This is a genomic window from Chitinophaga polysaccharea (genome assembly GCF_902150045.1).
Classification (GTDB): domain Bacteria; phylum Bacteroidota; class Bacteroidia; order Chitinophagales; family Chitinophagaceae; genus Chitinophaga; species Chitinophaga polysaccharea_A.
Genome location: NZ_CABFVU010000004.1, coordinates 57,672 through 173,014, shown reverse-complemented (window position 1 = coordinate 173,014; position 115,343 = coordinate 57,672). Strand labels below are relative to the sequence as shown.

The following is a 115,343-nucleotide window of genomic DNA, read 5'->3' as shown; positions in this document are numbered from 1 at the left end:
CCAGCCTTGTTTGTCTTGAAAATACCTCCAACCGCGGCGGCGGATGCTGCTACGACTGGGACGAAATGGTAAAGATCGGCGACGTTTGCAAAAAACACGGGCTGGCACTGCACCTCGACGGCGCCCGTCTCTTTAACGCACTGGTAGCCACCGGCCAGGACCCTAAGGCATACGGGCAACTGTTCGACAGCATTTCCGTTTGCCTCAACAAAGGAATGGGCTGCCCCATGGGCTCCGTTCTGCTGGGCAGCGAAACCTTTATCAAAGCCGCAAGACGTATCCGCAAAAAGTTGGGGGGCGGCCTCCGCCAGGCCGGGTTCATGGCGGCCACCGGTATCTATGCCATGGAAAACAATATAGCCAGGCTCGCCGAAGACCATCTCCACGCCAAACAAATTGCCCAGGCCCTGCTGGAAAAATCCTTCATCGGCCACATGCTCCCGGTGGAAACCAATATCCTCATTTTTGAAGTAACCGGCGACTGGTCCCCGCAGCTCTTTGCCGACCACCTCAAAAAACAAGGTATCCTCGTTATGCCTATTTCCCCCTCACAGGTCAGGATAGTCACCCACCTCGACATTACACCGGAAATGATTGCGCAAACCTGCGAAATCATCGCAGAGATGGCATAACCAAAACGATAACACAATTTAAAGGGCAAGGATTCCTGCCCTTTAAATTTCCATCTCTCCCTAATCTCCGTTATTTTTGCCACCTTATATTATGAATAGCATGGAACTCTCGAAAAATTACCTGCCTGCAACGGTTGAAGAAAAATGGTATCAACAATGGATGGACAAAGGCTACTTCCGCTCTAAACCGGATGGCCGCCAACCCTTTACTGTCGTCATCCCCCCGCCAAATGTGACCGGGGTACTGCATCTTGGCCATACCCTCAATGAAACCGTCCAGGATATCCTGGTGCGCCGGGCTCGTATGAGCGGCTTCAACGCCTGCTGGGTTCCAGGTTCCGACCACGCCTCCATTGCCACGGAAGCCAAGGTGGTAAATATGCTCAAACAGGAAAAAGGCATCGAAAAATCACAACTCACCCGCGAAGAATTTCTCAAATATGCCTTCGAATGGAAAGATAAATATGGAGATATCATCTACCACCAGATAAAAAAACTCGGCTGCAGCTGTGACTGGGACCGCGTTACCTTTACCATGGACGATCACTACTACAAAGCTGTGATCACCGTTTTTATCGATCTTTATAAAAAAGGCGTGATCTACCGCGGCGCGCGCATGATCAACTGGGATCCCAAAGCCAAAACAGCTTTGAGCGACGAAGAAGTAGAATACAAAGACCTGCAGGGTAAGCTCTATCACGTAAAATACGCCATTACGGATGCTAAAGGCATTGCTACCGGCGAATATATCACCATCGCCACCCAGCGCCCCGAAACCATCATGGGCGATACCGCCATCTGCGTAAACCCGGAAGATGAAAGATACGCCCACCTGAAAGGACACTTTGCTGTAGTGCCGCTGGTGAACCGCAGCGTGCCCATTATATTTGATACCTACGTAGACAAAGAATTCGGTACCGGTGCGCTGAAAGTAACACCTGCGCATGATATCAACGACTATAACCTGGGTCTGAAACATAACCTGGAAATAGTGGATACCCTCAACGACGACGGTACGCTTAGTCCTGCTGCTATAGTATTTGTAGGGGAAGACCGCTTCATTGCCCGTAAAAAAGTAGTAGCCGCCCTGGCAGAACAAGGGCTGCTCGTAAAAGAGCAGGAATATACCACCCGCCTCGGTTACAGCCAGCGTAACCCCGACACGGTAGTGGAGCCCCGCATCTCCACCCAGTGGTTTGTAAAAATGGCGGAAATGGCCAAACCCGCCCTGGATGCAGTGGTAAACGGTGATGTGAAGATCCATCCCGGCGACCGCTTCCTGGCGACCTACAAATACTGGATGGAAAATGTGAAAGACTGGTGTATTTCCCGCCAGCTTTGGTGGGGCCAGCAAATACCTGCCTGGTATGCGCCTGATGGCTCCTTTGAGGTTGCCGCCACCGCAGCCGAAGCAGTACAGCAGTTTGCTGCCCGCAGCATCACCGTGTCTGCCGCCGAGCTCAAACAGGACGAGGATTGCCTGGACACCTGGTTCAGCTCCTGGCTCTGGCCAATGGAAGTGTTCAATGGCATATCCCAACCGGATAACGAAGATATCAATTACTACTACCCTACCTCCGTACTGGTAACCGGGCAGGATATCATCTTCTTCTGGGTAGCCCGTATGATCATGGCCGGACTGGAATACAAGGAGATAAAACCTTTTGCCGACGTATATTTCACCGGGATGGTGCGCGACAAACAAGGCCGTAAAATGAGTAAACAGCTCGGTAATTCACCAGACCTGCTGGAGCTTATCCATGCCTATGGCGCAGATGCCGTTCGTTTCGGTATCATGATCTCCTCTCCTGCCGGTAACGACCTCCTGTACGACGATTCCAGCTGTGAACAGGGCCGCAACTTCTGTAATAAAATATGGAATGCCCTGAAACTGGTGAAGATGTGGGAACAACGCCAGGAAGAAGATAACAACACTGCTGCAGATAACTTCGCTGTAAAGTGGTTTGAAAGCAGGTTGAATGAAGTTCAATCGGAAGTGGCGGCACTGCATAAGGATTTCCGTCTCAGCGAGGGCCTAAAAGCCATTTACAGCCTGGTATGGGACGACTTCTGCAGCTGGTACCTGGAGTGGGTTAAACCGGGTTTTGAACAACCGATCCCTGCGTCCATCTATCGTAAAACCATTTACTTCTTCGAACAGCTGATGCAGCTGCTGCACCCATATATGCCTTTCATTACAGAAGAAATATACCAGCAGCTCACCACCCGCGCGGAAGATGATTCCCTGATGATGAAGCGGTTCACCACACCGCAGGCGCCGGTACATGCCACCCTGCTGGAAGGTACGCTGGCTAAGGAAGTGATCAGCAGCATCCGCGATGCTCGTAATAAACACCAGATAAAACCAAAAGATCCGATCGTACTGCACATTGAAACCAAACACGATAACGCGTTCAAACAAATTGAAAGCATGCTCGCCAAACAGGTGAATGCAAAAGCCATTCATTATGTTCAGGAACCCGTGCCAGGTTGCATTACCCTCGTGATCCAGAAAGATAAATTCTACCTGGGAACAGAAACCGCGCTGGACACTACCGCCCAGAAAGCAGCACTCACCAAAGACCTGGAATACCTCAGAGGATTCCTGGCCTCCGTAGAAAAGAAACTCAGCAATGAGCGCTTCGTACAGAACGCTAAAGCAGAAGCCGTGGACGCAGAGCGTCAGAAAAAAGCAGATGCCGAAGCAAAGATTGCTGTTATAGAGGAAAGTTTAAAGACCTTATAATTTTTAAGATCGCCCGGTCGTTACTATACCGGGCGATTTTTTTATATCCCGGCACTATCATGCAAAAACATCTGTTACTTAGTTTCTTATTAGCCACTGCTGTTACACCGGTATTTGCGCAATCCGCAAAGAAACCAACTACCGCCGCAGCAAGTAAAAGACCCATGAAACTGCGCAGCAGCTGGGGCATTTACCTGAGCGATACCCTCCCAAAAAGTGAAGTGATTAAATTGCTGGACTCTGCGCTGATAGTGCGCGATGAAAAGAATATCAAATACCCGGTGCAGTCTTTCGCTTTTACCTATGAAAAACATGAGCCTTATCTTAATGATACTACCGGGCAACCCGCTATATACAAAGATTTTACCGGCGATAATTTCAAGACGGCCGCCCTGCCTGCCGCATGGAGCAAAAGCCTGAAAGAAACCCTGCAAACGGGAGATGTGCTTTATTTCGATGAAATCATCATCAAATACACAGAAGACAAGTTATACAAAGCCCCATCCATCCAGATAAACGTGAAGTGATCTGTCTTCCTAATAATTAAACAACTGCTGGATCGGTACAATAAAATCCACCCGGTTCTGCGCATTGTCTGCCGGATCCTCGTCGAACAGGTGACTGAAACGCACGCCGAATGTAAAAGGCAATGCATTCCCTATGCGGGTATCAAAAAACAATTCCGTTCCTGCCGAAGTAAAGCGGGTATTGGTATTCACGTTGTTACGGGAAAACCTGGCCATGCTGTAATCGTAAAACAGGTTAGCCCTGATGCGGTTAAAATACAGGATCTGTGCAAATCCCCAATCGGGATACGCCAACGGCAAATGATAGTTTGCCCCGAGTTTATAGATACTGGTGTACAAAGGCGTATTATACCCTCTCGCATATACGAAATTATCAGTGAAGGTATAATTGAAGGCATTGTCCCGCTGCTGGTAAGCACCCTGCAACACCAGGCTGTGATTTTGCCATAATCCCGGTAAATACTGATCCAGCCTGGCGTACAGCTGCTCTGCATACAGGCCCGTTACGGAACTGTTATACTGCACTGCCAGGTACTGCCCGAAGTGTGTGTAAATGTTCTGTACTGCTTTGATCCGCTGGTTATTGAAGATGATGGTGTTAGTCAGGAATTGCAGGTCGTTCCCTTTATACCTGGCATCGAGATAACGATGGCGGATATTGTAATTACTGCCGAAAGATACACTACGGCTGTAAAGGCCTGATGAGAAATTCAACGGAACGCTGAAGCCCACATGCGCGGTAGCCTCATTCCAGTATACACGCTGCCGGTTCTGATCAAGGCCGTTACGGTTAATGGTATAATCCGCCCCAACAGACAGCACGGGGAACCATCCCGCGAAAGTAAAGGCAGCGGCAATATCTGAGCTTCCTTCATTCCTGTTATACGTATAGCCGATACTGGTAGAGGTAGTGCTCAGTATATTCTCCCCTATCAGTGATATGCTGTAATCCGGATCATTAAAGGAGGGCACCCAGCTGTGGAAGTTAAACGGGCGGGTGAACTGGGGGTATTTTTTCACTGGCAGGGAATCATGCGCCAGCTCCAGGATGTTACCGCCTTCCTTAAAATGAGGCTGCAGCCAGGCACTGCGCCTGTTCCCGCTTACATCTACCGGTTCCCATGCCGCCTTGTTCAGCGCTGCGTGATACAGCTTGTATCCCTTCACGGTGAATTCACTGAAAACGAGGCTGTCGCCGGACTGGTCTACTGCCATATGCAGCGCACTGTTACCCCTGTCGGTCACTTCGTATGTTTTCCTGTCTGATAACGTGATGGCATATACGTTATTCACATCTTTCAGTCCGCTGGTAAAATAAACCGTATCGCCGCTCACCGCCGGTATGCCTATTACGGTATAACTGAAAGGCGTAAGCACAGTGCTTTCTCCTGTAGCCAGCGACTGCCGCACCAGCGCCATCTCTCCCTTACTATTCCTTACTGCGCTGATCACTGCCTGTTCTCTTTCAGCAAAACGGGGATAGGTATAGTACCAGTTTTCCGGGTTGGGCAGTTGCTTCTCCACTGCGGCAGTACGTGTGTTGATCAGCTGCAGGCTGTATTTCATAGCGGTGGTGATAGACACGGCTATTACGCGCTCCCCGTTTTCGCTTATGTCCGGGGAGAAGAATTTCCCCTTCGGGGAAACTGTTTTCGTATGCCCGGTGACGTTATCCCATACCCTGATCACTGAAAAGTCCTTCCAGCCCCAGCGGGCATCAAAGCGGGCAGCGGCCCAGGCGATACGTCCGTTCCGGTAACTGAAGAAATCGTCATATAAAATACCCGGGCGTACCAACAGACTTTCTTTGCCTGTAGCATCCAGGCGGTAAATACCAGGTACTTTGTTCCAGGCATTTTTTAATACTACCCATTCGTTTTTTCCGGCACTGTATATATAGTTATAGTTGGTCACCGGTTTTGCTACCGGCAGCAGAGGCTGCGCCGGCGTAGTGTCCGGCCTTGCGGCGTAGCTGTTCCACAGCGGCTGGTATTCTTTCAGCATGGCATTATAAAAGCCGGTTATGTTCATCCCTGTTCTTTTCTTCAGGCTATGCGATAACGGGTAAAATACCCCGCGGAAACGGACCGCATCACTGGTCACATCTTTCCAGAAAGTTTGGCCGTAATGCTCCCGGCCGTAGGTAGTCATCAGGTAACCCAGCGGGTAGTGATCCGGCACATAATCCACATAGGAACCGTTGCGGATTTTCATATAGGCGTAACGTTTACCTGCCTGTGAAAGGCCGCGGAAGCCATCGAAAAAACCGGGCAGCCTTCCCCTGCCCTGTGGCGTCAACGCTGTTTCCATCACCACGGCATCTCCTTCCCAGAACCAGTTTGGCACTGCAATATTGGTTATGGCCGCCTGTCCCAGTTGTCCGCCGAGAATAGAAAAAACTTTGGATACTCCCTGCCGGAAGTTCATATTCTGTAACACGTGCCGGTATTCGTGTACTGCCAGCTGATCTACCCAGTTCAGGGAGCCGAGGTCCAGCGAGTTAGGCGGTGGTGCAAGATAAAATTCAGAACGGAAGGGGCCTAGTTGTACATATCCGTTGGATTGCAGGGTTTGATTCTGTAGTACGATGCTTACTTTTTTTTGCAGCCCGCCGATGGAGGAACGGGTATAACGGTTAAGATAGTGGACCAGGCCGGCCACTCGTTCTCCCTGGGCAGTCATGCCATGGGGAAAGATCACCCGCACCGTATCGGTGTTGATCTGCTGCCATTTCAGCGAAGGCGGGTTACCTCCGAATTGTTGCGCCGATAAAGAAAGGGAAAAGGAAAACAGCGTAATGGCAAGAAGAAGACGCATAAAAAATAACGAATTACGGATCTAAAGCAGATGATGATAACGTATAAACGAAAATATGGTTCTTTCCTTATATTATAACCGATATTCGCTGTAATCTGCTTTTAAATCTGTAATTCGTTACCTGGTATCTTTTAACACTCAGGAAGACTGATTGGAATATTCACTGCCAGGCCTCCGTCGGAAGTTTCCTTATATTTTGAGTTCATATCCTGTGCTGTTTCCCACATGGTTTTCACCACAGCATCAAGGGAAACCTTTGCCAGTTCGGGGTTACTTTGCAGCGCCAGCTGGGATGCGGTAATTGCTTTGATAGCGCCCATGGTGTTCCTTTCAATGCAGGGCACCTGTACCAGGCCGCCGATAGGATCGCAGGTAAGGCCCAGGTGGTGCTCCATGGCTATTTCCGCTGCCATCAGCACCTGCCGCTGGGAGCCGCCCAGGCATTCCGTGAGGGCAGCTGCCGCCATGGCGGATGACACTCCTATTTCTGCCTGGCATCCGCCCATCGCTGCAGAAATAGTGGAGCGCTTTTTAAAGATGCTGCCTATTTCTGAAGCCGTAAGCAGGAACTGCTGGATCTTTTCTTCCTGGAAACCATCGCAGAAAGCGATGAAATACTGCAAAACTGCCGGAATTACGCCCGCAGCGCCATTGGTAGGCGCAGTTACCACTCTTCCGAAAGATGCATTCTCTTCATTTACGGCCAGTGCAAAACAGCTCACCCAGTCGAGCGTATAGCTGAAATGCTCACCGCCTGCCCTGATAGCGTCAATCCACGAGGCATAATCTGTATAGGTACGGCCTTTCAGTAATTTTTTGTTGAGTACCGCAGCGCGGCGGCCCACTTTTAATCCGCCGGGTAATTCCCCGCCGGTATGACAGCCGCGGTAGGTACATTCCTGCATCACGCGCCAGATGTTCAGCAGTCCTGCCCTGGTTTGTTCCTCGGGGCGCCAGGCCAGTTCATTTTCCAGTACCAGTTCGGAAATACTGTATCCTGTTTTGATACACCATTGCAGCAGCTGACGGGCAGTATCAATCGGGAAGGGCAGATCCACCTGTTGTGCGCTACCACCGGCATCTCCTTCCTGTACCACGAAACCGCCACCTATGGAATACCAGGTGGAAGCCAGTTGCTCACCATCCATAAAGGTAACGAGGAAGGTAAGGGCGTTGGGGTGGAAAGGCAGTGATTCTTCAAAAAGGAAATCAATATCTTCAACAGGGTCGAAATCTATTTCATACTTACCTGCTATCTTCATTCTGCGGTTGCGGCGGATATCGTCCATTTTGGAATTGATCTGGTTCACATCAAAGGTTACCGGATCGTCCCCGCAAAGGCCCAGCTGTACAGCAATATCTGTACCGTGGCCGTGGCCCGTTTTGGCAAGGGAGCCATATAATAATACCTGCATTTTATTTACAGCCGCCAGTTTGCTTGCCTGCTCCAGCTGATCCAGGAAATGCAGGGCTGCCCGCCAGGGGCCGAGGGTATGGGAGCTCGAAGGGCCAACGCCTATCTTGAAAATGTCAAATACGGAAATACATTCGTGTGCCACTAATTTTTTATTTATCTGTAAAATTAACGGAAAGCGGAGGAATAATACAAATGCAAAAGCGGTACCGTTTATGCAGGTACCGCTTTCTGTATGTGGGCGTTAATTATTTATTAACGTAGTCTTTCAGCTTTACATTGAACAACAGCACAGAGTTGGCAGGGATCTTAGGGTAAGCGCTCGGGCCATAGGCGTAGATAGAAGGCAGGATCAGGTTAATTTCGCCTCCCTTACGGATCTTAGGGATACCGATGGTCCATCCGGAGATCACTCTGTTCAGGTCGAACCTGGCGCTGTCGCTGCTGTCAAAAACCGTTTTATCCAGCAACTGGCCTTTATAGGATACCCATACATTGGCAGCTGCGTTAACAGAATCGCCCGTTCCTTTGGTAACGATCTGGTAAAAAATACCGCGGGGCTCGTGTTGTACATTGGTAATATTATTGGCGGCTATATATGCTACAATTTTTGCGGAATCAGCATCATACTGTGCAATGGCGTCATAGGCAGGTGCGTCATCTTTCTTTGAACAGGCAGCAAGCACTAACAGGAATAACCCTCCCAACAGGAAAACTTTCTTCATACAGTTACGGTTTCAGTTTTATGATAATTAAAAGGTGACGATACAATGGGCATAAGATAATACATCTACCGGATACTTACCAGCTCCAGGTCAGAAATGAGGATGGCATTAGGGGGAATTATACCTGCAATGCCTACGGTGCCGTAAGCCAGGTAGGAAGGGATATATAACCTGATCTTTCCTCCCTGTGATATTTTCTGCAGTCCTATCTGCCAGCCCGGGATATGGTTCTTCAGCATCCGGTGATCGAAATCGGTAGGTCCCAGGGAGGTACCCACTACTTCGCCCGTAACTAAATAATTAGTGTATATAACAGTGGGAATGGAGGTCGCTTTTACGAAATGGGTGCTGTCGCCCGGCTTCTGCACCGTGTAATAGAGCCCGGAAACGTCCCTGGTGGCAATTTCATTATGATCCAGCAGGTAACGCTGAATGGTGTTTTCTGCCCCGGCATCCGCCTGTAGCAGTTCATTGGAGGTGTTTTTTCTGCAGGCTCCTGATATTAAAAGCAGGCTTACGCAAATTATTTTTACAACTGTATTCATCCGCTTCTGTTTACTATCTCGTTGTTAAACGGAGATCGGGTGATAAAGTTACAACGGAAAAGTGATCCGCATAAAAAAACTCCTGCAGCACCGGGTCTGCAGGAGTTTTTATGTTTTTATCAGCTGAGATTAGTAGTCCATGCCCATACCGTGGCCACCACCGCCCATAGCAGGAGCAGCAGCTTTTGGTTCTGGTTTGTCTGCGATTACACATTCGGTAGTCAGCAGCATGGAAGCGATAGACGCAGCGTTTTCCAGTGCAATACGGGTAACTTTAGTTGGATCGATAACACCTGCAGCCAGTAAGTTTTCGTAAACTTCTGTACGTGCGTTGAAACCGAAATCAGCTTTACCTTCTTTTACTTTCTGTACTACGATAGAACCTTCGATACCTGCGTTGGCAGTGATCTGGCGTAATGGTTCTTCGATAGCGCGTTTAACGATGGAAATACCGGTCTGTTCGTCGTTGTTATCACCTTTCAGTGAACCCAGGGCTTCGATAGCGCGGATATAAGCCACACCACCACCAGGTACGATACCTTCTTCAACCGCAGCGCGGGTAGCGTGTAAAGCATCGTCTACGCGGTCTTTCTTTTCTTTCATTTCTACTTCAGTAGCAGCACCAACGTACAGTACAGCTACACCACCGCTTAATTTAGCCAGGCGTTCCTGTAATTTTTCGCGGTCGTAGTCGGAAGTAGTTACTTCGATTTGCGCTTTGATCTGTCCGATACGGGCCTGGATCGCGTCTTTTTCACCTTTACCACCTACGATGGTAGTATTGTCTTTATCTATAGTGATGGATTCTGCTTTACCGAGGTAAGTCAGGTCAGCATTTTCCAGTTTGTAACCTTGTTCTTCGCTGATAACGATACCACCGGTGAGGGTAGCGATGTCCTGCAGCATATCCTTTCTTCTGTCGCCGAAGCCAGGAGCTTTTACAGCGGCTACTTTCAGGGTACCACGCAGTTTGTTTACCACCAGGGTAGCCAGTGCTTCACCTTCCAGATCTTCGGAGATGATAACCAGCGGAGCGCCCTGCTGAGCTACTTTTTCCAGGATGTGCAGGATATCCTTCATAGTGCTGATCTTTTTGTCGTAGATCAGGATATAAGGGTTAGACAGCTCAGCCTGCATTTTTTCGCTGTTGGTAATGAAGTAAGGAGACAGGTAACCACGGTCGAACTGCATACCTTCCACTACTTCTACAGTAGTATCAGTACCTTTTGCTTCTTCAACGGTGATAACGCCGTCTTTGGTTACTTTCTGCATTGCTTCAGCAATCAGTTTACCAATTTCAGCATCATTGTTGGCGGAAATAGAAGCCACCTGTTCGATTTTGCGGGTATCGTTACCTACTTTTTCGGACTGTTTCTTCAGGTTTTCAACAACTGCTTTTACAGCTTTGTCGATACCGCGTTTCAGGTCCATTGGGTTTGCACCGGCAGCTACGTTTTTCAAACCGTCGCCGATGATAGCCTGTGCCAGAACGGTAGCAGTGGTAGTACCATCACCTGCCAGGTCAGCAGTTTTGGAAGCTACTTCCTTCACCATTTGTGCACCCATGTTTTCGATTGCGTCTTCGAGCTCAATTTCTTTTGCTACGGAAACACCATCTTTAGTTACGCCGGGAGCACCGAATTTCTTCTCGATTACTACGTTACGGCCTTTAGGACCCAGGGTTACTTTAACAGCATCAGCCAGAGTGTCAACGCCTTTTTTCATTTTGTTGCGGGCGTCTATATTAAAGAAGATTTGTTTTGCCATAATACTTTAAGATTTTTCTTTTAGGAATTAATACATATCACGGACAGCGCTTAAACGATTGCCAGGATATCAGATTCACGCATGATTAAGTAATCTTCGCCTTCGATAGGGAGTTCCTGACCAGAGTATTTACCATAGAGTACGGTATCGCCTACCTTCACAGTGATGGGTTCATCTTTTTTACCGGGTCCGGCAGCCACCACGGTGCCTCTCACAGGTTTTTCTTTCGCAGTATCGGGGATGATGATACCGCCAGCTGTTTTCTCTTCTGCTGCTGCAGGTTTCACGATTACCCTGTCAGCTAAAGGTTTAATACTTAATTGTTTAGCCATAGTAGTTTTTATTTAAAAAAGATGTTTGTGAATTTTGTTCTTCCGTCCACGAGAATTATGCCAATGGCCTTTTCGGGTCAAATTTGCAGGTCACGAAGGTATCGACTTGCTTTCACACTGACAAATCATGACGAGCAACCCGAAAAAATGACAGGAACGCGGAGTTTGTCTGGCTCAGGATTATGATGATTTTAATGATTAGCCGGATATTCTTTGAGCGAAGGTTGTCTGACGCGGAGTTTGTCTGGCTCAGGATTATGGTGATTTAAATGACTACGTTGATCTTTTGAGTTTTTATAAAAATAAAGGGAGATATGAACGATATATTCATTTTTATCTCCGTTAACTGCATTAACAGAAATTAAAAAATATCAATATGATCATTTAAATCACCATAATCCTGAGCCAGACAAAATCCGCGAATATGAAAATTTTTCTCTACTTTTGCGCCCTTATACCAGTTCTTTTTTATAAGATGATCAGTAGAAGAAATATCCGGGTAAAAGTAATGCAAACACTTTATGCCCTGGAAACGATGGAGCAAAGCAGTATTAAGCCAGGCACGGCCACCAGACTTTTAAATGAAAAGCTGGACCAAACCTGCCAGATCTTTACCTACTTACTTAACTCAGTGGTACAGGTAGCACAGTACGCTGAAATTGACGCGCAAACCCGTGCTTCCAAACACTTACCCTCTGCCGAGGACCTGCAGGTGAACACAAAAATTGCAGGAAATGAATTTATTTACCAGATAACCAGCGACAAAGGTTTCCAGGTAAACCTGGAACAATGGAAAATGAAGCTGCAAACAGATGATGATCTGCTCAGAAAGCTTTATAACCAACTCATTGCTACAGATACCTACAAAGCCTATATAGCAGACGGTAGCCGTACCAAAGCAGGTGAAAAGGAAATACTGGAATTCATCTATAAAGAAATACTGGCGAAAAGCGAGCCGTTCCAGCAACACATGGAAGATACCTTCCTCCATTGGGGCGACGACGAAGAAATGATGGGCATCCTGATAAATAACTATTTCAATAAGCCGCATCTCTTCAATTTCCTCCAGCTGATCAGCAAGGAAAAACTGGACTACGCAAAGGAACTCCTGCTCACGGTAACAGACAAAAAGGAATACTGCCTCGAACTGATCAAACCTAAGTTACAAAACTGGGATTCTGAACGTATTGCCGCAGTGGATATGTTGCTGATGGAAATGGGGGTGTGTGAATTCCTCTATTTCCCTACCATTCCCACCAAAGTAACGATCAACGAATATATAGACCTGGCGAAAGCATACAGCACCCCTCAGAGCGGACAGTTCATCAACGGTATCCTGGATAATATCCTGAAAGACCTTGAAAAAGAACAGCTGGTGCAAAAACAGGACCGTCCGAAAAAGTAAGTGGGAAAAGTTATTTTTACGGTAAAATAGTAAGCCATGAAAAAACTGTTCTGTTTACTCGCCTGTGGAAGCCTGCTGGTGGCGGCTTGTAACAATAACGCAAAAAACAATACCGCTGCTGCTGCTGCCGGGAACGGGCAAAAAAATGAAGCTGGACAATCTTCCGCGCTTACCTTTGAAGAAAAGGTGCATAACTTTGGAGAAATTACAGCCGGTGAAAAAGTGGAATATTCCTTTAAATTCACCAATACAGGCACCAGCCCGCTGCTCATTGAAGACGCCATTTCCAGCTGCGGTTGTACCGTACCTGAATGGCCAAAAGAACCTATCAAACCCGGTCAATCCGGCTATATGAAGGTAGTTTTCGACAGCCACGGAAAATCCGGTTATACTGAAAAAGAAATTTCTGTTAAAATCAACAATAATGACGGTTATGTGGTAGGACCAAAAATCCAGTGCAATATCATTACCAAATAGTCCGGACTAAACTATTAAATCAATTATAGAAATGAACATCCTGAACATTTTATTAATGGCGCCCCAGGGCGGTGCCCAAGGCGGTGGTAACTCCTGGGTTTCTTTCCTGTTCTTTGGCGGTATGATCCTTGTCATGTGGCTTTTCATGATCAGACCTCAAACTAAAAAGGCAAAACTGCAGAAACAATTTATTGATAACCTGAAAGAAGGTGATAAAATCGTCACTATTGCCGGTATCCACGGTAAAGTGAAGAAAATGAACGATAACAACACCGTTCTCATGGAAGTAAGCCCAGGAACCAGCTTCACCATCGAACGTTCTGCCATCAGCATGGAATATACTACAGCCCAGCAAAAAGCGGCTGAAACCAAATAAGGATTACGCTAAAGTAATTACTGCTACGGAGTTACAGACAGATAACAGGCAAGGATCCAGGTCCCCCGGTAATCTGCCCGTAACTCCGTAATTCATATGGGTAGTTCGTAATTTTTTATAAATTGGAACCATGTTAAAGATTGGAATCACCGGGGGAATTGGCTCCGGCAAAAGCACCGTTAGCAGAATATTTGAATTACTCGGCGTTCCCGTATACTACGCGGATGACCGGGCGAAAGATATCATGGTCCGTGACCCGGAACTGGCCGCACAGGTAAAACATCACTTTGGCGAAGAAGTATACGACGCGGGGGGCGCACTGAACCGTAAACTCCTGGGAAATATTGTATTCAACGACAAAGACAAGCTGGCCCTCCTGAATTCGCTCGTACATCCCGCCACCATCCGCGATTCAGATAACTGGGCCCAACAGCAGCGCACGCCCTATGTGTTAAAGGAAGCCGCCCTGCTATTTGAAACAGAATCGTTTCATCATCTCGATAAGGTGATCTCCGTTTTTGCCCCCCAGCCCTTACGTGTACACCGCGTCATGAAGCGCGACAACGTAACCCGCAATGAAGTGCTGGCGCGCATCCACAAACAAATTGATGAAACCATTAAAATGAAACTGAGCGATTACGTGATCTATAACGATGAACAGCATATGGTGATCCCCCAGGTGCTGGCCCTTCACAAAAAATTCCTGGAACTCGCCACCACAAAGTAATACCGCTTCAAGTCCACCTCACAGGCAGGAACACAGCAAAAACAAAACCTGCGCCCTCCTGGTGCCCGGCTATTTGCATATACCCGCCAGTTACCTGCTGTATACCACATGGCCCAACCACCCATGGTTTTCCCTAACTTTGGCGAAAACATGGATAATGGATAGCGCGAACAGAAGTCCCATTCAACTCACCCCCGGTGCGGCAGAAGTAGTGAAGCAATTGTTACAGGGTAATACAGAAGCTCCCTACCTACGGGTGGGCGTAAAGGGCGGAGGCTGCTCAGGGGTGGCTTATATGCTGGGTTTTGATGCGCTCATGGAAGATGACGATCTGTTTGAAGTATCCGGCATCCCCGTGATCATGAAAAAAGCCCATGGCATGTACCTTATGGGAATGGAAATAGATTACCAGCAGGGAAGTGATGCCACAGGGTTTGTGTTCAGGCAGCCAGCCGGCTAATCCTCATCTTCATAAAATATACTGCATAAAAAAACCTCCTGGCATACCAGGAGGTTTTTATTTATCAAACATTATTTCAGTAACGTCTTACTTATTTGGCAGCAGAAGCTGTTTTCTTTGCAGTTACTTCCACCGAATCGCTTTCATTCGACAGCTGGTTCTTCTTGTCAAAGTCAACCAGTACAGGCGCCGCAACAAAGATAGAAGAGTAAGTACCGGTGATCACACCGATCAGCATTGCAAAGGCGAAACCGCGGGTTACTTCACCACCGAATACAAACAGGATCAGGATGGTGAGGAACACTGTCAGAGACGTCATAATGGTACGGCTCAGGGTATCGTTGATCGCTTTATTGATCACGGTGTTCCTGTCGCGGCCATGAGCGCCGGTCCTGAAGTATTCACGGATACGGTCAAACACGATCACGGTATCGTTCATGGAGAAACCGATCACTGTCAGGATCGCAGCAATAAAGTGCTGGTCAATTTCCAGTGTGAACGGTACAAAAGACCGACACCAGGAGAATACTGCCAGTGTAACCAGTACGTCGTGCAGCAAAGAGAAGATAGTACCGATAGAGTACTGCCATTTGCTGAAACGCAGCAGGATATACAGGAAGATCACCACGATAGACAGGATGGTTGCCTTCACAGCCCCTGCGCGCAGGTCGTCGGAAATGGTAGGCGATACTGTTTGTGATCCCACAATATAACGGGAAGTAAATACATCCGGCGTTACGGAAGCGTCATAGAACTTCTTCAGGCCATTGTATAATTTATCGGCTACTTCCTTATCAACCGCCAGGCTCTGCTGCTCAATTTTATAAGCAGTAGTAATGCTCAGCTGGTTGGTGCTGCCAATGGTTTTAACGAATACTTCAGAGTCAAATTCCTTCTTCAGTACATCGGCCACTTCTTCGCGGTTCATCGGGTGCTCGAAGCGTACAGTGTAGCTGCGGCCGCCGGAGAAATCGATACCGTGGTCAAAACCGTGGAAGAAAGAGGAAACACCTGCTACCATTACGATCGCAGAAATGATATAAGCATATTTACGTTTGCCTACGAAATCGAAAGCCACATGTTTAAATACTTTACGGGAAATAGGCGTGAAGTATTCAAAATGTCTTTTTCTCTTCATCCAGAAGTCGGTTACCATACGGGAAACCAGGATACCGCAGAACAGTGACAGGAACAAACCTATGATCTGGGTAGTGGCGAAGCCGAGTACAGGACCTAAACCGAAGTAGAACAGGATGAAGGCTGTGAGTAAGGAAGTAACGTGACCATCGAGCACCGGTGCATAGGAGCGTTTATAGCCGTCTGCCACCGCGTCGTGGTACGACTTACCATGCGATAGTTCGTCTTTGATCCTTTCAAATATGATTACGTTGGTGTCTACCGCCATACCGATGGTGAGTACCATACCGGCAATACCGGCCATTGTTAACGTGGCGCCCATGGAGGCCAGGATACCAAAGGTAAACAGCAGGTTCAGTACCAGTGCGATATTTGCTACCCAGCCGGCGGTGTTGTAGTACACCAGCATGAGCACGAAGATAACGCCAAAGGAGATCATAAAGGATTTGGCGCCGGCTGCAATGGATTCAGCACCCAGGGTCGGACCTACGATCTGTTCCTGTACAATTTGTGCAGGAGCCGGCATCTTACCGGATTTCAGGATGTTGGCGAGGTCATTTGCTTCTTCAATGGTAAAGCTACCGCTGATAGAGGAACGGCCACCGGCAATTTCACCCTGTATGGAAGGAGCAGAGTAAACGATATTATCGAGCACTACTGCTACGTAGTTGAATGTAGCGGGATCTTTTGGATTGGTTGGAGCCAGTTCACCGGTCAGTTTTTTCCACTGGTGGGCGCCTTCGTTATCCATTGTCATGCTGATTTCCGGCTGGTTGTTCTGGTCCATGTCCTGGCGGGCATCAACGATGCTGGCGCCGCCAACACGGGGCTCAGGATTAGCAGGGTTTACTTTCAGCGCATATACGGCCAGGGGGCCATGTTTGTCTTCTTTATTTTCAGCACCAAACGCAAAAACCAGGTCTTTAGGCAGGATAGCCTTTACAGCCGGCAGTTCTGCGTAACGGTTGAAAGTAGCGGTATCTTTTGGCAAGATCCTTCCGATAGACGGGCCGGGGAAAACGGAGCCGGACTGCGGGTCTACGTTAGGGAACAACACCATGAACAGTGGGTTCTGCTGCTGTTGTTCTTTCAGCTGCAGTTCTTTGCTGGCGTTTTTGCTGGTATCTTTTTTAGAGAGATAATCGGTCAGGCTGCCATTTTTACTGGTATCTTTAGCGGCAGCAGCAGTAGCGGCTGCAGCTGTATCAGTTGTAGCGGCAGGTGTAGCGGCTGCGGTAACTGCAGCTTTTGAATTCCTGATCGCATCGTTCATCGGTGACAATACGTTCTGGATAAAGTCGGGAGAGTTCTTGTATACTTCCCTGAATTCCAGGTTGGCAGTTGCCTGCAGGTATTTGTGCACGCGGGCGGCATTATCAACACCGGCCAGTTCCACGGAGATCAGTCCTTTATTTTCATCCAGGCTGATGTTGGGTTGTGCCACACCGAATTTATCAATACGTTTTTGCAGTACGATATAGGTATTCTTAATGGCAACACGTGATTCCTTGCGGATCATGTCCAGCACCTGCTGATTGGAGGAATTGAAAGTGATATCCTTCTGGTAGGCATTTGCAAAAATAGACGCCAGTTTGCCCTGTGGTGCTACCTCGGTGTATGCTTGTCCGAACAAGGTAACAAAATCGGCCTGGTTAGTTTTCTTCAGCTCATTTGCTCTTTCCAGCGCTTTGTTGAAAGCGGCATCCTTGGATTGACCGGATAAGGCGCGGATAACATCTTCCACGCTTACTTCCAGTACCACGTTCATACCACCTACCAGGTCCAGACCGAGATTCAGTTCTTTCTCTTTGGCCTTGGTATAGGTTACATTCCATGGGAAGCCTGCAATCTTTGTGCTGCTGGTACTGTCCACAATCTCTTGTCTCCTCTGTTTAATAAACCCTTTGAGGGTATCTGAGTAGAAGCCCTGCAGTTCCGAACTGCCTGGATATTTCTTTTCAGGTGTAGGGTATTGCTTGGCCACATCGTTTTCGGCCTGCTGCTCTATCTTCTTCTCATAGTTCCGCACCAAAAACGTGAAGGACAATTGGTACAAAGAGATAAGGATCAGTGCGATGGCAAAAAATCTTACCAGTCCTTTAAGTTGCATACTGTTTGTTTCGGGTTTATAAAAAAAAATTTTAAGAGTTGCAAAGATAGAATTTAAATCGATATATTAAAGTCTTAGTTAAAAGACGCGCAAAATCAATATGCGCCTGCCTTTGCAGGTTGGTTGGCACACTTTTTTTAAATCTGCAGCTCCCGGATTCTGGTCTTTTATGTATATTCCTTTGCTTTACAATCTATAACAACGACAAATATATGCAAACCCAACATTATCCGGCAACAGATAATTTCCTGGAAGCTTTGCTGAAAAGTCAAAAAAGCCGGCTAGGCGCCATATTCAGCGATCCTTCCACTTACCGTTTACAGATCATTTTTACCCGTATAGACCGGGATGAGCAGCAGCGGCCTCATTTTTCAGACTATTACTATGGTGTTTCCCCTGATACCTACTTCTACCCTGCATCTACCATAAAACTGCCGGCTGCCGCCCTGGCGCTGGAAAAGCTGAACGACCTGCAGATCCCGGGCCTTGACCGTAACACTCCCTTCTTTACCGCCCCTCTTACAGGGATCAACACCGGCGTGCGCCACGACCGCTCCGCCGCTTCCGGCCTTCCGTCGGTTGCCCATTATATAAAAAAAATATTCCTTATCAGCGATAACGATGCCTATAACCGGCTCTACGAGCTCATCGGGCAGGAGCCGTTTAACCGCAGGCTATGGGAAATGGGGTACACGGAGGCTCAAATCCGCCACCGGGTGGGGCTTCCTCTTTATGAAGAGGCCAACAGGCATACCAATGCCGTAAGCTTCCGGGAGGGAGACCGGATCCTGTACCGGCAGCCCGCCGCGTACAGCCACCTCGAGTTTTCACCACGGGAAGATTTCGCCGGGAAAGCCTGGTACAATCACCTCGACCACCTGGAACATCGGCCCATGAACTTCTCCCACCGCAATAAACTTCCCCTTTCCAGTCTTCATAACATTATGCGCAGCATAATTTTTCCGGAAGCTGTAACAAATCGTCAACGTTTCCGTTTAACAGGGAAAGATTACCTTTTTTTGTACAGATGTATGTCTCAGTACCCGGACGAATCAACGGACCCGGCTTATGACCAGGAACAATACTCTCAGGCATATACCAGGTTCTTACTTTTTGGGGGTGAACGGAACAGCCGGATACCGGCACATATCAGGATATTCAACAAACCGGGATGGGCATACGGATTTCTGACTGATACAGCATATATTGTGGATTTTGCCAACAAAACAGAGTTCCTGCTGTCTGCCAGTATTTTTGTAAACACCACTGGTATTTTGGGAGATGATCAGCAGGCTTTTGAAAAAACAGGTAAACCTTTTCTCAAAACATTGGGGGAAGTTATTTACGAATCCGAAGCAGGGCGTCAAAAGAACATCTTACCGGACCTGTCGCGTTTTGAACCAAATGATAAAAAAACAACCGATCAATAACACAATTTAAAAACTGAGAGCAAAATGCTAACCAAGAAAAATCGCGTATGGGCAGTTGTCGCCCTGTTGACAGGAATCATCGGATTTTCTTCCTGCCTGAAGAATGATAACAATTATACGCCCCAGAGACCACAGGCGCAGATTGCGATAATAGGCAGTTCTACCAGCATGATCCCGGGTACTTTCTATGATAACGACCAGAAAGTAACCGAAACTGAATTCAATTATAACTTCTACGCCAGGTACGCCGTGTACGGAGGCCTGCACAAATTTGACCTGAAGAAGAAAGGAGGCGACAGTTTATTTACTTCCACTACTTACAATTTCGACTCTACACAGTACTATACTTACCTGATCTGGGATAAAGCCCCTGTCAGATCTGCTATTATTAAAACAGATCAATCCAACTACAGCCGCGATAAAATCGGTATCCGTTTCCTGAACCTGAGCCAGAACGCAGGTCCCGTAGATGTGTATGTTGGTGCAGAAAAAATTGACAGCAACCGTGTTTACTTTGACGGTAATGTGAGCGCTGCCAGTGCATTTAAGCTTTACAGCTCTTTCAGCACAGGCTCCACTATAACTATCAGGGAAGCCGGTACTACCAACAAATTAGCTGAAGTTAGCGGCGCTGATCTGAAGATCGGTACTTTCAATACAGGTTACTTCTATACCATTTATCTCATGGGAGTTAAAGGAAGCAGCGGTACTGATAAACTGTACACCAACGCTATCTTCAGCTTATACAATTATTAAGCAATCCAGGTTCTTCTAAAAAGAAATAACATAAAACGGGGCTGACTAAGAATATTGGTCAGCCCTAATTTATTTGGGTACCTGATGGAGGCAATCATCATTTAAGCGATTCTCAAAGCCTTCGTTTTATTTTTGGGCCGCCCAAGTCACGCCCTTGGTTATTGGCCTTAAAAAAGATGGTTTAAAAGAAGTGTTGGGTATGCGGATGGCAGAAGCAGAGTCTTCATCTTTCGTGACAAGCGTTTTAACTGATAAATGGGGAGCCAAATACGCCATGCTATTCAATCCTGGGAGAATAATAGTGACTATCTTAGCAGCCATTTTGACCTCCCACTAGAGGTCCGCAAGATCATATATACAATCAACACCATTGAAAACCTTACTAGAGATATCAGGAAGTACACCAAAACGAAAGTCCAGTTTACTGATGATACCGCCGCTAAAAAGGTTGTATACCTGACTATAATGAATATAGAAAAGAAATGGAGCATGACGCTCCATAACTGGGAGCTCATACTCCATCAATTTTTAACGATCTTTGAAAACAGATGTCGCCTCTAAACAGTTGCTGTATCGTTTACACATTACATTTTATGGTCTCAGCTAAAACAATAAGGCCGACTTTTTTCCCTATTTCTGTTATTAGAATAGAAAAACCTGAACAATCTGAAGATTAAAATAATTCTTATCTTGACTAAAATTAACAGGGCAGATTCCTTATTTTCCTCTTATTTTTCCTATATTTACTTCATACCCTCACCCTCCTATTTTTTCAAAACTGTACATCAACGTACATAATTAAATGTTACCCACATGAAACCCACATCAGCAAGATTGTTATCTTCACCCGCATTTTTCCTTTCAGTTACTTTATTCTCATTATTTTTAGTTGCAATCGGAAGTCCGAACAGCTTGCCCCTCCACAAAACACTGAAGCAGAAAAGCAACTTAAGGAAGTGTACGGCAACTATTTGACCTTTAAGGACGAAGGATCCTTTAAAAAAGCGATAGCCGATTCCCGTAATCTGACAGACAAAGAACAATTACAGTTTGAGATTGACCACGGATTTGCCTCTATGGCATCCAGCTATCGAGAATTCGATCAAAAGATAAGTTTGTTTGAATCAGCCAGAGATACCACTGGCTTCTATATTGTCAGCAATAAACATCAATCCGCGCTTTATTGGAAAGCAGCAGATGAATATTATATTAACAGTCCAGATTGGGAAACCTCCAAGGTTATCAATAAAAACGGACTTGTTAAAATTGGTGAAAATATCATCAAATTTGAACATGACCGGAAAATCAGCCTGAAAAACAATGATCTCCAGACATTGAACAAAGCACTTGCTATAAAGGCGAACGTCGCTACTGCCACCTTTTCGGTAGATTACCATCCTAAAAGTGTTGCATCAACTGAATCATTACCTGGTTATAAATGGTTGAACCTTTATGGCAATAATCCCCAGGAAGGTATGTTTTCAAATAGCGTCACCGATCAATATCAATACCAGGCGAATAACAGACGTTTCACCTTCGCTGTATGGCTTGTAAACATTAGAAAAGCTGGAGTATTATATGCCTTTGCAGAACTGCACTACAGTGGAATGAGAAAAGTATTTCTCTTCTGGCAGAGAGCAAAAGTGACTGGTGTTACACTTAATGGATCCATGAGAATAAAAATGACCTCAAATGCTGTATCGCCGTATTTTACCTGCAGATATATAAACTATGGAGTGGCTGACCGATGGTATGAGAATTATTACAATGATGACATAGAAGGGCATGAAATTTTTGCAATTTCAGAAAAACTGGTAAACCACCCCGATCCATATAGCATTCTCGGCCCTCCCGGCATTCCCCCGCAGCTCCCTTATTATGTAGACATGCGGAAGCATCCCGAAGCCCCCAACTATTTCTTTAATGACAAAGATGATTTTGGTGGTAATCTTCAACTGAATCCGGATTATTATTGGAGTCATATCGAATCTGGATTTTCATTTGGTAATCCAAACTCGCTTACCACTTGTGTAGCAAACGTAGAGGGAGAAACATTCGAAATCAATTTCTAATCTTCCAATTATATATTCTTCTGGAGGGTTTGAGGGCCATGAATTGAAGAGTTATCTTTCAATTTCAATATTTTATATTAAAAATAATTCGTACAAACGCAGAACGGGCCGGTTATCCGGCCCGTTCTGCGTTTGTACAGCAGCCAGGAACGATCTTTCCATGTATTATCTGGTTTTTTTCTGTACGTTTGCTCCGGTCAATTCAATGTAATGATATGAATCAACTAGCAGACAGGCTGTCACGGATTTCCGAGCCGCAAACAATTAAAATGGCTAAACTAAGCCGTGAATTAAAAGCCCAGGGCATAGATATCGTAGACCTCAGTATCGGAGAACCGGACTTTGATACTCCCGTACATATCCGGGAAGCCGCCAAAAAGGCGATCGATGAAGGATTTACACACTATACCCCCGTGGCCGGCTACCCGGAAGTAAGAAAGGCAATAGTACACAAATTAAAGAGGGATAACGGTCTTGACTATACGCCGGAACAGATAGTGGTGTCTACAGGCGCCAAGCAATGCCTGGCCAACGCAGTACTGAGCATTGTGAACCCCGGCGACGAAGTGATCATCCCCACCCCTTACTGGGTTACCTATTCAGAACAGGTAAGCCTTTGCCAGGGCGAAGTAGTATTTGTTCCCTGCAGTATTGAAAACAATTATAAGATTACACCGGAGCAATTGGAGGCAGCCATCACACCAAAAACAAAGCTGTTCATGTTCTCCTCTCCCTGCAACCCTACCGGCTCTGTATATTCCGGAAAAGAACTGGAAGCACTGGCCGCCGTATTTGCAAAGCATCCCGGGATCTTTATCATCTCCGACGAAATATACGAGTATATCAACTACGAGGGCAAACATGAAAGCATTGCGCAATTCGGTGACCTCATTAATCGCACCATCCTCATTAACGGTTTGAGCAAAGGCTTTGCCATGACCGGCTGGCGCCTTGGTTATCTCGCCGCCCCACTGGACATTGCCAAAGCCTGCGATAAGATACAGAGCCAATTTACCTCTGCCACCTGTTCTATCACCCAGCGCGCCGCCATCACCGCCCTTACCGGCGAACTGACCACTGCAGTGGAAATGGTAGCTGAATTCAAAAAACGCCGCGCGTTTATTCATGAAGCCCTGAAAGCCATACCCGGCTTAAAGGTAAATGACCCTGAAGGCGCCTTCTATATGTTCCCTGATATGAGCGCGTTCTTCAACAAATCATTTGAAGACATGCATATCAAAAACGCCGACGATCTTTGCATGTTCCTCCTCCATAAAGCCAACGTATCTACTGTTACCGGCAGCGCTTTCCAGCAGCCCAACTGTATCCGGATATCGTACGCCACCAGCATGGACAAACTGGAAAAAGGAGTGGAAAGAATGAAAACCTGGCTGGGGAAACTCGCTTAATAATCAATCAACTCCGTGATTAATATGATTACCGGGAGATGTTTACCTTTACATCTCCCGGTAATCGTTTAATTTTAAACACTATCATACAATATATAAATATCTTTATATATATTTGTGCGCATAAAGAAATAAGATGGGCAGCCTTGACTTGAATACACTACTATACATAGCGCTCGCCGTAGGTGCAGTGGCTATTGTTTACCCAACAATAAAAGATCTTTTTAAGAAAAATAAAACAACCGGCACAACAACAGACAATAAAGAACAACCGGTAAATCCGACCGTACTTCCTTTACAGTTGCAGGCATACGAGAGAATGGCCCTTTATGTGGACCGTATCACCCCTCAAAGCCTGATAGGACGCATCTATCAGCCGGGATTAACCGCAGTGGACATGCAGATATCCATGGTACAGCAGATCAAAGCGGAATACGAACATAATGTTACCCAGCAGATCTATGTATCGGCTATGACATGGGAAGCAGTGAAAACATTGAAAGAACAAACCATTTCCGTGATCAACCAGGTGGCTGTGCAGCTGCCGCCGGATGCACCGGCAATGGAACTGAACAAACAGATACTGGAAGTATTTTTACAGGCGGGCGAATCCCCTGCTGAACTGACCTCGCAGATCATTAACGCGGAAGCAAAAAGACTAATGCGGTAATCACTTCGCCTTTATCACTTCATTCAGCAAATAACTTTTCCCGTTAAACAAGATATACAACGGCTTACCCTGGTACCATGGGATGCCCTCCTTTTTTGCATGTACCTGGATATGCAGGTGAGGCTCTGAGCTGAAGCCGGAATTACCCACGCAACCCAGCGGTTCACCCTGTTTTACATACTGCCCCTCGTGTACTATCACGCTGCCCATTTTCAGATGCCCCATGAACACGTAGTACCCGGGGGTTTCCAGCAATACCTGGTTGGTGTTCTTCGGGCCGCGGTCCATTGCAGGCGGTATATTGTCGGGGTTATTGCTGTAGGCTCTCATCACAAGGCCATCACAGGGGGCATATACGGTATCCCCGAAGATCAGGTAATCTCCCAGGCGACGGGAAAATATCTTCCCTGCACGACCACCGTAATTATTCAGCTTTACAATATCCATCGCATAAATGGCTCCGCGTAAACTGAAGTGGAAAACATTGGTAGGCAATCCTTTGCCACCCTGTAACACAAAGTAGTTACCAGGTTTAAAGGGAAATGCCAGCGCTACCCGCTGGGGTTTACCTGTAGTACCGGTAAAGTACAACACAGACATCACCACGAAAATAAAAGTAAGCACGCCATTGCTCCGGCGTTTCCATAAAGGTGTGGGCCTGGCTGCATGATCATGCTTACGCATGGTATAAGCAGCCATATTCAGGATTAACAATCCGCCAAAAACATATTTGGTGTAAATAGAGAGGTACACCCAGGTGCCATATAAATACAGGAACCCTCCCAGTGAAAGCCCCAGCAGTAAATAGCTGTAAGTAGCGGCCAGCGGACGGCTTCCCGCTTTCCAGACAAGATATAAGCTATACAATGCCAGTGCGATCGTTGCGCCTAATAAACAGTAAATGACCATAGTATCCTGTCAACTTTAACACAAAATATCAATATTTTTCTCAGCGGCGAAGTACCATAATAATTATGTAACATTGCAACGCTAGTTTTAGATACCATGGAAAAAACCATTCAAACCGATTCAGGCATTGTAATAGCACCGGTATATACACAACCGGTGAAGATGGAAGAACTGCCCGGCGCTTTTCCCTACACCCGTGGCATACACGCTACCATGTACCGCGATAAACTGTGGACCATGCGGCAATATGCGGGATTCAGCACCGCGGAAGAATCGAATAAAAGGTATCATTACCTGCTCAGCCAGGGAGTTATGGGCCTGAGCGTGGCTTTTGACCTCCCTACACAGATCGGCTATGATTCGGATCACCCCATGTCTGAAGGCGAAGTGGGAAAAGTAGGCGTAGCCATAGATTCCCTGGAAGATATGGAAATACTGTTCAAAGATATTTCCCTGGAACAGATCTCTACCTCCATGACCATCAACGCCACAGGGTTTATCCTGCTGGCATTTTACATAGCGCTGGCCAAACGGCAGGGCGCCGACCTGAAAAAGATTTCCGGTACCATCCAGAACGACATCCTGAAAGAATACGCCGCCAGGGGCACCTTTATTTATCCGCCCAAACCTTCTATGCGGCTTATCACCGATATTTTTGCGTATTGTAGCAAAGAAGTGCCCAAGTGGAATACCATCTCCATTTCCGGCTATCATATCCGCGAGGCCGGCGCCAATGCCGTACAGGAGCTGGCTTTCACACTGGCTAACGGGAAGGCCTATCTGAAAGCGGCACTGGATACAGGACTGGATATCAATGTATTTGCCAAGCGCCTATCTTTCTTTTTCAACGCACACAACCACCTCTTTGAAGAAGTGGCCAAATTCCGTGCGGCAAGGCGCATGTGGGCAAATATTACACAATCGCTCGGCGCCACCGATCCTAAAGCGCAGATGCTGCGGTTTCACACTCAAACCGGTGGCAGCACTCTTACCGCACAGCAGCCACAGAACAACATCGTGCGCGTAGCCATTCAAACGCTCGCTGCCACTATGGGCGGTACCCAATCGTTACATACCAACGGCTACGACGAAGCTTTATCGTTACCTACAGAAGAAGCAGCGCGCATCGCCCTCCGCACCCAGCAGATTGTGGGTTATGAAAGCGGCGTGGCCGATACCGTAGATCCACTGGCGGGTTCCTTCTATGTAGAAGCGCTTACCAACGAAGTGGAAAATAAAGCCTGGGAACTGATCCATAAAATTGACGCTATGGGTGGCGCTGTTAGCGCCATAGAACAGGGCTTCATCCAGGATGAAATAGCAAAGAGCGCCTACCGGTACCAGCAGGAAATTGAAAATAATGAGAAAATAATCATTGGTGTCAATAAATTTACAGCGGCAGACCAGGCCTCTCCGGAGGTATTCCGTATAGACGACAGCATCCGGGCAGTACAATCCGAACGCCTGAAATCCTTACGGGAACGCCGTGATAACGCCGCTGTGCAAAATGCACTGGCGCAGATCCGGCAGGCCGCCGGTACCAACGAAAACCTGATGCCCCTGGTAGTAACAGCAGTAGAGCACCTGTGCACCCTCGGAGAAATTGCAGATGTACTGAGAGAAGTATGGGGAGAATATAAATAATTGTATAAGCGTATTCAATAGTCAAATGAGTTTAATTTATCACAACACCTGTCCGCTTTGTGGATCGTCGCAGATACATGAAGCGATTGCTGCCAAAGACTACACCGTATCAAAGGAAACATTCAACATCTTCCACTGTGGGGGCTGTGGCGGCCGCTTTACACAAAATGTGCCCGACAGCGCGCATATCGGGCGGTATTACCAATCACAGGAATATATTTCCCATTCTGAAACAAAGCAGGGACTTATTAACCGCTTATATCACAGTGTCAGGAAAATCACGCTGCGCTCCAAACAAAACTGGGTACGCAATGCTTCCGGCATCAAAACTGGTGCCCTGCTGGATATAGGCAGCGGTACCGGCGCATTTCTCCACTATATGAAAACCAGCGGTTGGACTGTAACAGGGTTGGAACCAGATGAAAACGCACGCAGGAACGCCAAAGAAATTTACGGAGTGGAAGCGCTGCCCATTGAACAGTTATACGCTCTGGCTCCACAGCAGTTTGACGCTATCACCATGTGGCATGTGCTGGAACATGTGCACGACCTGCACGGCTACCTGGATCATATCCGCACCCTGCTGAAACCCGGCGGTTCCTTACTCATCGCCGTCCCCAACTATACCTCCTCCGACGCCGACTACTATAAAGAATACTGGGCCGCCTATGATGTGCCCCGACATCTTTATCACTTCTCTCCCGGCTCCATGGAAAAATTATTATCACAACATCATATTAAACTGTCAAAAAAACACCCTATGGTGTTCGACGGTTTCTATGTAAGTCTTCTCAGCGAAAAATACAAAACCGGTAAAAGCCGGTTGCTGCAAGGGTTCTTTCACGGGTTCCGCTCCTATCGCAAAGGCCTGAAAACAGTAGACCGCTGCAGCTCCATTGTGTACGAGTGCAAAATATAACGCGGCTCGCCTTCGGCGCGGAGTTTGTCTGACTCAGGATTAAACTGATTACGCTGATTGGGCTGATTGGATTACTTTGGATTAAAATGATTTGGGGAGATTTAAGCGAATCCGCTTCTATCTCCCCAAATCTCTTTTAATTTATAAAATCTAAAAAATAAAATCAGCGAAATCAGCGTAATCAGTTTAATCCTGAGTCAGACAAAATCCGCTTAGAGCAATTTCATTTCGTCGATCAATCGCGTACAACCAGCGTATTTGTCTACAATAAACAACACATAGCGGATATCCACCATGATATTACGGCAAATGGCCGGGTCAAAATTAATATCGCTCATGGTGCCTTCCCAGGTGCGGTCGAAGTTCAACCCTATCAGGCGGCCATAGGCGTCCAGTGCAGGGCTGCCGGAATTACCACCGGTAGTGTGGTTGGAGGCAATGAAACAAACCGGCATCCTGCCATTCACCCCATAACGGCCGTAGTCTTTCTTTTTGTAAAGCTCGATCAGGCGTGCCGGCACATCAAATTCGTAATCACCCGGAATATATTTTTCCATGACGCCATCGAGGTAGGTATAAAAATCGTAGTGAATGGCATCACGCGGATTGTATCCGTCTACCTTTCCATAGGTAACTCTCAGCGTGCTGTTGGCATCGGGGTAAAAAACCTTTTTGCTGCCCATTACATCCATCTGTGCCTGCATATAGATGCGCTGCAGGTTGTTGATGTTGGATTGAAGATCAGCCAGGGGACGACTTATATTATCCACATAACCTTTACGCATAGCCATCACCAACCGGGTAGCAGGATCCTTCCACATCTGCGCCACCACCGTATTATATGGCTGCTGCACAAAAGCGGTGAGTTTATCCATAGAGGTTAGTCCTGATGCTGCATACAGCTTATCGGACAGCGCGCGGCTGTTTTTATTGTTCTCCTGCCAGATCTGCGCAAACTCCGCTCCTGCCAGCTGTGCGGGAACGCCTTTGGCATAGAGGGCGATCAGGCTTACCGCCACATCATGATCCACGCCGGCATTATAGTTCTGGTAAAATCCCTGCATGGAGACAAGGAACTGCTGCCGCATGGTTTCATATTGCGCCTCCCCTCTTTCATGTACATCGTTGAGGAAACTGATCAGGCGATCGCCTACAGTGAACAGTTCCACGTTCCTTACCAGCTCACTATAGTAATCACGGGCCTGGGCATAAGGCTGTATCTGCTGGTAGTAGCCGTTGAGGGAATCCAGTACACCTCCGTATTGCTGTTTCCATACAGGATTGGTTTCCAGCTGCTGCCGGTAGGTATCTTCGTACTGCAGCTTTTTGCCTACGCCATTGGTTTGTTTTACGCCCTGCATTTCTCCCATCCACTTCTTCCAGTAGTTGGCAGTACCGGCAAATTTTGCAGCATACTGGATCTTTATCTGCGGATCCTTACGCATGTAGCCATCCATGATTTTGAGGGCAGCGTCGCGCATTTCAACTTTAGCGGCATCTAATACATCCACCGTTTGCTTTACGCCTTCAGAAGGCAGGTATTCGCTGGTGCGGCCGGGAAAACCCATCACCATTGTAAAATCGTTCTGCTTTACGCCCTTCAGGGAAATCGTAAGCGCATATCTGGGCTTTAAAGGCACATTATCCTTTGAATAAGGCGCCGGGCGGCCATCCTTACCGGCATAAATACGAAACATCGAGAAATCGCCTGTATGACGCGGCCATACCCAATTATCCGTATCGGACCCGAACTTACCGATGGAGGAAGGCGGTGCGCCGACCAGGCGTACATCCCGGTAAGTTTCCGTTACAAACAGGAAATACTGGTTCCCCTCATAAAAAGGCTTAATCATCGTTTCCTGCCAGCTTTCGTGGCGGGCCTGCTGCCGGATCTCGTTCAGCCGCCTGTCGATGGCCGACTGCCGCTCTCTTTCACTCATACCGGGCTTTACATCCTGCAACGCAGCTTTCGTAACATCGTCAATACGCACAATAAAGGTGGCAAATAAACCGGGGTTAGGCAGCTCTTCCACGGCCGACTTTGCCCAGAAACCATTTTCCAGGAAGTTATTCTGCAGGGAGGAGTGCTTCTGGATGGCATCATAGCCGCAGTGATGATTGGTGAGCAGCAATCCCTGCTCCGAAATCACTTCCGCCGTACAAAAACCGCCGAAGCTCACGATGGCATCTTTCAGGCTGCCTTTGTTGATACTATAGATATCCGCGGCGGCAATTTTCATACCCATTCCCTTCATCTCTTTCTCATTAAGACCGGAAAGCAGCTGTGGCAGCCACATTCCCTCCGTAGCATAAGTGTGCCTGGCCAGTACGAGAAGAAGTACCACTAACAGCACCGGTTTCATGATTCGTTGCAACATATCTGATATTCTTTTTATAAAAGAGGCAATTTACTATAATTCGGGCAGCGGTGAAAAGATAACCCGGTGTTTCCGATCATTCATCGACATAAACCAGCGATTTACAGAGAAAGCAATCGCTATCCGGTAAGAAAGTCTGAATTTCAGCCCTATATCTATCTGTCGCAAATGTTCCGCTTAAAATCTTCGGTAGTAATCGCACACATCACGGGGTGGTTGATATGCCTGGGTTTACCCCTGCTGTTCATCAGCGGGCAAACAGGCGACCGTAAAGCACTCTCCATCTTATTCTCAACAGATTACCTGGTGTTCCTGGTAACGTATGTAGCACTGTTCTATTTTCATACTACTTTTCTATTTCCCAGGCTGTATTTCCGGAAACAGTACATCCTTTATTTCCTTTCTGTGCTGCTGTTACTGGTGATGGTGAACTATATGCGCCCCTACGACCACCTGTTTTCCAGGCTGCGGCATCCACACGGGGAAACCAGGTGGCGCCCGCCAATGCCCCCGGAAGGCCATGGGCCGGAAGCCATGGAGCCACCCGTACGGGTGGATATTGTGAGCGATTTCCTTTTCCTGCTCACCATTGCGCTCAGTATCGCCATTGAAACCACCCACCGCTGGCGCCAAACCGAAAAAAGAGCACTGTATGCAGAAACCCGGAAAACACAGGCGGAGCTATCGTTCCTAAAGGCCCAGATCAATCCGCATTTCCTGTTCAATACCCTTAACAATATTTACTCCCTCGCTATCACCCGCAGCGATAACACCGCCATGAGCATCATGAAACTGTCCAACATGCTGCGCTATGTAACAGAAGATACCAGGGATGATTATGTGCTGCTGGAAAGCGAAATTGAATGTCTGCGGGATTATATCGATCTCCAGAAACTCCGGCTCACTACCAAAACAAAGGTCAATTTTGCTGTCACCGGCAGCCCGGGCATCAAATGCATTGCCCCGCTGGTCCTGCTGCCATTCCTCGAAAACGCATTCAAGTACGGGGTAAGCAATCATGAACCATCAGAAATTAATATCCTGCTGCAAACATCAGATAACAGTATCCATTTTTATTGCAGCAATAAATTATTCAGGATAACACCGGATACAAACCGCACCGGTATTGGTATTGCCAACACCAGACAAAGACTGGATCACCTTTACCCCGACAAGTATGAATTGCAGATCAGCGAAGACAACGGCGCCTACGCTATTTCTTTACAATTACAGGTATAACTGATGGAGATTAAATTCATAGTGATAGATGATGAGCCGCCTGCTATACAGGTTATCAAAACCTATGCGCAGGAATTTCCCTGGCTGAAGCTGTTGCATACTTTCACTGATGCCATTTCCGCAGCAGAATATCTGAGGCATAGCCGGGTGGATCTCCTGTTCCTCGATATCAACATGCCTGACATCAATGGGCTGGATCTGGCCAGGGGACTGGATCCCCACCCCATGATTATTTTTACTACCGCCTATAAGCAATATGCTTTCGATGGGTTTGAGCTTGATGCGATCGACTACCTGCTGAAGCCCATCCCTTTCCGGCGTTTTGAAAAAGCCGTGCAGAAAGCACAACAGCATTGCCAGCAACAGCTGCTGCCGGTGGAAACAGAAAGTCTCGTGGTACATTCATCTTATCACATGGTGAAAATTCCCCTCCACGAAATTATTTACATAGAAAGCCTGGAGGATTATGTCCGGATACACCTCGCCCAACAGGCGCCGGTGCTAACGCTGATGACACTTAAAAAAATGCAGGAGAAGCTGCCGGCGTCCCGCTTCCGGCGGATACACCGCAGTTATATTGTTGCTGTTGATAAAGTGAAGTCAGTGGGTAACCGCAAGGTCAGGCTCAGCTCATCGGTAGAGTTGCCCGTGAGCGATAGTTACAGCGATTTTATCCGCGAATGGAAGAACGGATTTTGTCTGACCCAGGGTTAGGATGATTAGTTTGATCTTAATTTCAGGATTCCTCACTATAATTACAGATAAAGATATCGTCGTTCAGTTTCAAAATGAACGTATCTGTGGTATCATTAAGCCCCAGCAATAAGTAGTCGCCTGTTACCCTGTGCAGCCGCAATGGGGGCGTGTAATATAGTATGGCCACTTTGTGCTGCTGCCTGTCGTGAATGCTGGAGCTGATTATTTTAAACTGGTGCCGCTCAAACGCCAACTGTATATTGCCGTGTGTGTCCCATGCACCGGGCACCAGGTTAGCGATTGCAATCCCCTGCAGAAAACAAGAGCTGTGTTGTCCTGGGTGCCCAGGTATCCGTGGTTGCTGTAACCGGAGTAATAACCATCCTTATCACAGTGCCAGATGTCGCACCTCGCATTGGCAAGTGGCTTACAGCTGTTGTTCGTGTTCAGTACACTGATGATGATATGTAATGGGGTGCCACCGGTACAGCCGTAGCACTGATGAACAGTTGTTTCAGGAATTGTTTACGGGTGTTTTCCACCTTATCATTTTTGATCTGTTATAAAGATTTTTATTCTGTAACAGATCAACAAAAAAGATAGATGAACAGGCATTATGTACCGGAGAATAGCATTTCCGGGGCAGAACAGATGACCACAGGAAATTTAATTCAGCAAAGAACTCGAAGGAAATCCATCCCTGCAGTAAAAAATTCCGGCCCCGGAAATACGTCAACAGATTAGCTCATGCAACGATTAGTGATACAGATAATTCAGTGCAATAATATCATTGGCATTAAACGTACGGTTTCCGCCATTGGAGCAGGCCAACATCCAGGAGTTGGCATCCGGTCCGGATGGGGTGCCCGGAATATACACTGCACCTATGTTGCTTGCACCTTCATTTGTTGGAGTACCGCCACAGCTGTAGGAACGGTCCATGTAATCGGTATGGCGCATACCAATGCAGTGACCAATTTCATGCTGGATCACAGAGCCCACATACAGTACGTTTGGATTAGATCCATACGCATACTGGTTTGTGTTCATTTTAATCGTGCTGTAAGGGTTGCCACTGCTGGTAGGGAACCCGGAAGAGCCCAGTGTAATGTAACCACCGCTTGGTCCCTGGTTGAAACCCTTGATCGTAATTTCAGCAGCGCCACTGGCTACACGCTGAAAGGTCATACGTAATCCTAACCTGTTGTAACGCGCAATAGCCGTGTCTGTACCAGCAATAAAAGCGGTACCAAGACCGGTTACTTTAATCCTGATAACGCGGGGCAGTGCTGTTACCAGGTAATTGGTACGGTACTGCTCTGTTTTGGCGATTCTTAAAACAGGACTGCTAACTGATTCTTTCAGCTGTTCAGCTGTAAGCAGGATGTCACCTTCCACCAGGTAACCATCCTCGGTTTTTACCACGTTCTCCGTACTGAAGCCGTTTGCTTTGATCTGGGCTAGCACTTCTGCTGATACAGGATCTGGCTGCACTTCTTTTTTTGCATCGTTCTTCTGACAGGACGCAAAGAGGAAGGCCGCTGCCATGCAGCAGAGTACTGGAATTGATTGTGTTCTCATAGTTCAGATTTTTGGTTTTGTTTAGAAAAAAAAATCAGATTTTCGGTTTAGGTTTAAAAAAAAGATATCCTTTCGCCTGTTCTTGTAAACAAGCAATTGTTAACAACACTAAATGCCATACTGCTCTGCGGCCGGATCAGGTATAAAACGGCTATAACGCTGCATCCTGGAACACAGCTGCTTTTCATTCTCCTGCTGCAAATGCAATCGTTTAGCTTTGACTATCTTCCTGAAAACTACGATTACACAGTACTCTCGTTTTCGGGTACATACAATAGCTAATATGCCTTGCTATAGCATAGCATCAGATTTTAATGGATTGGTAGTGATTCAGTAATACCGGTTGTTCCGGTGATTCAGATTTGCGCTATAAATTGGTTGTTCGTGAAACAGTTTACAGATCGTTGCTCAGATTTTGTTGAATTTTATCATAAGGATTTCCTGTTTCAATATTACAACATTCGTTTTACTTAAAAAAAATTTTTGTTGTAGAGATGATAAAAAATTGTGTTGAAAAACTAAATACAGTAGCTTTAGGTGGCAACACTAAACCAGGATCACATACCATTTTCCAACGCCTCCATGCGGATAAAAACCTTTAAAATATGGCTAATGCTGCTTCTGCAGTTATGTTATTATTGCTATGCAAAAGCGCAGCAGCAGTACTATACAGACAGCATGGTGCAACGATACGCTACAGATACGTTTTCGATGCAACGGAAAAGCGGGCCATTCCTGGTGAAGTTTTCAAAGCTCCCGGATGAACGGCAACTGCGGCAATTGGGACTTATGCAACCGATTTCCCGTTATCATTATATATTACAACATGCGCCAAACGATAGTACTATTCTGTATTGTTACAGCGCGGGGTATAATTTCAAAGCAAGTATTCACCTGTTACAGCAACTGGAAAAAACAACTGCACAGGATAGCATCCTCATACAGGTATCATACATGCCTTCAGAAAAACAACTGGCATATGCACGGGTACAGTCGTACTCCACCCAATACCATGTGGCTGTAGTAAAGGTCAAAAAGCAGGACTGGCCCTCGTTTATCAGTCAGCCGGTTATACAGTTTGCAGACCTTATCCGGCGCCCCTCTCCTGAAATCATTATCAATACCGGCAACATGGTATTGAACAGGATCACATTTGCACAACAGCAGTTTCCCCTTATCACAGGCGAGCGTGTAACCGTTTCCGTTAAAGAGGATATATTTGATACAACAGACATCGATTTACAGGGACGGTACATTCCATCTTCCTATAATTCTACGCTTAAAACCGCCCACGCCCTGATCATGGCCACGCTGATTGGCGGTGCGGGCAACAGCGGCGCCGGCGGCAAAGGTGCCGCGCCCGGGGTAAAGCTCAGTTCATCTGATTACAACAGCAGTTTATTCCCTGATGAAGACGCTTACTATCATCAATCCGGTGCCACCGTGCAAAACCATTCCTATGGTACCGACATCGAAAACTATTATGGTGCAGAAGCAGCGGCTTACGATCAGCAGATCTATACATCAGATACCATCGTGCATGTATATTCTTCCGGTAATATTGGAACGTCGCCCGCGGCAGGCGGCCGTTACCAGGGCATTGCCGGCTACGCTAATTTATCCGGCAATTTCAAGCAGGCAAAAAATATCCTTGTAGCCGGCGGTACTGATGATGCCACCCGGCTAATGGGCCTCAGCTCCAAAGGCCCTGCTTATGATGGCCGTATAGTGCCGCATGTTACTGCATATGGTGAAGACGGCACTTCCGGTGCCGCAGCGCTTACCAGCGGCGTAATGGCCCTGTTGCAGGATACCTGGCGCATGCTGCATGGCAGCGCCGCCCCCTCTGCCCTTCTTAAAGCGGTGATTATTAACAGTGCATCGCGGGCGACAGATGTACATCCGTCGTTTAGCAGCGGATATGGCAGCCTCCATGCCTTCGCTGCCATAAAAACGATACAGGATAACCGGTTGTTGCAGGGCAATGTAAGCAACCATACAGCTGCCACCTTCAATATCGCCATTCCGGAGGGCATACAGGAAGTAAAAGTAACCTTGTGCTGGAATGATCCGCCAGCCGCAGTAAACGCCGTTAAAGCGCTTATAAACGATCTTGATATCACCGCCACTACTTCCGATGGTAAATCGTGGCAGCCCTGGATACTGAGCACCTATCCATCGGCCGATTCCCTGAAGCTGCCCGCAACGCGCGGCAGGGACAGCATCAACAATACAGAACAGATCAGCATTGAACATCCCGCAGCGGGCAATATGCGGATAAGCGTATCCGGCGCACAGGTGACAGCTGGTACACAATCTTTTTACCTGGCCTATGAAATGATTCCTGCCAGCACTTTCCAGTGGCAAAACCCTGCAAACGGCGCTGTAACGGCCGCCGGCAAGCTACTGCCACTGCAATGGCAAACTACGTATAAGGGTAACAGTGATCTCTTCTACAGCAGCGACAGTGGCCATACCTGGCTGCCTGTTGTGCAGAACATTGCAGTGGAAAACGGGCAATATAAATGGGTGGCGCCGGATATTTTCGGTCCGGTGATACTGAAACTAACGTTAACGGATACCTCGTTTATCAGCCCAACCCTGTATGTTTCACCGCTGCTCACCATGCGCGCAGGATTCAATTGTACAGATACGGTGCTGCTATACTGGAACGGGCTGCCCGGCGCTGCAGCTTACCAGTTGTACACCATGGGCAATACAGAACTGACGCCTTACCGGCAGGTACGCGATACCTTCATCTTCATTCCCAAAGCAACCGCTTCATCGCTATATTTTGCGGTAAGCCCTGTTGCCCCCGCCGGGTGGACCGGCCTTCGCAGCTATGCCGTTAACTATACACAACAGGGCGTTGGATGCTATGTACAAACCCTGCTGGCTGATCCTACCACCGACAATAAAGTGGCGTTATCCCTTACACTCGGAAGCACCTGGCAGCTGCAAACGGTTTACTGGGAACGGTTAACCCGGGAAGGCTGGGTAACGCTGGAGCAACAGCCTGTTGGCAACGCTATGAACTTTAATTATCTCGACAACAGCGCGCCGGAAGGATTGCTGCGCTATCGTGTAAAACTACTTACCAGCAGCGGACAGGCTATTTATGCGGATCCTGTAACAGTAACCATTATTGCAGATAACCATATCCTGCTTTTTCCAAACCCTGTGAGCAACCAGTTCACTGTTCTGGATGGCACCATGCGCAGCCGCAGGCTGGTGATCACAGATATGAGCGGACGGATAGTATTGCAGCGAAACCTGGAAGCCACCCAGGAAACAGTAGAAGTGCAGCGTTTGGCGAATGGTATTTATAACTGTAGTATTTATGCAGATAATAAACGGATCTATTCCACACAAGTGGTGAAACAGAACTAGCGGCTGCAGGCATGCGAAAATTCCGGTGGTAGCTGTATTTCTTGCGCTGGGATGGCCTGCAATGGTACCATTAGCCTTGCGATTGCAGATACCGGCGTATTAACTACTACCGCATCAAAAACAGGCAGCGATGCCGGCATCCGGATTTATCCCAACCCTGTAAGCAACGAGTTTACAATTACCCTACTGGGATTCAGGAACAACACCAACGTACAGATAATGATCTATAACAACCAGGGCGCACCGGTACATATGCGGGATATGCAGAAAAACAGGACTGCCACTTTACGGGCGAAAAGACTGGAGTACCACACCTGGTGTGTATTATTTGCGGGCAAGCGGCAGCAATCAAACGGCCACCGAAAAACTCATCATCACAGATTAATGATCCATTAAAACAAAACAGCTGCTCCGGTAAACCGGAACAGCTGTTTCTATACTTACAATGAGGTAAAAATTACAGGTGAATTGCTTCGCCGTAAGCTACTTCTATAGCGTCTTTTACAGATTCGCTCATAGTTGGGTGAGGGTGGATGGAATCCAGCACCTCCTGGTAAGTAGTTTCCAGCTTACGCGCTACCACTGTTTCAGCGATGATTTCAGTAACGTTAGCACCAATCATGTGCGTGCCTAACCACTCGCCGTATTTAGCGTCGAAGATCACTTTTACAAAACCTTCAGTAGCGCCGGCTGCAGAAGCTTTACCGGAAGCAGAGAAGGGGAATTTCCCCACTTTCACTTCGTAACCGGCTTCTTTTGCCGCTTTTTCAGTATAACCTACAGAAGCAATTTCAGGTGCGCAATAAGTACAGCCCGGAATGTTCATGTAGTCCAGTGGCTCTGGTTTGTGCGCATATTTCTTTTCATTGTATGCGATGGCTTCCACGCAAACGATACCTTCTTTGGAAGCTACGTGTGCAAGCGCCTGGCCGGGAACCATATCACCGATAGCGTAAACGCCCGGGATATTTGTCTGGTAATATTTATCTACCAGTACACGGCCCTTGTCGGTTTTGATACCCAATCCTTCCAGGCCGATGTTTTCAATATTGGCAGCGATACCTACCGCGCTCAGTACCACATCTGCTTCCAGGGTGATTTCGCCGGTCTGGGTTTTTACTTTTGCCTTTACACCGTTACCACTTGCTTCCACTGCTTCCACAGAGGAGTTGGTCATGATCTCGATGCCTTTCTTTTTGTATATTTTTTCCAGTTCTTTGGAGATATCCTCATCTTCCACCGGTACGATGCGTGGGAGGAACTCAACGATGGTTACTTTAGTGCCCAGGGTAGCGTAGAAGTAAGCAAATTCAACGCCGATAGCGCCGGAACCCACAACGATCATGGATTTAGGCTGCTGTGGGAGCACCATGGCTTCACGGTAGCCGATCACTTTCTTACCATCAATTTTCAGGTTAGGCAGTTCACGTGCACGTGCGCCTGTAGCCAGAATAATATGTTTTGCTTCGTGTACAGTGGCTTTACCATCTTTATCGGTCACTTCCACCTGGCCTTTGGATTTTACCTTTCCATTGCCCATTAACACGTCGATCTTATTTTTCTTCATGAGGAACTGAACGCCCCTGCTCATTTTATCGGCAACACCGCGACTACGTTTGATCACCGCTTCAAAATCCACCTTTGCATCACTTACAGTGATACCATAATCTTTTGAATGCTGCGTATATTCAAAAACCTGTGCCGTTTTTAACAAAGCCTTCGTTGGAATACAGCCCCAGTTTAAACAGATACCACCCAGACTCTCTCTTTCAACTACTGCAGTTTTAAATCCCAGCTGAGAAGCACGGATAGCAGCCACATATCCGCCGGGCCCACTACCAATTACGATTACGTCGTATGCCATATTGTTTAATTTTAAATTGAACTTGCCAAAGGTAAATAAATAAGCAGAAAGCACAAAGCCTATTGCAAAAAGCCACCGGAGCGGAAACAACGGCGGTAATTTGTTGTATTTACCGCGGTTATCTGCGCTCCGGTGGCCTTTATAATGAAAATCTTATACTAGCGGAGATCTACCACTTCCACGCCGGGATAGTTCTTGGCGTCAAAAGTAAAGGTAGCATCGCTCAGGTTGGTATTTGGTGTGAAATTGGTGATTTCGTAGGTATAATGATTGCCATTCTTCTCAAACACCTTCATTTTGGCAATGCTCTGGCTCTTTTTATCTACGGAAACAATCACTTTAAAAATGTTCTTGGATTTATCTGTAGGCGTAAGCTCTATATTCTGTAATACCTTTCCTTTTTCAGTACTTTCAGGTTCCAGTTTATACAGGTAATCCTTGTCGTAGAAGTTGGTGAACAGTTTGGCCGGTGTCATGGCGCCACTGCTCTGATCCACGTTATTTACGGTTACTTCATTCACATCTTTCGCATATGTCCAGGAGGTTTTGTTATCACTGATAATTTCCTGTCCGGGCAGTGTTACTTTATATTTGGCCCCTTTAAGATAAACGATCCCTTTTTTAGAATCAGTTACACTGTTATTGGCGCCTTCTATCTTTAATACAAAATTAGCGACTACTGTTTTTAATGATTTGAATTTATTACTAACACCATCCAGAACGGTTTTTGCCTTTGGATCTGAAGCGCCCCTGGATTGTGCCATGCCGCTGAAAATAATACCACTCAACAACATTCCGGTTAATACAAATTTCTTCATCGTAGTTTTTTTTAGTTTGTGCTATCCAACAAAGACAAATGCCATGCCGGTATAGCCGTGTAGGTTTTTACAGGGTGCAAAATTGATCATATTTCCTGAAAAAGGGTAATAAATTCAGGCGGCTTTAACATATTATAACAAATTATTAAGGATTTCGTTCAGCTCGCTTTCCGTTTTTACCAGCACATCCCTGGCCTTGCTCCCCATGTTAGGGCCCACTATATTGGCGGCTTCCAGCTGATCCATAAGACGTCCGGCCCGGTTATACCCGAGCTTCATCCTGCGTTGCAGCAGCGAAGTGGAGCCCTGCTGGGTGGAAACAATCACCTGGGCAGCCTCTTCAAACAGCGGATCCCTGTCTGCAATACTCAGCTCACGGCCATCCGGGTCTTTATCATCCACATATTCCGGCAGCAGGAAGGCATCAGGATAGCCCTTCTGGTTACCGATAAATTCAGCAACGCTTTCCACTTCCGGCGTATCCACAAAGGCGCATTGCAAACGCACCAGCTCCCCGTTGAAGGAAACCAGCATATCCCCCTGCCCTATCAGCTGCTCGGCGCCGCCGATATCCAGGATAGTACGGGAATCTATTTTGGAAGATACCTTAAAGGCTACACGGGCCGGGAAGTTGGCCTTGATAGTACCGGTAATAATGTTTACAGACGGGCGCTGCGTGGCAATGATCAGGTGGATACCCACGGCACGGGCCAGCTGGGCCAAACGGGCAATTGGCATCTCCACTTCCTTGCCCGCTGTCATGATCAGATCCGCAAACTCATCCACCACCAGCACAATGAACGGCAGGTAACGGTGGCCTTTCAGCGGGTTCAAACGGCGCTGGGTGAATTTATTATTGTATTCACGGATATTACGGGTACCGGCTTCCTTGAGCAGGTCGTAACGCAGGTCCATTTCAATACAAAGCGCATTCAGGGTATGAATTACCTTCTTCGTATCGGTAATAATAGCGTCGTCCTCGCCTGGTAATTTAGCCAGGAAATGCTTCTCAATAAGCTTGTACAGCGACAGCTCCACTTTCTTCGGATCCACCAGCACAAACTTCAGCTGTGACGGATGCTTTTTGTACAGCAAAGATACCAGCAAAGTGTTGATACCAACGGATTTACCCTGACCGGTAGCACCTGCCATCAGGAGGTGTGGCATTTTCGCCAGGTCGGCAATGAAGTTTTCGTTGTCGATCTTTTTGCCGATGGCAATAGGCAGGTCCATGGTACTGGTCTGGAACTTTTCCGAAGCCAGCATATTTTTGAGAGATACGATGGTCTTCTTCACATTAGGTACCTCAATACCAATGGTGCCTTTTCCTGGAATAGGCGCAATGATACGGATCCCCAGGGCCGACAGGCTCAATGCGATATCGTCTTCCAGGTTTTTTATACGGGAGATACGAACACCGGCAGCCGGTACAATTTCGTACAGGGTAACGGTAGGCCCTACGGTGGCGCTGATCTTCTGGATAGAAATATCGTAATTCTTCAGGGTATCAATGATCTGGTTCTTATTCTTTTCCAGTTCTGAGGTATCCTGTACAATCACTTTATCTGCATTATGATTCTCCAGCAGGTCCAGCGTCGGGAATTTGTAATCCCTCAGGTCCAGCGACGGATCGTAAGGATCCACCGGTTCCACCGGCCTTACCGGCGCTATTTCTTCCACTTCATCTTCCTCGTCCTGGTAAGTAGGTTTTATTTCGAAGGTCACTTCTACCGGCTCCCCTTTCTTTTTGCCTGTGGGGGCCAGTGGTTGCTCAGGTGTTTCTTCTATATACAGCAATGGTCCCGGGTCTTCCTCCTCCTCTTCTTCTTCCTCAACCGGAAGCTCGTTTTCATAGGAAGGCTCCGGTGTTTCCTGTGGCAGGTAGGCAGCGTGTGCGGATGGGATCACGGTAATGTCTTCCCTTTCCACCAGTTGCATGGGCGGCAGCTCCTCGCCTTCTTCCTCTTCTGCATGGGGAGGGATCACCATTACGCCGCCTTCTTCGCGGAGGCCATTCCTGCGCGGGTCTTCCTTTGAAGCGGCAGGTGCGGCTGCCGCAGTGGCAGGCTGCATTACAGGGGCGGCCGGCGCCGCTGCGGGAACGGGCTTTGGCGGTTTCACCTTTTTCTCCGGCCATTTAAAGTCGAAATTGAATTTCCAGATAAGCCAGGAGAGGCCCACCACGAGCAACAGCAGCGCTGTTCCCGTTTTACCTACAAAACCGGTGGTCCATTTGTTCAGCGCATCGCCCAGGGCGCCGCCCCAGGGGAAATCACCACCGCCCACGGCAAAGGCCATGGTCATACTGATAAACAGCAACCCGAACAGGATATATTTTATGCTGCGCCAGATACGGAATACCCGGCGGCCTACGATGAAATTTACACCGATAATAAAAAAGAAGTAACAGAACAGGTAAGCCGCAATACCTACTCCATAAAAGAAGAAGTTATGCGACACATAAGCGCCCAGGCGGCCGAGCAGGTTATCTACTTTTACATCTCCAAAAAATAATTCCCTGGTAGAATAATGGAAAATTTTATCCTGGTCATCTTCCCAGGTAAAAAGATAGGAAGTGAAAGCTATAAAACAATAAACAGACAGTAAAAGGAAGAACACGCCCAGTACTTTGTGAGTGCGTTCATCTTTCACCAGCTCTTTCACCTTTACCTCGGGCTCCTTGTCCTTTTTCAGTACATCAGGATTCGCTGCGGGGGCTTTAGGTGGTTTTTTGCTTTCCGGTTTTTCAGTTTTCAGTTTATTCTTGGACATATTATAATTTCAGATTTGGGACTACCTGTCCTCCTGCGGCGGCAGCTGTAAGATCCAGTGTGCCATAAACGCGGGGACCAGGGGATCAATGGTTTGCTCCAGCTCTCCATATTCGTTCACTTCACATGTTTTGCAGCGTTGAAACAAATGATTTAATCCATCAAACTTACGGATTGTTGTGAGCAGATTACCATTTTCGTTCAATGCGCGTTCAATTTCTTTCAGATTTGCGTTGGCCTCCACCTGTATATCTGCCGTACCGTTGATCGCCATAAACGGACATTTGATCTGTTTGAGGTAGGTCAGCGGCTTGTATCTTAATAACGATATAGTTTCGGGTCTCATAACGGATGCCCGTACCAGTTCATCTTCTGTTTGTCCTTTCTTAACGTCTTCACTTGAATTACGGTATATATTCCGCAAAATTTCCTGCGCTTTGGGCGTTACGACAGCAATATCGCTGTCGCTTGCCAGCAGGTCCCAGTACGGTTTCATGCGTGCCTGGTCTGCCAGGATCAGGCTATCCGATTTACCGGCCATTTTTCCTTTGGCAGCCGATTGCTGGTCTATCAGTTCCCGGCCGCTCACGCCCACACCTGCCATCGATATTACAAAAGCCACCGCCGGATTGTTTGCTGCTGTGATCTGCGCTACCACGGCCCCTTCACTATGCCCCAGTAAGCCTATACGCGCAGGATCCACATCCTTCCTCGTTTTCAGATACTTCAACGCTGTGAGGGCATCGTGCGAAAAATCATAGATATCAGAAGTGTCAAAATCCCCGGTAGAACCGGCAAAGCCCCTGTCGTCGTAACGAAGGGAGGCAATACCATTCCGTGCAAAATAATCGGCCAGTACAAGGAACAGCTTGTGACCGGCTATTTCCTCGTTCCTGTCCTGCGGGCCTGAGCCAGACAGCATCAGTACCACCGGGTATTTGCCCTGCGCAGCGGGGCGGGTAAACGTTCCGGCGAGGGTAACACTGTCTTTTACGTTATTGAACTTTACCTGTTCCGTGTAATACGGGAACGGTGGTTTAGGCTCCTGTGGCCTTTTATACATTTCGGCAGCAGTAATTTCTTTCCGGCCAAGGTCTGAATGACTTTGATCATCTGCAAAACCCGTAATACCCCTGAATTGATTCACAGCAGGATCCCATACGCCGGTAAAAGAAAAACGTAATGCATCAATACGCAGCAGCAGGGTGTCTTTCCGGTATACCACCGTTTCCAGTTCGAAATAATCGTTGTCCGACATCTCCGGCAGCTGGAGGGTACCCTTATAGCCTGTCCCGTCTTTCTGCAGATCAATGATCATACGGTATTTATCGCCGTAATAAAGTTTGAAGGTGCCATACCATTTACCGGCAATATTTGCATTATCCTGTGCCATCGTCACTGAACCGGTCAGTAAAATCACTATCAACACCCATAAACGGCTATACATATAGAAGACTGCTTTATGCTTTTAACTTTAAAATACCTGCCAGCAGGCAGATCCAGCCGGCTATAAAAAATACGCCGCCAATGGGCGTAATAATACCGATACCTCTTAAACCTACGTTGCCGGTAGCTTTAAGCATGGTGAGCAGGTACAGTGAGCCGGAGAACAACAGGATTCCTATAATAAAGCATCTGCCTGCCCATACCAGCTGGCTGCCGGGCACATGAGCAAATAAGATGCCGGTAGCAATTAATGCGAATACATGATAGAACTGGTAAGTAACGCCCGTCTGAAAAGTAGATACGGTTTCAGGAGGCACCAGCTCTTTCAGTTTATGCGCGCCAAATGCGCCTAAAACCACTGCCAATGCGCCTAATACCGCTGCCCAAACTAAAAAACTCTTATGCATATCAGAAATTTTGCGTAAAGGTATCCAATGAAATATTATCCGATGTAATTATATGCCTTGACTGTTGGTAGAAAGGGAGTCGCTCCGCCATCTTCTTTTCCACAAATCCCACCAGGTCCTCATCTTCCAGGTCAGCAATCAGCGGCCGTTTGGATTTTTTGCGCTGCAGGCGCTCAACCATGGTTTCCACGGAAGGATTGATCCACACGGTAGTGCCATGTTCATTCATAAAATCCATGTTCTCCTGGAAACAGGGCGTTCCTCCCCCGCAGGAGATGAGGAAGTTATCCTGTTTGGATAACTCCCGCAGCAGCTGGCTTTCCTTCTCACGGAAATAATCTTCTCCTTTGGTAGCAAAGATATCGGCAATTGCCATTTCTTCCGCTTCTACAATCACCTCATCCAGGTCGTAGTAAGGCAGTTGCCAGTGATCTGCCAGTTGCTTGCCCCAATAGGATTTTCCGGCACCCATAAAACCGAGTAAATAAATCTTCATAAATAACGCGACAGTGCTTAATAAAATCTTTCCTCACGCAGGATGAGTCCATGCCAGGCATAGGTCATTTTCCATAATATATTGCAAATATAAACGGGTATTTGTATCCTGTTTGTTAAAATCGGCAGTGATGAAACCGGCATGCTGAAAAACAAAGGGATGCAGTTTCATATTCTCTTTAAAATCAACGCTTCCCCGGCCATGCCATTTAAACATCGCTTCTTTGGCGCTCCAGCAGATCGTTTTATGCGACAGCTCATGCGCAGGATCAATAAACGACCTTTCTGCCGGCGACAGGAACTTATGCGACACCAACTCTATTTTAGGCTTCACCTCTTCAATATCGATGCCTACCGCAGCTTTGGTGCTTACAATAGCAGCGGCATAATCAGCGCAATGAGAAATGGAAAAATGATGACTTTCACAGGCCAGTACAGGTTTCCGGCTATTGGTGACCATAATTTCCTTAACGGGAAACTCCGGAAAAAGCGTTACCAGCAAATATCTGCCCGCAAAATGCTGCAGGCGTTTATGCGGATGGTGAATAGCCCGGCTGATATTCACCTTCTCCTGGAAAAAGCTTTCCGTTTCTGTTATCTTCCATACACCCAGCTTCGTTTCCGGATCAATTTGTATCGTTCGTATTAATGGCATATCTTGCCAAATTAAAGCAAAAAAGCAGAAAAACAGCTTTTGGCAACAGGTCTTTAACTAAATGCCAACAGCTGAAAATAAATAGCTAACAATACAGCTCACTAAAACTAAACGAACCTAAGCATGATTCTGTCAGACAAACGGATATTGGAGGAAATTGAAAAAGGCACTATCGTCATTGCTCCCTATGACCGGAAATATCTGGGTACCAATTCCTATGATGTACACCTGGGTAAATACCTGGCTACCTACAAAGACCGTGTGCTGGATGCGCGCAAGCACAATGAAATCGATCATTTCGAGATCCCGGAGGAAGGGTTTGTATTGCAGCCCGGCACCCTTTACCTCGGCGTAACAGAGGAATATACCGAAACGCATGCACATGTTCCGTTCCTGGAAGGTAAATCCAGTACTGGCCGGCTGGGTATCGACATTCATGCCACTGCCGGTAAGGGCGATGTAGGCTTCTGCAACACCTGGACCCTGGAAATTTCCTGTGCACAACCTGTACGCATATACGCAGGAATGCCGGTAGGTCAGCTGATCTACTTCGTGGTAGAAGGCGAAGTGGAAACTTTCTACAATAAAAAAGGAAACGCCAAATACAATGGCCGCACGGTAAAACCGGTGGAAAGCATGATGTGGCGGAATGAATTTTAATAAAAGCAATGGTCAGCAATAGCCAATGGCTAACTGCTGACCACTATTTTCAGTTCGTGCGCTTCTGCACTGGTAGGCACTTCCAGCTTCCTGATCAACCGCTCCATCGCTGCCGCCGGCACTACTGCTTCCCGCTGCCGGTTTTGCTGCAACAACTTCGCCGCCGGCACTTCCACATATACAATCGTTACTGCCGCCCCATACGCTATAAAAAGACTGATCAGTTGTTCCCTCATCTGTTTTGTGATGTTGGTAGCGTTCCACACAAAGGATTTTTTTTCCCGGAGATATATCCTGGCTTGTTCCTTTGCGGCCTGGATCACCGTGCCATTGCCACTTTTATCGGTAGGGCTTATTTTCATGGTTTGCCGGATATTATCCAGGGAGATGACCGGCAGTTGCTGATAATGCCGACGGATGTAGGTGTCCTTTCCTGCGCCCGGCAGGCCGCTCATCAGAATCACCGGCGTTTGCAGCGTTTCAAAAGGCACATAGTCCGGCGAGCCGCCCGTTTTGAGCAGGTACTCCATCCGGGCCTGAGGGTTGGCAAACGGACGTGGCTGGCCCCAGCAGTTGTTTTCCCTGCACAGTTCTTCGAAGCAATCCAGCCGGTACAGCAGGTCCGCCTGGTCGGTGCAGATACGGCCCAGCGCATCGGCACGTGCCAGCAACGCCAGCAGCCGCGTATTCACTTCCAGGCTGGCCGTGATCAGCGCTTTCTGCGGATCTGGTTTTTCAAAGATCCAGAGCGGCAGGCCATGGTACCTCACCAGTTTGGCGATCTGTTCACGTACAGGAAAGGGCGCCGGCACTTCCCGGTAAAGGATCTGCCGGGCGCGTACTTCGCCTTTGCGGGCATGGCCTGCAGAGGTGATAGCGCCATTGGGCTCAATAACAGTGGTGCTGTACTTTTCCACATCATGCAGCAACGCCGCAGCCCACATCAGCTCCTGGTCCGCCGCCGTCAGTTCTTTATACCCTTGTAATTGCTGCAGGGCCTCCAGTACCATCTGCGTGTGTACGGCCACGTTACCCTCTGCATGGTGCCGTGCATCCTGCGGCACTTCCTGCATTACCCGCACCCATTCAAATGTATGTTCGAGGTGCCTCCAATCTTTATTTTCAATGAGCTGCCACATAATTACCTCCTTCGTTGTTTAACCTGGCACGGCGCCAATTACGGGTCCAGTGCCGGTCTGTTTTTACATGCCCCTTACGCACATATTTAAACAGGTTATCTGCAAAATCGCTCACGGCATAGCCATTCGCATTGCGGGATACGATACCCTCCATCGTAGCCGGCAGGCCGGTATGCACATCATGCGGATCAAAAGCGCCGGGACCATTCACCAGTGAAAGCAGATCCTCTTCAAAGTCGCGGCGTACAGCCGGCGGCGTTATTCGCTTGATTTCCGGCACCAGGGGCAGGCCAAGCATAGCCGCATAAAAACCGGTTTCTTCCCAACTGAGCCACTGATCGCCTTCCCGGATGCCAAACACATAAAAGTGATGATCCAGGTTATGATATTCAATGGAGTGCACAGCGTAGAGGTTCTCAAGAAAGATCTCCAGATCTCCCAGGTCGTTCTTTATAATTTGCCAGTAACGGCGGATACTTTCCGTCCACGGAGAAGTAGTGGGCGCTGCATGAGAGCGCGCAAATACCCCGTAGCGGGATAAACAATTATTTTCACCGTCCAGTTTTTCCGTGTGGATCAGCACCGGTATCTGCTGCAGCGAATCCCAGTATTCATGCCGGATACGGTCATCGCTTGTAGTACCGGGTGAAAACGGATAATGCCAGGTACGGCCATATTTCTGAGAAATTGCCATGTTATCAGGGTTTAAATTAAACAATAGTTTCACAGGCCTGTTCCAGGAAGGAACGGCGAAAGGAATAAGTTAATATGCCTGTGACATTACATGGCGCAAGTGTTTGCAGTTTAATTAATGAGCCGCAAAAGTAAAGAAAATAATTAAATAGTATATTACACAGGCTTTTGAAAAAACAACAATAATCCTCTGCGATGAAAAAACTCCTCCTTTGCGCTACTGCTGCTGCTACGCTTGCAGCCTGCAACAACGGCAACAGCAGCAGCACCCAAACCAGTAGTACCGACAGTACGCTGAACAATACCTTCAGTAAATACCAGGAACATTTTATCGACGCCCTCTGGAAAGAGAACCCCGACTGGGCTACCAGTGTAGGTTATCATAAGTATGATTCCGTGCTGGTGGTACCCGACAGCGCAGCAACCGCAGCCCGCCTGGCATTTGCACAGCAGCAGCTGGATTCGCTGAAGTCATACGACCTTGCTTCGCTGAGCGACGCCAATAAAATTGATTACCAGCTGATACAGAATTACCTGGAATCAGTACAATGGAGCATTAAGGAACAGAAGAGCAGTGAATGGGATCCATCTTCCTATAACGTAAGTAACACGTTTGCCTTTATCCTGAACGAAAACTACGCTCCCCTGGAAACAAGGCTGCGCAGCTTTGGCAGCAGGTTGCAGAACATCCCGGCTTATTATGAAGCCGCAAAAAAACAGATCAAGGATCCCGTACCGGAGCTTACTTCACTGGCTATAGATCAGAACAACGGCGGCTTATCGGTATTTGAAAAAGACTTTGCAGATTCCCTGAAGAAAACCAGCATTCCGGCAGCAGAGCAGGCGGCTATGCTGGCCAGTGCAAAAACGGCTACCAGGACAATCCGTGAGTATACCTCATGGCTGAAAGCACTGAAACCGGAGCATCCGCGCAGCTTCCGTTTAGGTAAAGCATTGTACGATCAGAAATTCAAATACGACATACAATCGTCCTTTACCGCAGGGCAGATCTACGATTCAGCCATTGCACGCAAGGCGTTTGTACATGGCGAAATGACAAAGATCAGCCGGCAGTTATGGCCGAAATATTTTGGCAATACGCCTATGCCTGCCGATTCACTGGAACTTATAGGCCGCATGATCGATACACTATCTGTACAACATGTGAAGCCGGAAGAATTCCAGTTGGCCATAGAAAAACAGTTGCCTGCGCTCATCGCATTTATCAAGGGAAAAGACCTGTTATACATTGATCCGTCCAAGCCGCTGGTAGTGCGTAAAGAACCTGCTTACATGGCGGGTGTGGCGGGTGCATCTATCAGTGCGCCCGGCCCCTACGACAAAGGCGGCAATACCTACTACAACGTAGGCAGCCTGGAAGGATGGCCAAAAGATAAAGCAGAAAGTTACCTGCGTGAATACAATCATTATATCCTCCAGATCCTGGATATCCATGAGGCGATCCCAGGCCATTATACACAGCTGGTGTATGCCAATCAATCACCCAGCCTGATTAAGTCGCTCATGAGCAATGGCGCTATGATTGAAGGATGGGCCGTATACACTGAGCAGATGATGCTTGAAAACGGTTATGGAAACAATGCACCTGAAATGTGGCTGATGTGGTACAAGTGGAACCTGCGCACGGTATGTAATACCATCCTGGATTACAGTGTGCATGTAAAAGATATGAGTAAGGAAGATGCCATTCATCTGCTTACCAAAGAAGCCTTCCAGCAGGCCGCAGAAGCAGAAGGTAAATGGAAAAGGGTAAGTGTAACAAGCGTGCAGCTCACCAGCTATTTCACCGGTTACAAGGAAATCATTGACCTGCGCGAAGCCTACAAACAAAAGCAGGGCAAGGATTACAACCTGAAAACATTTAACGAAAAATTCCTGAGCTATGGCAGCGCACCGGTGAAATATATCCGCCAGCTGATGCTTTAAGCGGACGGAGTTTGTCGCGGAAAAATGGTACCCGATTTGCCTTACCAGCTGTAAACGCCTTTATATGAGTAAGCGATCATTATCTGTACTGGCTGTCTTCCTGTTGTTTGTGGCGGCAAGCTGTGTGCCGCCAAGAAGACCACCCCGGCCACCGAAGCCGCCACGTCCGCATCATCACGTTATTTTGCCTTCTTCGCTCCCGGCCGGTGTTGCAGCAGGTGGAGGATCTTATTCAGTTTAACGGGATCATTGATGTAGGGCGACAGGTCAAACAGTTCTACTTTCCGGAAGGCCACCGGGTGACTTTCACTCTGCAGGGAAATGGAGCCTTCGGTCAGCAGTTTGCCTTCCTGTAACAGCCCGGGTTGCGGATTGGATACAGCACCGCCACCCATCTGCGGTTTATTGTATACAATAACGGTATCTCCTTCCACAATGTGTTTGATCACAGAGTCGCGCAATACGAGGGCTTCCGCGTGTACCCATACATCGCCATGATAGGTTTTGGAAGTGGAGCTGATGCAATGGTCTGTAATAAGTTTTCCATTCATTACCACATTAGTGCCAGGGGTGCAGAGATTTGCAGTAGAACGGGGATCTTTTCCATTGCCGCCCAGGAGTTGTTCTTCCAGGGAGATGGGAAAATTCTGGTTCTTGGTCATGGTAGCTGCGGTTTGCCCGTGAAGCATGATACCACTGTTGCGGAAGGCCCATCCGGGGCCGCCTTTCACCTGTTCTCCCGTGAATTTGTATTCCACTACTACCAGGTAAGCGGAGAAATTCTTTTTATAGAAGATGTGCCCGTATTGTTCTTTAAACTCGTCGTATTGATCATAGCTTACTTTCAGCATGCCGCTGTCTACCCGGAAGGTGTTGCCGTAGTTATCGTTCAGGTTATGCCCGGTTATTTTGATGTCCCAGTCTTTCAGGTCCTTGCCATTAAAGAGTTTCAGCCATTTATTAGGGGCAATTTCCTTTTGCGCTGAGCTTTGAAGGCCGGCCAGCAGCAGTAACGCGGTCAATACTTTTTTCATGTATTCTTTTATTTAAAGGGTTAAGATACCCCTTCGCCCAGAGAAATGCAAGACGCATCTGGCATATAATTCGTTAAAACAGCTGAAACTGACGTACTTTCTTATGCAAACACTATTACGTTTACCTTTCCTTTTCTGGGTATTGGTGGCCCCAGTCGTTTACGGACAGGAGAATAACAACTGGCAGCAGGTGCTGGAGCAGCAGTTACAGGTATTGGAATCTGCAGAACCCGCAGCATGGCCACCCAGGATAGACACGCTTATTGCGCTGGTGGAGGCGCATCCGGAGGAATGGCTCCTACAATATTACGCCGGCTGGGCAGCTACACAGTTATCGTTCAAATCAGATAAAAAAGAGGCCGAGGCATTATGCCAGGAAGCCGGGCCTTTTGTAAAGAAGGCGTTGCAAATGCAGCCAGGTAATACCGAAACACTGGCATTGATGGGCTACTGGCTGTCGGCCAGGATCAACGCCTCCCCATCCCGTGGAGCTTCCCTGGGCGCGCAAAGCAGGAGTTATGCAGAAAAGGCGATAGTGGCCGATTCCACCAACCCCAGGGCCTGGCTGGTAAAAGCACTGAATATCTATTACACCCCGGCTATTTTCGGCGGCGGTAAGCAACGGGCCAAACCCACTGTTGATATTACGGCGGCCAGGTTTGCTGCATTCAAACCAGATAGTGCATTGGCGCCTAACTGGGGACAACAGATTTTTAATGTGTTGATGGCTTCCTACCGGTGAAAAATGTTTCTCCGGTTCCCTGTAGCTTATGCCGCCGGGAAAATATTATTTATGCCACTGTGTAAGAAATTACGCACCGTGACAGATGTGCCACAGGATCATAATTATTATTTTAATATTTATCTTACTAAATATCAATAAATTATTACATTTTTAATAAAAGTGCAGGGTTTTAGCTGTAAGTTCCCCAAACTGTATATATGAGTTCCTTAACACAACAACTTCAATTGCAAGATCCACAACAACCAAAAGCAGGGTCCTTATATGATAGCTCTAATATCATCAATGTTACACCCGAGGGCAGGATTGTGTCCATTTTCACCGGCGCATGGCTGGTAGGCAATGCGATCAGCAAGGTAGACAAATCGCCCATATCCAGCCTCTTTAAACTGCTGGGAGCCGGTTACCTGTTGTACAGGGGAATCAGCGGCAACGACCTGATAAACGGCCTTCTCGGCAAGCGGAAACCCGACAGGCATACTGCCTCTGTAAATATCAGGACTACTGTTTCCATTGATAATCCAAAGGAAGAAGTATATTATTTCTGGCGGCAGCTGAACAACCTGCCAGTATTTATGAAGCATTTGCAGTCGGTAGAGGAAACAGATCCGTTCCATTCCCATTGGGTAGTAAAAGGGCCGGGAGGCATTGGTACACTTGAGTGGGACGCTGAAATTGTGAAAGAGGTACCGGGAGAACTGATTGGCTGGCGGTCATTGCCGGGATCTTCCATCGCTACGGCGGGCAGGGTTACTTTCCGCGAGGCCTTTAATGGCGGAACTGAAATTGATGTGATGATCACCTACCGGCCACCAGCGGGTTATGTAGGCTCAGGCCTGGCCTGGCTGTTAAATCCGGCGTTTGAAAATATGCTGGTGAAAGATATCAAGCGTTTTAAAAACTATATGGAAACCGGCGAGATCCTTAAATAATTTGAGAGAAGAAGGAAGCGGAGATAATGAACTATCTGTTTATTATCTCCGCTTTTTTTATGTAATCCATCATTATGATAATGCTTCCCTTCTGAACCTGTTGTATACGCCCTGGCTCTTATTGATCAATTTGAGCACCCTTTGGCGTACATCGTCCTGCAAACCGGTTATTTCATGTTCGAATACTTCTTTCAGATCAGATAAATCCTCTCCTCCTTTTCCAACCAGGCCGTTGATCTTATGACGCCAGTCGTCCGCCTTTGTTTTAATTTTTTTGCGTGTTTTATCACCACTATCGGGGGCGGTCAATAATCCGATCACCAAACCGGTAGTTAAGCCGGCTATAGCACCTGCAAGAAATTTCGTTGTAGACATAGTTTCTGGATTTTAATGGTTTAACAAATGATCGGTGTGCATGGTTCATTCACACTGCAAAGCTTAATTTTTCAAATATCAGGCCATTAAAAACCGGGAGAGAAGATCCGATCATAAGGAAATGTTATAGTAAGATTGGAGAGGGAAGAAAACCACCTGCTAAGGGAGAGTAAATGTACCAGTATCAATATCGTGAAAAATCGAAGGAACGCTATCCAGGACAACATCAGAGTTGACATTGTCCCGGCAGGTGGATAAGATAAGCGTATTAGATAATGGAATTTATAAAAGGTCAAACGGAGCAGTAAAATAATTACATTCTGGTATTTTTCAAACCTTTTTGAAAGAAATGAAATAATAAATTTTATTAAAAAGTGAATCCTCCCCGGAAAGCAAATACCAGAGAGGATTCGTGTGTTCCGGCACAATATTATACAATTATCTCATATCTTCTATATAATATCTTTTTAGCCCGAATATCTGAAAAACACCAGGTATGAAACGGAATGTTAACAGGAAAATAATTTGTCTGACTCAGGATCATAATCCTGAATCAGACAAGATCTGCGTAGCTGATACCTGGCGGTAGCTTAACTTTTGCTTATGTCTGACTCAGCCCGTGCATTTAACGTGGATCAGAGGTGGACATGATCTGTACTACTTTGCATCAAGCATATTGGAAACCAGGCGGTTAAAGTCGGCCTGGAATTGCTCATAATGCTCACCTGTTCCGGGACCTGAAAAGCCGGTATGTACTTCCTGTACGTTCCCTTTTTTATCTATGAAGATGGTGGTAGGAAAGCCTTTGATACCGGTAAGCTGCGGGAGCGTTTTCTCTCCTTTTTCAGGATCGGCGGGCGTTACACCGGTGATCAGTACCGGATAGCGCACATCAAAGCGTTTCAGGAAGCCTTCCAGCGCGCGTTTGGACTTGTCGAAGTCCGTAGTGCGTTCATAGGCGAGCCCTATCACTTCCACGCCGCGGTCTTTGTTCTTCTCGTACCATTTGCTGAGGAAGCCGGTTTCGTCCATGCAATTGGGGCACCAGGAACCCATGAGAGTAATGATGACCACTTTATTTTTGAAGCGGTCGTCTTTGATGCTTACTTTATTGCCATTAAGATCAGGAAAGCTGAAATCCAGTTGCTGCTGGCCTGGTTTCATAGTGGCAATGGTCCTTTCATCCTGGAGTTTGGCGGTATCATTTTTCACGGCGGTCCAGTATTCCAGCCCGTCGCCGATGCCGGCAAAGAAACGGCCGCCGGTGATGCTGTCTTTCTCCACGCGGGCCGTAAAGAGGTAGGCATGGGAGCCATCGAAGGTGGAAAGACGGAGACTATCGCCGTCTACTACCCCGTCGAGGAAGCGGTAATCGCCGGTGGTGGTGAGGAAAGTACCGTGTACGGTGTTGCCGGATTGTTTGAACTCGCCGATAGCGGTGGACGGTTCTTTGTCTTTATCCTTTGAAGATACGAACCGGGTTACCCAGCGGCCGGACACGTTGGCTGTGGCCGGTGTGTTAACCGGGAAGCGTTCTGATTTACCTGCTATAGCGGAGAATGGAATGCTTACATCCTTATCGGCCAGGTGCCTGATCCAGAGGCCTTCTGCGGCGCTGTCGGAGCTAAGCTTTGCCTTGAATTCCGAATCAAAGAAAGGCATTTTGATCAGGAGTGAATCGCCTGTTACGGTCACTTCATCTACCAGTAATTTATCTGTTGCATTAAGTACATAGAGTACTTTTTTGCCGGCGGTATCTTTTACTTCAAAATTGAAAACAATGTCTGCCCCGTCGTTGCGGTGAAGTTTTGCCTGCCACACACCATTGGCAAGACTTTTAGCAGTATGACCGGTATTGCAGGCGGTGAAAGCCAGGCCCATACCTGCCATGAAGATGGATAATTTTCTCATAAGATTACAATTTTGAATAGTTCCTTTCTCCAAAGAGCAGGCTGCCGATACGTACCAGGGTGCTACCCTCCTGCAGGGCGAGGTGATAGTCGGCGCTCATACCAATGGACAGTTCTTTAAAATACGGTTCGTTATTAAAATAAGTGGTTTTAACAGATCCGAATAATTCGTGGAGCTGGTGGAACTCTTCGCGGATCTGTGTTTCATTGGTAGTATTGGTGGCCATGCCCATCATTCCGGCAATGCGCACCTGTGTAAAAGCAGATGGGTTGGCCTGGTAAGTTTGTAACAGTTGCTGTAACTCCTCTGCATCCATACCAAACTTTGTTTCTTCTGCCGCAATATGTACCTGTAACAGGCAGTGAATGACCCGTTGATGTTTGGCGGCTTGTTTATTGATTTCCTGCAGTAGTTTTAAACTATCTACTGCATGAATGGTATGTACAAACGGCGCGATGAACTTAACCTTATTGGATTGCAAGTGACCAATAAAATGCCATTCTATGTCGGCTGGTAAAAGCGTTTGTTTTTCAGTTAGTTCCTGTACGTAGTTTTCCCCGAAGATCCTTTGTCCTGCTGCATAGAACGCAGCAATATCCTCTGCCGGTTTCGTTTTTGAAACGGCCACCAGCCGGGCATGGAATGGTTTTAGCCGGCTAAGTACTTCGTGGTATGCTTCTAAATTGATTGCCATCGCGCAAAGATACGCGGATTTTGTCTGACTCAGGATTAAACTGATTACGCTGATTACCCTGAGTCAGACAACATCCGCCGTAAGCTACGCGAGGATACTTCTGCTGATAACGATGCGTTGTACTTCGGAGGTGCCTTCATAGATCTGGGTGATCTTGGCATCGCGCATAAGGCGCTCCACGTGGTATTCTTTTACGTAGCCATAGCCGCCGTGCACTTGCACTGCTTCAGTGGTTACCCACATGGCGGTTTCAGAGGCAAACACCTTGGCCATGGAGCTGCTGAGGGTATAATCGAGCTGCTGATCTTTATCCCATGCGGCTTTGAGGCATAGCAGGCGCGCACTTTCTATGCGGGTGGCCATGTCGGCCAGTTTGAACTGGATAGCCTGGTGCTGGGATATTTCCTTACCAAATGCTTTTCTTTCCCTGGAGTATTTAAGGGCCAGTTCATATGCGCCACTGGCGATTCCCAGCGCCTGGGAGGCGATACCGATACGGCCGCCGGCAAGGGTTTTCATAGCAAATTTAAACCCGAAGCCATCCTCTCCTATCCTGTTTTCCTTGGGTACTTTTACATCCTGGAACATGACGCTGTGGGTATCGCTGCCACGGATACCCAGTTTATTTTCCTTGGCGCCGATAGTGATACCAGCCATTCCTTTTTCCACGATGAGGGCGTTGATGCCCTTACTTCCTTTTTCGGGGTGAGTTTGGGCCATTACCAGGTATACGCTGGCGGAGTTGCCGTTGGTGATCCAGTTTTTGGTACCGTTGAGCAGGTAGTGATCACCTTTGTCTTCAGCGATGGTACGCTGGGAAGTGGCGTCCGATCCGGCTTCCGGCTCACTGAGCATAAATGCGCCGATGATCTGCCCAGATGCCAGGGGCACCAGGTATTTCTGTTTCTGTTCTTCTGTACCAAAAGTTTCGAGGCCCCAGCACACCAGGGAATTATTTACGCTCATAACCACAGAGGCGGAAGCATCTATCTTGGATATTTCTTCCATTGCCAGCACGTAAGAGATCGCGTCCAGTCCGGCCCCACCATACTTAGGGCTTACCATCATACCGAGGAAACCGAGTTCTCCCAGTTTTTTAATCTGTTCTGCAGGAAACTTCTGGTGCTCATCTCTTTCTATTACTCCGGGCAACAGCTCATTGACAGCAAAATCACGCGCTGCCTTTTGTATCATCAGATGTTCTTCCGTCAATTGAAAATCCATGGTGTATAATTTTATAAGGTAATCCACTCAAATTATTTATAAATCAGCAGCTAAAAAAATAGCCCTGTTAAAATTCAATGTTGTCAACCAGAACCGGGTAAATATTGAACAAATCGCTACAATAACGCTACTGTATTGGATTTGGTTCAGATATTATATGCAAGTTTTTCACCATTACACGTTTGGCTGCTTTGGGCGTTCACATAAAATCCTGTAGCTTGCCTTTAATGCTATTTTTATGAAGAACATTAAAATAATAGAAGTAAAATCAGAAATAGGAGCAGGTACGCGTGGCGCCAGTTTGGGAGTAGATGCGATTAAGATTGCCGCGCTGGACTTTATGAGCAACTTTTTTGTACACTTCCCCACCGAAGCAATTGAAACGGAAAATAAGCTGTTGTTTGAACCTATTGAATCGCCTTATGCCAAAAGGATCAAAGGCACATTTAACATGTATGAGCGCATCAGTAAAAGTGTATGCGAAACGGTAAAGGCCAACTGGTTCCCTGTACTGCTTTCAGGCGACCATAGCACGGCGGGCGCCACCATTGCCGGTTTAAAGATGGCACATCCAAAGGCCAAGCTGGGAGTGATATGGATAGATGCGCATGCCGACCTTCACACGCCTTATACCACGCCTTCCGGCAATATGCATGGAATGCCGCTGGCTACAGCTATTGCGGAAGACAATATGGATTGCAAGGTGCACGACCTGGATGAAAATACCGCCAAAATGTGGAATGCCCTGAAGAACATCGGGAAAATAGCCCCGAAGGTGCTTCCTGAAGATATTGTGTTCATCTCCCTCCGGGATTATGAGAAAGAGGAAGATCACCTGATCAAGCAATATGGAATGAAGGTGATCACTACCAGTGAAGTACGCCGCAAAGGACCGGAAAATATTTCCCGTTCCGTATTCCGTTACCTGAGCGATTGCGAGTATATCTATGTTTCGTTTGATGTGGACAGCCTGGATGCTTCTATTTCCAAAGGCACCGGCACGCCGGTAAGTAACGGCCTGCGCGAGCGGGAAGCGGAAGATCTGATCGCCAAGTTCATGCAGCACCGCAAGATCTGCTGCTTTGAGATCACGGAAGTGAATCCTACGCTGGACCGGGAAAACCTGATGGCGGAAATAGCCTTTAATATCCTGCAGCGCAGCGTGAATGTGCTGATGATGAACTAATACTTGTTATAGTTTGAAATAGGCGATAAGCCAGCCGGTTACTTCGCTGTAACTGCGTATACCCTTGTCCTGTTTGTTGGCTTTGAGGTAGCGGTCGTACAGGAAAGAAGAGTAGGCATCCACTTTCCCGGTATAAGGCTCATAGAAATCGATGATAGCCTTATAATCAGCCTTTACGCCCGGGAGTGCCCTTTGCCAGATATTATGGGCAAGCGTGGTATCCCGACGCGCCAGCTGACGCACACTATAAAGGAACATATCAAAATTGGCGGCATAACGGAAATGGCTATCCGGAATACTGGTAGCCGCCAGGTAACCTACAAAATTAGCTTCTTCTTCAGGTGCATAACCTATCTGGTGTGCAATTTCATGACAGGAAACAAATGGCAGCAATACATCCGGAACAGTAGTGTTCACCTGTGCTTCGTTGGTGAACGGGTTAAGATAACCTGTAACACCGGGGTAATTAAGCCAGTGCCCGAATAAGGCCGGCTTGATGCTGGGCGCCCTGTAACGCAGGGCAGGCCACGTTTTTGCAGCAGCGTCATAAGCGGCAACAGCGCGCTCAAAAACGGGTTTGCCGGTGGTATCTGTTTTCATGATACCGGTGGTATCACCGGTATTGGCTTTTTCCAGGTTAACCAGCTGTAACAAGGTATCCGACAATTGATAGAGTTGCTGCGTGTTATAGTTACCGGTAACCAGGCGGGTATCGCGGGCAAGGGAATTGCGCTCGTAATTAAAACCCCATAGCACCAGGAAGGCCAGGTAAACATTCAGTAGGAACTGCACCCCGCGGAGCAGCTGGAAACCCAGGTCCTCCCAACGGGCACGGATGAGTTTATAACATAGTTTTAACAAATAGAGTATTCCTCCGATAATCCAGGCAGTATATATTACATCGCCAATACTAAATGGAACTATACCTGTTACTTGTCTGAACGCCAAACTACTCCAGTTGTACCACCTGTGAAAGTAGAAATCGCCGAAGCGGTTACTCCAGGCGAATAATCCTTTCAACAACAGTATAGCCGTAAGTGTTAGTACAATACGGACGATTTTCTTTTTAATCCGGACTTTTGTCTCCATATAATGTGGCGGATCATGATAGATGAAATTCTACAAAAACAGTTAAGCGCGGCACTTTCCGAACAATTGAAAGTAAAAATACATATTAATGAAGCAAAAACCGTGCATGGTGGCGATATTAACGAATCTTTTCGTATAGCCACCAACGAGGGTTATTTTTTTATTAAGATGAACGATGCGGTGAAATACCCGGATATGTTCAGGCAGGAGCATGCGGGCCTGCTGGAGCTGCAGGGCGCCAAAGCGCTGCATACACCAAAGCCGCTGGCATATGGCAGTGTAGGCGGACGGGCTTACCTGTTGCAGGAGTTCCTGACCAAGGGGCAGGCTGTGGCTGATTTCTGGGACGATTTTGCCGTATCCCTGGCGAAGCAGCATCGTGTAACACAGCCCCACTATGGGTATGCCGGAACAAATTATGTGGGGAGCCTGAAGCAGTATAATACGCCTTACAGCAGCTGGCCTGTATTTTATGCGTTTAACCGTTTGTTGCCGCTGATACGGATGGCGTACGATCAGCAGCTGGTTGACAGGCAGCTGGTACAGCAGGTAGAGCGGTTATGCCGGCAGCTACCACAGCTGTTCCCGGCAGAGGCGCCTGCGTTACTGCATGGCGATCTGTGGTCGGGCAATTTTATGGTGGGAAGTAACGGGCGGGCCTGTATTTTTGACCCGGCGGTGTATTACGGGCACCGGGAAATGGACCTGGCCATGACCCGCCTTTTCGGGGGTTTTGACACCAGGTTCTATTATGCCTACCAGGCCGCTTATCCTTTACAGCCGGGATGGCAGCAACGGATTGGCGTTTGCCAGTTATACCCGTTGATGGTACATTTCATTTTATTTGGCGGTAATTATTACAACAGTATCAGAGAGGTGCTGCAATCGTACTGATCATTCCCCGTGCGTATCAATAAAATCGCGCATCTTACCATATTCTTCTTCCACTACAGGATAGTAGCGGTTTACATCTGCAGTGATTTCATCAAAAAGCCGGCAGATCTCGGTGCTATGCAGGTCCTGGTTGATACGGAGATAATTTTCCAGCTCCTGCATTTTGGCGCTGATCCAGGTGAGGCCTACCATCGCGAAATTCGGTTTTAGCTTATGCACCTGGAATTTCATGGCTTCCCATTCATGGTTATCCACCATTGATTGCAGTTTGGCGATTTCATCACGGATAGTTCTGATAAAAATTTCAAACAGGTCAGCGGCATAGGAAATATTGCTCTCATATAGATCTGTGAGATACTTGACGTCCAAATCATTATTAAACTCAAATCCGCTTAAATTCTGCACTTCTTCCATTATTAGTTCTGTTTCTTCTTCGTTGAGATATTTATTAAAAATCTGTAGTAACTGATCCGGTGTATAAGGTTTAGTAAGTATGTCTGTTATGCCGGCAGCCCTTGCCATAGTGGCCGTACTTTCCATCGCTACCGCAGTGGTAGCGATCACCGGTGTGGCTACATTGGGCTGTGCTTCATCTGCCCTGATCTTTTGTGCCAGTTCCATGCCATTCATGCCGGGAATACGGATATCCATCAGGATAAGGTCGTATTGCCGTGATTCCAGGAACCAGGTAGCGTCCGGGCCATTGGTAGCGAGCTGGTAATTGATCCTGTATTTTTCCAGCAGGCTCATAATATAGCGCAGGTTCATCTGGTTATCTTCCACCACCAGTACCCTGGCGTTTTCGAATGACCTTTGCAGGAGTTTCCTGCTCAGTTTACCGGTATTTACGGTAAGCGGCCGGCGGCTATCCAGGAACGGGATATTAAAACTGAAGCAGGTATTAAACCCGGGGAGCTCTTCCACAGTGATAGTGCCACCCTGGATCTCCACGAGTTGTTTTACGATGGCGAGCCCCAGACCTGTGCCGCCATATTTTTCACGGATATCGCCTTCCGCCTGTTTATAGTTCCTGAAGATGAGTTCCAGTTTATCCTTTTTAATACCGATGCCTGTATCACTTACCCGGAAGCGTATCCAGAGCTTGTTATCCTGCCAGCTTTCCTGGATGGCAGTGACAGCGATCTCACCTTCATTAGTGAACTTCTCTGCATTACCTAACAAATTGATTAGTATTTGGTTCAGTAGCACGTCGTCGCCAATAAGCCAGGTATTGAGGGCGGCATCCAGTTCAGCGGTTATTTTCACCGGGCGGCGGCCCAGTTTGAGCTCAAAGGTATTGCGTAAAGACTGGATCAGTTCACGAAGGTTGAATTCGCGTTGGTTAACCTGTATTTCCCTGGCTTCTATGCGGGAAATATCGAGAATATCACTGACTATGCCCAGCAGTATGCCCGAGGAATTTTTGAGGATATTCACATATTCCTGCTGCTGCGGGTCCAGCTGTGTTTCCTCCAGCAGGTGTGCCATGCCGATGATGGCATTGAGAGGGGTCCGGATCTCGTGGCTCATACTGGCCAGGAAATCTTTCTGGGCGCGCTGTGCATCTTCCGCCTGGCGGCGCGCTGTTTCCAGTTCCTGCTGCAGTTTTTTCTGGTCCGTAATATCCATATGGATACCTGCCCCGCCAGTGATATTGCCATGACGGTCGTATATATTAGCGGAGCTGGCGAGGATCCAGCGGTTGGAGCCGTCTTTCAGCTTTATTTCCATGTCGTACACAAGGGGCATGTTCTCTTCGAGACGCTTTTTGCGGAGGGCGCGGGCATAGGCCCGGTTATTTTCCGGCACAAATACGTCGGTGATATCTTTACCGATAAGCTCTTCCTCTTTATACCCTGAGAGGCGGCAGAAGCTTTCGTATACACGGGTGATATTTCCCTGTACATCTGTTTCGCACATGGCCGCGTTGAGGTTATTGAGGATCACCCTGAACTTTTCTTCGTTGCGTTTTATTTCCTCCTGAACATTATGCCGGCGGGTGATATTTACCGCCTGCCAGATACTGCCGCTGAAAGTTTTGCCGTTGAAAACGGGGAGATAATTGACTTCCCAGGTTTGCCCGTTGCGGAAAGGCACTTCCCATCCGAACCAGGGCTTTTTTTCCCGGCGGAGGGACTTCATTTTTGATTCCAGGGGCAGGTGCTCGGCCACCATGGGCTTAAAATAGCGGATCAGTTCAGGGAAAGTGCAGTTGAGAGGGGTATTCCCTTCCATATAACGGCTGAAGGCTTCATTTACCCATATACAGCGGTGTTTTTCATTGGTTACCAATAACCCGGCGCTATTGCTGTTGAGCCAGGCCGTTATGGGCAGGGAAAAGATATCCGGGGCCCCGTTTAGCGGCAGGCCGGTACTATCAGTAGCAGTTATTTTCTTACTGTATCTTCCTGTGGCCTTCATTTTGCTGATGGAATGGGGATACGGGTTTTCAATAAATCATTAATTGTGAAAATCCGGTATAAGATAAAAGCTAATTACGTACCTTTGCGCCTCACGCCTGGATGTTCACCACATCAATATGGCTGATATTTTATGATATAAATATATATATAAATAAGATATCGTTAGTGAACAAATTTATGAAATTTTTGCAATTGCAAATATTTAATTACCTTTGCATCCCTCTAAAAGTGAGGATATTGATATGAAACCACTCCGCGAATTTGATATAGCCTTTGTAGGATTACACCCAGGGGAACATTCATTTCAGTATGCAATCGGAGAGCGTTTCTTTGATAATTTCGAGGAGCCGAGGGATTTCAGTAACTGTGAAGTGAGCGTAAATCTCACTTTAGACAAGAAGAGTAACTTTTTCTTACTGAAATTTGCGATAGGCGGCAAGGTAACTGTTACCTGCGACCGGTGCGGAGAGCCCTTTGAGATGCAGCTGTGGGATGACTTTAACCAGATTGTAAAACTGGTGGAGAACCCTGAAGAGCTGGCAAGTGAAGAAGAAGATCCGGATGTATCGTATATACAGAAAACAGAAAGCCATTTGAATGTGGCAGCGTATATATACGAATTCATTCACCTGAGCATTCCAATGCAAAGGATACATCCCGACGATGCCAATGGCAAAAGCGGTTGTAATCCGAAAGTGATTGAAATGCTGGAGCAAATGAACCAGCAGGCAAAAGAAAACGATAACCCAATCTGGAAAGGATTGGATAAATTTAAGGACAATTAAAAATTAAATAAAATGCCAAATCCTAAACGCAGACATTCTCAGCAAAGATCAGCAAAGAGAAGAACGCATTATAAGGCGGTAGCGGATACATTAAGCACAGATAGCGCAACCGGTGAAGTGCACCTGAGACACCGTGCTCATTGGGTGGAAAACAAACTGTACTACAGAGGAAAAGTAGTGTTGGAAAAACAGAGCGCAGCTAAATAATTATTTTACTATTTTTACCCGAGCTAACAAGACAAACCTTGAGTTACATGAGAATCGGGCTTGATATGATGGGTGGCGATTTCGCGCCCACAGAAGCAGTAAAAGGAGTAAAATTATATTTAGACACTGTTGCATCTGAAGTGCACCTGGTTCTAATTGGAGATGAGCAACAGTTAACTCCGTTATTAGCAGCGGCACAGCTGGACCAATCAAAATATTCAGTTGTTCATTCATCCCAGGTAATCGGGATGGATGAACACCCTACCAAGGCGCTGAAAGAGAAGCCACAATCCTCCATCTCTATCGGTTTTCATTTACTGAAAAATGAAAAAATAGATGCTTTCATCAGCGCAGGTAATACCGGCGCCATGATGGTGGGCACCTATTATTCCATTAAAGCCATAGAAGGAGTGCAACGTCCTACTATATCTACTCTGGTACCCCGTGAAAACGGTACGTACGGCCTTTTGCTTGATGTAGGTATCAACGCCGACTGCAAACCTGAAAACCTGGCCCAATTTGCCCTTCTTGGATCCCTATATTCCAAACATATTCTTCAGGTACCAAATCCTAAAGTTGGTTTACTGAATATCGGCGAAGAAGAAGGCAAAGGCAACCTGCTCGCGCAGGCAACTTACCCGCTATTAAAAGAAAGCAAACAAATTAATTTCATCGGCAACATCGAAGGAAGAGACATTTTCTCCGAAAAAGCGGATGTTATTGTATGTGAAGGCTTTACCGGGAACATTGTCCTTAAAATGGCCGAATCATTCCACGATATTGCTTTAAGACGCAATATCCAGGATGATTACATGAAGAAATTTGATTCTGAATCATATGGCGGCACTCCTGTTCTGGGCGTTTCCAAACCAGTAATTATTGGTCATGGTATTTCCCAGGAAACTGCCTTCAAAAACATGATACAGCTGTCGCAGCAAATGATCGAAAGCAAACTGCTGGAGAAAATTAAAGAAAGCTTTGTAGTGTCGAAGGATGACGCACAATAAAAGCATCAGGAAATTATTAACGAACGCTCCGGGATTCCGGGGCGTTTTTTTTGTGCGCGAAGTTTGTCTGATTCAGGATTAAACTGATTACGCTGATTACGCTGATTTGATTACTTTGGATTTAAAATGATTCGGGGAGATTTAAGCGGATACTTTCGCTTATTTCTCCCCGAATCATTTAAAATCATCTATAAAATCCAAAAAATAAAATCAGCGTAATCAGCGTAATCAGTTTAATCCTGAATCAGACAAACTTCGCGCTGCATTAATGCCCCAGCAACGGCAGCTTCACATAAAAAGTAGTGCCTTCATTCAGCTTGGTTTCAAACCAGATCTCTCCTCTCGACTGTTCGGCGATATTTTTACACATAGCCAGGCCCAGGCCGGTACCGGATGATTTAGTGGTGAAGTTAGGAACAAAAATGCGGGACTGCACCTCTGTGGAAATGCCTTCCCCATTATCAGATACGCTCACAATAACGTGGCTGTCGGATGTTAGCTGCATACGTACCACGATCTGCCCTTTGCGGTCTTCAGGAATAGCCTGGATGGCATTCAGCAGCAGGTTGGTGAACAACCTGTTCATCTGTGTTTTGTCTGCGTATAAATAAAAATCATGCGCAGGCTGCACATAGGTCACCTCGCAGTCTTCATGTCCCTGGTACAACGAGGTAAGGGAATACAATACTTCATTGAGCAGGAACTCTTCATTGTTCGGTTCACCGATCCGGGCAAAGGCCGAGAAATCAGACGCAATATTTGAAAGGTGCTCGATCTGTTCTACAAGCGTACCGGCCACTTTGCGCGACAGTTCCTTCACATTGGGCGAATCGCCGGCGATAGCGCGCTGGAGATATTGAATGCTCAGCTTCATAGGCGTGAGTGGGTTCTTGATCTCATGGGCTACCTGCCTCGCCATTTCACGCCAGGCCCCTTCCCTTTCACTTTTTGCCAGTCGCACGGCACTCACTTCCAGCTTGCGTACCATCTTATTATATTCTTTTACCAGCGCACCGATCTCATCATCCTTATCCCATTCTATTTCATCATTACGCTGGCCGAGGTTCACATGCCTGAGCTTCTCCGTTACCAGCGAGAAGGAACGGGTAATGGAGTTCGTGATCAGCAGCGCCACCATTCCCGCAATGAGGAAAATGAAAGCATTGAAATTGATCAGGGCTACCAGGAAGTTGGAGATCTGCTGGTTCAGTTCTGTTTGTGTTGCGAAATAAGGAACGTTGAGATAAGCGATCACTTCATGCGTATCATGATTGCGCAAAGGCATATAACCCGACAGGAACGGCATTATCCCGATATACTCCGTATGGATAAACTGGATCTGCTCCATCCGGTATAAGCTGTAGAACGCCTGCGGATCAATTTTGGCGGAGATCAGGCCTTTGTCGGTCATCATGGGTTGAGTGGTGAGCTGCAGGTTACCATCGCGGTCGTAGATGTTGATATCCAGCGCTCTCTCATTGGCTATATCCGACAGGGAAGAAGTGAGCCTTTTCACCAGTTCCGAATCATACATGTCCCCTACCTGGTCCAGGTCGCGTTGATTCTCGAATACCTTCTCCACATCTTTGGCTACATCTCTCATTGTTTTGCTGAGCCGTTCGCGGTTCTGCATTTCAGAGCGGTAGATAAAGAATTTGATGGTGGTAATACCAAGTATCAGGAAAGAGAAGATAACAACAAAAATGATAGTGCCATGTACTTTTTTGCGGATACTGATATCGATCAGCGCACGAAGGTTGCTGAGCCGCATCCTTGCTTTGATAAGCAGGTCGAATGCCTTGTATACCGCAATGATGAGCAGGAATAAGCAGAACATGTAGGCAAACAGCGTGATGAATTCCACGAACATCCTGTTTTCCTTTACCACTACTACCACTTTTTCAGGAGTGGCCTTGTAGATCAGTTCCGAGTAGCCTTTGATGGATTTTATGCTAGCATCTGCCGCAGGCAGCTCATGTGCATATAAGCGGATAGGAAAAGGAAAATCGTTGTTGTTTGTTACAAGGATACCCTTATCATATACAGCGTATGAATAGGTGCCTGCATATTCCCGGCCGGGATCGCCCATATCCCCTTCCACCAGCAGTTCGGGGTATAGTCTTTCACTGCTTACCGGCTTTGGCACCAGCGTGTATACCAGCCAGCCGGTTACTTCCCCGTTGGCGTTATGAAATTCTTTTTTGGCGATATAGCTGTAATCGTTGAAGCTGCGCTCATAATAGTAAAGATCGTTACCAGGCACCAGTGCCGGAGAGGCTTCTGATTCGGTAAATATCTGCCGGTTAAAGGTTAGCAGGCTAACGGTATCTGCAGAAAACAACGAGGTGCCGTTTTCATCGTAAGCATAAATATTTACGCGGAACCGGCTCAGGTAGCCCTGGAAATACTTCAACAGGAGACTGTCGAATGCCAATTTGCGGTGGCTTCTGCTACTGTGGTCCTGGAAAAAATACTGGATAGCCTCATCATGTTCTATCTTCTTACCAATATCATTCAGCAACATTTCCAGGTAAGGGTCCTTTTGTTTGGACAGGTCTTCCGCCAGCTTTTGGCGCGCATACAGCTCCTTATGATTATTATAATGCACCAGTGCCCCGGAGGTGGTAATGGTGAGCAGGAAAAGCCAGAATAAAAAAGGTACGGTGGCCATGCTGCTTTCAAAACGGTCGGCCAGGAAATCGAGCAGCACAATATACAGCAGCAGCCATATCACCATTGTAACGGAGAAGGGCAGTTCCGGGTTATGGATACGGAACAGCAGCCAGATAATGCCTACAGCGGCCAGCCAGATATATTTGGTGCGGTACTGGAAATTGGTAAGCTCATTCAGCAGGTAGTTGATGATCTGTGAGAAGAATAAAAAGCTGAATGAGATAAAGCCCAGTACCATGAAGCCAATGATGCTGTAGATGATACTGTATTCCGTAAGACTGAAAGGATTGGTTACATCAAAAGAGATCTTGGAGTCCATTACAAGGCTTTGAATAAGATCTGCCAGGAACTGTTCCACGATATAGAGTATGAGGCTGGCAACGATGATCACCAGGCTTTGCGCCCATCGCTTTTTCAGTACGGGGGGGTTAATGGTTTTTACGTGCTCCCGGAAGAAGAGGATCATCCAGAAGGTAAGCAATACGTTGATGAGCAGATCGCCCAGCGAGTAGAAGATCTCATCTTTTGCATAGATCCTGGGATCGAAGATATTGAGCTCTTTCAGGTTAAACGGGAACGGGTATACGTAGCTGAGCACCCGCATACCGAATACGATAAGGAACAGGAACAGGAAGCCATACAGCGGGTTAGTGGTTTTAGCCAGCAGGGTGGCAAAAAGGTTCAGGAATATGAGCACGCAGATGCAGCCCAATACCCTCAGCAATATGCTCAGGTTATTGGAAGGATGCACGTGCATACCCGCGTTATAGTCCAGGTAAAACAACGTTTGTCCCTTTCCGTTAATCACCGGGAGGGTAATATGTTCCGATACCAGCAGCTGTGGTTGTTCCCGGAGGATGCTGTACTCTTCCCCCAGTTCTTCCTTATTGTAGAAGTGATTGACAAGGTAGTTGTTTTTAATGGCATACTCCATCCGCACGGGGATGGCTGCTACCAGGTATTGGGCACGGCCGGGGCCTGATTTCACCTTACGGGTAATGACCTCATAGTAGCCGTTTTTCAGCTTCATGAACCGGTCGCCTTCTTCCAGTGTGGCCTGAGGTTCTTCCGGCTGCACCTGGCTGGTGTTCCAGAAAGTAAGCCAGGCGCCGGTGCTATTGGAGTCGTAGGCAAAGAGGTAGTACTCCATGCCTGTGAGTTTGTCCAGTGTTTTCTGGTCGTAGCTGCGCTGGAAGAGGGAGCTGGTGATAGCGGTATCCTCTGCCAGTTCTTCGAATGATCTTTCCCGCTGATGGATACTTTTTTCCATGCTGCGTTTCACGCCCTGCGGGGAGGAGTAGTAAGACCAGTAGTTGCTGAACAGGAAGGCGAAGGTGAACAACCAGGCAGCAATGATCAGGAGATAGCCGTGTCGCAGGAAAAAAAGCCGTATTTCTTTAGTATCGATCAATGCGGGTGTATTAAAGAAAGATTTACAATTGCTCTGTGGCTTTCACCTTATTCCAGAGTGTATCCATTTCCGTTAAGGTCATATCGTTGAGGGTGCGGCCCTGTTCGAGCGCCAGTGTTTCCATTGCCTGGAAGCGGCGCTGGAATTTCTTATTGGTGCGTTCGAGGGCATTTTCCGCGTCGATATTAAGGAACCTGGAATAGTTCACCAAAGAGAACATCACATCGCCGAATTCATCTTCCATATCATTGATATTGCCACTTTTAACGGCTGTTTCCAGTTCATTTACTTCTTCCTTTACCTTATCCCATACCTGTTCGGTATTATCCCATTCGAAACCGGTTTGTTTTGCTTTTTCCTGGAGGCGCATGGCCTTTACCAGGGCGGGCAGCGACAGCGGAACGCCACTGAGCACGGATTTCTTTCCTTCTTTCAGTTTGAGCTTTTCCCAGTTTTGTTTTACCTGTTCTTCTGTTTCCGCTTGTACATTGCCGTAAATATGCGGGTGGCGATGGATGAGTTTATCGCATACGCCGTTGATAACGTCGTTGATATCAAATTTTTGTTGTTCCGAGCCTATTTTGGCATAGAACACAATGTGAAGGAGGATGTCGCCCAGTTCTTCTTTGATAGACTTCCAGTCCTCATCCGTAATGGCATCCGCCAGCTCATAGGTTTCCTCGATGGTGAGCTGACGAAGCGTTTGAATGGTTTGCTTGCGGTCCCAGGGGCACTTTTCCCTTAAATCGTCCATGATCTGCAGGAGACGATCGAATGTGGCTGTCTTTTCCATATTTTGTAAAAATAGGGATCATTTGGGGATTTTGATATTCAGCCATTAATCCGGACCGGAACCGGCCCCCGGAACCAGATGCAGGCGTATAAAAATGGGGAATACTTTTTCTTGGTAAAAAGGCCATTTTAATTACATTTGCGAGCTATTAAAAGGTAGCGATTTCATGATCCGGGGAGCAGTGATCTGTGGTTACGAAAGCTGGTGTCCGGCCATCAAAAAATCCCAAAATGTATTGATTTATGAATCCGAAACACATTGCGCTTATTTCATCGGAGCTGGGTATTTCCGGTAAACAGGCAGAAAATACGATGGCCCTGTTATCTGAAGGATCTACGGTTCCCTTCATCAGCCGTTACCGTAAAGAGGTGACCGGCAGCCTGGATGAGGTGCAGATAGGCCGTATTGAAGACCTGCAAAAGCGCTATAAGGAGGTGGATGACCGTCGTGATTTTATTATCAAAACGATCACAGAGCAGGAAAAAATGACGCCTGAGTTGTTAACTAAACTGGAAAACACATGGGCGCTGGCTGAGCTGGAAGATATTTACCTGCCTTATAAACCCAAGCGTAAAACCCGTGCCACCGTGGCCATTGAGAAAGGGCTGGAACCGCTGGCCACCCTGTTGTTTGAGCAGCAGGACGGCGATATTGCAGCGGCGGAAACATTTATCAATGAGCAGGTAGCTACTTCTGAGGAAGCATTAAAAGGCGCGCGTGACATTATTGCGGAATGGATCAACGAAAATGCGGAGTGCCGTGATAAACTGCGTAAGCTGTTTTCCAATACTGCCAAACTCACATCTAAAGTTGTAGAAGGAAAAGAAGCCGAAGGCGATAAGTATAAAGATTATTTCGAGTTTTCAGAAGACCTGCGGGAGATGCCCTCCCACCGTGTACTGGCGATATTACGCGCTGAGCACGAGGGTATTTTGTTCAGCTCTATTGCACCGGAGGAAGAAGAGGCGAATGCGCTGATCAATAAGCAATTTGTAACAGGCAAAGGCAAAGCGGCAGAGCAGGTAACCAAAGCGGCAGCGGATGCTTACAAGCGTTTGCTGCGCCCGTCCCTGGAGAATGAATTCAGGGCAGCGGCCAAAGAAAAAGCAGACCAGGAAGCGATTGAAGTATTCGCGGAAAACCTGCGTCAGCTGTTACTGGCAGCGCCATTAGGCCCTAAAGGCGTTATTGCCATTGACCCCGGTTACAGAACAGGTTGTAAAGTGGTGGCACTGGATAATCAGGGCAACATGCTGGACAACGATGTTATTTTCCCCCTGGAAAAAAATTACAAGAGAGATGATGCCGAAGCCCTGCTGAAGAAGTGGGCTTCCAGGTACGATACCGAAGCCATCGCGGTTGGTAATGGCACCGCGGGCCGGGAAACAGAGGAGTTTGTGAAGAAAATTGATTTTGGTAAAAAGATCAATGTATTCATGGTAAATGAAAGCGGCGCCTCGGTATATTCCGCATCGGAAGTAGCGCGTGAAGAGTTTCCCGATCATGATGTAACCGTGCGTGGGGCTGTTTCCATTGGCCGCAGGCTGATAGATCCGCTGGCGGAGCTGGTGAAGATAGATCCGAAAGCGATTGGCGTGGGTCAGTACCAGCATGATGTGAATCAGTCATCGCTGAAGCAGAGCCTGGATCGCGTGGTGGTGAGCTGTGTGAACAACGTAGGCGTGAACCTGAACACCGCTTCCAAGCACCTGCTGGCCTATATTTCCGGTTTGGGGCCATCCCTTGCGGAGAACATTGTGAAGTACCGTAAGGAGAACGGCGCATTCAGCAACCGTATGCAGCTGAAGAAAGTACACCGTTTGGGTGAAAAGGCATTTGAGCAGTGCGCGGGCTTTTTGCGTATTGAAAATGGCGATAACCCGCTGGATAATTCCGCGGTACATCCTGAGCGCTACGATCTGATTAAAGAAATGGCCGACAAGCAGCACAGCACTGTGCAGGATCTGATGGCGAAAGAAGAATTACGGAAGAAGATCAATCCAAAAGATTATGTGAGCCCGGAAGTAGGTTTGGTTACTTTGGAAGATATATTGAAGGAGTTGGCCAAGCCTAGCCGCGATCCGCGCGACGAGATCTCTATTTTTGAATATGCCGAAGGCATTCATAAAATAGAGGATGTGAAGCCGGGTATGGTATTACCGGGTGTAGTGACCAACATTACTGCATTTGGTGCATTTGTCGATATTGGTGTGAAACAGGATGGGTTGGTGCATATCTCCCATCTTTCCAATAAATTTATCAGCAATCCGAATGAGGCGGTAAAACTGAATCAGAAAGTACAGGTAACTGTGCTGGAAATTGATGTAGCGCGTAAGCGTATCTCCTTGTCGATGAAAGATAATGAGAAAGGCGGTGGTACACGTCAGCAGGGAGGAAGAGATTCCCGCGGCGATCAGCAACAGCAGAAAAGGCCGAACAGGCCGGCGGCAAAAGAAGCGCCGCTGAATGATTTCCAGGCTAAGCTGGCAGCATTGAAGAATAAATTTGATAATTAAGATAAAGCAGCAAGGAAGACCGGTGGTCTTCCTTGCCATTTTCAGCGCTCATATTTCTGCATCCACTGCAGGAATTTTTCCGGGTAGTCGGTATCTCCTTTTTCGCTGAAGAGCATCAGCTCCCTGTTCACTGTGAAGCCGATGTAAATAATATCCCGGTCCATATCGATGGCAATAACGGCTTCATCGTAGCCTGATTTGCCCGGCATATAACCTTCATTAAAGAGTATTTTATTTTCCACTTCTATAGGTGGCGTTACTTTTAGTCGTTCAAAAAAAGATTTACGCGCTTTGCCTACCAGTGTAGTGAGCCTGCTTTTCAGTGGCTCGGTTTCAAAAAGGCCGCTTTCCAGGGCGTATTTGCCGTTGAATTGCAGGAAACTGTTCCAGGAAGCTACCATATCTGTCTGGATAGTATCGCCACCGGCGATCATGGTATCAGTTGGCGGCAGGTTGGCCTGGTTCGCCAGCACGATGGCCCTTGCTTTCTGGGCGGGGCTGTTACAGGCGAACGCATAGAAAGTGAATGATAAAAGTGATGCAACAGGAATCCTTCTCGCAGTCATGGTTAAATTTTTAATTTTATACAACCGGGGCGAACAACAACTATCGGGCTCCACTCTCCCGGCAGTTAACAACATAGTTTTATCAGTGGAAGGTCAACAAATCAGATAATAATAGAGTTTAATGGTTTTCAATAAAGTTCCGTGCTATTTTCCTTTGAATACAGGAGCTCTTTTTTCAATAAACGCCTGCATGCCTTCCTTCTGATCTTCAGATGCAAAGAGAAGATAAAAATTTTTACGTTCAAAATGTAATCCTTCTTCCAGGCTGGTATCAAAAGCCTTTAAAACGGCTTCTTTTGCCATTTTAAGGGCCACCGGGCTCATGGCAGCCGTTTCTGTAGCCAGTTTAATGGCTTCTTTAAGAAATAGCTCTACGGGCACGATACGGTTAATGAGGCCGGCACGGAGAGCTTCTTCCGCGGTAATAAAGCGGCCGGTGAGCACCATTTCCATGGCCAGGGCCTTCCCCACTGCGCGTGTAAGGCGTTGAGTACCACCCGCCCCGGGCATAATGCCCAGCTTGATTTCCGGCTGGCCGAAGCGGGCTGTTTCGCTGGCGACGATCATATCGCAAAGCATCATGAGCTCACAACCACCGCCAAGGGCGAAGCCGCTTACAGCGGCGATAATGGGTTTCTTTATTTTTTTGACGGTATCCCAGGTACTGAACTGGTCGATATTGTACATATCTATGGCCGACTGCCCTGCCATCTGCCTGATATCGGCACCGGCAGCAAAGGCTTTCTCGTTGCCACTGAGCACTATTGCGCGTACCTCATCATCCGCATCAAGCATTTTCAGGGCATCTCTCAGCTCGCCCATAAGCTGTAAGTTCAATGCGTTCAGTTCTTTGGGCCGGTTCAATTGGATGTGGGCCACATAAGGCGCCACTTGCTGGTGTATGATAATAAATTCTGGTTGCATCTTTTAAAGTTAAAGAAATATCGTCAATACCTGTAAAACGCTGCAAAGGAATAATTCCGGGAGATTTGAATATTTTTGATGATAAGCGCAGGAGGAAATATACCCGGATAAAGTCCGGTTAAAAAATTTTAATATGATTTTTGCGTTTTACCTTGGGTCTCGCAAAGGGAAAAGGAGCAAAGGAAATTATTAAGCCTAATAAATAATCTTTGGCTCTTTGCGGGATACTTTAAATATTTCAAAATCAGCGATTTTACGGCATGAAGAAAACGATTCTACTGGCACTGGGTATACTGGCATTTGCGACCAGTGGTTTTAGTCAATATTACTTCCAGGATATTTACAATACACAGCAAACAGTGGCTACCATGGCGCTGCTGAAAGAAAACAAGGTAAAGACCCAACAGGTGCTGACGCTGGACGCCGATATGCAGCCGGACCGGGATTTCCGTTGTGAACGCACCCTGAGCCCCACTTACCGGCAGATGAAAGCGCAGACACAATCCAGCTCCACCGGTTACTCCGCCATGACCTCTACGTTTTCCACCAAAGGGCAACTGACAAAAACGGTAGACAGCTCCGGCGCCAGTATTACTACTACGTTATACCGTTATGATGAAGGCGGACGTTTGCAGTATATCAGCAGTACCTCTACAGCGCGCGACAGCAAGCTGCGTTTTGATGAAAGCCGGACCTACCGTTACGACAGTGTTGGGCATTTGCAGCAGCTGATACAGCGCAAGGGTGGGGATTCTACTATAGTGGCGTTTAAAACAGACAGCGCCGGCAATGTGATCGAAGAACTTGATAAGCGCCGCGGCACCAGGGTATATTATAACTATGACAAAGCAGGGCGGCTAACAGATGTATACCGTTATCAGCCTGCGAAAAAGCGTATGCTGCCAGACTATATCTTTGAGTATAATGCGCAGGGAAAGCTGGTGAAAATGACTACCGTGAACGCACAAACGTCGTCGTATACGATCTGGCAATATGAATATCAGCCGAATGGTTTACCTTTGAGTGAAACGTGCTATGGTAAAGGGAAGGAGTTAATGGGTATGGTGAAATATGCCTATGAGCTGAACCCTTAGATACAGTTAAAAAAAACGGAATTTGTAAAATATTTTAATTCAGTGCTAGAAAAATTTTGCAGCTTCAAAAAGATTGCTATCTTTGCAATCCCAACAAAAAAAGTTCTTAAAATAATGCGAAAGTAGCTCATTTGGTAGAGCACGACCTTGCCAAGGTCGGGGTGGCCGGTTCGAGCCCGGTCTTTCGCTCTGATTATTCCCTACAGACCCTGGTGGTGGAATTGGTAGACACGCGGGACTTAAAATCCCGTTCGCAGCAATGCGAGTGTGGGTTCAACTCCCATCTGGGGTACTTATGGAGTTTTTGGCAAAACTCAGAGAAGGCTGCTCAACAAAGAGCAGCCTTTTTTCTTTTATGCTCAAGTAGTTAGCCATTAGACTAGGGTGTATTAAGTTGGTTCTAAGTACCTCCCCGTCATATATGAGAGTAGGTTTGAACCACATCTTTAAAAGTTTCTGTTTTGCGTTTATGCCTAGCTTGTGATACAGGTTTTTCATATCGCATAAATGCGGCAAAGCCTTTTCCAGCTTAGACCAGCGCTGATTTATATCTCCCTTCAACTTTGTAATATCACTTTGAAGCAAAGACCGTTCACCGGAAAGTTTGCTGAACCACTTTTTATACGTGGAGTTCTCAATAACACCGTTGATTAATTTTTCTTCCAGATCATTAATCTTTTTATTCACTTCTGTCAGCGCCTTATCCTTATTCTTAATAACGGCTGCTCTATTCTTTAGCTGTTCATCAAACTTATCCTTTACCTTAGAAATAATAATCTGCAACTGCCTGGCAGAAAAAGACAAATTATGAAGAAGCTCGTCTACCATTTCGTGTAGCTTCTCTCCCCTATAGTTCTTCCACGGCTCATGTACGCACCGATAATATAAATAGTATTTGTTACGGCCTTTACTAAAGCCGGCAGTCAAGGCGGCACCGCAGGTACAACGCAGTATCCCACGAAGAGGCACTTCAGGGCGCGGTACCGCTCTCCCCCGGGTTCTGCCTATTATCTGTTCATTTACCTGCCAGTAAACTGCCTCACTAATGATAGGCGTATGGATAGCACGGACCATTTTTTCCGGCTCGTTATTGCCTGCCGGGACCTTCAAAAGACCTGCATAAACAGGATTCAACAAAATACGGCTAACAGCACTTTGGCTTTTCAGATTGAATCCCTGGCGGGTAACCGACTTCAGGATGCTGGCTATAGAAACACCGTACAAAAAGTCCGTAAAAATTTTCTCCACAATTTTGCTCTTAACCGGGTCGATAACTATTATAGCCTTCCCCTGTTCATCCCTGGCGTTCTTATAGCCGAATGGCGCCAAGTTTACCATACGCCCTGCTTCCAGTGCTGTACGGATACCATTTTTTGTACGTCTCCGTATATTTATTAACTCATGGTTTGCGACCATCAATTTAAATGCGCGGTTCATGAACGTCTGCGGGTCCTGCGTATCTGTATCTATATGCTCGTGTGTGGATAGAATTTTAACGCCTAAGCGGTTTTCCAGCTCCTTTATCTTTAACAGCGCCTCTGCAAGATCACGGCTGAACCTATCATAGTCGATTATGATAAGGTACTTCACCTTGCCTTTGTACTTTTTTATAAACTGTTCCAGGGCAAGCCAGTTTGGACGATCAAAGGTATCACTATGTTCACCTTCATCCTTAAATACGCTGATAAGATTCAGGTTATTGCGGGTACAATAGTCCCTTATACCTCTATCCTGATATTCGAGGCTGTATAGTGATTGGTCCTTAATGCTTATACGGATATAACCAATAGATCATAATTAAGGTGAATCAAGACATGTTTATTTGAACTACTAAAAAAAATGAAATAAAAGAAATATACCGGAAAACAATTACCAGACAGGTTTTTGCTTCATTTAATAGAAATACGACTTTATTTGCTACATGTTACTCTTAGTGTATTTAAGTTTTGTTTCAGTGAATATACGAGAAGTCTCATAGCGGGCGCTACTGTATTTACAAACGATTGTTAATATCAGAAGTTATAGAGAAATCAGAATTACCAAAACTACTATAATACAATATTATCAATGGAATATTGACTGGACGGATGAACGGCATTTATACTTCTTAATGTGAAGAATTAATTTCTCAATAACAACATTAAGTAAAGTATCCTAACTATATAAATCAGCATATTGATAATCATCCCAAAAAACATCTTGTCATACAATAAACGGCCATTCGTCGAAAATTTCTGGCATTTGGTCGAACGATATTTCTCCCTATCTTTTTTTGAGGTAGAATGGAGCCATAATTTATAAGAACCCAAAGTTCTGGCAAGATTGTCAAATTAACCCGACTCTGCAATGTTTTTTCTTTAATAACTTAAATCAAAATTGTATGAAATTCGAAAATCTGAATTCAAAAATCTTTAAGCCCCTGGCAAAAGAACAATTGATTGCTATCAAAGGCGGCACAGACACTTTTACAAGGACTGCGAGCAGAAAAACCAGAAAAGAAGATAGCAGCAGAGAAGCTGATTGATTTGGTTAAGTCCTTGGGAGCTGTTTAGGTAAGTAATAATTCCTAAACAGCTCCCAATTCATTCTACTGAACTATATTATAGATGAAAATAAGACTTTAGGCACTTATTTCATTGAGGGATATGAGTAAAACTCTTTAAATGAAGCTACTTCCATTGATTATATGTACATGGATATCATCACTATGTCTTGGTCAAACCCCTGAAGGATATTATCTTCTAAAAAAAGCAGACTCGCTATTAAGCCAAAAAGAGTACCAACAGGCATCTGCAGTATACACTACAATCATTAATTCTCAACTTTGGAAAATAAGTGAAATCGACTATTATAACCTCTGCAAGGCTTCCGCCTTATCCGGTAATAAGGATTCTGCCTTTTCCATCCTAGAGATATTAGCCACAAAACTGAAATATTATGATTTAAAACAACTTTCACAAGATGATTCCTTTTCGAAGATGCACAAAGATTCCAGGTGGAAGAGGATACTCAACTTAGTATCAGAAAATAAGTTATCGGCTCAAAGAAAAAAAAACCTGAAACTGGAAAAAATGCTGGTAAAGGTTTTTGACGATGATCAAAAGGCTAGAGAAAACTATTCCAACATATCAAATTCTAAGGGCTTTAACTCGCCGGAAGCAGACTCTGTTGGCATGCTCTTAGACAAAGTTGATAGTATCAATTTGACTATAGTTGAAGGTGTACTTGATAATTATGGATGGTTAGGAAAAGAAGTGGTATCTGAAAAAGGTACCAACGCATTATGGCTTATAATTGATCATGCAGAGCCCGCTATTCAAAAAAAGTATATCGGGATAATGAAGAAGGCTATTGGAGAAGGGACATTGGAAGGAAAATATTTGGCTTTGGTTGAAGATAGAATTGCTCTTGATAGCGGAAAACAACAAATTTATGGAACGCAGTATACATTAAATGAAAAAAGTAATGTTAATGAATTACTTCCTGTTATCGACATCGAGCATATTGATATCAGAAGGGCCAAAGTAGGATTAACACCACTCAGGGAATACTTAAAAGAAAACCAAATAACTATTTATCCTAAATCTTACCGATGATTTTGATTCTAAGCAGGGGAAAATCAGAAACGACTACAGAGATCGTCATAGACTGGATAATGCGATTAGGGGGAAATTATATCCGGGTAAATGGAGATGATATTTCCGAGAAAGACAATCCTTATGGAATAAATATAAGTAACGAATTCTCGAAGTTTAATATTTCAGGAGAGGGGATCGATTATGACAGTTTAACAAGTGATAATAAAATAAACGTCGTTTGGTATCGAAAATGGATCATACCGTATGGTGCAGAATATTTGAAACTAATTGGAGATGGTGATTTAGCTGCAAAGGTGCAATTTCATCTGAGCGGGGAAGCCAATGGTGCTAGCTATGGGTTATATAGTCAATTCCTTAACGCAAAATGGCTCGATAACCCATTAATAATCCGAAGTCTACAGAAGCCAATAATACTAAAAATAGCAAATGAACTAGGATTAAATGTTCCGGCTACCTTAATTACTAATAACATCAAAGAATTAAAGGGGTTCTTGAAGTTGCATAGCAGAATCGTTACCAAGTGTATCACAGACGGCATCTTTCTTACAGTAAATGGTATAGATTATGGGATGTACACGAAGGAGATCACCTGGCTGGAAATAGGAGAACTAAAGACTGAATATTTTTACCCATCCCTTTTCCAGGAACTGCTGGATAAAATGTACGAATTGAGGATTTTCTATCTCAATGGAAAAGTTTATTCAATGGCAATCTTTTCACAAAATGATCCTCAGACAGCCATCGATTTCAGGAAATATAATCTACGAAATCCGAACAGATACGTTCCTTATAAACTCCCGGAGGAAATTGAACAGAAACTACGCCTGCTGATGAAAAAACTAGACCTTAAGTGTGGTTCAATAGATATTGTAAGAAAAAAAGACGGAGCATATTACTTCCTGGAAGTAAATCCTCTGGGACAATTTGGTATGGTATCGGGTCCATGTAATTATTATCTGGAAAAAGAAGTAGCAAAATACTTGATTAAAAATGATAAATGAAATAAAATCAGGATTTAAACATGAAATTCCTTTAACTGAATTTCTGCCAGAGATGAAGATGCCGTTTAACTATCACTACTTTGATGCTTTTGATGCAAATAGCATTGACGACGATGACCTTGTTGAATGGCGAGAACTAGATACAGATTTTGCCCGATCTGAAGTAATATTGGCGTCTCAGTTCTATAAGCAGATTTCAAAGCTTCATTGAATATTAAATCTAAATCATGGAAGACATTGTAAAACTTTTTGCTTGTTGTATTCCCGTAAAGGGGCATATCAGAAGTATTATTTGTGATATACAACGCATGAAATATGATTTCATACCAAATACGCTGTACGAAATCCTGATTATCCATGAGAACAAATCACTTGCTTACATAAAAGAATATTATGGAAATGAGCATGATGAAACCATAGAGCAATACTTTGCTTTCTTACTGGAAAGTGAGTATGCCTTTATATGCCAGGAAAAAGATATTACCAGATTCCCCAAGTTAGATCTTTCATGGCAATCACCATCTCTGATCACTAATAGTATCATTGATCTGCCCGAAGAACAGCTCAACCTGGATTTTCACGGCATTTCAAAACAATTGGACGAGCTAGGTTGCAATGCGTTGCAAATAAGGTGTTATAAAGATATTAAACTAGAGAATGTAGCCGAAATTCTAAAAGCATTTTCGCGGAGTCGTTTGAGACACATTGATGTATTACTCAAATTTAATTCAGGTTATACTTCCGATGATTATGAACCGCTATTCGCAGACAACCCGAGGTTATTTTTCCTGACCTTACACTCTGCAAACGAAAATACCATCTTTTCTCCCCAAGGGACTACACTATGTATTCACCTGACTACAAAGAAAATTTCTTCTGCTGCTGATTGTGGTTGCATCAACCCTTCTTATTTTTCTCCTAATATTGCAACCTTCACAGAAGCTCAAAATCATAATACTTGTCTGAATAGAAAAATTTCTATTGATTCATCCGGCAATATTAAAAATTGTCCTAGCATGAATGAAAACTATGGCAACATCAGAAATACAACTTTAAAGAGCGTAGCAGAATCCAAAAAATTCAAAGAACTATGGAATCTTAATAAGGATAAGGTTTCTGTTTGCCAGGATTGTGAGTTCAGGTATATCTGTACAGACTGCAGGGTATTCAAAACAGATGATACCGACATTTACAGTAAGCCTGCAAAATGTAGCTATGATCCTTATACGGCCACCTGGGCTGATTAATAGAATACACAATGCCGAAACGCTAATTAAAAGCTTGTAATCGATGGCATTCCCAACATATAGACAATTAGATTTCATGGACTGCGGTCCGACCTGTTTGAGAATGATAGCTAAATATTATGGAAGAAATTATGATTTAGCATTTTTACGCAGTATTTCATTTATCTCCAGAGAGGGAGTCAGCCTCTTAGGCATTAGCGACGCTGCCGAAAAAATTGGATTTCGTACTTTCGGCACCAAGACAACTTTTGAACAATTAATAAATGAGGCACCTACTCCCTGTATTCTTCACTGGAAACAAAACCATTTTGTCGTGCTCCCACCACAGCGAGCCAAAAGAGGTAGGTCAAACAATAGCATCTTAATCGCTGATCCAGCTCATGGACTTGTCGAAGTGGACCAGGCAACTTTCATCCGTTTTTGGGTCAGTAAAGGTGGCGAAGAAGGCATAGCCTTATTCCTGGAGCCAACTGATGCCTTCTATCAGGAGAATGACAACTCTAAACAGGAGCAGAAAAATGGATTTTTGTTTCTATTGAATTATCTACGCCCTTATAAAAAATACTTAATTCAGGTCGTAATAAGCTTGCTGATGGCAAGTATATTGTCATTAATTCTCCCTTTCCTAACGCAGGGGCTTGTCGACTATGGAATAAATCATCAAGACATTGGCTTTGTAAACCTAATCCTGCTGTCTCAATTGGTACTCTTTGGTGGCAATACAACCATTGAAATTATACGAAACAGGTTGTTATTGCAGATAAATAGCCGTATAAATGTAAGTATACTGGGTGATTTCTTAACTAAGTTGATGAAACTACCGGTCCGCTTTTTTGATACAAAGCTTATCGGCGATTTACACCAACGAATCGCGGACCATCAGCGCATACAGGATTTTCTTACAGGCCCCACCTTGAATGTGGCCTTCTCTTTTGTGAATTTCATTGTTTTCATGGCTGTACTGTCCTTATATGACCTGAAGATAGCCTCAGTTTTTTTAACATTTAGTTTGGCATCTTTACTTTGGATCCTGTTTTTTTCCAGCAAGCGAAAGGATTTAGACTACAAAAGGTTTCAGCGAATGTCTGAACATGAAAATGCTATTTTTGAATTAATTACAGGAGTCAAGGAGATAAAACTGAATAATTGTGAAACTATTAAAAGATGGCAATGGGAGAAAATACAAGCACAACTCTTTAAAATCAATATAAAAAGCTTGACACTTGGACAATATCAACAAATGGGCTCATCCTTTTTTAACCAGCTAAAAAATATACTTATCTCGTTTATGAGTGCAAAGGAAGTGATTGATGGCAATATGAGTTTAGGTATGATGTTATCGATCAGCTATATTATAGGACAAATGAACGGACCACTCGAACAATTACTTGAATTTATTCACGATGCCCAGGATGCTAAACTAAGCTTGGATAGATTAAGCGAGATTCACGGTAGAAATGAGGAGACAAAGGGAGAATATGGGATTGGACTGGAATTAGATACTGGCGAGGTACAGGATATTTCATTTGCAAATGTTTCTTTCAAATATGATGAAACCTCTCCAAATTACATTCTGAGAGACATAAGGCTTACCATTCCCGCAGGTAAAATCACCGCGATTGTAGGAACCAGTGGTAGTGGGAAATCTACACTTTTAAAATTATTACTGAAATTCTATGAGCCAAGCGATGGAGCCATATTGGTGGGAAGATCAGACCTGAAGAATATTTCGCCATCTTCCTGGCGTAGCCGCTGTGGAACCGTAATGCAGGAGGGATTCATATTTTCTGATTCCATTATAAATAATATATCAATAAGTGATGAGCATACTGATAGGCAAAAAGTACATCATGCAGTTTCCGTTGCAAACATTCAAGAATATATCGAGGAACTGCCATTAGGATATCAAACAAAGATTGGCAATAGTGGCAATGGTATCAGTTCAGGTCAAAGCCAAAGGATACAGATTGCAAGAGCAGTATATAAGGACCCAAAATATCTTTTTTTTGATGAGGCTACTAGTGCTTTGGATGCCAATAACGAAAGAACTATAATGAAGAATCTGGATAGTTACTTTGAAGGGAGAACAGTTTTTGTAATTGCACATCGGCTGAGTACTGTAAAAAATGCTCATCAGATTGTTGTCTTGGAGAAAGGGGAAATTGTTGAAGTGGGAACCCATGAACAATTAACTCATAAAAAAGGATATTATTATGAACTAGTCAAAAATCAATTAGAACTTGGAACTTGATTTAATATTTACTAATAACTTATTATGAATGGGCAATCTGTCGATAATAAACATGTTCCCGAAATGAGTGATATGGCCTATGTGGCACCTGTAATGGGTGATGGGAATAGTGAGGAAGTTGGGGACATAATGGGAAAAATGCCTTCATGGGCAAGCCGTTGGGGTATCACCGTAACTAGTATTTTGCTTCTTGTAGTACTGACTTCGACCTATTTCATACATTTTCCGGAGACGCTAGATGCAAAAGTTATTGTTTCATCAAGTGCACCTCCTATAAGGATGGTGTCAAGGGCAAGCGCTCCTATACAAAAATTATTGGTTGGAAACAATGAGCTGGTTAAGGAGGGAGACATCTTATGTGTTTTATCGAATTCCAGCAAGTACGGTGACGTTGAATTAGTTGCTAAATACGCAACACTCATTGATACCTCTATAACACCCTTTGAAATAAAAGATAAACTTCTTATTCCTTCAGGGCTCCAGCTTGGAGAGCTACAGACCCAATATACGGAGCTACTACAATCCATACAGCAATATAAATTTTTCTTATCTCAAAATACTTATAAGGCTAAAGTTGAGTATCTGGTTTCACAATCGAAGCTGCAAACACGTCTTATTAGGGAATTAGAGAAGAAAAGTCATATGCTTAAGGAGCAGTTGGATTTGCGCCATGAACATTTTGAGATTGACTCAGGTTTGGCTTTAGAAAAAGTGATCTCCCGACTTGACTATGATGAAACGAGAAGGAAATTTATTGATGAAAAAATTAATACGGAAGGAAATGATATCAATATTCTGGAAAATATGCTATTAGAAAGGGAGTATAAAAAGAATATCTCAGAAACTATGTTGGAATTGCAGGGGAAGGATAATGAACTGCAGCAAAAAATCAGAGACGCAGCGAAGAAATTCAGAGGATTATACGCAGTTTGGCAACAAAATTATATATTTAAGAGCCCTATCGCCGGTCGGGTTGTACTTTTCAATTATTGGAAAGAAAACCAATTTGTACAAACGGGTGAGAATGTTCTTACGGTTATTCCACAAATGTCAAAATATATTGTAAAAGGTAGTGTTGGAATGATCGGGGCTGGCAAAGTAAAAAATGGGCAAAAGGTATTAATAAAATTGTACGCATATCCATATAAAGAGTATGGAGTATTAATTGGAAGCGTAAATTCGATATCTACGGTTTCAATGGATAGCTCTTTTGCACTTGAAATCAGTCTGAAGAGGGGGTTAACGACAAATCTCAATAAGAAGATATCGGAGTATCACCAATTGGAAGGTATGGGGGAGATCCTTCTGGATGATAAGAGTATTTTTGAAAGGCTTTTTGAAAATATATTCGGATCATGGAGAAAGTATGTATAGTATATATTCGGCGGTAAAATTCAAGTCCTACACAAATTAGAATTTACATATAACATATAGCCGGCACCCCAGCGCAAAATAAGTACACATACAGGTGATAGGTTTTATCATCCTGCTTAGGAGAACGGAAGAACCAAAGTCGAAAAGCTATCACCCAATGTACTAGAATTTGAATGATTAAAATAGAAAGGTCGAGAGGGTCTGTCACCAATATCCAGAAGGATTTCTGAGAAAGCATAGCCGCCATGAAGAGAAAGGGCAGTAAAAATAGGTATTCAACTACCATCATGTTTCGGCCTGTATTATCGCCGATTGCCAAAGGAAGTGTTTTTCTGCCCATTTGACGATCCCCATCAATATCGCGGAAATCCTGAATAGGGAGAGCAAAACCAGCCCAAAGGCTTATTAAGCTCCAGTATAAAATGACGTTCATTTCTACTCCCTCTCCGGGAGAGGCGATCTCCCACTGGGCCGCTAAAAGTAAAAATGTACCAATCGTCATTCCAACCAGGTTCTTCGTGATCCAGTGATTGCTACCTCCGAAAATATTGAGAAAATATGTAACTGCCTGCCACGCAACTGAAATCCAAAAGATATTAAGTGCAGCAGCAAAACCAAGGAATAGCGTGCTGTAGACAATTATTCTTATCCAGGTCTGCCTCCGGGTAAGCAGACCCGAAGGAAGCGGGCGATATGGCTTATTTACGCTGTCCTCCTCAACAGAGTTGACCTGATTGAGCATACAAAATGTCAGGATATATAAGATAGCATAAATGAATGAATTCACCAGGTGGAATGGCAGCATTCCAAGCCTATTATCGCAAAAAAACCAGGAAGTAAAAAATGCTATCAACGATGGAGCAATTGTGTCCTTTATATCGTTGTTGATGAATTTCCAGATTATTCTTAACTTGTGTAGGGGGATACCCAGGTATCGGATACGCTGTAATATCTCTCCAGGTTACCGTTGCGACTCTTCGACATTCTCATCCACCAACATAATAAAATACTGTTGGGAGTTTTGGAATAATATACCAATCAGAAATCGCATAACGGTATCTGGTATGGGTCCGAAGAAAAAACAACATTTACAGTCCAGGTAACACGAGGTGCCGCACCCGAAATTCCCGTAACTTCTAAATCTGGGTCCGTACCAGAATATCGCCAGTACCATCATAATCAAATGTAACCGGCTCTAGAACCGTACCGCCGTTAACTGTACCCGCCTTTTGATCATCCTTTATAGGTTGAAGTTGATCTTTTTTACCACAGGAAAACAAGAGGCAGGCAAACGTCAGCGTCGCTAGATAAATGAAAAATCTGTTTTTACAGAACATGGGAAGAAGATTTAAGTTAACAATAAGGGCTTAATAACTGGGTTTAACATATTATTTATTCCAATTTAAGACATTTTACGGGCATTCCTCTCTGTAGCGCATTGCGTCCTATTGCTGTGTGGTCATAAAGATAATAGACAACCTTATTTATCATATGCCGATGTTGTTTTGCCCATAGCTTACACGCATCTATAAGGCTTAAGGGCTGTAGCACAAACGTGCTTCTGGCCATGTTAAGGGTAGGATATTGCTCTGTTGGTAGCTGTGCTATCTGTGCGGTGAGAATAGAGGAAATACTGGCCTGATAATCAGGCACTATTATAAGGGGTTTAAGTATATCAAGGTCATTGCTGTAGGAGTACTTATGGTTGTCACCAAATGAAGGATAAAAGCAATTCTTTGTTTTGTGAATGGCAGGGCCATTATACCAACTGATAACATTCTCCCATTTCAAAGGGGGAATTATTGGCGTATCCCAACCTGGTAAGGGTTTCCCAATAATGAAGTAATACGAGCGATACTCAATGAGGGAAAGAAAGAATCCTCCAAACAGATCATATCGAAAAAGAATAAGTCTAAACTGAGAAGGTAAAATGAAACATGGTGAACAAAGTATCGATTCGATCGCAATGCAGCAAATAGACTATCTGCGGCAGCATGGGTTTGTAAGTGAGCATCAACACATGCCATACTACAATTTACGCTACGAAAATATGGCTAAGGCTTGCTTATACATGCTTCTAAAGCCGGCAGTGTCGGCTGCGGTCGGCTCAGCGGCGTTGCTGCCGGCGGCCCAGCTCTTTTTGTAAGCGCGGGCGAACTGCTCGATGTCTGGCACGTCCATATGGATTTTCAGCTTTGGCATGTCGATACGACCACCCACAAAGAGTCCGCGGGCCTGTAGGCGGTCCATCAGCATGTAAAGGCTATCAGCCAGGTTGTTGAACGCGAGAAACAACCGGAGTTTACCGGTGCCATTTTCCACTTTCTGAACAACTCCGGAAATCAGCCTGTCGTACTCTTGCGGCCACTTCCCCGCGTCCGCCTGCAGGCCGGAAAAATTGAAGTTGACGCCAGATTGTCCGTTCGCACTTTCCTTCCTGAATACCATGTAGGCGGCATGTTTGACTGCCAATGGGAAGTTGGTTTTCTGTATCTCCTGGATTACTTCCTGCATGTTTACTTTCGTGCGCTTGTATAGGACAATTGGCTTTTCGCTATAATAATTTTTCATAGAAAAGTCATTTTGGGGTTCTTAAAATACCGGTAAAGCTCCTTCCCGTTTTCACTGGTAGTTGTCTGCCGGTTTACCGGGGCGATAATCGTCTTCTTTGCATAATTTACAAAGTCGGCAGTTACCTATTTATTTTTATTCAATTGTCTCTTCTCACAGAAATATATATATAAAAGCTTCCAATTATCGCTAAAACAGCTCCTAAAATAAAGGGGGCTCCACTATAAGAAATCGGCGACTGGGGAGAGGTAAAATAGGCAAATATCCAGGTCATCAGCAATGGTCCAAAAATAGAGGTTAAACTGAAGACACTGATGAGTCCACCCTGTAACAATCCCTGTTTATTATTGGGGACTTTTGAGGAAATTATGGCTTGGAGTATCGGAGATGCCAATCCTCCCAGGGCATAGATCACTATAACGACAAACACCATCCAGCCCTTATTGACTATCCCAAACAGGAGCATACTTATACAAAAGAATGCCAGGAAAATGATCACCGATCTCTTCTGTCCTAATTTATTAATGAAAACACCTGTCAGTCCTCCCTGAAAAATGACCATCAATAGTCCCAGAAACCCCATTGAATAGCCTATCATATCTTCTTTCCAGCCAAACCTATCCATTACATACACGCTCCAGGAACTTTGTATGGAGTGTCCCGCCAAAGCAATAAGAATAAAAGCAACAATAAATGATGGCGCCAATATTTCTTTATTCAGGCTTTTCATTACTCCAATGGGATTGGCCGTTTTCCAGGAAAATGGACGGCGGTTATTTTCTGACAACGATTCAGGGACTACCCAAAAACCATATATAAGATTAAATACGCTTAACGCGGAAGCGGCATAAAAAGGAATTCTTTCTCCGTATTGCCCAAGTGCCCCTCCTATGACTGGCCCCAAAATCATTCCTACTCCAGCCACCGCACTCATAATGCCAAAATACTGCCCTCTTCTTTCAGGAAGGCTGACATCTGAAATATATGCCGCTGCCGTTGTAATACTGGACCCCATAATTCCGTTGATGATTCTGCCTAAAAACAACCATCCAATATCCGGAGCCAATGCAAGAATAAGATAATCTATTCCGAGCCCCAATAATGAGCATAAAAGTACGGGTCTGCGTCCAAATCTATCACTTAGACCGCCCAAAACAGGAGCGAACAGAAACTGCATTAAAGCATATACGGACATAAACCATCCAATATACCGGGCGGTGATACTTATATTGTCCGCATTTGACAGTTTTGTAATCAAGGCTGGCAATACAGGTGCAATGATTCCATTTCCTATGATGTCTATCAGGACTGTAATATAGATAAAGACCAGGGCGTGTTCATTTTTTTTAAGCATAAGGATATCCTTGCTTTATGAGTAATACGATCATTTATCATTTAGCTGTTGCGGCATGCATAAGTCCTTTGATTACCTGCGACAGATAGTTGAAATTCTGGTTGATAAAGAAATGGTCTCCGCTAACAATCTGACATCTAAAGGCTGCTTCTGTATAGTTGGCCCAGTTTCTTATATTCAGCGCATATTTTTCACTTTTCCCCATGACGGCATAAATGGGCGTTTTTATCTTTATATCGGGTATCTGATTACTTTGATTTTCCAGAAGCCGGAAATCCCCTCTCAATATAGGATCAAAAAAGTCTAATAATTCTTCATATTGCATCATCGTATCGGAAATTCCGCCTAATTTTCTCACTTCAGCAAAAAATTCCGTTTTGGGAAGATCTGCAATAGGAATTGTCTCTTTTACTCCAGGGCCTGGATGTCCGGTGGCAACAAAATGCATAGGTGCATCACTTTCTTTTTCCATGGCATAACAAACTTCAAAACCTAATATGGCTCCCATACTGTGGCCATAGATCAAATACGGAACATCTTTCTGTCTGACGCGCTGTATCTGTTCCAATACATCCGCGATGGCTTCCTGCTTATTTTTTAAAAGAGGTTCTGACATTCGATCTCCTCTTCCGGGAAGTTCCGGGGTTTCTACCTGGAAATGGGATTGTAATCTTTCTATTAAATAACGAAAGGAATGCTTATCTCCACCAGCATAGTGTAATAAAAAGATCTGAGGTTTTGATGATGTTGTTCTGTTCATAATTTCTTCTTCTTTTCTGTTTCTACATGAAAACATTGAAAACCATAATTTCCGACGCTGTTTTATTTTCCAACTGTTTTATTAATGATATCAATGATCTGTTCTTCTTTTTCCAGCATAAGCATATGCTCTGCCTCAACAGGGTATACTGATAACAACGTCTGATCTTCCATGATCGACTCAACATTATTATATGTACAATCCTTTATATAGTTGCTAAATGATTCGTCAACGCCTGCTCCCGCCAACATTGCTTTCAATAAAACAACTTTTGTACAGCTAAGCTTGTTAGAAACATGTTCTCTGGTGATTTTAAACTCTGCCGACAAAAAGTTTTTGGTAGCAATAAAATAGCTGTGGCCAACGGGAACTTTCAGCTCCCTACTCAATTCTTCATCGGAAGGGAATAAAAGGGAGTCGATTAATTTCTGATCGGAAGCAAAGAGAATAGTATCCAACAGGCAAACCTTTATCTTCTGGCATCCTCTTTTCTCCAGTTGAGAAGCAACTTCCAAAGCAATAGTTCCACCCAGAGACCAGCCCAGTAAAATATATTCTTCCTGCCCGGTCTGTTCCTGTACCTGAATAATATGGTCCAGATAGTACCCCGCAAGCTTATTCAGATTATCAATTTTTTCTTCATGATAAAGATTATAGGAATCCACACCATAGCAGTCATAACTGGTTTTCAGCCGTTCTGCCAGAGACTGATACACCTCACATCCTCCGTGTCCCGGGTGGATAAAGAACATATTCGGGTTATTATTAACTGCATTCAGGATGGCCACCGCTTTGTATTCTTTACTAAATACTGCAATAAGAGCAGCCAGATTGCTGATGGTTCTTTCTTTGAAAACATCTACAGTTTTCAATTTCACATCCAACACCTGCCGTATTCTGTTAATCAGCTTAATAGTCATGATACTGTTTCCTCCCAATCTGAAGAAATCATCATGAATACCAATTACTGAAGCATTCAGTGCAAGGACTTCGCTATAGATCCCGCATAATTTTTCCTGCAGGTCGGTCTGCGGAGCGATATATTCATTTCCTCCGGTAAATGTTGGTTCAGGAAGTTGTCTTCTGTCCAGCTTACCATTGATAGTCAATGGCAAGGAGGTTAAATGAACAAAGACTGCCGGCACCATATATTCCGGAAGAACTCCGGATAAAAATGCAGTGATTTTTTCCGCTTCCAAAGCAGCGCCCGAAACGTAATAGCCAGCAAGGTATTTCATCCCCGCTTTGTTTTCTTTGGCAAGCACCACTGCCTGTTTTACTTCCGGATATTCCAGTAATCTGTTCTCGATTTCCCCGAGCTCAATCCTGTAACCACGGATTTTTACCTGAGAGTCATTACGTCCGATATATTCCAAAGCTCCATCCGCATGGTACCTTACTAAATCTCCTGTTTTGTACAGTTTGCCGTTTTCACCCTTTTTTTTCTGTTCTTCTGTTTGGAAAGGGTTCGGAATAAAGCGTTCTGAGGTCAGCTTCGGCATGCCCAGATAACCACGCGAGATTCCGACACCACCAAGATAGAGTTCCCCAATAGCTCCTACCGGAAGCAGGCGGCAGTGAGTATCCAATACATATATTGAAGTATTTCCCACAGGATACCCGATCAAATGCACATCCCCATGCACTACCTTTTTATAGGTTGCATAAATAGCCGCTTCTGTTGGCCCGTACAAATTATAAAGGTTGACATACTCCGACCAATATTTCCCTGTTTCATAATCACACGGTTCGCCGGCATATAATAATCCTTTCAGGGCCGGGTATTCAATACGGGGTAAAACAGATAATAGAGCAGGTGGCAGGTAAGAATAATTAATTTGATGCTCAAGTAAATACCGACTTATTGAATCCGCATCTTTTCTTATGCTTTCATCCAACAGGTGCAGTTCATTTCCGAACAATAACGTATTAAAAAACTCTGACACCGATACATCAAATACATAGGATGTATAGGCTGTTATTTTCTCATTCTCACTGAATCCATATGCACCTCTTACCTGGGTCACTACATTTACCACACTCCTATGTGCTATCATTACCCCTTTAGGAACACCTGAGGTTCCACTGGTATAGATCACATAAGCCATGTGCTGTGGCGCTACCTGAGTTACCGGATTGTCAATACTACTGTTTTCAAGCATTTCAATCAATTCCGGACTGTCTAATATAAGCATGGCCACGGTTCCACCACATGCTTCTTCAACCCTCAGGGCGGAACCGTTCTGCGCCAGTACTATTCCTGCTCCCGTATCATGAAGGATATGCGCTATTCGGTCCGCCGGATAGGAAGGATTCATTGGAACATAGGCGCCGCCGGCTTTTAATACCGCCAGGATGGCAACAAGCATATCTTCAGAGCGGTCCAGGCACAACGGTACCAGATCATCCGGCTGAAGAGCATAGGTGTTGATCAGATAGTTTGCCAAACGGTTGGAACGTTCATTAAGCTCCCTATACGATAAGCTCACGTCCTGATACACGACAGCCGTATGGTCCGGCGTTCTTTCAACCTGTAATTCAAATAAGCCGTGAATGGTATTAGCATCAGCATAAGGGGTTTCAGAGGCCCATAATTTTGACAGAGATAGCTGCTGTTCACGGGAAATAAGGCTGAGTTCTGCTAATTTAAGATCTTGTTTCCATTTAGTGTCTGCTATCTGTTCAAGCATAAACAGATAGGAATTCATCATATTTTCAATCGTTTCCCTGGTGAATAACGACCGGGCATAGTTAAACATTCCGTGAAGGCTATCATTACCATCGTCTATAATGGTGGTAATATCAAATTTAGCTACTTCATAATCTGTCTTTCCTGTAAAAGGACGCAGAATTGACTGATGATCAGAAAGATTTTCTCCCAAACCCTGAAGGCCAAACATCACCTGGAATACCGGATGGCGGGAAGCATCCTTTTCCACGCCAAGTTCCTCCACCAGTTTCTCGAACGGAAGATCCTGATGAGCCTGGGCTTCGGCTATTGAACCAGCTATCTGCAGGATAAAGTCTTTGATGCTTTGTTCCGGATCAATCGTTTCTCTTAATGCTAAAGTATTGACAAAGAAGCCTATGATATCTTCCAGTCCCGCATGGTGACGGTTGGCAATAGGACTTCCTAACACAATATCATCCTGCCCCGAATAGGCCGAAAGCATCAGGTAATATCCTCCTAAAAGGACACTGAATAAGCTGACGCCAAGTTCTTTTGAATACGAGCGCAGCTTCCCGCTTTGTTCTTCACTGATACAGAAATAAATGCTGTCGCCCTCATAAGATATTTGTGCTGGTCTCCGGAAGTCTGTTGGAAGAGCAAGATGTTGGACGCCGTTCAGTTTATTTTTCCAGTAATGAATCTGCTTGTCAAGACGCTCTCCTGTCAGATAATTGCGCTGCCATAAAGCAAAGTCTTTATACTGTACTTTTAAAGCCGGAAGATCATGAGCTTTCCCTTCTTTGAGGGCGTTATATATATGAATGATCTCTTTCAGAAATATGCCTGCCGACCATCCGTCAAATGCAATATGGTGAATAACAACCGACAAATAATACTCGCCTTCAAGTTTAAAAATATGGATACTTACAGGCGGCTCCTTTTCCAGATTGAAAGTTTTATGGGAGATACGGCTTATTTCTTCCTCCAATTCAGCCATCGTTCTTATTTCCTGATGACGGATCACCAGGCTATCATCTAATACTGCTTGCCAGCCCAAACCATCATCTGTCATCCTGATCACGGAGCGAAGCACTTCATGCCGCATTACCACGGCATCCAATGCTTTACTCAATAACTGAAGATCGGTTTTTTCATCCAGACGGAAGGTCATCGGGATGTTATAGGCACTGCTTCCGCCGTCATAATTATCTATGAACCATAGTCTTTCCTGGGCAAAGGATAACCTTTGTGCTTCCGGAGAGGATACAGGAACAGCAGTAATGACGATCTGTTCCCCCCTGTTGTTTTCATCTGCCAGCACATGCGAAAGAGCGGCAATAGTTTTATAGCTGAAAACAGTGGATACAGCTATCTGTAAGTCTAAACCCTGCTTGATCTTACTGATAAGCTTGATGGCCATAATACTGTTCCCCCCCAATCTGAAGAAATCATCATGAATGCCAATCGATTCAGATGGGATAGCTAAAACTTCACCATAAACCTCACATAATTTTTTCTGTAGATCGGTTTCAGGGGCGGTATATTCTTTCCCTCCGGTAAATTCTGGTTCAGGAAGTTGTCTTCTGTCCAGCTTACCATTGATGGTCAATGGCAATGAGGTTAAATGAACAAAGACTACCGGCACCATATATTCCGGAAGAACTCCGGATAAAAATGCAGTGATTTTTTCCGCTTCCAAAGCAGCGCCCGAAACGTAATAGCCAGCAAGGTATTTCATCCCCGCTTTGTTTTCTTTGGCAAGCACCACTGCTTGTTTTACTTCCGGATATTCCAGTAATCTGTTCTCAATTTCTCCAAGCTCAATCCTGTAACCACGGATCTTCACCTGAAAGTCATTACGTCCGATATATTCCAAAGCTCCATCCGCATGGTACCTTACTAAATCTCCTGTTTTGTACAGTTTGTCGTTTTTACCTTGTTTTTTCTGTTCTTCTGTTTGGAAAGGGTTCGGAATAAAGCGTTCTGAGGTCAGCTTCGGCATGCCCAGATAACCACGCGAGATTCCAACACCACCAAGGTAAAGTTCTCCAATAGCACCTACCGGAAGCAGGCGGCAGTGGGTATCCAATACATATGTTGAAGTATTTCCCACAGCATTCCCGATCAAATGCACATCCCCATGCACTACCTTTTTATAGGTTGCATAAATAGCAGCTTCTGTTGGCCCGTACAAATTATAAAGGTTGATATACTCCGACCAATATTTCCCTGTTTCATAATCACACGGTTCGCCGGCATATAATAATCCTTTCAGGGCCGGGTATTCAATACGGGGCAAAACAGATAATAGAGCAGGTGGCAGGTAAGAATAGTTAATTTGATGATCAAGTAAATACCGACTTATTGAATCCGCATCTTTTCTTGTGCTTTCATCCAACAGGTGCAGTTCATTTCCGAACAATAACGTATTAAAAAATTCTGACACCGATACATCAAATACATAGGATGTATAGGCCGTTATTTTCTCATTCTCGCTGAATCCATATGCACCTCTTACCTGGGTCACTACATTTACCACACTCCTATGTGCTATCATTACCCCTTTAGGAACACCTGAGGTTCCACTGGTATAGATCACATAAGCCATGTGCTGTGGCGCTACCTGAGTTACCGGATTGCAAATACTACTGTTTTCAAGCATTTCAATTAATTCCGGACTGTCTAATATAAGCATGGCCGCAGTTCCACCACATGCTTCTTTAACCCTCAGGGCAGAACTGTTTTGCGCCAGTACTATTCCTGCTCCCGTATCATGAAGGATATGCGCTATTCGGTCCGCCGGATAGGAAGGATTCATTGGAACATAGGCGCCGCCGGCTTTTAATACCGCCAGGATGGCAACAAGCATATCTTCAGAGCGGTCCAGGCACAACGGTACCAGATCATCCGGCTGAAGAGCATAGGTGTTGATCAGATAGTTTGCCAAACGGTTGGAACGTTCATTAAGCTCCCTATACGATAAGCTTACATCCTGATACACGACAGCTGTATGATCAGGGGTTCTTTCAACCTGTAATTCAAATAAGCCGTGAATGGTATTAGCATCAGCATAAGGGGTTTCAGAGGCCCATAATTTTGACAGAGATTGCTGCTGTTCACGGGAAATAAGGCTGAGTTCTGCTAATTTAAGATCTTGTTTCCATTTAGTGTCTGCTATCTGTTCAAGTATAAACAGATAGGAATTCATCATATTTTCAATCGTTTCCCTGGTGAATAACGACCGGGCATAGTTAAACATTCCGTGAAGGCTATCATTACCATCGTCTATAATGGTGGTAATATCAAATTTAGCTACTTCATAATCTGTCTTTCCTGTAAAAGGACGCAGAATTGACTGATGATCAGAAAGATTTTCTCCCAAACCCTGAAGGCCAAACATCACCTGGAATACCGGATGGCGGGAAGCATCCTTTTCCACGCCAAGTTCCTCCACCAGTTTCTCGAACGGAAGATCCTGATGAGCCTGGGCTTCGGCTATTGAACCAGCTATCTGCAGGATAAAGTCTTTGATGCTTTGTTCCGGATCAATCGTTTCTCTTAATGCTAAAGTATTGACAAAGAAGCCTATGATATCTTCCAGTCCCGCATGGTGACGGTTGGCAATAGGACTTCCTAACACAATATCATCCTGCCCCGAATAGGCCGAAAGCATCAGGTAATATCCTCCTAAAAGGACACTGAATAAGCTGACGCCAAGTTCTTTTGAATACGAGCGCAGCTTCCCGCTTTGTTCTTCACTGATACAGAAATAAATGCTGTCGCCCTCATAAGATATTTGTGCTGGTCTCCGGAAGTCTGTTGGAAGAGCAAGATGTTGGACGCCGTTCAGTTTATTTTTCCAGTAATGAATCTGCTTGTCAAGACGCTCTCCTGTCAGATAATTGCGCTGCCATAAAGCAAAGTCTTTATACTGTACTTTTAAAGCCGGAAGATCATGAGCTTTCCCTTCTTTGAAGGCGTTATATATATGAATGATCTCTTTCAGAAATATGCCTGCCGACCATCCGTCAAATGCAATATGATGAATAACAACCGACAAATAATACTCGCCTTCAAGTTTAAAAATATGGATACTTACAGGCGGCTCCTGTTCCAGGTTGAAAGTTTTATGGGAGATACGGCTTATTTCTTCTTCCAATTCAGCCATCGTTCTTATTTCCTGATGACGGATCACCAGGCTATCATCTAATACAGCTTGCCAGCCCAAACCATCATCTGTCATCCTGATCACGGAGCGAAGCACTTCATGCCGCATTACCACGGCATCCAATGCTTTACTCAATACCGGAAGATCGGTTTCTTCATCCAGACGGAAGGTCATTGGGATGTTATAAGCACTGCTTCCGCCGTCATAATTATCTATGAACCATAATCTTTCCTGGGCAAAGGATAACCTTTGTGCTTCCGGAGAGGATACAGGGACAGCAGTAATGACGATCTGTTCCCCCCTGTTGTTTTCATCTGCCAGCACATGCGAAAGAGCGGCAATAGTTTTAGAGCTGAAAACAGTGGACACAGCGATCTGTAAGCCCACTCCCTGCTTGATCTTACTGATAAGCTTGATGGCCATAATACTGTTTCCTCCCAATTTGAAGAAATCATCATGAATGCCGATCGCCTCAGACGGGACACCTAAAACTTCACCATAAACTTCACATAATTTTTTCTGTAGATCGGTTTCAGGGGCGGTATATTCTTTCCCGCCGCTAAACTCAGCTTCAGGTAAAGCTCTTCTGTCCAGCTTACCATTGATGGTCAACGGCAAGGAGGTTAAATGAACAAAAGCTGCCGGCACCATATATTCCGGAAGAACTCCGGATAAAAATGCAGCGATTTTTTCCGCTTCCAAAGCACCATCCGAAACGTAATAACCGGTAAGATATTTCATCCCCGCTTTGTTTTCTTTGGCAAGCACCACTGCTTGTTTTACTTCCGGATATTCCAGTAATCTGTTCTCAATTTCTCCAAGCTCAATCCTGTAACCACGGATCTTCACCTGAAAGTCATTTCTGCCAATGTATTCCAATTCTCCGTCAGGCAGGTACCGCACTAAATCTCCTGATTTATACAAAATTCCGTTTCGTTCGTTCTCTTTTTGTTCTAACGTCTGGAAAGGATTCTTAATAAAGCGTGCCGCCGTCAATTCCGGTCTGTTCAGGTATCCTCTGGCAATTCCCGCGCCGCCCACATAAAGTTCTCCCACTGCCCCTACAGGAACGGCACGAAGATGAGCATCAAGGATATACATCGCCTGGTCAGGAATATTTTCTCCAATCAGGGAAGCCTTATCCAGGTCTTCCACGCTCAATTTTTTATAGGTAACATGGACGGTGGTTTCGGTAATCCCATACTTATTTATCAATGCCGGTTTTGCACCGTAACGTTCATACCATGGTTTTAATGAGGCAAGATGCAAGGCTTCTCCCGCGAATATCACATAACGCAATTCCTCTAACAGTTCTTCACGCTGAAGGGCGATATCCATAAACTGATAGAAAGCTGTCGGAGTCTGGTTTAATACGGTAAGCCCTTCTTTCAGACATAAACTAAAGTATAAATGGGTATCCCTTACCTGTTCCGAAGTCGGCACCAGCAGCTTCCCGCCATACAGCAAGGCTCCCCACATCTCCCATACACTGACGTCAAAGGCATAGGAATGGAACAGGCTCCATACATCCTGATCATTAAACTGATACCAATGATCGGTTGCACTGAAAAGACGCACTACGTTTCGGTGCTCCTGCATTACGCCTTTTGGCATTCCGGTGGTTCCACTGGTATAGATCACATAAGCCATGTGCTGTGGCGCTACCTGAGTTACCGGATTGTCAATACTACTGTTTTCAAGCATTTCAATCAATTCCGGACTGTCTAATATAAGCATGGCCACGGTTCCACCACATGCTTCTTCAACCCTCAGGGCGGAACCGTTCTGCGCCAGTACTATTCCTGCTCCCGTATCATGAAGGATATGCGCTATTCGGTCCGCCGGATAGGAAGGATTCATTGGAACATAGGCGCCGCCGGCTTTTAATACCGCCAGGATGGCAACAAGCATATCTTCAGAGCGGTCCAGGCACAACGGTACCAGATCATCCGGCTGAAGAGCATAGGTGTTGATCAGATAGTTTGCCAAACGGTTGGAACGTTCATTAAGCTCCCTATACGATAAGCTCACGTCCTGATACACGACAGCCGTATGGTCCGGCGTTCTTTCAACCTGTAATTCAAATAAGCTGTGAATGGTATTGGCATCAGCATAAGGGGTTTCAGAGGCCCATAATTTTGACAGAGATTGCTGCTGTTCACGGGAAATAAGGCTGAGTTCTGCTAATTTAAGATCTTGTTTCCATTTAGTGTCTGCTATCTGTTCAAGCATAAACAGATAGGAATTCATCATATTTTCAATCGTTTCCTTTGAAAATATTGCTTTTGCATAATTGAACATTCCATGGATATCTTCTCCACTATCATCAACGATGGTTGTAAGATCAAACCTCGCTACCAGATAACCTGACTCTCCTTCAAACGGATGGAGTATAGCCCCATCGTTTTGGATACGCGCCGTTTCATTCTGTAATCCAAACATCACCTGGAAAACCGGGTGTCTTGAAGTATCCTGCTCGATTCCCAGTTCGTCTACCAGCTTCTCAAACGGAACATCCTGATAGAATTGCGCTTCTGTAACGGATTTCGATACCTGAAGGATGAAGTCTTTAAGGCTTTGATCCGGATCGATTTTTTCTCTTAAAGCAAGCATATTGACAAAGAATCCTATGATATCTTCAAGTCCCGCATAATGACGGTTGGCAATAGGACTCCCCACCACAATATCATCCTGCCCCGAATAGGCGGAAAGCATCAGGTAATACACTCCCAGCATCAGGCTGTACAGACTTACTCCAAGATCTTTGGATAGATTTCTAAGCCTTTCGCTCTGCTCTCTGGTCAGATTGAAGTACAGGTTCTCCCCATCATAAGATATTTGTGAAGGTCTCCGGAAGTCTGCTGGAAGAGCAAGATATTGAAAGCCCTCAAGCTGATTTTTCCAATAGCCGAGCTTTTGTTCCAGACGGACTCCTGTAAGGTAATTTCTTTGCCATAAAGCGAAGTCCTTATATTGTATCTTTAATGCGGAAAATACTTCTGTTTTTCCTTCAAGCAGGCTTTTATATGCCGCCTGTACCTCATTCAGGAATATACCGGTCGACCACCCGTCAAAAGCAATGTGATGAATAACAACGGATAAATAAGTATGATTTTCAAGCTTAAATAATGCTATATGAACCGGAATTTCTTCATCAAGGCTAAATATCTTATTGGCGCATTGATTGATACGCTGGTTAAGTTCTTCCCTGGTATGTACTTCCGTCGTTTTGATATCCGGAAACAATTCTGTCACAACCTGATAACCTACTCCTTCTTCGGTAGTTCTGATGACTGAACGAAGCACTTCATGGCGGTTTACAACTATTTTTAAGGCAGCGCATAAAACAGCAATATCTGTCTTTTTATCCAGAACAGCAGCCATTGGGATGTTGTAGGCATTGCTCCCATTTTCATATGTTTCTATAAACCAAAGCCTTTCCTGAGCAAAGGACAATCGCTGTTCATCCGGAGTCACTACTTTAACAGGTATGATGTTTACCTGCTCTGCCGGATCAGTGTCTTCCATCAGCGCTTTCTCCAGAGCAACTACTGTTTTATGGTTGAATATTTTTGCAACATTTACCTGCAAATCTATGTGTTGTTTGATCTTACTGATAAGTTTGATCGCCATAATACTGTTTCCTCCTAACCGGAAGAAATCATCATGAATACCGATATTTTCAGCATTTAACCCCAGTACTTCTCCATAAATTTCTACAAGCTTTCTCTGCAGATCATTTTTTGGCGCTGAGTATTCATTATTTACAGTAGATTCAGGTTCTGGTAGCTGCTTCCTGTCAATTTTGCCACTGATTGTCAACGGCAATGCGGTTAAATGTACAAATGCGGCAGGCACCATGTATTCGGGAAGCGTTTTTGATACAAACGCTGAAATCAGCCCGGAATCTATTCCCGCATCAGCAACATAATAGCCCACAAGATACTTCAGACCGGCATTGTTTTCTTTTACAAGAACTATTCCCCCGCGGATTCCCGGATACTGAAGCAGCCTGTTTTCTATTTCTCCTAATTCTATACGGAAGCCTCTTATCTTTACCTGGAAGTCGTTTCTACCCATATAATCAATATTTCCGTCTGGAAGCCAGCGAACAAGGTCTCCTGTTTTATAAATCCGGCTATTTTCACCCTTATTTTTCTGCGCCTCTGTCTGGAACGGGTTATTAATGAAGCGTTCTTCTGTAAGTTCGGGCCTGTTCAGATAGCCTCTTGCAACTCCGGCTCCTCCAATGTACAATTCTCCTACTGCGCCTACTGGAACGGGATGGCAAAGCTGGTCCAGAACATATACACTTGTATTATTAAGTGGACGGCCAAGGCAGTTGATCTCGCGATTGGTATTCACAAGGGAGGTAATGGTAACTTCCGTAGGCCCATAAGTGTTTAAAAACAGGAAGTTCCCATTTTTCAATTTATTATGCAGATCTGCCGGCAAGGATTCCCCTCCGGAATCCACTATACGCAGGCTCTCCACCGCTGTAACATCTATATTTCGCAATACTGAAGGGGTAAAATGCAGACAGGTTACTTTATAATCCATTAATTTTCTGATGTATTCCTCTTTGTTCAACATTTCCTGGTTGTCTATGAAAAGTAATTGACCACCATTCAACAAACACAGGAAAATTTGCTCAACCGAGGCATCAAATACATAGTTGGAAAACTGAAGAGTAATATCTTCCTCACTCATTTTATACCGGGCACTGAGATCACTAATCAGATTAACAACTCCTGTATGCGCTATCAATACTCCTTTAGGCATTCCTGTTGTCCCACTGGTATAGATCACATAAGCGAGATCGTTTGCCCGAGTATGGGTCACCGGATTAGCAGTACTACTGTTTTCGAGCTTTTCTATCAGTTTTTTATCATCCAGCAACAAAACGCTCACGTCTTCTGAATGAATTTCATTGAATTTGATTTTAGTACTTTCCTGCGTAATAACTATTTTAGCCCGCGTATCCTGAAGTATATATTCTATTCTCGCTATTGGATATGACGGATCCATCGGAACGTAAGCCGCTCCGGATTTTAACACCGCCAGAATAGCAATCAGCATATTTTCCGAACGTTCCAGGCATAAAGGAACAAGATCATCCGGCTGGAGATCATAAGTATTGTTCAAATAATTGGCAAGGCGGTTGGCACGTTCATTAAGCTCCCTATAAGATAAGCTCACGTTCTGATACACCAGCGCCATGCGATCCGGCGCCTTAACCACCTGATCTTCAAACATGCTTTGAATTGTTTTACCTGTTGGAAATTCAGTCCAGGTATTGTTCCAGTCTATTGTAATTTTTTTCAGATCTTCCGAAGAGATATAATGCAGATCTTCTGAAGTTATTTCAGGATTTCCCAATAGCTGGTCCAGAATGACTTCCATGCCTTTAAGCAGCTGATTCATCATACTGTCTTCAAAAAGGTAGCCATCATATCCTACCACCAGAGAAACCTTCTCATCGCGTTCAAAAGCCGTTACCACCAAAGGATAATCCAATCTTTCTATTGCATCCCTGAATACAAACGCTAACTCATTGTTATTCTGTCCTTGAGGGACCGGATAGTTTTCGTAGACAAATAAACTGCTGAAAATCCTGCGTCCATCACGCTGAAGATCCGCCAGATTAACATCACCATAAGCATTAAGCTCACTAATATCATCCAGAATCTTTGCAATATGGTCTTTGACCTTTCCTTCTTTATGGGTGACGATAAGCGGTAAAGTATTGATATAAAGTCCTACGGAAGATTCTATTTCATTAATGGGAAGGTTTCTACCGGATATCGTAGTTCCTACTACCGTCACTTCTAAATTACTATAAATCTTTAATTGGTTGTGCCACAAATACTGCAGGATTGCGTTTACGGTAAAGCCGTTCGTTTGCGTAAATGCTTTTAATTGCTGATATTGCTCTCCTTCTATCAAAAGTTTTACTTCCTGGTGATCTTTAATCTGTTTATAGGTTCCTAAATCAATATGCCTTTGAGTATCTTTCAAGAGGTTGGTGAAATCTTCCTGACCTTCAAGCTGATCCATGTACCTCTTCCAGAAATCGCTGCTGCTTTTTCTATTTTGCTGCAGATATCTTTGCGTAGCCGCATACGCCGTCTCCGCGATAACCTCAGGCTGCTGATGGCTGTTTAGTTGAATATACAACTCATGAACGCTGTTCAGAATAATTGGCAAACTCCATCCATCAAGAATCGCATGATGGTTACTTAGCAAGCAGCTGTAACGCTTTTCTCCTCGTTTGAAAAGGTAAACCCTAAACAGACTGCCTTTGGATAAGTCGTAAATCTCAAACCGGTCTTTTGGTATTATTTCTTCCATCAGGGCATTCTGCGCTTCTTCATTCATTCCACTGATATCCTGATAGCGCCAGTCCAGATTTCCTTTTTTATCGATAACCTGGACAATCTCTCCATTCCAATTAAACCTTATTCTAAGTGCGGGATACCTTTTCTGCGTCAGTTCCCATGCTTTTTTCAGGTTTTCAGGACTGATCTCTGCATAATAATCCCATATCAACTGTACCCGGTAGGCATCATCAGTTTCTCCCTGATTTAAGGCATGATAAACGAACCCTTCCTGTAAACTGTTAGCCAGATATACGCCTTCTATTTCACCATTCTTCTGAACATCTGAAAGCTGGCGCTCTTCAATAAGATTATCTACATCTGATGGGGTAAGGTAGCTTCTGCTTCTTTGCGAAACGAAATCAACAACTTCTTCTATTTTTGTTTTAAATAACACCGTGAACAAACTGATCAGGTCATCTTTAAGATAGCCCGAAACGCTGAACTGTAGCTGCCCTTTTATTATAGCTCCATTGATACTGATATAGTATGGATCTTTGTTTTTGCCTCCAGTGTTAAGACCGCTGTCTTCTGCCGTAATAAACCAGCTTTTCTCTTCAGATCCATGATCCAGCTGTCCCAGGTAATTAAAGCTGATTTTAGGCAATTCCCGTTCTGTATAGCCTATCAGACTGCCATATCCAAATCCGTTGTGAGGAATATTTCTCAGTGATTCTTTCGTCCAAACAATAGTTTCATCCAAATTATCGCTTTTCTTTAAAAGCAGTGGGTACATGGAGGTAAACCAACCTACCGTCTCTGTAACATCAAGGTTGTTGAATATTTCTTCCCGACCATGACCTTCCAGAACAACGGAATGAATTTCCTCTCCCGTCAGTTCTGAAAGCGCAAGAGATAATGCAGCAAGCAACACATCATTTATCTGCGTATTATATATATGATGAATACCCCTGATTAACTCCTGAGTTACCTCCGGGGAGATGATCAATTGATACTGCCCGTAACTTTCACCTATGAAATTTTTCAGATTCCTGTTGTTCTTTTCAACGGCATCTGCAATAGTGTTCCAAAGTGACCGCTCCTGTTCCCGGGACACCGGATCTTCAGAGCTGTATGCCACTACATTTTCCACCCATTGGCGGTAGCTGGTTCCTTTGGTATGGGATATAATGGATTTTGTGTCTCCTCTTTCAAGGGATTGATAAATACCCTTTAAATCTTCAGCAATGATCCTCCAGCTTACCGTATCAATAATCAGATGGTGGAAAGCAAGATAAATTCTCGCACTACCATCCGGATAACCATTAAGGTATCCAATGTTATACAACGATCCACTTTCAATATCAAAATGAGACTGCCAATCGGTAAAAACCTTTAACAATTCTCCCTCATTCAGACCAGCCACATTGAGATAATTGATTGACAGATCATTTACTTCCCCATATCGTTGAATGTACCTTCCATCTTTATTGTGATACCGAAGTCTAAGGCCATCATGTCTTTCAATCAGGTATTTTACAGCATGTTCCAACCATCCTTTATCAAGTTCCGGAACATTAATAAGGAAGGCCTGGTTCCAATAGTTGAAATCTTCTAAATATCCTGATTCAATCTGTGCAAAGAACCATTCCTGAATTGGCAAAAGCGGAACTTCACCTTGTAGCAATCCCTGTTCCGCCATAATGTGAACCTCCTCTTTTTCCTTTTTACTTTCTATTAATAAAGCGAGAGAAGCGGTAGTCCGGGCCGAAAAAACATCTTTAACACTTAACCTTACTTTCAGCTGTTGACGGATTCTCCCCACCAACTGAATGCTGACAATGCTGTCTCCTCCTAATCTGAAGAAGTCATCATGAATATTGATGCTGTCCGAAGAAAGCCCTAAAACCTCTCCATAAATCTGACATAATTTTTTCTGCAACGCTGTTTCCGGAGCGGTATATGCTTTGTTTCCTGTAAAATCAGGTACAGGCAGTGCACTTCTGTCCAATTTACCATTGATCGTCAATGGCAAAGAGGTTAAGTGAACAAATGCTCCCGGAATCATGTATTCAGGTAATGATTCGGATAGATACGCAGAAAGTAATGCTGAATCTAAAGGATTTTCAGAGACATAATAGCCTGCAAGATATTTTAAGCCTGCTTTATTTTCTTTAGCCAATACTGCTGACTGACGAATTCCCGGATAGGTTGACAGCCTATTTTCAATCTCAGCCAATTCAATTCTATATCCGCGAATCTTCACCTGAAAGTCATTTCTTCCAATATATTCCAACTTGCCATTCGCCAGCCAACGTACAAGATCTCCTGTTTTATACAGACGTCCATTGTCTCCATTTGCTTTCTGATCCGCAGTATGGAAAGGGTTCATGACAAAACGTTCTTCTGTTAGGTCAGGCCTGTTCAGATAGCCTCTTGCCACTCCGGCTCCTCCAATGTACAATTCTCCTACTGCGCCTACCGGAACAGGCCTTGAATAGCGATCCAAAACATAAGCTCTTACATTCCCGATCGGGCCTCCAATATTTAATGGATTTTCGTCCTCTTTATAATGGTGCAGGGTTGCACATACGGTACCTTCTGTTGGGCCATAGGCATTGATCAGGTCTACTCCATGTTCTTTATACTGAGCCATTATACGCGGGTTGGTAATGTCGCCGGCCACCAGGAGCTTTTCTAAAGGAAGAATATATTCTGTGGTTAGCAATACCGGAGGAATGGTAGCAATGCTGATATTATTCTCTTTTATATATTGCTGCAGGCCAATCAGGTCTGTCTGGGTTTCTTTATTCAGAAGATGGATAGACTGTCCATGCACAAGAGCCGGGTAAAGCTCCGCAACATGGGCATCAAATACATAGTTCGCATACCAAAGACAGTTTTTCTGACGAACAGGCTGTTCAGCTATGAATCCATACTCTTCAGCGTGCTGTTGGATCAGGTTAACAACTCCTTTATGCGCTATCATTACACCTTTCGGCATTCCGGTGGTCCCACTGGTGTAAATAACGTATGCTAAATTATCTGCATTAACGTTGGTAACAGGATTATCAGCATCAAATTTTTCAACTATGGCCTTAAAAGCAAACCCATCCAGGGAAATGGCATCAACAGTTTTATTTTTTAGCTGTTGTATGGTGTCTTCCTGACCTAAAATGATCCTCGCCTTCGTATCCTTAAGGATATGTTCAATTCTTTCCGACGGGAAGGAAGGAGCTATAGGAACATAAGCTGCTCCGGTTTTTAATACCGCCAGCATCGCTACCAGCATATTTTCGGAACGTTCCAGACACAAAGGAATCAAGTCATCTGGCTGTAAATCATAAGTACTCAATAAATAATTGGCTAAACGATTCGATCTTTCATTCAGCTCCTGATAAGACAGCTCAATATCCTGATACACCAAAGCTATGGCATCAGGAGTTTTCATCACTTGCTGCTCAAATAATTGTTGAATGGTTTTCTCACCAGGATAATCAGCAGCTGTGTTATTCCAGGTCTCTGTGATCTTATTGTAATCTGTTTCTTCCAGAAGGCTGAAATCTCTGATTCTTATCTTTTGATCGTTTGCCTCTCCTATTTTGGCCAATTGACCCAGCATCAGCATATAGGTATCCCGCATTCTGAGAATCGTCTCTTTTTTGAAGAGAGAAGTGGCGTAAATGAATATTCCACTAATAGTTTCATCTCCGTCATCAATCATCGTGGCCAGATCGAACTTAGCTGCCTGATAGTTAATTTCCTGATACAGCGGAGTGAATATCGTTTCATTATTTATATTCATTTCGGAGCTTTGAACTCCGAACATCACCTGAAAAATGGGGTGTTTTGAAGTATCCTGCTCCACATCCAGCGCCTCCACCAACTTTTCAAACGGAAGGTCCTGGTTAGACTGGGCTTCTGTCACTGATCGGGAGATCTGGAGAATAAAGCTTTTAATATCTTGCTCAGCACCGATCTTTTCTCTTAATGCCAATGTATTTACAAAGAAGCCGATCATATCCTCAAGCCCTTCATGATGCCGGTTTGCAATCGGGCTTCCTACTACGATGTCGTCCTGACCTGAGTAAGCGGAAAGCATCAGGTAATACCCGCCCAGCACCATGCTGTACAGGCTCACCCCCCATTCTCTGGAAAGCTTTCTCAAACGGGAACTTACTTCCTGAGAAAGGCGGAAATGAGCGGCAGCTCCTTCATAAGAGATATTGGCCGGTCTTTTGAAATCTAAAGGCAGACTAAGGGCTTCAAAACCTTCAAGTTTATTTCTCCAGTAGCCGACCTGTTTCCCGAGTATTTCACCCGTAAGATAATTCCTCTGCCATAAAGCAAAGTCTTTATATTGAATTTTCAATTCCGGAAGCTGAGGATTTTCTCCCTTAACAAGAGCATTGTATACGGTTTTCAACTCTTTTAAAAAGAGGTCCGCGGACCATCCATCAAAAGCAATGTGATGAACTACAATAGATAGATAGAAATCTTCCTCCCATCTGAAAACAGTGACTTTCACCGGTATTTCTTCTTCCAGACGGAATATTTTATGGGCACAATGACCTATATTCTTCTCCAGTTCTTCTTTAGTTTCAACTTCCGTATAGTTGAGTTCAAGGACAAGATCTGTAACTTCCTGATAGCCGGTTCCGTTTTCTCCGGCATGGATCACAGACCGAAGCACCTCATGGCGTATTATTACCGTTTCCAATGATTTTTGAAGAAGATCCAACTGTATGTCTTTACTCAATCTGAAGGCCATTGGGATGTTGTAGGCATTGCTTCCACCCTCAAAATTTTCAATAAACCATAGTCTTTCCTGAGCAAAAGATAGCCGCTGCTCCTCCGGAGAAGATACTTTTATCGGAACAATGGTTTCGTTCCCCTCTGCAACAGCTTTACGGGCAATCATATGGGAAAGGGACGCTACTGTTTTATGGGTAAATACGATCGCAACTCCTATTGATACATCTAAGGTCTTTTTGATATTGCTGATCAATTTAATCGCCATGATACTATTTCCTCCCAGACGGAAGAAATCGTCATGAATTCCAATTACTGAGGCGTTGAGACCTAGAACAACTGCATAAATCCGACATAATTTCTCCTGTAATTCATTCTCAGGGGCTACATATTCTCTGCTTATTTTAAATTCGGGTTCTGGCAATTGTTTTCTGTCTAATTTACCATTGATGGTTACCGGAAGTCGCTCAAGTTGCACATACACGCTTGGGATCATGTATTCCGGCAGGGATTCCGCCAGAAACGCTGAGACTTCATGTGATTCCATAACGTCATCGGACACATAATACCCGGCAAGGTATTTTATCCCCGCTTCGTTTTCTTTAGCCAGTACAGCAGCCTGACGAATACCAGGGTAATGAAGTAACCTGTTTTCAATTTCACCCAATTCAATTCTGTAACCCCTGATTTTTACCTGTAGGTCATTGCGTCCAATGTATTCCAGCTCACCGTTAGCCAACCAACGTACCAGGTCGCCCGTTTTGTACAAACGGGCATTTTCTCCTCCCGGCTTTTGGTCTGTCGCCTGGAAGGGATTGGCTATAAACAGCGCTGCCGTCAACTCAGGACGGTTCAGATAGCCCCGGGCAATACCGGCCCCTCCTATATACAACTCTCCTACTGCCCCCACAGGGACCATACGGTGGCACATATCTAAAACATAGGCTGTCAAATTACCTATCGGACGGCCTATATTCAACGGGTTCCCATCCTCGTTGTAGTGGTGTAAGGAAGTACATACCGTTGCTTCTGTCGGACCATAGGCATTGACGATATCTACTCCATGTTCCTTATATGTTACCATTACCTGTGGATGGGTAACATCTCCCGCCACTACAAGCGTTTCCAGTGGCAATATATCTTCCCGCGTTAATAATACCGGCGGAATAGTTGCCATGCTGATGTTATTCGCTTCGATATAATCTTTTAAGGCTGGCAAATCGGTTTGGAGCTCCTTCTCTAAAATATAGATGCTATGTCCGTGGGTAATAGATGGATATAGTTCCCAGACATGAGCGTCAAATACATAGTTCGCATACCATAAACACTTCTTTCCTGCTCCATTTCTATTTAATCCGAATTCTTCCGCCACCTGGTGGATCAGGTTGGCTACATTCCTGTGCTCAATCATTACTCCTTTAGGTAATCCTGTAGTTCCACTCGTGAAAATGACGTACGCTAAATTACCAGCGGTGGTTATAGTAACAGGATTATTAACATCGGAGATTTCAAGCATTGCTTTAAAGGCAACCGCATCTAACGAAATCACATCTGCTGTTACACTGCCCAGTTTCCCCGCTGTGCTTTCCTGCCCTAATATCAGCCTTGCTCCCGTATCATGAAGGATATGCGCCATCCGGTCCGCCGGATAGGAAGGATCCATCGGAACATAGGCGGCGCCGGCTTTTAATACCGCCAGGATGGCAACAAGCATATTTTCAGAGCGGTCCAGACACAACGGCACCAGATCGTCCGGCTGAAGATCATAGGTTTTGATCAGATAGTTTGCCAAACGGTTGGAACGTTCATTAAGCTCCCTATACGATAAGCTCACGTCCTGATACACGACAGCCGTATGGTCCGGCGTTCTTTCAACCTGTAATTCAAATAAGCCGTGAATGGTATTAGCATCAGCATAAGGGGTTTCAGAGGCCCATAATTTTGACAGAGATAGCTGCTGTTCACGGGAAATAAGGCTGAGTTCTGCTAATTTAAGATCTTGTTTCCATTTAGTGTCTGCTATCTGTTCAAGCATAAACAGATAGGAATTCATCATATTTTCAATCGTTTCCCTGGTGAATAACGACCGGGCATAGTTAAACATTCCGTGAAGGCTATCATTACCATCGTCTATAATGGTGGTAATATCAAATTTAGCTACTTCATAATCTGTCTTTCCTGTAAAAGGACGCAGAATTGACTGATGATCAGAAAGATTTTCTCCCAAACCCTGAAGGCCAAACATCACCTGGAATACCGGATGGCGGGAAGCATCCTTTTCCACGCCAAGTTCCTCCACCAGTTTCTCGAACGGAAGATCCTGATGAGCCTGGGCTTCGGCTATTGAACCAGCTATCTGCAGGATAAAGTCTTTGATGCTTTGTTCCGGATCAATCGTTTCTCTTAATGCTAAAGTATTGACAAAGAAGCCTATGATATCTTCCAGTCCCGCATGGTGACGGTTGGCAATAGGACTTCCTAACACAATATCATCCTGCCCCGAATAGGCCGAAAGCATCAGGTAATATCCTCCTAAAAGGACACTGAATAAGCTGACGCCAAGTTCTTTTGAATACGAGCGCAGCTTCCCGCTTTGTTCTTCACTGATACAGAAATAAATGCTGTCGCCCTCATAAGATATTTGTGCTGGTCTCCGGAAGTCTGTTGGAAGAGCAAGATGTTGGACGCCGTTCAGTTTATTTTTCCAGTAATGAATCTGCTTGTCAAGACGCTCTCCTGTCAGATAATTGCGCTGCCATAAAGCAAAGTCTTTATACTGTACTTTTAAAGCCGGAAGATCATGAGCTTTCCCTTCTTTGAGGGCGTTATATATATGAATGATCTCTTTCAGAAATATGCCTGCCGACCATCCGTCAAATGCAATATGGTGAATAACAACCGACAAATAATACTCGCCTTCAAGTTTAAAAATATGGATACTTACAGGCGGCTCCTTTTCCAGATTGAAAGTTTTATGGGAGATACGGCTTATTTCTTCCTCCAATTCAGCCATCGTTCTTATTTCCTGATGACGGATCACCAGGCTATCATCTAATACTGCTTGCCAGCCCAAACCATCATCTGTCATCCTGATCACGGAGCGAAGCACTTCATGCCGCATTACCACGGCATCCAATGCTTTACTCAATAACTGAAGATCGGTTTTTTCATCCAGACGGAAGGTCATCGGGATGTTATAGGCACTGCTTCCGCCGTCATAATTATCTATGAACCATAGTCTTTCCTGGGCAAAGGATAACCTTTGTGCTTCCGGAGAGGATACAGGAACAGCAGTAATGACGATCTGTTCCCCCCTGTTGTTTTCATCTGCCAGCACATGCGAAAGAGCGGCAATAGTTTTATAGCTGAAAACAGTGGATACAGCTATCTGTAAGTCTAAACCCTGCTTGATCTTACTGATAAGCTTGATGGCCATAATACTGTTCCCCCCCAATCTGAAGAAATCATCATGAATGCCAATCGATTCAGATGGGATAGCTAAAACTTCACCATAAACCTCACATAATTTTTTCTGTAGATCGGTTTCAGGGGCGGTATATTCTTTCCCTCCGGTAAATTCTGGTTCAGGAAGTTGTCTTCTGTCCAGCTTACCATTGATGGTCAATGGCAATGAGGTTAAATGAACAAAGACTACCGGCACCATATATTCCGGAAGAACTCCGGATAAAAATGCAGTGATTTTTTCCGCTTCCAAAGCAGCGCCCGAAACGTAATAGCCAGCAAGGTATTTCATCCCCGCTTTGTTTTCTTTGGCAAGCACCACTGCTTGTTTTACTTCCGGATATTCCAGTAATCTGTTCTCAATTTCTCCAAGCTCAATCCTGTAACCACGGATCTTCACCTGAAAGTCATTACGTCCGATATATTCCAAAGCTCCATCCGCATGGTACCTTACTAAATCTCCTGTTTTGTACAGTTTGTCGTTTTTACCTTGTTTTTTCTGTTCTTCTGTTTGGAAAGGGTTCGGAATAAAGCGTTCTGAGGTCAGCTTCGGCATGCCCAGATAACCACGCGAGATTCCAACACCACCAAGGTAAAGTTCTCCAATAGCACCTACCGGAAGCAGGCGGCAGTGGGTATCCAATACATATGTTGAAGTATTTCCCACAGCATTCCCGATCAAATGCACATCCCCATGCACTACCTTTTTATAGGTTGCATAAATAGCAGCTTCTGTTGGCCCGTACAAATTATAAAGGTTGATATACTCCGACCAATATTTCCCTGTTTCATAATCACACGGTTCGCCGGCATATAATAATCCTTTCAGGGCCGGGTATTCAATACGGGGCAAAACAGATAATAGAGCAGGTGGCAGGTAAGAATAGTTAATTTGATGATCAAGTAAATACCGACTTATTGAATCCGCATCTTTTCTTGTGCTTTCATCCAACAGGTGCAGTTCATTTCCGAACAATAACGTATTAAAAAATTCTGACACCGATACATCAAATACATAGGATGTATAGGCCGTTATTTTCTCATTCTCGCTGAATCCATATGCACCTCTTACCTGGGTCACTACATTTACCACACTCCTATGTGCTATCATTACCCCTTTAGGAACACCTGAGGTTCCACTGGTATAGATCACATAAGCCATGTGCTGTGGCGCTACCTGAGTTACCGGATTGCAAATACTACTGTTTTCAAGCATTTCAATTAATTCCGGACTGTCTAATATAAGCATGGCCGCAGTTCCACCACATGCTTCTTTAACCCTCAGGGCAGCACTGTTTTGCGCCAGTACTATTCCTGCCCCCGTATCATGAAGGATATGCGCTATCCGGTCTGCCGGATAGGAAGGATCTATCGGAACATAGGCGGCGCCGGCTTTTAATATTGCCAGGATGGCAACAAGCATATTTTCAGAGCGGTCCAGGCACAACGGTACCAGATCATCCGGCTGAAGAACATAGGTGTTGATCAGAAAGTTTGCCAAACGGTTGGAACGTTCATTAAGCTCCCTATACGATAAGCTTACATCCTGATACACGACAGCCGTATGATCAGGCGTTCTTCCAACCTGGGCTTCAAACAGCTCATGGATTGTTTTCTCAGATGGATATACACTTTCTGTTTCATTCCAGCGTTGCATTAATTCGAACTGCTCTTTTGAAACATAGGAAAGATCTTTCGAATCAATTTTCCAGTCTTCCAATATCTGATCCAGCAGTATCTCCATTCCTTCTATTAATCCTTCTATGGTATATTTCTCAAAAAGAACTCCTTCATATTTAATTTCCAGTACCATGATACCCTCTTGCTCTGCAGCCATTATCACCAATGGATAATCAAGTTTCTCTACGGCAGCTTTAAACTTAAAAGCCAGGTCATTTTCTCTTTCTCCTCTGGGCACCGGATAGTTCTCATACACAAATAAGCTGCTGAAAATACGGCGACCGCCATGATGTAAAGAAGCAAGATTCACATCACTGTAGGTATTAAGTTCACTGATTCTGTTCTGAATTTCAAGGATATGATCCAACACGCTGCCTTCTGCATGGTTTACGATCAGTGGCAGCGTGTTGATGTAAAGTCCTACTGAGGATTCTATGCCATCAATGGGTAAGTCCCGGCCCGATACCGTTGTTCCTGCCACTGTAGTTCCTAAACCACTGTAAATACTCAGTTGTTTATGCCATAAGTATTGCAATACCGAATTGACGGTCAGCCCTATTTCTTTAGTCAGGGTTTTCAGCTGCTGGTACCGGCATCCTTCTATCAGCATCTTTGCTTGCTGATGGTCTTTGACATGACGATAGGTACTTAAGTCGGTCTGCCTTTGGGTTTCTTTCACAAGACTACTCAGATCTTCCTGGTCTTCAAGAAGAGCCATGTAGCTCTGCCAGAAGGTATTCCCCTGTTCTTTACAAGCCTGAAGGTATTGCTGGGTATGGCCATAGGCAGCATCTGGCGCCAATGATGGTTCCTGACCTCTTAATAAAGACTGGTAAGCGCCATGGATACTGTTAAGCAGTACCGGAAGGCTCCAACCGTCCAGAATGGCATGGTGATTACTGAACAAACAGCTATAGTGTTTCTCTGAGCATTTGAACAGGTAGACTCTAAAGAGGTTCCCTTTGGAAAGGTCATACATTTCAAGGCGGTCTTTGTCTGTAACCTCTTTGATGAAGGTTTGCCGGTCAGCTTCCGACATCGTGCTGATATCCTGATAACGCCAGTCTACATCACCGGATTTATCGATCACCTGGACGATCTCTCCGTCCCAGTTGAATCTCAAACGGAGGGAAGAATAGTTCTGCTGGGCCAGTTTCCATGACGCGCTGAGCTTCAACGGGTCGATTTCGGTATAGTAATCCCAGATCAGCTGTACCCGGTAGGCATCGTCTTTCTCACCCTGATTAAGGGCATGGTAGATAAAGCCTTCCTGTAAGCTGTTGGCAAGGTAAACGCCTTCCACCTCCCTATGTTCCTGGATTTTTGAGAGCTGCGTATAGTCTATGATATTTCCTACATCGGAAGGGGTAAGATAGCTTCTGGTTTCCTGGGACAGGTGGTCTATGATGGCTTCAAGATGGCTCTTAAAACCAGCAGAGAGTTCGCTGATCTGTTCAGAGGAAAGGTAACCGGTGATTCTAAAGCGAAGCTGACCATCTATGGTGGCTCCATTGATGCTGATAACATGGCTATCCCTGTTAAAAATGGAATTGGAGATTCCACTGTCTTCAGCAGCGATAAACCAGGCGTTATCTCCGAAGCCTTCCTCCTGATCCAATTGCCCTAAATAGTTGAAGCTGATCATAGGAAGTGCCTGTTGGGTATAACCGATCAGGCTACCATAACCGATCCCGTTATTAGGAATACTGCGCAGGGATTCTTTAGTGTGAACGATGGTCTCTGTTACATCACGGCCTGTTTCCAATAATAATGGATACATGGAAGTAAACCAGCCTACGGTTTCCGTGATGTCCAGATTATTAAAAACATCTTCACGGCCATGGCTTTCCAATAAGATAGCATTCCTCTTTTCTCCGGTAAGACCGGTAAGCGCAGATGATAACGCTGACAACAATAGATCGTTGATCTGGGTATGGTAAGCATGATGGCCGCCCCTAATGAGTTTTTCTGTATAGGTTTTGTCCAACAGAACATCTTCCTGGTGATGATCAAGGGAAATGAAACCGCTCAGTACGTGGTTATTTTCTTTCACAATTTCAATAATGCCGCCCCAGTATGAAAGTTCCTGTTCCCGGATGGCTGGCCTCTCTGACTGATAAGATTTAATAGCCTTTACCCATTGACGGTAACTGCTGCCTTTTACAGGAGCTTCTATGGAGTTTCCTCTTTGAAAGTTCTGATAGATTGTCTTGAGGTCTTCGGTAATGATTCTCCAACTTACACCATCAATGATGAGGTGATGAAGGGCAAAGTAGATTCTTGCGCTTTTATCTTCATAACCCGTCAGGTAGCCGATCTGGAATAAGGGGCCTTTTTCTATGTCAAATTCTGATTGCCATTTTGTAAGGTGTCTGTTTAACTCTTCCGCACTCATTCCTGAAACATTCAGGTAGTTAATTGCGGGAATGATTCCGCCCCCATAGTGCTGGCTGTAGGCGCCGTTTTCCTGACGATAACGAATTCTGAAGGCATCATGTTTTTCAATAAGAAGATGGATACTCTTCTCGAAATGTTCCTGATTGAGTTCCGGTGTATGGATTAAAAAGGACTGGTTCCAGTGGTTAAACTCCGGCAAATAGCCTTCTTCTTTCTGGTTGAAGTACCATTCCTGGATAGGCAGCAGTGGAATTTCCCCTTCCAGTAAGCCCTGTTCGCTATGGATGGCATCTCCGGTTCCGGATTTTTTCTCAACAACAAGGTTCGAAACGCCCGTAACGGTGCGTGCAGTGAAGATATCTTTAACGCTTAATCTTACGTCCAACTGTTGTCTGATTCTACTTACCAACTGGATACTGATGATACTATCGCCTCCCAGTCTGAAGAAGTCATCATGGATGCCGATGCTGCCAGGATCCAATCCCAGTACTTCACCATAAATCCAGCACAGGTGGCGCTGTAACGGGGTCTCAGGCGCAACATATTCTTTACTGCCATTGAATTCCGGCTCCGGAAGACGCTTTTTGTCCAGCTTTCCGTTGATGGTCAGGGGTAAAGCTTCTAAATGAACATAGGCCCCTGGAATCATGTATTCAGGAAGGTATTTGGACAGGTGGGCCGAAAGGTCTTCAGGATCAATGGCTGATTCGGAGACATAGTAGCCTGCCAGGTATTTCATCCCGGCTTTGCCGTCTTTTACCAGAACAGCGGCTTGTCTTACTTCAGGGTATTGTAATAGTCGGTTTTCAATCTCACCCAATTCGATCAGGAAACCTCGTATTTTTACCTGAGAGTCGTTACGACCTATGTATTCGAGTTCGCCGCCAGGAAGCCAGCGCACTAAATCGCCGGTTTTATATAAGCGGCCGTTTTCGCCTCCTGGCTGTTGGGTGCCGGTCTGGAAAGGATTGGTGATGAAGCGTTCTGCCGTCAGTTCAGCACGGTTCAGGTAGCCCCGGGCAATGCCGGCTCCCCCTATATATAACTCTCCTACTGCCCCCACAGGGACCATAC

The 115,343-nt window shown here is 45.3% G+C and carries 75 protein-coding genes and 2 tRNA genes (2 of these 77 cut by a window edge); 40 read left to right on the top strand and 37 right to left on the bottom strand.

Going from position 1 to position 115,343, the window contains the following annotated elements; all coding sequences use genetic code 11:
* The 3 genes from FN124_RS25395 to FN124_RS25385 form a co-directional block, all read left to right on the top strand.
* Positions 1-632, top strand: partial view of a threonine aldolase family protein gene (locus FN124_RS25395; protein ID WP_142687605.1) — the 3' portion only. It extends 385 nt beyond the left edge of the window; only the last 632 of its 1,017 coding nucleotides appear in the window; the start codon falls outside the window, past its left edge; the stop codon is at positions 630-632.
* 100 nt (positions 633-732) lie between these two features.
* Complete coding sequence (locus tag FN124_RS25390) at positions 733-3,378, top strand: valine--tRNA ligase (RefSeq protein ID WP_142687604.1); 2,646 nt, start codon at positions 733-735, stop codon at positions 3,376-3,378.
* Positions 3,379-3,437: 59 nt separating this feature from the next.
* On the top strand, positions 3,438-3,905 hold the full coding sequence (locus FN124_RS25385; protein ID WP_142687603.1) for a hypothetical protein: 468 nt from the start codon (positions 3,438-3,440) through the stop codon (positions 3,903-3,905).
* A gap of 9 nt (positions 3,906-3,914) precedes the next feature.
* Here FN124_RS25385 and FN124_RS25380 read toward each other — a convergent pair whose 3' ends face one another.
* From FN124_RS25380 to FN124_RS25355, 6 genes are all read right to left on the bottom strand, one after another.
* Complete coding sequence (locus FN124_RS25380; protein WP_142687602.1) at positions 3,915-6,722, bottom strand: hypothetical protein; 2,808 nt, start codon at positions 6,720-6,722, stop codon at positions 3,915-3,917.
* A gap of 131 nt (positions 6,723-6,853) precedes the next feature.
* The gene (locus FN124_RS25375; RefSeq protein ID WP_142687601.1) at positions 6,854-8,281 is read right to left on the bottom strand and encodes an L-serine ammonia-lyase; all 1,428 of its coding nucleotides are present in this window, start codon (positions 8,279-8,281) and stop codon (positions 6,854-6,856) included.
* A 103-nt stretch (positions 8,282-8,384) separates the two neighbouring features.
* Positions 8,385-8,861, bottom strand: a complete 477-nt coding sequence (locus FN124_RS25370; protein WP_142687600.1) for an FKBP-type peptidyl-prolyl cis-trans isomerase — start codon at positions 8,859-8,861, stop codon at positions 8,385-8,387.
* Positions 8,862-8,926: 65 nt separating this feature from the next.
* Entirely contained in the window at positions 8,927-9,406 is a 480-nt protein-coding gene (locus FN124_RS25365; RefSeq protein WP_142687599.1) for an FKBP-type peptidyl-prolyl cis-trans isomerase, read from the bottom strand.
* 129 nt (positions 9,407-9,535) lie between these two features.
* Complete coding sequence (gene groL, locus FN124_RS25360; protein WP_142687598.1) at positions 9,536-11,173, bottom strand: chaperonin GroEL; 1,638 nt, start codon at positions 11,171-11,173, stop codon at positions 9,536-9,538.
* Between the two features lie 50 nt (positions 11,174-11,223).
* The gene (locus tag FN124_RS25355; protein ID WP_079473337.1) at positions 11,224-11,505 is read right to left on the bottom strand and encodes a co-chaperone GroES; all 282 of its coding nucleotides are present in this window, start codon (positions 11,503-11,505) and stop codon (positions 11,224-11,226) included.
* A gap of 475 nt (positions 11,506-11,980) precedes the next feature.
* Between FN124_RS25355 and nusB the strand changes: the two genes are divergently transcribed.
* From nusB to FN124_RS25330, 5 genes are all read left to right on the top strand, one after another.
* The gene (gene nusB, locus FN124_RS25350) at positions 11,981-12,910 is read left to right on the top strand and encodes a transcription antitermination factor NusB (protein WP_142688099.1); all 930 of its coding nucleotides are present in this window, start codon (positions 11,981-11,983) and stop codon (positions 12,908-12,910) included.
* 36 nt (positions 12,911-12,946) lie between these two features.
* A complete protein-coding gene (locus FN124_RS25345) occupies positions 12,947-13,387 on the top strand; it encodes a DUF1573 domain-containing protein (RefSeq protein WP_142687597.1) in 441 nt (146 codons plus the stop codon).
* 31 nt (positions 13,388-13,418) lie between these two features.
* Positions 13,419-13,763 (top strand): preprotein translocase subunit YajC, encoded by a 345-nt coding sequence (gene yajC / locus FN124_RS25340; protein WP_260607582.1) that lies wholly within the window; start codon positions 13,419-13,421, stop codon positions 13,761-13,763.
* Positions 13,764-13,893: 130 nt separating this feature from the next.
* Positions 13,894-14,490, top strand: coding sequence for a dephospho-CoA kinase (coaE, locus tag FN124_RS25335; RefSeq protein WP_142687595.1), 597 nt, complete (start codon positions 13,894-13,896; stop codon positions 14,488-14,490).
* Positions 14,491-14,647: 157 nt separating this feature from the next.
* Positions 14,648-14,950 carry a HesB/IscA family protein gene (locus tag FN124_RS25330; protein ID WP_142687594.1) on the top strand — a complete coding sequence of 101 codons (303 nt, stop codon included), beginning with the start codon at positions 14,648-14,650 and terminating at the stop codon, positions 14,948-14,950.
* Positions 14,951-15,041: 91 nt separating this feature from the next.
* Here FN124_RS25330 and secDF read toward each other — a convergent pair whose 3' ends face one another.
* Entirely contained in the window at positions 15,042-18,197 is a 3,156-nt protein-coding gene (secDF, locus tag FN124_RS25325) for a protein translocase subunit SecDF (RefSeq protein WP_142687593.1), read from the bottom strand.
* Between the two features lie 212 nt (positions 18,198-18,409).
* Between secDF and FN124_RS25320 the strand changes: the two genes are divergently transcribed.
* The 6 genes from FN124_RS25320 (at position 18,410) to FN124_RS25295 (ending at position 24,534) form a co-directional block, all read left to right on the top strand.
* On the top strand, positions 18,410-19,627 hold the full coding sequence (locus FN124_RS25320) for a serine hydrolase (protein WP_142687592.1): 1,218 nt from the start codon (positions 18,410-18,412) through the stop codon (positions 19,625-19,627).
* A gap of 24 nt (positions 19,628-19,651) precedes the next feature.
* Complete coding sequence (locus FN124_RS25315) at positions 19,652-20,383, top strand: DUF4397 domain-containing protein (protein ID WP_142687591.1); 732 nt, start codon at positions 19,652-19,654, stop codon at positions 20,381-20,383.
* Between the two features lie 255 nt (positions 20,384-20,638).
* Entirely contained in the window at positions 20,639-20,944 is a 306-nt protein-coding gene (locus tag FN124_RS31840) for a transposase (protein ID WP_142687590.1), read from the top strand.
* A gap of 395 nt (positions 20,945-21,339) precedes the next feature.
* Positions 21,340-22,455: a hypothetical protein gene (locus tag FN124_RS25305; protein WP_142687589.1), complete on the top strand. Its 1,116-nt coding sequence runs from the start codon at positions 21,340-21,342 to the stop codon at positions 22,453-22,455.
* Between the two features lie 215 nt (positions 22,456-22,670).
* The gene (locus tag FN124_RS25300) at positions 22,671-23,864 is read left to right on the top strand and encodes a pyridoxal phosphate-dependent aminotransferase (protein ID WP_142687588.1); all 1,194 of its coding nucleotides are present in this window, start codon (positions 22,671-22,673) and stop codon (positions 23,862-23,864) included.
* Positions 23,865-24,000: 136 nt separating this feature from the next.
* A complete protein-coding gene (locus FN124_RS25295) occupies positions 24,001-24,534 on the top strand; it encodes a DUF7935 family protein (protein ID WP_142687587.1) in 534 nt (177 codons plus the stop codon).
* On the opposite strand, the gene FN124_RS25290 is transcribed toward FN124_RS25295, so the two are convergent.
* Positions 24,535-25,443, bottom strand: coding sequence for a M23 family metallopeptidase (locus tag FN124_RS25290; protein ID WP_142687586.1), 909 nt, complete (start codon positions 25,441-25,443; stop codon positions 24,535-24,537).
* Between the two features lie 96 nt (positions 25,444-25,539).
* Here FN124_RS25290 and FN124_RS25285 point away from each other — a divergent pair, with 96 nt between their 5' ends.
* On the top strand, positions 25,540-27,087 hold the full coding sequence (locus FN124_RS25285; protein WP_142687585.1) for an acyl-CoA mutase large subunit family protein: 1,548 nt from the start codon (positions 25,540-25,542) through the stop codon (positions 27,085-27,087).
* Between the two features lie 25 nt (positions 27,088-27,112).
* Positions 27,113-28,006: a class I SAM-dependent methyltransferase gene (locus tag FN124_RS25280; RefSeq protein ID WP_142687584.1), complete on the top strand. Its 894-nt coding sequence runs from the start codon at positions 27,113-27,115 to the stop codon at positions 28,004-28,006.
* Between the two features lie 212 nt (positions 28,007-28,218).
* Here FN124_RS25280 and FN124_RS25275 read toward each other — a convergent pair whose 3' ends face one another.
* On the bottom strand, positions 28,219-30,384 hold the full coding sequence (locus FN124_RS25275; RefSeq protein WP_260607581.1) for a S46 family peptidase: 2,166 nt from the start codon (positions 30,382-30,384) through the stop codon (positions 28,219-28,221).
* Between the two features lie 168 nt (positions 30,385-30,552).
* Between FN124_RS25275 and FN124_RS25270 the strand changes: the two genes are divergently transcribed.
* Together FN124_RS25270 and FN124_RS25265 are read left to right on the top strand one after the other, a co-directional pair.
* The gene (locus FN124_RS25270; RefSeq protein ID WP_142687583.1) at positions 30,553-31,623 is read left to right on the top strand and encodes a sensor histidine kinase; all 1,071 of its coding nucleotides are present in this window, start codon (positions 30,553-30,555) and stop codon (positions 31,621-31,623) included.
* A gap of 3 nt (positions 31,624-31,626) precedes the next feature.
* A complete protein-coding gene (locus FN124_RS25265) occupies positions 31,627-32,337 on the top strand; it encodes a LytR/AlgR family response regulator transcription factor (RefSeq protein ID WP_142687582.1) in 711 nt (236 codons plus the stop codon).
* A 22-nt stretch (positions 32,338-32,359) separates the two neighbouring features.
* Here the strand turns inward: FN124_RS25265 and FN124_RS25260 are convergent, their stop codons facing one another.
* Both FN124_RS25260 and FN124_RS25255 read right to left on the bottom strand, forming a co-directional pair.
* Positions 32,360-32,608 (bottom strand): hypothetical protein, encoded by a 249-nt coding sequence (locus FN124_RS25260; protein ID WP_142687581.1) that lies wholly within the window; start codon positions 32,606-32,608, stop codon positions 32,360-32,362.
* A gap of 467 nt (positions 32,609-33,075) precedes the next feature.
* A complete protein-coding gene (locus FN124_RS25255; protein ID WP_142687580.1) occupies positions 33,076-33,900 on the bottom strand; it encodes a M57 family metalloprotease in 825 nt (274 codons plus the stop codon).
* 612 nt (positions 33,901-34,512) lie between these two features.
* On the opposite strand from FN124_RS25255, the gene FN124_RS25250 reads away from it, so the two are divergent.
* Both FN124_RS25250 and FN124_RS25245 read left to right on the top strand, forming a co-directional pair.
* Entirely contained in the window at positions 34,513-37,290 is a 2,778-nt protein-coding gene (locus FN124_RS25250) for a S8 family serine peptidase (protein WP_185937369.1), read from the top strand.
* 51 nt (positions 37,291-37,341) lie between these two features.
* Positions 37,342-37,686 (top strand): T9SS type A sorting domain-containing protein, encoded by a 345-nt coding sequence (locus FN124_RS25245; protein WP_142687578.1) that lies wholly within the window; start codon positions 37,342-37,344, stop codon positions 37,684-37,686.
* Positions 37,687-37,747: 61 nt separating this feature from the next.
* Here the strand turns inward: FN124_RS25245 and lpdA are convergent, their stop codons facing one another.
* From lpdA to FN124_RS25210, 7 genes are all read right to left on the bottom strand, one after another.
* Positions 37,748-39,154 (bottom strand): dihydrolipoyl dehydrogenase, encoded by a 1,407-nt coding sequence (lpdA, locus tag FN124_RS25240; RefSeq protein ID WP_142687577.1) that lies wholly within the window; start codon positions 39,152-39,154, stop codon positions 37,748-37,750.
* 158 nt (positions 39,155-39,312) lie between these two features.
* Positions 39,313-39,972: an outer membrane lipoprotein periplasmic chaperone LolA1 gene (gene lolA1 / locus FN124_RS25235; RefSeq protein WP_142687576.1), complete on the bottom strand. Its 660-nt coding sequence runs from the start codon at positions 39,970-39,972 to the stop codon at positions 39,313-39,315.
* 132 nt (positions 39,973-40,104) lie between these two features.
* Positions 40,105-42,744, bottom strand: a complete 2,640-nt coding sequence (locus FN124_RS25230) for a DNA translocase FtsK (protein ID WP_142687575.1) — start codon at positions 42,742-42,744, stop codon at positions 40,105-40,107.
* Positions 42,745-42,765: 21 nt separating this feature from the next.
* Positions 42,766-44,190, bottom strand: a complete 1,425-nt coding sequence (locus FN124_RS25225; protein WP_142687574.1) for an alpha/beta hydrolase family protein — start codon at positions 44,188-44,190, stop codon at positions 42,766-42,768.
* Between the two features lie 13 nt (positions 44,191-44,203).
* Complete coding sequence (locus FN124_RS25220) at positions 44,204-44,596, bottom strand: DUF423 domain-containing protein (protein ID WP_142687573.1); 393 nt, start codon at positions 44,594-44,596, stop codon at positions 44,204-44,206.
* Position 44,597: 1 nt separating this feature from the next.
* Complete coding sequence (locus tag FN124_RS25215; RefSeq protein WP_142687572.1) at positions 44,598-45,092, bottom strand: shikimate kinase; 495 nt, start codon at positions 45,090-45,092, stop codon at positions 44,598-44,600.
* Between the two features lie 33 nt (positions 45,093-45,125).
* Positions 45,126-45,746, bottom strand: a complete 621-nt coding sequence (locus FN124_RS25210) for a 4'-phosphopantetheinyl transferase family protein (RefSeq protein ID WP_142687571.1) — start codon at positions 45,744-45,746, stop codon at positions 45,126-45,128.
* A gap of 123 nt (positions 45,747-45,869) precedes the next feature.
* Between FN124_RS25210 and dcd the strand changes: the two genes are divergently transcribed.
* Entirely contained in the window at positions 45,870-46,406 is a 537-nt protein-coding gene (dcd, locus tag FN124_RS25205) for a dCTP deaminase (protein ID WP_142687570.1), read from the top strand.
* 29 nt (positions 46,407-46,435) lie between these two features.
* Here dcd and FN124_RS25200 read toward each other — a convergent pair whose 3' ends face one another.
* Positions 46,436-47,545 (bottom strand): AAA family ATPase, encoded by a 1,110-nt coding sequence (locus FN124_RS25200; RefSeq protein WP_142687569.1) that lies wholly within the window; start codon positions 47,543-47,545, stop codon positions 46,436-46,438.
* Positions 47,529-48,239 carry an RNA ligase family protein gene (locus tag FN124_RS25195; protein WP_142687568.1) on the bottom strand — a complete coding sequence of 237 codons (711 nt, stop codon included), beginning with the start codon at positions 48,237-48,239 and terminating at the stop codon, positions 47,529-47,531. Before FN124_RS25195 ends, FN124_RS25200 begins: the two co-directional genes overlap by 17 nt.
* A gap of 194 nt (positions 48,240-48,433) precedes the next feature.
* Here FN124_RS25195 and FN124_RS25190 point away from each other — a divergent pair, with 194 nt between their 5' ends.
* On the top strand, positions 48,434-50,185 hold the full coding sequence (locus FN124_RS25190; RefSeq protein ID WP_142687567.1) for a DUF885 domain-containing protein: 1,752 nt from the start codon (positions 48,434-48,436) through the stop codon (positions 50,183-50,185).
* Between the two features lie 179 nt (positions 50,186-50,364).
* Here FN124_RS25190 and FN124_RS25185 read toward each other — a convergent pair whose 3' ends face one another.
* Positions 50,365-51,219 carry a 3-keto-disaccharide hydrolase gene (locus tag FN124_RS25185; RefSeq protein ID WP_142687566.1) on the bottom strand — a complete coding sequence of 285 codons (855 nt, stop codon included), beginning with the start codon at positions 51,217-51,219 and terminating at the stop codon, positions 50,365-50,367.
* Positions 51,220-51,322: 103 nt separating this feature from the next.
* On the opposite strand from FN124_RS25185, the gene FN124_RS25180 reads away from it, so the two are divergent.
* Both FN124_RS25180 and FN124_RS25175 read left to right on the top strand, forming a co-directional pair.
* Positions 51,323-51,961 (top strand): hypothetical protein, encoded by a 639-nt coding sequence (locus tag FN124_RS25180; protein WP_142687565.1) that lies wholly within the window; start codon positions 51,323-51,325, stop codon positions 51,959-51,961.
* A 200-nt stretch (positions 51,962-52,161) separates the two neighbouring features.
* A complete protein-coding gene (locus FN124_RS25175) occupies positions 52,162-52,893 on the top strand; it encodes an SRPBCC family protein (protein ID WP_142687564.1) in 732 nt (243 codons plus the stop codon).
* A gap of 72 nt (positions 52,894-52,965) precedes the next feature.
* Here the strand turns inward: FN124_RS25175 and FN124_RS25170 are convergent, their stop codons facing one another.
* From FN124_RS25170 to FN124_RS25155, 4 genes are all read right to left on the bottom strand, one after another.
* Positions 52,966-53,268 (bottom strand): YtxH domain-containing protein, encoded by a 303-nt coding sequence (locus tag FN124_RS25170; RefSeq protein ID WP_142687563.1) that lies wholly within the window; start codon positions 53,266-53,268, stop codon positions 52,966-52,968.
* 657 nt (positions 53,269-53,925) lie between these two features.
* Positions 53,926-55,179 carry a TlpA disulfide reductase family protein gene (locus FN124_RS25165; RefSeq protein WP_142687562.1) on the bottom strand — a complete coding sequence of 418 codons (1,254 nt, stop codon included), beginning with the start codon at positions 55,177-55,179 and terminating at the stop codon, positions 53,926-53,928.
* A 4-nt stretch (positions 55,180-55,183) separates the two neighbouring features.
* On the bottom strand, positions 55,184-55,873 hold the full coding sequence (locus FN124_RS25160) for a YggS family pyridoxal phosphate-dependent enzyme (RefSeq protein ID WP_142687561.1): 690 nt from the start codon (positions 55,871-55,873) through the stop codon (positions 55,184-55,186).
* Positions 55,874-55,957: 84 nt separating this feature from the next.
* Positions 55,958-57,097: an acyl-CoA dehydrogenase gene (locus FN124_RS25155; protein ID WP_142687560.1), complete on the bottom strand. Its 1,140-nt coding sequence runs from the start codon at positions 57,095-57,097 to the stop codon at positions 55,958-55,960.
* 238 nt (positions 57,098-57,335) lie between these two features.
* On the opposite strand from FN124_RS25155, the gene FN124_RS25150 reads away from it, so the two are divergent.
* On the top strand, positions 57,336-58,283 hold the full coding sequence (locus tag FN124_RS25150) for an arginase (RefSeq protein ID WP_142687559.1): 948 nt from the start codon (positions 57,336-57,338) through the stop codon (positions 58,281-58,283).
* Positions 58,284-58,289: 6 nt separating this feature from the next.
* On the opposite strand, the gene FN124_RS25145 is transcribed toward FN124_RS25150, so the two are convergent.
* On the bottom strand, positions 58,290-59,372 hold the full coding sequence (locus tag FN124_RS25145) for a DUF3810 domain-containing protein (protein ID WP_142687558.1): 1,083 nt from the start codon (positions 59,370-59,372) through the stop codon (positions 58,290-58,292).
* 15 nt (positions 59,373-59,387) lie between these two features.
* Here FN124_RS25145 and FN124_RS25140 point away from each other — a divergent pair, with 15 nt between their 5' ends.
* Positions 59,388-60,266 (top strand): fructosamine kinase family protein, encoded by an 879-nt coding sequence (locus FN124_RS25140; protein WP_185937368.1) that lies wholly within the window; start codon positions 59,388-59,390, stop codon positions 60,264-60,266.
* Here the strand turns inward: FN124_RS25140 and FN124_RS25135 are convergent, their stop codons facing one another.
* Entirely contained in the window at positions 60,267-62,687 is a 2,421-nt protein-coding gene (locus FN124_RS25135) for a PAS domain-containing hybrid sensor histidine kinase/response regulator (RefSeq protein ID WP_142687556.1), read from the bottom strand. It lies immediately after the preceding gene.
* Between the two features lie 244 nt (positions 62,688-62,931).
* On the opposite strand from FN124_RS25135, the gene FN124_RS25130 reads away from it, so the two are divergent.
* Genes FN124_RS25130 through plsX form a run of 3 tightly spaced genes read left to right on the top strand, consistent with a single transcriptional unit; the run spans position 62,932 to position 64,688 of the window.
* A complete protein-coding gene (locus tag FN124_RS25130; RefSeq protein ID WP_142687555.1) occupies positions 62,932-63,474 on the top strand; it encodes a YceD family protein in 543 nt (180 codons plus the stop codon).
* A 12-nt stretch (positions 63,475-63,486) separates the two neighbouring features.
* Positions 63,487-63,681: a 50S ribosomal protein L32 gene (gene rpmF / locus FN124_RS25125; RefSeq protein WP_079473289.1), complete on the top strand. Its 195-nt coding sequence runs from the start codon at positions 63,487-63,489 to the stop codon at positions 63,679-63,681.
* Between the two features lie 47 nt (positions 63,682-63,728).
* Positions 63,729-64,688: a phosphate acyltransferase PlsX gene (plsX, locus tag FN124_RS25120; protein ID WP_142687554.1), complete on the top strand. Its 960-nt coding sequence runs from the start codon at positions 63,729-63,731 to the stop codon at positions 64,686-64,688.
* A gap of 265 nt (positions 64,689-64,953) precedes the next feature.
* On the opposite strand, the gene FN124_RS25115 is transcribed toward plsX, so the two are convergent.
* Positions 64,954-68,772 (bottom strand): sensor histidine kinase, encoded by a 3,819-nt coding sequence (locus tag FN124_RS25115; protein ID WP_142687553.1) that lies wholly within the window; start codon positions 68,770-68,772, stop codon positions 64,954-64,956.
* Positions 68,773-68,794: 22 nt separating this feature from the next.
* Complete coding sequence (mazG, locus tag FN124_RS25110; protein WP_142687552.1) at positions 68,795-69,565, bottom strand: nucleoside triphosphate pyrophosphohydrolase; 771 nt, start codon at positions 69,563-69,565, stop codon at positions 68,795-68,797.
* Between the two features lie 242 nt (positions 69,566-69,807).
* Between mazG and FN124_RS25105 the strand changes: the two genes are divergently transcribed.
* Complete coding sequence (locus FN124_RS25105) at positions 69,808-72,081, top strand: Tex family protein (protein WP_142687551.1); 2,274 nt, start codon at positions 69,808-69,810, stop codon at positions 72,079-72,081.
* A 41-nt stretch (positions 72,082-72,122) separates the two neighbouring features.
* Here FN124_RS25105 and FN124_RS25100 read toward each other — a convergent pair whose 3' ends face one another.
* Positions 72,123-72,647: an Ivy family c-type lysozyme inhibitor gene (locus FN124_RS25100; protein WP_142687550.1), complete on the bottom strand. Its 525-nt coding sequence runs from the start codon at positions 72,645-72,647 to the stop codon at positions 72,123-72,125.
* A gap of 144 nt (positions 72,648-72,791) precedes the next feature.
* A complete protein-coding gene (locus tag FN124_RS25095; RefSeq protein WP_142687549.1) occupies positions 72,792-73,571 on the bottom strand; it encodes an enoyl-CoA hydratase-related protein in 780 nt (259 codons plus the stop codon).
* A gap of 260 nt (positions 73,572-73,831) precedes the next feature.
* Here FN124_RS25095 and FN124_RS25090 point away from each other — a divergent pair, with 260 nt between their 5' ends.
* From FN124_RS25090 to FN124_RS25080, 3 genes are all read left to right on the top strand, one after another.
* Positions 73,832-74,665 carry an RHS repeat domain-containing protein gene (locus FN124_RS25090; RefSeq protein WP_142687548.1) on the top strand — a complete coding sequence of 278 codons (834 nt, stop codon included), beginning with the start codon at positions 73,832-73,834 and terminating at the stop codon, positions 74,663-74,665.
* A gap of 116 nt (positions 74,666-74,781) precedes the next feature.
* Positions 74,782-74,854: transfer RNA gene (locus FN124_RS25085), tRNA-Gly, on the top strand.
* 17 nt (positions 74,855-74,871) lie between these two features.
* A tRNA-Leu gene (locus tag FN124_RS25080) sits at positions 74,872-74,957 on the top strand.
* On the opposite strand, the gene FN124_RS25075 is transcribed toward FN124_RS25080, so the two are convergent.
* Positions 74,939-76,444 (bottom strand): recombinase family protein, encoded by a 1,506-nt coding sequence (locus FN124_RS25075; protein WP_260607600.1) that lies wholly within the window; start codon positions 76,442-76,444, stop codon positions 74,939-74,941. The genes FN124_RS25080 and FN124_RS25075 overlap by 19 nt on opposite strands.
* A 601-nt stretch (positions 76,445-77,045) precedes the next feature.
* Here FN124_RS25075 and FN124_RS30980 point away from each other — a divergent pair.
* The 7 genes from FN124_RS30980 to FN124_RS25045 all read left to right on the top strand — a co-directional run bounded on the left by FN124_RS30980 (position 77,046) and on the right by FN124_RS25045 (position 84,137).
* Complete coding sequence (locus tag FN124_RS30980; RefSeq protein WP_185937367.1) at positions 77,046-77,189, top strand: hypothetical protein; 144 nt, start codon at positions 77,046-77,048, stop codon at positions 77,187-77,189.
* A gap of 139 nt (positions 77,190-77,328) precedes the next feature.
* Entirely contained in the window at positions 77,329-78,261 is a 933-nt protein-coding gene (locus FN124_RS25070; RefSeq protein WP_142687546.1) for a DUF6624 domain-containing protein, read from the top strand.
* Complete coding sequence (gwsG, locus tag FN124_RS25065; protein WP_142687545.1) at positions 78,258-79,265, top strand: grasp-with-spasm system ATP-grasp peptide maturase; 1,008 nt, start codon at positions 78,258-78,260, stop codon at positions 79,263-79,265. Before FN124_RS25070 ends, gwsG begins: the two co-directional genes overlap by 4 nt.
* On the top strand, positions 79,255-79,476 hold the full coding sequence (locus FN124_RS25060; RefSeq protein ID WP_142687544.1) for a hypothetical protein: 222 nt from the start codon (positions 79,255-79,257) through the stop codon (positions 79,474-79,476). The genes gwsG and FN124_RS25060 overlap by 11 nt, the downstream gene beginning before the upstream one ends.
* A gap of 16 nt (positions 79,477-79,492) precedes the next feature.
* On the top strand, positions 79,493-80,512 hold the full coding sequence (gwsS, locus tag FN124_RS25055; protein ID WP_142687543.1) for a grasp-with-spasm system SPASM domain peptide maturase: 1,020 nt from the start codon (positions 79,493-79,495) through the stop codon (positions 80,510-80,512).
* Positions 80,513-80,555: 43 nt separating this feature from the next.
* A complete protein-coding gene (locus tag FN124_RS25050; protein WP_142687542.1) occupies positions 80,556-82,763 on the top strand; it encodes a peptidase domain-containing ABC transporter in 2,208 nt (735 codons plus the stop codon).
* Between the two features lie 24 nt (positions 82,764-82,787).
* A complete protein-coding gene (locus FN124_RS25045; protein ID WP_142687541.1) occupies positions 82,788-84,137 on the top strand; it encodes an HlyD family secretion protein in 1,350 nt (449 codons plus the stop codon).
* 43 nt (positions 84,138-84,180) lie between these two features.
* Here the strand turns inward: FN124_RS25045 and FN124_RS25040 are convergent, their stop codons facing one another.
* The 5 genes from FN124_RS25040 to FN124_RS25020 form a co-directional block, all read right to left on the bottom strand.
* Positions 84,181-84,942, bottom strand: a complete 762-nt coding sequence (locus FN124_RS25040) for a UbiA family prenyltransferase (protein WP_142687540.1) — start codon at positions 84,940-84,942, stop codon at positions 84,181-84,183.
* Positions 84,943-86,177: 1,235 nt separating this feature from the next.
* On the bottom strand, positions 86,178-86,708 hold the full coding sequence (locus FN124_RS25035; RefSeq protein WP_142687539.1) for a hypothetical protein: 531 nt from the start codon (positions 86,706-86,708) through the stop codon (positions 86,178-86,180).
* 139 nt (positions 86,709-86,847) lie between these two features.
* Positions 86,848-88,062, bottom strand: a complete 1,215-nt coding sequence (locus tag FN124_RS25030) for a TCR/Tet family MFS transporter (RefSeq protein WP_142687538.1) — start codon at positions 88,060-88,062, stop codon at positions 86,848-86,850.
* 37 nt (positions 88,063-88,099) lie between these two features.
* Positions 88,100-88,822: a thioesterase II family protein gene (locus FN124_RS25025; RefSeq protein ID WP_185937366.1), complete on the bottom strand. Its 723-nt coding sequence runs from the start codon at positions 88,820-88,822 to the stop codon at positions 88,100-88,102.
* A 62-nt stretch (positions 88,823-88,884) separates the two neighbouring features.
* Positions 88,885-115,343: the 3' portion of a non-ribosomal peptide synthase/polyketide synthase gene (locus FN124_RS25020; protein WP_142687536.1), read on the bottom strand. It continues 8,695 nt past the right edge of the window; only the last 26,459 of its 35,154 coding nucleotides appear in the window; its start codon lies off the right edge, out of view; the stop codon is at positions 88,885-88,887.

Coding starts and splice junctions, on each gene's coding strand:
- FN124_RS25300 (WP_142687588.1), top strand. CDS start 22,671: ATGAATCAACTAGCAGACAGGCTGTCACGGATTTCCGAGCCGCAAACA.
- FN124_RS25195 (WP_142687568.1), bottom strand. CDS start 48,239: ATGGCAATTTCTCAGAAATATGGCCGTACCTGGCATTATCCGTTTTCA.
- secDF (WP_142687593.1), bottom strand. CDS start 18,197: ATGCAACTTAAAGGACTGGTAAGATTTTTTGCCATCGCACTGATCCTT.
- FN124_RS25175 (WP_142687564.1), top strand. CDS start 52,162: ATGAGTTCCTTAACACAACAACTTCAATTGCAAGATCCACAACAACCA.
- FN124_RS25230 (WP_142687575.1), bottom strand. CDS start 42,744: ATGTCCAAGAATAAACTGAAAACTGAAAAACCGGAAAGCAAAAAACCA.
- coaE (WP_142687595.1), top strand. CDS start 13,894: ATGTTAAAGATTGGAATCACCGGGGGAATTGGCTCCGGCAAAAGCACC.
- FN124_RS25095 (WP_142687549.1), bottom strand. CDS start 73,571: ATGCAACCAGAATTTATTATCATACACCAGCAAGTGGCGCCTTATGTG.
- FN124_RS25330 (WP_142687594.1), top strand. CDS start 14,648: ATGGATAGCGCGAACAGAAGTCCCATTCAACTCACCCCCGGTGCGGCA.
- FN124_RS25245 (WP_142687578.1), top strand. CDS start 37,342: ATGGCCTGCAATGGTACCATTAGCCTTGCGATTGCAGATACCGGCGTA.
- FN124_RS30980 (WP_185937367.1), top strand. CDS start 77,046: ATGAAATTCGAAAATCTGAATTCAAAAATCTTTAAGCCCCTGGCAAAA.
- FN124_RS25370 (WP_142687600.1), bottom strand. CDS start 8,861: ATGAAGAAAGTTTTCCTGTTGGGAGGGTTATTCCTGTTAGTGCTTGCT.
- FN124_RS25190 (WP_142687567.1), top strand. CDS start 48,434: ATGAAAAAACTCCTCCTTTGCGCTACTGCTGCTGCTACGCTTGCAGCC.
- groL (WP_142687598.1), bottom strand. CDS start 11,173: ATGGCAAAACAAATCTTCTTTAATATAGACGCCCGCAACAAAATGAAA.
- FN124_RS25270 (WP_142687583.1), top strand. CDS start 30,553: ATGTTCCGCTTAAAATCTTCGGTAGTAATCGCACACATCACGGGGTGG.
- FN124_RS25155 (WP_142687560.1), bottom strand. CDS start 57,097: ATGGATTTTCAATTGACGGAAGAACATCTGATGATACAAAAGGCAGCG.
- FN124_RS25165 (WP_142687562.1), bottom strand. CDS start 55,179: ATGAGAAAATTATCCATCTTCATGGCAGGTATGGGCCTGGCTTTCACC.
- FN124_RS25200 (WP_142687569.1), bottom strand. CDS start 47,545: ATGTGGCAGCTCATTGAAAATAAAGATTGGAGGCACCTCGAACATACA.
- FN124_RS25150 (WP_142687559.1), top strand. CDS start 57,336: ATGAAGAACATTAAAATAATAGAAGTAAAATCAGAAATAGGAGCAGGT.
- FN124_RS25265 (WP_142687582.1), top strand. CDS start 31,627: ATGGAGATTAAATTCATAGTGATAGATGATGAGCCGCCTGCTATACAG.
- mazG (WP_142687552.1), bottom strand. CDS start 69,565: ATGGAAAAGACAGCCACATTCGATCGTCTCCTGCAGATCATGGACGAT.
- FN124_RS25160 (WP_142687561.1), bottom strand. CDS start 55,873: ATGGCAATCAATTTAGAAGCATACCACGAAGTACTTAGCCGGCTAAAA.
- gwsS (WP_142687543.1), top strand. CDS start 79,493: ATGGAAGACATTGTAAAACTTTTTGCTTGTTGTATTCCCGTAAAGGGG.
- plsX (WP_142687554.1), top strand. CDS start 63,729: ATGAGAATCGGGCTTGATATGATGGGTGGCGATTTCGCGCCCACAGAA.
- FN124_RS25170 (WP_142687563.1), bottom strand. CDS start 53,268: ATGTCTACAACGAAATTTCTTGCAGGTGCTATAGCCGGCTTAACTACC.
- FN124_RS25105 (WP_142687551.1), top strand. CDS start 69,808: ATGAATCCGAAACACATTGCGCTTATTTCATCGGAGCTGGGTATTTCC.
- FN124_RS25385 (WP_142687603.1), top strand. CDS start 3,438: ATGCAAAAACATCTGTTACTTAGTTTCTTATTAGCCACTGCTGTTACA.
- lolA1 (WP_142687576.1), bottom strand. CDS start 39,972: ATGAAGAAATTTGTATTAACCGGAATGTTGTTGAGTGGTATTATTTTC.
- FN124_RS25290 (WP_142687586.1), bottom strand. CDS start 25,443: ATGGTCATTTACTGTTTATTAGGCGCAACGATCGCACTGGCATTGTAT.
- FN124_RS25090 (WP_142687548.1), top strand. CDS start 73,832: ATGAAGAAAACGATTCTACTGGCACTGGGTATACTGGCATTTGCGACC.
- FN124_RS25250 (WP_185937369.1), top strand. CDS start 34,513: ATGCTGCTTCTGCAGTTATGTTATTATTGCTATGCAAAAGCGCAGCAG.
- FN124_RS25275 (WP_260607581.1), bottom strand. CDS start 30,384: ATGTTGCAACGAATCATGAAACCGGTGCTGTTAGTGGTACTTCTTCTC.
- FN124_RS31840 (WP_142687590.1), top strand. CDS start 20,639: ATGGGGAGCCAAATACGCCATGCTATTCAATCCTGGGAGAATAATAGT.
- FN124_RS25045 (WP_142687541.1), top strand. CDS start 82,788: ATGAATGGGCAATCTGTCGATAATAAACATGTTCCCGAAATGAGTGAT.
- FN124_RS25280 (WP_142687584.1), top strand. CDS start 27,113: ATGAGTTTAATTTATCACAACACCTGTCCGCTTTGTGGATCGTCGCAG.
- FN124_RS25210 (WP_142687571.1), bottom strand. CDS start 45,746: ATGCCATTAATACGAACGATACAAATTGATCCGGAAACGAAGCTGGGT.
- FN124_RS25220 (WP_142687573.1), bottom strand. CDS start 44,596: ATGCATAAGAGTTTTTTAGTTTGGGCAGCGGTATTAGGCGCATTGGCA.
- lpdA (WP_142687577.1), bottom strand. CDS start 39,154: ATGGCATACGACGTAATCGTAATTGGTAGTGGGCCCGGCGGATATGTG.
- rpmF (WP_079473289.1), top strand. CDS start 63,487: ATGCCAAATCCTAAACGCAGACATTCTCAGCAAAGATCAGCAAAGAGA.
- FN124_RS25390 (WP_142687604.1), top strand. CDS start 733: ATGGAACTCTCGAAAAATTACCTGCCTGCAACGGTTGAAGAAAAATGG.
- FN124_RS25185 (WP_142687566.1), bottom strand. CDS start 51,219: ATGAAAAAAGTATTGACCGCGTTACTGCTGCTGGCCGGCCTTCAAAGC.
- gwsG (WP_142687545.1), top strand. CDS start 78,258: ATGATTTTGATTCTAAGCAGGGGAAAATCAGAAACGACTACAGAGATC.
- FN124_RS25320 (WP_142687592.1), top strand. CDS start 18,410: ATGCAAACCCAACATTATCCGGCAACAGATAATTTCCTGGAAGCTTTG.
- FN124_RS25345 (WP_142687597.1), top strand. CDS start 12,947: ATGAAAAAACTGTTCTGTTTACTCGCCTGTGGAAGCCTGCTGGTGGCG.
- FN124_RS25130 (WP_142687555.1), top strand. CDS start 62,932: ATGAAACCACTCCGCGAATTTGATATAGCCTTTGTAGGATTACACCCA.
- FN124_RS25135 (WP_142687556.1), bottom strand. CDS start 62,687: ATGAAGGCCACAGGAAGATACAGTAAGAAAATAACTGCTACTGATAGT.
- FN124_RS25070 (WP_142687546.1), top strand. CDS start 77,329: ATGAAGCTACTTCCATTGATTATATGTACATGGATATCATCACTATGT.
- FN124_RS25145 (WP_142687558.1), bottom strand. CDS start 59,372: ATGGAGACAAAAGTCCGGATTAAAAAGAAAATCGTCCGTATTGTACTA.
- FN124_RS25180 (WP_142687565.1), top strand. CDS start 51,323: ATGCAAACACTATTACGTTTACCTTTCCTTTTCTGGGTATTGGTGGCC.
- FN124_RS25040 (WP_142687540.1), bottom strand. CDS start 84,942: ATGCTGCCATTCCACCTGGTGAATTCATTCATTTATGCTATCTTATAT.
- FN124_RS25380 (WP_142687602.1), bottom strand. CDS start 6,722: ATGCGTCTTCTTCTTGCCATTACGCTGTTTTCCTTTTCCCTTTCTTTA.
- FN124_RS25060 (WP_142687544.1), top strand. CDS start 79,255: ATGATAAATGAAATAAAATCAGGATTTAAACATGAAATTCCTTTAACT.
- FN124_RS25140 (WP_185937368.1), top strand. CDS start 59,388: ATGATAGATGAAATTCTACAAAAACAGTTAAGCGCGGCACTTTCCGAA.
- FN124_RS25025 (WP_185937366.1), bottom strand. CDS start 88,822: ATGAACAGAACAACATCATCAAAACCTCAGATCTTTTTATTACACTAT.
- dcd (WP_142687570.1), top strand. CDS start 45,870: ATGATTCTGTCAGACAAACGGATATTGGAGGAAATTGAAAAAGGCACT.
- FN124_RS25100 (WP_142687550.1), bottom strand. CDS start 72,647: ATGACTGCGAGAAGGATTCCTGTTGCATCACTTTTATCATTCACTTTC.
- FN124_RS25050 (WP_142687542.1), top strand. CDS start 80,556: ATGGCATTCCCAACATATAGACAATTAGATTTCATGGACTGCGGTCCG.
- nusB (WP_142688099.1), top strand. CDS start 11,981: ATGATCAGTAGAAGAAATATCCGGGTAAAAGTAATGCAAACACTTTAT.
- FN124_RS25255 (WP_142687580.1), bottom strand. CDS start 33,900: ATGAGAACACAATCAATTCCAGTACTCTGCTGCATGGCAGCGGCCTTC.
- yajC (WP_260607582.1), top strand. CDS start 13,419: ATGAACATCCTGAACATTTTATTAATGGCGCCCCAGGGCGGTGCCCAA.
- FN124_RS25295 (WP_142687587.1), top strand. CDS start 24,001: ATGGGCAGCCTTGACTTGAATACACTACTATACATAGCGCTCGCCGTA.
- FN124_RS25315 (WP_142687591.1), top strand. CDS start 19,652: ATGCTAACCAAGAAAAATCGCGTATGGGCAGTTGTCGCCCTGTTGACA.
- FN124_RS25215 (WP_142687572.1), bottom strand. CDS start 45,092: ATGAAGATTTATTTACTCGGTTTTATGGGTGCCGGAAAATCCTATTGG.
- FN124_RS25035 (WP_142687539.1), bottom strand. CDS start 86,708: ATGAAAAATTATTATAGCGAAAAGCCAATTGTCCTATACAAGCGCACG.
- FN124_RS25365 (WP_142687599.1), bottom strand. CDS start 9,406: ATGAATACAGTTGTAAAAATAATTTGCGTAAGCCTGCTTTTAATATCA.
- FN124_RS25285 (WP_142687585.1), top strand. CDS start 25,540: ATGGAAAAAACCATTCAAACCGATTCAGGCATTGTAATAGCACCGGTA.
- FN124_RS25030 (WP_142687538.1), bottom strand. CDS start 88,062: ATGCTTAAAAAAAATGAACACGCCCTGGTCTTTATCTATATTACAGTC.
- FN124_RS25355 (WP_079473337.1), bottom strand. CDS start 11,505: ATGGCTAAACAATTAAGTATTAAACCTTTAGCTGACAGGGTAATCGTG.
- FN124_RS25225 (WP_142687574.1), bottom strand. CDS start 44,190: ATGTATAGCCGTTTATGGGTGTTGATAGTGATTTTACTGACCGGTTCA.